Below are 115,343 nucleotides of genomic sequence, written 5' to 3' on the forward strand. Positions count from 1 at the left end.
ACAATCTCTAAAAAACAATACACAAAGAATAGGCGTAGAATTAGATTCTCTCACTGCACATTTTGCAAAACAACTCCAACCTAGCACAGAAATATTCCACCAAAACTTTAAAGATTTTGAAGATAGCTTTGGTTTTGACTTAGTTATCGGCAATCCACCTTATGGAAGCACACAGATTGATGGAAAAATGGTGTTTTAAATTTGAAATTATGGTCATATTGCAACTCAAGATTCCAACCATTATCGCTCTTTTTTGCGTATCATTACTCTTGATGATATGTATGAAAAATATTATTATGCAACACCAAATCATCAATCTTGCATTTTGATGGGTGGAGCGTGATAATATCTTCATCTTTTGTTACCTCAATATTGCAAAAATCATTAGCATATTCCATTGAAACCACCTTGATAACTGCTTTTGTCGCAGATTCTATACTTATCACACGCACTAAGCCATAATTCATATCATTTGGCTTTTCTGTGTAAAAATTCACATTCCAATCATCAAAAGCACTACCATTGTATGAATACCCAATCTCGCAATAATTTTCTCCAAATAAGTCCCTATCATTCAATATGCCATCAGACTTTACACAAAAATCATCTATCTTAAATGCTTGCGTTATGTCTTTGCCATTGACATTTGATGTAGAAGTATAGACTTTTCCCTGCCATGATTTGACATATTTGGGTAAATTATCTGCATAAATAAAGCACACCAAAGATACAGCAAATAATAATCGTTTCATTAATCCTCTTTTTATGGTTGTGGTATCACAATATGGTAGCAGCCATTTTCATCAAGCACTTGAGTTATTTTACTGCTTGATATAAGTTTCTCAACTTCACTTTTAAATATTTCTTTAGTTTGTCCTAAAGATGAATGCGGAATATCCACCACATTGACGACATTAAAATCAACACAATGTCTTGATACATTTGAAGCACCAAGTTTATTAATTATATTTGTCATTGCTTGTATAATTTCTTCTTTAGATTTTCCTGCCTTTTTTTGATTCTCGTAAGTATTTAATACCTGCTGACCCGGTGCTTTGTATGTATTTCTTTGTTGTTTCATGCCATTTTGTATGATATTGTTATACATAATTTCAGCTTGCCTTCTAGGCGTTCTAGCGGTGCTACTTATAACAACTCTAGTATAATTGGAATTTTTAGCTATCTTTCTTAAGATATTTTTAGAATGTTCAGAAACTAAACTTATATCTATTCCATTTTGTCCCACAACCTCAATGTTGCTTAAATCCTCCTCCCCATACTCCACCTCCAACCTTACTATCACTCTATCATTTGTATTTATATTATATTCTTTCTTAAGAGTTTCTAATGTATTAAAGAATCTCTTATCATTCTTCCCTATATCTATCCCTCCATTATTTCCATATTTATCTCCTCCATGCAAATAGAAATTCTCTCTTTGTGTGTGAGATTCAGTTGTGTTGCTGCAATCTTTGTCTGTATAGATTCTTGTATTCTTACCAAATGTATTTTCACTAAAGATTGTCCTTCTATCATTTATATCATTGATATTGATATAATAAATCCCTTCTGGAATAGCTCCTTTATCTTTCTCCTTTTGCCAAGCTTTATCAAGACAGAAATAATATGTTGTATTATTTAATAATCCTTTCTCCATCATCAAAAGCATTAAGACTTATAGTTACTTCATTTTTATTTTTCCATTGCACATCAAAGTTTCTATAGCCATAAATCTCACTTTCTTCATTATCAATAGTTTGTGAAATATTTTTCATAGATTCTATGTTTTGTGGGAGATGATAACTCTCAGAAAAACTATTTTTCATTTGTTTATATGCCTCTATGATATTTGTATTTGTAAAATTCTCTTCTATTTCTATTTGTGCAAACAAACTACCATAGCAAAATAATATAATTACTATATAACGCATATATTCTCCTTTATTTTCCATTAAATATATACATTAATTACCATGTTTAATATTCCTATTTGCAATATACTTATCATCAAAAATGATTAAAAAACCAAATTAAATATAATTTTCAGTTATGACCTCTATACCATCTTTTGTTTTTCTATAAGTTTTTTCATAAATACTAAATATTGCATATATTAATTTTATTTCATTCTCATCCATTTTTTCTATAGTTAAATCATAAGATTCTATACAACTACCTAAACGACATTCATCAATACCATGATCTACTTTTACTGAAACATTGTAGTCTTTTTGCCCGTTGAATAAATCTAGTTGCAACATAGCTTGATAAGCCATAGATATACCAATAGAATTTTCTCTGTTTTTTTCTACTTCTCTTTTTATATCATAGAGCAATGCCTCTTTTAGATTTTTTGCATTTTTAATAAGACATTTTTCTATATTACATTCATAGTCATCATCACAAGTCATGCTTTTACTGCATTCTATTTCTATGCTGTTTGCATGTAATTGCACATAAAAGCAAAATATAAGACCAATAGTTAATGCCAACTTTTTCATTTATTGCCTCCAAAAGTATTATTATATCCTTCTTGTAAAATTTCTAGAGGATCGGTTATATCATTTCTTCTTTGAAATGGCAACTTGCTTTTATCTGTTAATTTTCCGATGACATTAGTATCATTACCATTTGTAAAGTATTCAAAATGAAGCATCATCACTTGCCTATTAGGAACAATATTTGGGTGAACACCATTCTCCAACATCAAACCAGCATAGCCAAGCACCTGCCCTTGTTTCACCTTATCTCCTATATTAACTTTTATAGAGTTTTTATCCATTTCTCCATACCTAATAATAAATTTTCCATATTTAGAAGTTTCGTGTAAAATCGTAACTTGGTGTGTTTCAAGATAAAACGCTCTTGTATCAAGAACCTCTCCATTGGCAATAGCTACAATCTCTACATTAGATTTTGGATTTTTAATATTTCTTCCAAAAAGAGAAGATTATAGCATAAAAAGGGTTGAATGATAGTAAAAACCATAAAAGAAAGCGCAAAGCAAACTAGAAACTACAATACCAATGATGATTGGGTTGGTAGATGTTCGATTCTAAGCTTTGCAAGAAATCACAAAAGTGCTTTATAGGGGTTGTGATAAGATACTATAATTAAGATTGTAGTTTGCGATAAGATTCTTGCTTAAGAGGTTTTTGTAACAATGGGGCTTTTGTTGAGGAGAGGCTAATTGTAGGAAGATGATTGTAAGAATCTTTTTATCACTTAAAAAGTATTCGAATAATAACATAATGAAAAATAGGATCACAGCCAAAGAGTATAGAGCCAATAAAGAAACTCTTTAATTTGTGTTCTATCTCGTTGCATATTTACTCCTTTGTTGTGTGTGTTTTAAGTTTTGCAATGTAATCTTTCTTTCCATCTCTCACATACGCATATTTTAAATTTGGGCTGATACCTAGAAAATACAATTTTCTTATATATTCATCATCTATGATTTGAAAATGTCTAGGGTTTTCATTCCATTCTCCATCAAAGTAAAATATATCAAGATTACTTAAGAGGCATTTATCTGCCTCTCCATATTCACAAGAGTTTCCAAAAATAATGCTTTTATCATAGGATTGTAGTGGCACTTGTATAGAATCTGGTGATTGAAATCTTTTTTCCCATTTATCATTATTAATATCATACACATATATTGCCTTGTTTGTAGTGATAAGAAACATCGTCCCTTCCTGCAGTATTGCAGAGAAACCGCACCACTCATCGCTAAATCTCCCTGATATGGTTGTCGTCTCTGCAAAAAGAGTCCTAGTTTGATGACCATACTCACCCTTACTAAAATATAAACTTGTTTTAAATTCTACACCACTGGCATATCCGGGATATACAAAGGGTATTAACAACAATTCAATATTTTGATAACAACCAAGTGTAACATGCATATCTTCTCTATAATCATAAGAGACACGCCACGCATTTGGATAGCTCTGCGGACCCATGCTTTTTATACTCGTTTCTACCATAGCTAAAGATTTTTCTATTTCTTGAAAATTTTCTATCTGTTCTATTGGTGTGATACTCTCTATCTCAAGCGTATGTATGGGCAATTTGCTTAAATCAACAAGATGTTGCTGTTTCGCACAAGCGCTAAATAAAATCATAAATACAAAACTAAATATAAGCTTCATAGACTCCTCCTTTTATGGTATAGGTAAGAACACCATAGCTCCGAGTTGCATTGTTACTCCTTTGTTGTGTGTGTTAAGTGTTGCAATGTAATTATGCTTATTATCTCACATTGCACACCCTGCTTTCATTTGTCTATTCAGCCAAGAGTAATTGTGCCAAGTGGTAAAAATAGGATATAAAAAAATATACAACACACAAAGCAAATCCTGCATATCTTATACCTTTTCTTTACCCAAGAGATAAAACCAATGAGAGATAGTATCGCAAATAGCAAAAATCCACAATACATTCCTATTTGCATGATAGATAAAGTTTGGTTAGATTCTACAAACAATCCATAAAATACGCTTACAGAGTATATAATGGATAGGCTAAAAAATAACATAACAAGAAGTAAGTAATAGCAATATTACTAATATATCTTTCGCAAATGATACTTATGATGCCTAGCAAAAAAATACATATAATTATCCAGAATCCCTCTTGAAACAAAACAAAAAAACCTCTGCTAGATTGAAAAATCATTCCATATAGCATAATGCTTGATACCACAAACCAAAATATAGCGATATATTTTATTGTATTATTTTGTAAGCTAATACTTCTTGCGACAAATATAGCACTGATAATGACACAAAAGATAAGAATTATACTATACAAGCTCATTATAGAATCCTGCATTGTTTGGTAGTAAATAAAAATGGCGTTTTAAATTTGAAATTATGGTCATATTGCAACTCAATATTCCAACCATTATCACATTCCACTTTGGTAGAATCTTGATATTTTATACTTAGGGGAATCTTACCACCATTTTTTTGGTATATCTATCTCTAATAATTTTTTATTTTTTGCATACACATATAAATGTGCTTTTGAGCCAAAAATTAGGGTATTATTATCTTGTATAGTAAAAAAAGAACAAGGGGCCATATCTCGTGCAATTTCTAATGTATTATCCCCTGCAAGATAGAATGAAGAGCCTTTGCAAGAGATGGTATCATAGTTTGTTGTAACTTTTGCACACTGACAATACAAGCTTATCTCTTGTAATGTATCTCTCCAATCCCATAAATAAAATCCTCTCTCTGGTGGTGGTAGAAAATAATTTTCCCTAGCCATATTTTGCAATATGGTCGTATCTGTTTTATTTGTAAGGGTAATAGGGCTTTTAAAATCAATATAAAATCTCATAAGAATTCCTATCCCAAATATCTATGCTTGTCCCTTAAGTGATACTGCTATGATGAATAGGTATATAAGTAGTTTTTTCATTGATCTTCCTTTTATGGTTGTGGTATCACAATATGTCATTCTCCTGTTAGAATCTTTGGATTTTTGAGATTAAAATATTTATTGATTTGTTCCTCTGGCATTCCTATATCTTGCAGAATTTCAGGGGTTTTATCCTTTTGATAAATGATAAAAATATATGGGCTTTGTATATTAGAAATCTCTAATGAGAAATTTCTAAATTGTAGGATTGGACATTCATTGATTGATAAACTTTTGAATGCAGAATCTATGCTATTTTTTTGCAAATACAATTTGGTGCTATAAAGATAATTAGTAAAATCGTCCATCATCACAAAATAATCTTCTTCATTTTGCTTTTTTATCTCTTCAAAATAATGAGAAGATTGTGTGATATAAAACCCACATTTATCACATGAAATTTCACAATTTTTATGGGCAGATTTTAATTCATCTATTCCATACAGATTCAAAAGTAATATTAAAGTTATAATTAAATATTTTATCATTTAGAATCCTTTAAGGTTGGGTTATTTCTATATGAAAACAAGGGGCTTTGTTTATTGTCTCATCAATAATTCTAAAGCCTTGATGATTGCTTTGATATCGTTGTGCTATATTTAAAAAATCATTAGGATTTTTGAGTCTACGCACAGAAATATCAAATACATTTTTCACTTTAGAATCTTGACAATGCTGAAAATATCCTAGAGGAACTAATCGCTCAATTTCTTGTTCCATAGCCTTTATTATATCATTTTTTGATTTATCCTCTTGCCTTTTTATATATTTATAATAATAATTTTAACCAACACCTTTTTCCATTTAATTTTGCTCCATTCTTGAAATAAAAAATACTAAAATATAACTCTGTTATACCTTTTTATTGCTTCTAGGATTCAAAAAAAATTTATGGCAAAAATGTTAAAATCTTAAAAAGGAGTTTTAATGCGTTACGATAGTGAGCTTGATGAATATTTTATTGATAGCAAACAAGATGAAAATATACCCGATTCTTACGCCTTTTTAGAATCTCTACAAAAGGCACAGCAACATTTAAAGGTTGAAAATCAAGGTTTGGGACATTTTTTCAATACCTTAGAAAGTAATAATGAACAAGCTATTGGCGAGGCAATCAATCAACGCATGATTGATAATTTAAACTTCTTTTCTCAGCAATTTCCAGATATGATAAAGTCTCTTTCTAAGACACCTAAAGATTATAATCTTGTTCTTAATGACAAAGGTTTAAATATCGTTAATATCCACGATGGCTCTTTGCTGTATCCAGAAGATGAGAATGGACAATACACAATGGTACAGAGTGCAAAATATTTAAGTGAAAGCCCACTTACTCACCCTTTATGGAAGCTTTACACAAATGATTTACGCATCTCCTATCTTAGCAAAAAAGATTTTCCAATTACAAGTCGTATGCATAATGCACTATGTTATGCAGCAATTCCATTAGGAATTCTCAAAGAAGGAATGCATCTGCCTAGCCGATTCTTACCTACAACAACATTGCTCGGATTAGGAGGCGGCTTAATTCTTGAAGCCATAAGAGAAAGGTTTGATAAAATCCATTCTTTATTTATTTTTGAAGAATCAATTGATTTATTCCGTATTTCTTGCTATTTTGTTGATTACATAGCGTTATTTCAGCAAGTCAACAATAACGCTTGTTATCTGTTTGTAGAATCCTTGCTTAAACAAAGCTTTGTACAAAGCTTTTTTGAACAACGTCGTATCTCTTCAAATTACTTGCGTTTGGAATTAATGCTCTATCAGACACCGACATTACAATCTGTCCAATCTTATGTTAACGAAGCTTACATGACGAATGCACGAGGTTGGGGAACATTTGACGATGAACGAAGGGGACTTGAAAATGCGTTACAAAATATGCAGTGCAAGGAAAAAAAAGAAGGGGTATTCTTGTTAAAGTACCCCTTCTTTAGCTCTGCAAGACGTATTGCTGCACCTTTTTGTGTCGTGGGCAATGGACCTAGTCTTGATTCTTTGCTACCTTTTATTAAAGCAAATAGCGATCGTATGGTTATTTTAAGTAGTGGAACAGCAATTAAACCTCTTCTTAATTATGGCATTAAACCTGATTTTCAAATTGAGATTGAAAGGGTGGATTATCTACATACCGCCTTTGAAGGCTTGAATCTCAGTGGCATTCCGCTTGTCTGTGCCAACCTTGTCAATCCTAAAGTTTTAGAATTATTCGATGAAGTTTTTTTATTTTCGCGCGATGGAAGTTCTGCTGCTGAATTGCATTCACCAAAACTCAAATTATTTGGGGCATCCCCTTTTGTGGGTAATGCATCTGCAGCATTTGCAGCAATGCTAGCAAGTGATGTTATCTTCTGTGGTGTAGATTGTGGGTATATTTTGGGTTATGGTAAACATGCAAAGGGTTCTTTCTATGGTGAAGAAGAAGCAACACTCCCTAAAGATAGCTTTCCTGCAAAACCAAACAAAGACAAGCAAGTATTTTCTGATGCACTTTTTAGCAACTCACGCGAAAATATTGAAGGGGTTTTGAGAATGTTTCAACCAAACACTGCTATCAATTTAGGTGATGGGGCGTTCATACAAGGCACAATTAGTGCAGATAGTAGCGATTTTGTTTTGAAAAAAATTGATAAAAAACATGCCATCAAGGAATTTAAACGTTTATTTACAATCGATTGCAAACAGGCTTTTTTGGAGTCTGTAAAAAATATCTACCAATTTTCTAATATTGATTATTTTGACAACATTATTGATCTTTTTGATGTAAAAGTTGAAACTAAAGAAGATTTATTCAATTTTATTGACCAAACATCAAATCGCATTTGGAATATTAAGAAAGAATCAGCATATTGGGGGATTTTAATGAACGGAAGTATTGCATTTTATGTGCAAATTCTTATGCTTTGTGCTTTAGCAATTCCCTCCAATAATATTGAAAAACTTTTTAATGAAGCGAGGATAATTTATCGCCGTGAAGTTAAATATCTTAAGAAAGTGTATCTCAAAATCCTTGAAGAATACCCATTGCAGGGAAAAAATGTGTCAGATAAAAAAGTGGAACGCTGATTGCTTTAACTCTCTCAACATACCAAAATTAACACAAAGGATGGACACCATGAGAAAGTCATTAGTTTTATTCGCTGCAACGAGTGCGTTTATGTTAGGGGCCACTGCGGCTAATGTTGGAGGTGCTTACCAAACAGCACCAGCAAGCACACCGCAAATTGCACCTTCTGCAGGAATTCAGCAACCAATCAACAATAATGTAAGGACTACAATGCCTATTGAAACTGTGCAAAGCACAACAACAATTCAATCAGCACCATTGTATCCGGATAGGAACTCTTATCGATCACGCGATGTGAATGAGGTTTCAACTGATGAATATGTGATTCCAAATGCACCTAAAATTGCTCCATCAAGTATGATCGAGTTGACAGCTGTGGGGCTTGGGGTTCCACCAGAGAATACTTCAACTCCTGCACAAGCGATGGCTTTAGCAAAAAGGGCGGCAATTGTTGATGCATATCGCCAAATTGGGGAAAAAATGTATGGTATTAGAGTGAATGCACAAGATACTGTTCGCGATGTGATGGTTAAAAATTCGACTGTAAAAACAAAAGTGCTTGCGGTAATTCGTAATGCAGAGATCATCGAGACAGTTTATGATGGTGGGCTTTGTCAAGTTAGTATGGAACTTAAGCTTGACGGAAAACGATGGTATAGAATCTTGAGTGGCGAAGAATTCTGAAAGTGAATCTTTGGAAATTTATCTCCCTCAAGGGGGGATTCTTACTATCTATAGTATTAATACTTGGGGGTTGCTTTGTTAAAGAAGCACCTCGTGCTTTAGTGCAAGAAATTCCATACCATATTCTCCTTATTACTCCTGAAGTTAGATTTGCTGATATGGGCTTTGTAAAGCAATATGAAAATAAGGTAAATCTTGAATTGTATGCATTAGGTAAAGCACTCTATAAAATTGAAATAGAAAAATCGCAAATTTGTGTACAAGATTCTTGCTACAATAAATCTCTGTTTATCCAAAAACTTTTTGGCGATGATGTGCAAGATACAATTTTAGAGGAAATTCTTATCGGAAAAGATATTTTTAATGGAAAAAATAAATATATGAAAAATGGAATAACCATTCAAGAATTTAAAGACTATGGGAATGTTGTTCTCTATATTCGAGACGAAAATAAAATTAGTTTTTCTGATAAAAAAAGAAAGATTCGTATTGTTCTGGAATCCAAAATGTAAGTTACAGATGTAATCAGTTTACCTGCGTTATAACCTATCAAATATTCAAGGAAAACCATTGCGAAAAACTAGAAATGTAATAAAATATTAAAAAGGAGCTAAAAAGCTTAAGTGTGCGGGGCGCCTTAAATCTCTATCCATACCCAACAAAGCTTCTCAATTTTTTACAGAGATTCACCGCATGAATGGCTATTGTATAGCTACCTGAATTGACATACAAAGAGGTATTGTTCTTTTTTGATGCCATTCTTGCTTTATTGGTAAAATTAAGTTAACCCGAAACAACCAAAATCTTTTTTATCTTATGCAAGATTATCATTGTTTGAGCTATATTTTATCCTTCTATTATAAAATATTAATAAAAATAATTGTTTTTAATGATACATTTAGCCCCTCTGCACAAAACAGAGGGTACTTGAGGTATATTTCTCCTTTTGTAAGAGGGCAAGTAGTGTCCAATATTGATCACTATACGACTAACCCCTTTTTTTGCAACATTTTCAATCAAAATTTAAAAAGGATACGCAACCCCCTATATTCATAAACATCTCTAAGCATCACTTCCTAAAATCAAGCACCATACGCCCATCAATCTTACCTTCTTTCATTCGCTTGAATACATCATTAATATCCTCAAGCTTTGCTGGAGCAACATGAGCTTTTACTTTTTGTTCTTCAGCAAAATTGATGGCCTCTTGTAAATCCAACCTTGTTCCCACAATTGAACCACGAATCGTTATACCATTGAGAATCATATTAAAAATATTGACAGGAAATTCACCCGGCGGTAAGCCATTTAGTGCAACTGTTCCACCGCGTCTAACAACTCCAACAGCTTGCTTGAAAGCGATTGGATGCACAGCAGTAACAAGAACGCCATGTGTCCCACCATTTGTTTCTTCAATGATTTTATCAATCGTGCCTTGTTCTCCTAATTCTTTCGCATTAGCAACAACGCTTGCACCGTATTTTTTCGCCAATTCAAGCTTATCATCAGCAACATCAATTGCTACAACATTTAATCCCATCGCCTTTGCATACTGCACCGCTAAATGTCCTAATCCACCAATTCCGGATATAGCCACCCATTGTCCCGGTCTTGCCTCTGTCATTTTTAGTCCTTTGTAAACCGTTACTCCGGCACAAAGAATGGGTGCAATACTTAAGAAGTTTGTATCTTTTCTTAAAATCCCTACATAATTGGCATCTGCAAGTGCATATTCAGCAAACCCTCCATTTACAGAATACCCGCCATTTTGTTGACTCTCACAAAGTGTTTCCCAACCCGCCATACAATGTTCACAATGTCCGCAAGCACTATAAAGCCAAGGAATTCCAACAGCATCACCTTCTTTAATATGCGTTACACCCTCGCCAACTTCAACAACATATCCAACACCTTCATGTCCTGGAATTAGCGGAAGTTTAGGCTTAACAGGCCAATCACCATCAACTGCATGTAAATCAGTATGACACACACCGCATGCTTCAATTTTAACCAAAACCTGTCCTTTACCAACTTTAGGAACTTCTACTTCCTCAACAAACAAAGGTCCTCCAAAGTTTTTTACAATCGCTGCTTTCATCTTTTTTGCCATAAAAACTCCTTTTATTATACTAGCTCCACACGGAAGCAAATCCTAAGAAAAATTAAGATTTCTAAAAAAATCCGAGCTTGTTAGGTGAATAACTTACTAAGATATTCTTTGTTTGCTGGTAATGCTCTAACATCATCTTATGTGTTTCGCGCCCAACACCACTCTGCTTATAGCCACCAAATGCAGCATGTGCTGGATAAGCATGATAGCAATTTGTCCAAACACGTCCTGCTTTAATTCCGCGCCCAAAACGATAAGCACGATTTATGTCTCTTGTCCAAATTCCACTTCCTAAACCATAAATCGTATCATTTGCAATTTCTAACGCTTCTGCCTCATCTTTAAAAGTTGTTACAGCCAATACAGGACCAAAAATCTCCTCTTGAAATATTCTCATTTTATTATTCCCTTTGAAAATAGTTGGTTTAATATAACAACCATTAGCAAGATCCCCGCCCAAGTGATTTCTCTCTCCACCAATAAGGCACTGCGCCCCTTCTTCTTTACCAATCTTAATGTAATTCATAATTGTATTTATTTGATTCTCATCAACTTGTGCACCCATCATTGTTGTTGGGTCGAGTGGATTACCAATTTTAACTGCCTCTACGCGTTTAAGCACTTTTTCCATAAATTTATCATAGATCTTTTCATGAATCAATGCACGACTAGGGCATGTGCACACCTCACCTTGATTAAATGCAAATAAAACTAAGCCTTCAATCGCCTTGTCTATAAATGAATCCTCATAATCAAAAATATCAGAGAAGAATATGTTGGGCGATTTTCCGCCGAGTTCTAATGTGCAAGGGATAATATTTTCCGTAGCAAACTGCATAATCTGACGCCCAACACTTGTTGAACCCGTAAATGCAACCTTTGCAATTTTAGGACTTGTAGCAAGATATTTACCAATTTTTGCACCGCTTCCATTTACAATATTTACAACCCCTGCAGGAAGTAAGTCGCCAATCACATCAAAAAGCACTAAGATACTCGCCGGAGTTGCTGAGGCAGGCTTTAAAATAATGCAATTTCCTGCTGCAAGTGCTGGTGCAAGTTTCCATGCTGCCATAAGAATTGGAAAATTCCAAGGGATAATCTGTCCAACAACACCTAATGGCTCGTGAAAGTGATATGCTACGGTATCACTACTTATATCACTAATTGCACCTTCTTGTGCACGAATACAACCTGCAAAATACCGAAAGTGATCAGCGGATAAAGGAATATCTGCTGCCATTGTTTCACGAATGGGCTTACCATTATCCCAAGTCTCTGCATGTGCAATAAGCTCAAGATTTTCTTCAATTCTATCAGCAATTTTTAACAAAATTCTTGAACGTTCCTCAACGCTTGTATTTGCCCAAGCATCTTTTGCTTTGTGTGCTATATCTAGTGCACTTTCAATATCCTTTTCAGTTGAAAGTGGCACTTCACATAAAACCTGCCCATTAATAGGACTCTTATTTTGAGCATATTTACCTTCAATGGGTGCAACCCATTTTCCTCCGATATAGTTTTCATAACGAGATTTGAAAATTTTACCGCTCTCCGTATATGGACTCATGTTACGCTCCTTTTTTGTAAAAATTTTGCAAATATTTTGCATAAAATGAATATACCACGAACACAGCTAATATTCTTTTTAAATAAGAAAATAATTGTTTTTTTTATTTTTTATGTTACTTTTAGAAACAAGACAAACAAATTTGATACTAACCAACAAAATATTTATTTATTTGAAGTTTTAACTATCGCTGTTGAAGTTTTAACGCTATAAACAATATTGAACTATTTCAATAAAGGAGAGGATTTGCATTTTTGTGAAGAATCTACTCTTTTTAAATGGTATGCCCAGAGGGATTCAAACCCCCGACCTACAGGACCGCAACCTGTTGCTCTATTCAGCTGAGCTATGGACACACAAAATTCAAGAGTTCAAATTCTAACATTTTAACCTTTAAAGATCTTAAAAATGTCCATAAAAAATTCAAATTTATGCTATGATACCAAAAAATTTTAGGGCAAAGGTAACAATGAATAAAAATAAACTCACACAATTTGTGTGTGTGGCAGGTTGAGCAGGAAAAGTAGGTCCGGGTGATCTCTCACAAATTGCCTCGCTAAACCCAAAGAGACATACAGATTTATTAGTTGGTTTTGAAAACAACGATGATGCGGCAGTTATCCAGTTAACTGATGAAATTGCCACTCTGATGACAGCAGATTTTATTACTCCTGTCGTTGATGATCCTTTCATTTATGGACAAATTGCAGCAGCAAACGCCCTGAGCGATATTTTTGCAATGGGTGGTGAAGCTAAGAATGTATTAAACCTCCTAATGTGGGATTCCCAACATATCTCTAAAGAGGAATTACAAGAAATTCTTAGAGGTGGCTTAGATAAAACTGAAGAAGCAGGGGCAATTCTTGTCGGTGGACACACGATTGAAGATAGAGAACAAAAATACGGATTGAGTGTAATGGGCATTGCCCACCCTAAACATTTTTGGAAAAACAATACTCCAAAAATAGGTGATTCTCTCATTCTAACTAAACCATTAGGGAGTGGCATTCTCACAACAGCTATTAAAGCAGGAATGGCATCGCCACAAACTACACAAAAAATTGCTAATATTATGTCAGAGCTAAACCTACAAGCAAAGAGAGTCGCACAAAATTTTGACATTCATGCCTGTACAGACATTACAGGATTTGGGCTTATCGGGCATACTTTAGAAATGCTAGGTGGATTAACCCCCCATTCAAGAGAATATTCAGCTCTTTTCTTTAGCGGAGAAATTCCCATTGTGCAAGAGGCTATAGAATTTATGGAAATGGGCATTATTCCTGGTGGAAGCTATAAAAACAAAGATACATTTTTGCCTTTTGTGGAGTTTAAAAGTAATTGTGCCAAAGAACAATCTTTACTTTTTTTTGATGCTCAAACTTCAGGAGGTTTACTATTTGCCTTACAGCATTCACAATCTATAAAACTTGTTGATTCTTTGCAAAAACAGGGTATTCAAGCTAAAATTATAGGTGAAATCATACCTTTTAACAAAACATATCCCATCATCTTAGGTTAAAGGAAATTAAATGAAGACAATCCTTATATTTTTATGTTTTTTTTGTTTACAGCTGAAAGCTACCAATAGTGAATATGATTTTGTTGATTTATTTCTCATTGCAACACAAATTCAGGAAGTCAATCAACAAATCAATATATTCCAAGAAAAATCCGACAAAAATAAACTTCTAAGTGCTGAAGAGAGCAAAAAGAAATTATTAGAAAAAATCCCGCAAGTTTTAGAAATTTCATCTGAAAAACTCCAAATCTTAGAGATTGCCATCAATAAAGGTATTGCTGACAATAAGCAAAAACAGGCTGAATACGAACAAAGCAATAAACTTGCATTACTTGTGCAAACAAAGATCGAATTTTTAGAATTACAAACTGATAAGATTATATATGAATGGGTAAAGAAATTCCAAGAAATCCGCCAAAATCATTATAACGCTGACGAAAAACTACAACTAGCTATTCAAGAAACTTTAAGATCATTGCAATCTTTAGATGTGGCAGATATTATTTTTGGGTTAGAACAACTGAATGAACCTGCGAGACTCAAGCAACTTTTTGAAGAATCGCAAATAAAAATCAAAACTTATGAAGATATTCTAAAATATACACAAGAACATACCTCCATTATTTTAGATAATTATTTGACTGAAGTTTTCCAAATTCAAAATCTCATTCAATGGTTAAATCAATATTATTCATTCTCATTTTGGCGACTTGATTTTGGTAAAGCAATTCTTTGTGTGTTCACCCTTATCCTTTTTTGGTCATTTAGACATCTTTTAGCCTTTGGAACATTCAAAATAATATCTTTAATTTTTGGATATCAAGAAAGCAAACAAATAGTTGTATCAGCCATCATTCGTCCCATTACTTGGTTTTTGTTTTTTAATGGCTTTGATTTATCGCTTGATATTATCTATTTTCCTTCCTCGCCACCTGATTTTTTTGGTAAATCGTTTGATGTGATTTATATTGTGAATGCAGCATGGTTTTGTATTACCTTATTAGAGTGCTATGGAACATTATTGCTAAGTAATATCAACAAAAGGAAGAGTGATTTATTTAGAAAAGAGGTTGTAAATTTAATTTTAAAATTTTTAGATTTCACCGTTATTACCATTGCCCTTTTAATTATCCTTGCACGTCTAGGATTTAATATTTCAGCCCTTATTGCCTCTCTTGGAATTGGTGGCTTAGCTGTTGCATTAGCTGCAAAAGATATATTAGCAAACTTCTTTGCTTCGGTAATGTTACTATTTGATAATGCTTTTTCGCAAGGAGATTGGATTGTATGCGGTAATGTTGAAGGCACTGTTGTAGAGATTGGATTAAGACGAACAACTGTTAGAACAACAGATAACGCTCTTTTGTTTGTGCCAAATTCTAAACTCGCTAATGAATCCATTAGAAACTGGAATCGGCGGGAAATGGGCAGGAGAATTCGTATGATTATTGGACTAACTTATGATTCCCCTAAACATAAAATTCAAGAGTGTGTTCAAGATATTCGCACAATGCTACTTAATCACCCTCAAATCGCTAAGGCAAAAGATATCCCACAGGAAGATATTTCTTATCTCAAGCAAGATATTGTTTCTATGCATGACTTGAAGGGATATAAGGCAAATTTGGTTGTTTGTGTTGATGAGCTTGCGGATTCATCAATTAATATTCTTGTACATTGTTTCAGTATTTCTATTTCATGGTCAGAATGGTTAAGCACAAAAGAAAGTGTAATTTTAGGGATTATGGATATTGTTGAAAAACATGGTTTAAGCTTTGCATTTCCGTCTCAAAGTGTTTATATTGAATCAACACCCAAAGCATAAAGGTGGAAATTTAGAAGGGTTCAGTCAATAAAATTGATTTATTATCGACTGAATATGTAGCTTTATTTTTTTATGTAAGGGTAGGTAAAGATAATTTCCCGTTGAATGGAAATTGTGGGATCATCTTCAGCAAATGCATGAATATTAAGCAAGATAGCAGTGTCTTTATTTTCTGCCGTTGATAAATTCTCCTTTGTACTTAATGTTACAATCATTTTGCTTTTCTCTCCTGGTTGCAATAAAATACCTTTTTTAGGCCGTTTGATATAAATATCTGCATGATCCACTTCAAAATAATAGGTATGGGGTACAGGACTTGTATTTTGAAATAAGAATGAGTAGGAATTATCCACACTCCCATCACTTTTAATACTGTATCTCTCTGAAAATGTATTAATATTTAATAACATATTCTCCTTTTTGCTGCCCATAATCAGCAAACTCACAAAGACGATTGCTAAGACAATAAGATAGCCTGTTGTGCGAAAGCGAAAATAATTGACTTTATTGCGCGTTTCCACCATATCCATAGATGTCCAACCAATTAAAGAAACCTTACCTAATTTACCCATCACCTTTACACATGCATCCGCACATTCCAGGCAATTAATACATTCTAGCTGCAAACCTTTACGAATGTCGATATGTGTTGGACAAACTTTCACACATGCTTCGCAACCTGTACACTCCGCCTGAGGTGTTTCTGGCTTTTTCCACATTTTAACACCACTTGAATTATAAACCTCTCCGCCACGCTTATAATCATACACTGTCATAATCGTATCTTTATCGTAAAGCACAGATTGCACACGGCAATAAGGACACATGTAAGCACAGAATTTTTCACCAATTAAACTCACTTCAAAGAAAATTGCAGCGGTGATACAGGCCAAGAAAGTCAACAAAATAGTATGGTCGGCCAATGGTTCTTGAAAAAGATAGGTAAAAAAATCTTGAGGTGGAACAAAATACCACATAAAATTTGAAGCAATAAGTAAAGATAAGCAAAACCAAATACCTAAAGCGATTGCCTTTTTGATTTGGTTTAAAAAAAGGCTCAGATCAGGATTTTGTTGCTTGTTATCAATTCTCTTGCGTAATTTAAGGATTTTTGTTTCAATTAAATCACGAAAAATGACACGAAAAATTGTCTGTGGACAAGCCCAACCACAAAAAACTCGCCCTGCAAGTGTTGTCATAAAAAAAATTCCCAAAAAAAGCAGAATAAGAAAAAAAGGCATCAGATAAAACTCTTGCATATCAAATACAATTCCAAAAATATGTAATTGTTTATGATCAAAAGAAAGCAAGAAAATATGTCCATTATTTTCACCTAGTGTAATAAAAGGTAAAATCAGTAGTACAATTGTTACAGCACTATACATCAAATAACGTCTTTTGCGATAAATCACGCCATTAAAATTACTGCAAGCAGCCACAGATGATGGTATTTCTTGAGTTGCATCAGAATTTGCCATACTCTCTCCTTAAGATGAATTACAGAATACAAAACGTATATTATCAACAATATTACTAAAAACAACCTGAAAAAATATGCTTTTTGTACAGCACAATGTTAGGCTTTTAAGAAAACAGATAAAAACATTCTCGCATATGTTAACATACATCACAAACTAACATAACAATTGTTCTATCCTTCTTGCTTTGAAGAATATATCAGCAATCTTTGATTATACTTTTACCTTCGAAAAGTATAATCCTTTAAGTATCTAAAAGTCTCTTATAAAGTCTTTTTTTGCAAGTTCTATGATTTTATCGTCGATTTTCTTCTCTAAAAATGCGTTAAAAGATTCTCTCAAATGATTATTTAAATTATTAAGAAATTCATTATCACTAGAGTTGAAAATTGTTTGCTTGAAAGATTCGGAAAATAATTTATTTTGTTTGAGTTTGCTTTCAAACTCTTGTCTTGCTTCAGAAAAAAAGCTCTTTTTTTAGGCTTAATTACTTATGAAAGATTTCTTTTTGTATTTTATTTTGGGTATTTGTGTTAGAGTGGAATTGTTGATTATTTAAGAGAACATCATCAGCTTTTGACTGCTTTGACACCGACTTATTTGTAAAAGCAACATCGTCTCCTGTCTGTTGCTTATCTAATATTTTAGAAGTGTTTTTTCAATATTTGGTATATACTTACAAAAAGGATTAGGAAACAATACAAATATTTTCCCAAGCCAAATTCAAGAATTTCCATTGTTAGGTTTCCCTCTATCAAAATAACAAGAGATTGTAGATTCTATAAAGACTCAAATTGATAAAGAAGATGAAATTGATGATATAATCAAACTCAAGAAGTGAAGGGTGAAAATGACTATCAAATATGGGTTAAAGGCAAAAAATTGCTTTGATAAAGTCAGAATTGAAAAGATTCCCCATGTAATATCATAGAGAATCTTTATCATTGAAATTTATGCTATCAATAGCACAGACTTTAGAAAAAATACAATGCAATGATAAAAATCGGCACAGAAAAAATCAATGCCGTGATACAATACCCCATGATGTCTCGCACGCCAAGCCCGGCGATAGCAAGTGCTGGTAATGCCCAAAATGGTTGAGCCATATTCGCCCATTGTTCACCATAGGCGATAGCCATTGTGGCTTTACCCAAATCCGCTCCTAGCTCTTTTGCCGCTTCAAGCACAAAAGGTCCTTGTATTACCCAATGCCCTCCACCACTAGGCACAGCGAAATTTATCGCAGCAGAGCTGAAAAATGCCCACACAGCGAAATTATCTTTGTTTGCTATATCGATAAAAAAATCTGTGATGATTCCACCTAATCCAGAATCTTCCATCATTAATGCAATGGCTGCGTAGAATGGGAATTGCACGAGAATCCCAGCGGTGCTACTTGCCGCAGTTTTTACCGCACGCATATATGCCATTGGTGTTTTATGTAGGAGCATTCCGCTTAGTAAAAAGATAAGATTCACACTATTGATATTTAATCCCGCAAAGCCCTTTTGTGAAAAGTAATTAAAGAGATATATAACTCCGAGTGCAACAATGATGAGAGTTAAGAATCTACTTTCTTCGATTTTGAGTGCGGGTGGAGCGTCTTTTGGCACTTCTCTTTGATAGTTTGGTTCTTCAGCTAAAAGTTGTGGGTCGATTGGTTTTGGTTCTTTTGGCACCATATACATTACTAAAATTGGCATACAAATAAGCAAAGCAAGAATTACAAAGCCATTATACCAAGTGAAAATCGTCTCTGTAACCGGGATAGGATTCCCATCAAGATAGCCCTTCACGATGATATTTGAGGCATCAGAGGCAGAGAGAGGCATTGAGCCACTAAGCCCACCACCCCAAGTCATAAAGCCAATATACGCACAAGCAATGAGTAAGCCATAATCTACGGCTTTAAGATTGCGTGCGATTTGCTTAGCAAATAATGCTCCAATGACGAGTCCAAATCCCCAATTTATTGCAGAGGCAAGTCCACCAAAGAAACATACCAATGCCACACCTTGTTTAGGAGTCTTCGCAAATGAGGCAATATATTTTAACCCTCGCTTGACTGGCTCACTGCTTGCTAATGCGAATCCTGTAACGACAATCATTGCCATTTGCGTGGTGAAAGCAAGGAGATTCCAAAAACCATCACCCCAGAATCCTGCCATTGCAAGAAAGGCATTTTGTCCCTCTTTTGGTGGTAAGATAAAATACCCCCATACAAAAACAATAATACTTAAGAGTATCGCAAAAACGAGTGGGTCCGGTAGGTATCGATTGACGACCCGCACCATAAATAAACTTAATTTCCCAATCATAATTTTTCCTTTATCAAAAATACAAATCTTAGTAGATTCCAAAATACGCTACAATTAAACCAACTATTAATGCAATGATAGGTATAATCACCGCTACTACACAAATATCCAAATAGCTTTTTTTATGACTCATACCTGTGATGACAAGCAGTGTCAAAACCGCACCATTATGTGGGAGTGCATCAAGCCCACCTGAAGAGATAGAGGCTACTCTATGTAAAAGCTCTAAAGAAATATTTTGATTAAGTGCGATTTCTTTATATTGTGCACCTAAAGCTTCAAGTGCGATACCCATACCACCAGAAGCTGAACCGGTTGCTCCTGCAAGGAGATTAACAGCTATGGCTTCAGAAATGAGTGGATTACCTTTCACGCCTAAGAGTAAGTCTGTTAGTGTGTGAAAGCCCGGAACTGCTTTAACAACAGAACCAAAACCTACCGCAGCTGAAGTATTAATAATAGCTATAATAGAGCCTTGTGCTCCAGCATTGATGGCTTTGATAAAATCTTTAAAACGATGAATGTTTAATATAAGAATCGCAAGAATCCCACATAATAAAGCATTAATGATTTCAATAGAAAAAACATTAAGCAAGATAACTACGCAAAGAAGAGGGAGTAAAGAAAGTATAAAATTTGGCACTTTTTCATCAATAATTCCTTTATGTTCCCCATCTGGTTCATCATAGAATTCTCCCAATTTCTTAAAATATTCTTCTCGATATTTGAGATAGAAGTAGCCACCAACCAACATAATTAAACTCGCAATGATTCCCATAATAGGTGCTGCCATTGGCGTAGTGTCAAAATATTTCATTGGAATGAGATTTTGAATCTGTGGGCTTCCAGGCAAAGCAGACATAGTGAATGTAAAAGCCCCAAGTGCTATGGTAGGAGGGATTAACCTTCTTGCAATATTTGCTCTTTTAAATAAAGATAAAGCTAAAGGATACACAGCAAACACTACAACAAAAAGGCTTACACCTCCATAAGTCAAAATGGCAGCTGCGAGGATAATGCCTAAAATAGCCCTTTTTTCTCCAAGTATTTTGCCTATCATCATTGAGACAGAACTCGCCATAGAAGTAACTTCCATAAGTTTACCAAAAATTGCTCCTAGCATAAAAACAGGAAACCATTGTTTAGCAAAATCAACAAAACCACTCATATATACATTTGTATAACTATCAAACAAATCAAGCCCACCGCCAAGAGCTACTATTCCCGCAGCTATTGGGGCAACCCATACTATCGACCAACCAAAATAAGCCAATATCATAAGCACAATCAAACCAAGAATTATACCTGTCATATTGTTCCTTATTGTGCTGTATAGCCCGCGTCAATCACCATATTTTGTCCAGTGATATGCTTTGCACTTTGGGAGGCGAGGAATAGTGCCATTGAGGCAATATCATTAATATCAATTAGTTGTTTTTGAGGAATAAGGGGGAAAAGAACTTCATCTAAAACTTGCTCCAAGCTTACCCCTCTAGTATGAGCTAAATCTTGCATTTGCCCCCTTACTAATGGTGTGTCTATATAGCCCGGACAAATTGTGTTTGCAGTGATACCAAAAGTAGCACACTCAAGAGCAGTAACTTTCGTTAGTCCTATCAAGCCATGTTTTGCACTATTATAAGCAGCCTTACCGGCAAAGCCTATTAAACCATTTATGGAAGCCATATTGATAATGCGTCCAAATGATTGATTTTTCATTATAGGCAAGACATATTTTGTGCTATAAAATGCCCCAAAGAGCATTATTTGAATCATTTTCTCAAACTTCACCGATGGAAAATCCTCGATTTTAGCCACATATTGCAATCCAGCATTATTAATCAACACATCGATTCGCCCAAAATGTTCATAGCTTTTATTGATGAGGTTTGCAACTTCTTCTTCCTTGCTCACATCACATTGTATGCCTAACACTTCATCTTGTGGATAATTTGCTATGGCATTATGTAAAGCTTCTTGATTAATATCCGTAAAAACTACTCTATAACTATTCGAATAAAAGTGCTGTGCGATATTTAATCCAATACCACTAGCACTTCCTGTGATAACGGCAACTTTTTTCACTACTTTTCCTTATAATGCTATTTCAAAATTTGCTTCAGTGTTTGCCTTGATTTCTTCCAAGCTCGATCCTTCTTGCACTTCAATAAGCTTCAACTTACCATTTTCAAAACTGAAAACTCCAAGTTCAGTAATAACCATATCTACGCAAGATTTTCCTGTAAGTGGAAGTGTGCATTGCTTTTTAAGTTTGCTATTACCATTTTTATCAGTATGCTCCATTGTAATAATGACTTTTTTCACACCATTGACTAAGTCCATAGCACCACCCATTCCAGGCACTAATTTACCCGGGATAATCCAATTTGCAAGATTCCCGCTCTCATCGACTTCTAGCGCACCTAGCACGGTAATATCCACATGTCCACCACGAATAAGACTAAAACTAAATGCAGAGTCAAAGAACATTCCACCTTCCATTATGCTTGAAGCCTGTCCTCCCGCATTCGTAATACGAGGATTTTTCTCTGTAGGAGTCGCTCCCATACCTAGCATTCCATTTTCCGATTGCAAAATGATATTCACACCTTTTGGGATATAGTTGCTTGCTTGCACCGGCATACCAATGCCAAGATTGATTAAATCTCCATCTTTAAACTCTTTTGCCACGCGTTTAACGATAGTTTCAACAATTTGTTCTTTTGTTCTCATTATTGCTCCTTTCTGCTATCTACGATATAATCCACAACGACACCCGGTACAACTACATTATTAGGATTGATAGGGGTTTCCAAGATTTCTTCAACTTCAACGATGACTAAATCCGCACTCATTGCCATCAGTGTATTAAAATTCCGTGTTGTCCCATCGTAGCTAAGATTCCCATATTTATCTGCATAAGTTGCATAGACAATCGCGACATCTGCCTTCAAAGGTTTCTCAAGTAAATATTCTTTGCCATCAACCTTGATGATCTCCTTGCCTTCTGCCACAAGCGTGCCAAGCCCCGTGCTAACTAATATCCCACCAAGCCCAGAGCGAGAGGCACGAATCCGTTCTGCCAAAGTCCCTTGAGGCACGAGTGTAACCTCTAAACTTCCATCACTCATTTGTCTACCTGTCTCTTTATTTGTCCCTACATGTGTGGCGATGAGCTTTGAGATTTGTTTGTTTGTAATAAGTTTCCCGTAGGAATAATCTGCCATTGCAGTATCATTGCTGATTTGAGTGAGATTCTTTGTGCCAAGATTAACAAGTTCTTCTATCGTTTTATGTGCTGTGCCACAACCTATAAATCCACCAATAAAGACAGAATCTCCCTCTTTTACTAATTTTGCTGCTTCTTTTGCCGAAATAATTTTCATGTTCTAGCTCCTTTCAAATATCGCTGCTATACCTTGTCCGCCACCAACACAAAGTGTCGCTAAGCCAAATTGTTTATTTTGTTTTTTCATTGCATTAAGAAGTGTCGCGACAATCCTTGCTCCACTCGCACCGACGGGGTGTCCTAGTGCTATCGCTCCACCATTGATATTTAATCTCTCAAGATTGGGTTTAAGCTCCTTGATACAAGCGAGGCTTTGTGCTGCAAAGGCTTCGTTTGCCTCTATTAAATCTATATCTTCAATTTTCATGCTAGCTTTTTCAAGCACTTTTTTTGCTGCCATTGCCGCCCCGATACCCATTATACGAGGAGGGACACCTACACTCGCGATAGCTTTTATCGTAGCGAGTATGGGTAAGCCCAAATCCTGTGCTTTGTCCTTGCTCATCACGATTGCCATTGCCGCACCATCGTTAATCCCAGAGGCATTCCCAGCGGTTACGCTACCATTTTTGTCAAATGCAGGTCGGAGTTTTGCAAGAGATTCTTTGCTGATGTCGCCACGCACAAATTCATCTTGAGTAAATACATTCTCACCTTTTTTACTTTTCAGCACCACAGGGCTAATCTCACCAGCAAAGGCATTTGAATCTAATGCCTTTTTGGCTTTAAACTGTGAATGCAGTGCAAATTCGTCTTGTTCTTCGCGTGATATATTGTATTCTTTCGCGAGATTTTCCGCAGTAATTCCCATGTGATAGCCCTCCATCGCACAAGTAAGGGCATCTTTTATCATACTATCGATAACTTGTTTATCTCCCATTTTGTAGCCCTCGCGGACAGATTCTAAGAGATAGGGCGAAGCGGACATATTTTCGCTCCCACCCGCAAGCACAATGTCATTTTCACCCAGCAAAATACTTTGATACGCTAAATCGATAGCCTTTAGCCCCGATCCACAGAGTTTATTGATGCAATAAGCTCCTTTGCTTTCATCTATACCACTATTGATAAGCACCTGTCTTGCAGGATTCTGCCCTAGTCCAGCTTGTAATATTTGTCCTAAAATTACCTCGTCGATGAGATTTGGCTCTAGATTTAGCTCGCTAAGTAAATCTTTTGATACGATTGAGGCAAGCTCTACCGCACTTACACCTTTGAGGCTACCTAAAAACGAACCGATGGCGGTTCGCTTCGCCCCTACAATCACCACTTCCTTTTGCATTTTTTCTCCTTGTTAGAGCATAGATTTTTATCATTGCAACAACACAGAAATGTGATGACAATCTTAATTTTTTTTAATCTATGTCATAAAAATAAGATTCAACATTATGCCCCCCCCCCCCCTTATTTTTTGCTTAAGAGTATTGATAGAGTCGATCAGGTAGGGTTTATAGAAAATCACACAGAAAATTTTAATGATCTTTTTGGTTGTTTGTTTTAAAATGAAGAATTGATGGAGGTTATAATTTTATGCTCCATAAAATTTAGCATTGCGATAAGGGATAATTGATGACTTTATTTTTGGGTAAAATTAGTTAAAGAAGTTAATAGATAAATATTCTAATCAACTGGCTCAAAAAGATTGCTAGTAACTCTATAAACCTTAATATTATAGCGTACCTGATTATCCTTAATGTCTTCTGAAAACCAATCACGTTCTTTGCCAAAAAGCTTCTGATAAAAATATTCCACACCAATGGCGGTTGAATAATGAATCCAGTCATAATGCACATCTGCATCTAGTAGAGCTGCGTATTCATTCATCTCTGGAGTTCGTTGTTCACCTGTAACGCTACTCACATAAAGAGAGCGACGAGCATTTGCTTGTGTTAGATCGAAAAGGGCATAGTTAAAGCCTAGCTGGGTAGTTAAAATAACTGCTGGACGAATGCGACTATAGGTAAGTTGCGAAAGAATAAAAGCGGTATCATTGATAGCAGTATTTAAAAAAAGATTAGAGTTGCGTAAAATTTTTGCCTTAGATTGAATAGAGCGACTAAATTTTGCTGCTTGTTTGAGGCTAAAATCTTCTTGAAAAACAACATTTAATCCTTCTGCTTTTACGCTAGCCGCAATTCTTTTTCCTGTATTACTAATATCTGTGTACATCGCAGTATTGAGTTGGCTATCCGTAAAATGTTTGAGTTTTGCAACCTGTTCTTGATAGCTGATTCCTCCAAAAATGATTTGTGGGGAAACTTGAGCAGTTTTTAATTGTTCTTTATGAATATTAGCAATATAAAGTGGAATTTTTGGGGAAAGTTTTGGAATGGAAGGGAGAGAATTTGAGGTTAGAATTGCAATAGTTCCACCAAAATGTCGTCCTTCAATATTACCTAAAGTGGCACTAAGGGATTCAAGACTTTCGTTAGGAAGGTCAAAAACTTCAAAATAAAATGAATTACTTTGTGTAGTAAGATAGGAAAGAATTGTGTTGATAGTGGTGGTTGAATACGAACCGATTTGTTTGCGTGGAAAAATAATGGCAAGTTTCATTTGTGCATCACTATTTGGATTTGGATAGGCTTTTCCAAAACCGTGTTGGTCCATCGCTTTTGAAAATGCTGAAAGTAAACGGGATTCTTTAGCGTATTGTGTAAATCGTGCAAGAAATGAAAAGATTTGTTCTTCTTTAAGGAGTTTTTCTAAGCAACGAGTGTCGCATAATTCAGGGTTGGTGTTAATCATCTCCATTGTTGGAAGCGGTAAAGGGGAGATTTCTTGCGATTTAGAATAGGCTATGGATACAATCATTAGAAAAATAAATGAATATTTCAACATTATACTTTAATCCTTCATAGTAAGTTTTTGATAAATAAAAGATCGCGCATAGCATCTTTTTTAAAAGATGGATTTTTTAGTAAAAACTTAGGGCTATAGGTTAATACGACATTCATCCCCTCCCAAATTTGTTTTTTACCACGCATATTCTGCATATCCTCCATAAAAAAGAATTGTCCTACATTATCGCCCAAAAGCACAATAACGTGTGGAGAAAGTAGCATAAGCTGTTGATAAAGATATGGACGACAGCATTCTGTAGGTTCCTGTAGATTTGTGTCGCCTAAATTGGGAGTACATTTCAGTACGGATAATAGGGCGATTTCATCGCGTTTTAGGAGCAACACATTCTCAATCATATTGTGTAGCATTTCACCACTACGTGTAATTAGTGATGACGAATGTGAATGCGGTGTAAAAGGAGTTTCTGAAACAAAGGCAACCTTAAGATTTTGCCCATAAAAGCCGACATTCTGCTTTTGGGATTTTCCTAACAAACAAAGCTGACAATGTTGTATGTCACGCTCAACTTGCACAAGATTCTGATTTGTTGGGCGATAAATGGCTTTGTGTTGGATTACTTTAGGTTCGAGGTAAAGCATTCCACACATTCTTTCCCAATATAATCGCCGTAATTCTAATATCTTTTCAGCATTCATAAAGTTAGTTGCAAAAAAAGAAATCTAAAAGCAATCTTCCCAAAATTCCATAAAATATTATCTTTTTGAGAATTGAGGACTTCGACGAGCCTTTCGCTTTCCGTATTTTTTGCGTTCTACAACCCTAGAATCTCTTGTTAATAAGCCCTTTGGTTTAAGAATTGCTCTAAAGCCTGTGTCATAAACTGCTAAAGCTTTAGAAATTCCGTGTCTCAATGCCTCTGCTTGTGCAGAATAACCACCACCGAAACTTACTGCAACAATATCTACGCTACTTTCTTGTTTTGTTAGAAGCAAGGGTTGCATTACCTTCATCTTGATTGTCTCATGCCCACCTAGCCACTCATTGAGATTTGTGCCATTAATAGAAAGCTTACCGCTACCGGGCGCAAGCCAAACTTTTGCAATTGCTGTTTTTCTTTTTCCTGTTGCATAAATTTTTGCCATTTTGAATCCTTATTTCTTCACTTGAGCTGTATGAGGATGTTCTTCACCTGCATAGACTTTAAGTTTTTTGATGATTGTACGTGCCAACTTTGTTTTGGGTAGCATTCCTCTAACCGCTAAACGAAAAAGCTTTTCCGGACTTTTTTCTAGCATTTCATTCAGTACTTGTGACTTTGTGCTACCAAAATAACCTGAATGCGTAAAATATTGTTTATTATCCAGTTTTGCACCGCTGAATTTCACTTTATCGGCATTGATGACAACAACAAAATCACCGCAGTCAACATGAGGCGTAAAGGAGGGTTTGTGTTTGCCCCTTAAAATAATTGCAATTTGCGTAATTAAACGGCCAAAAGTTTGATCTTTAGCGTCTAATACTATCCATTCTCTCTTTATCTCGCTATTATTAGCCATTTTTGTCATATTCATTGTAAAAACCCCTTGAGTGATTATTGGGAAATTCTTGCATTTATGTTACAATCCTGCAAGTGGAAGCGACATTCTAACATTTTATTCTTAATATTTACTTAATTTAAGGTTAAAATCAATTTTATAAGGGGGAGATTTTGATAACAGATATACAATCCAAAAAACCAGTTTTAGCAATTTTAATTTATTCTTTGGGTGGCGGAGGAGCTGAACGCGTTTTAAGTACTTTGCTACCTTATTTTCATCAAGAATTTGAAGTTCATTTAGTGTTATTGGAAGATAAAAATAGCTATGAATTGCAAGAACCTTATACGCTTTTAGGTAAAAGTCAATCCTCTGATTGCTCTTTGATGAAATTACTGAGAATTCCTATGATTGCACTTCAGTATCGCCAATTTCTTCAACGCATTCAAGCTGATTTATCTTTTTCGCTTCTTAATCGTCCAAATTATATGAATCTTCTAGCGACTGCTCCTTTAAGCATTCAAACAATTATTAGCGAACATGCTACGCCATCAATGCAATATCAAGGAACGGGGATAGGGGCAAGAATAAGCCGTTTTTTGATTCGTCGACTTTATCCTAAGGCAAACCATATTGTTAGTGTCTCTTTAGGGGTTAAAAAGGATTTGGAGCAGAATTTTTTCATTCCGCATTCTCGTATACAAGCTATTTATAATCCTTTCGAGATTCAGCAAATTGAGGCAATGAGTCAAGAAGAGTCTGCTCTTTTGAGTCGAATACAAGATAGGTTTTCAGATCGGAAAATGTTTATTGCGATTGGGCGACTTGATTCAGGCAAGAACCACCATTTTTTAATTGAATCCTTCAAGATATTAAAAGATTCTTTAAGTGGTATTGAAATGCCCCTATTGTTGATTTTAGGGGAAGGTGAGTTGGAAGGAAAACTTAAGCAGTTAATTATTGAATTAGGTTTGCAAAATGATGTATTTTTGGGTGGATTTATTAAGAATCCTTACCCTCTCATCAAAAATGCAGTTGCCTTGCTTTCAGCGTCTTTGTATGAAGGATTCTTAAATGTGCTTGTTGAATCCTTAGCTTTAGGAATTCCACCAATAAGTAGCGATTGTCCAAATGGTCCTAGAGAGATTTTACAATCCCAAAAGCCACCTTATTTAGAATGTGAATATGAGATAACAAAATACGGTGTTTTATTTTCTTTGCAACCTACATTACTTGCAGAAATTCTCTTAAAGGTTATTCAAAAAGATATTTGTTTTGACTCTGCCAAGTTGAAAGAATACGCTAAAAAATTTGATGCCAAGCAAATTGCAGATGCCTATATTCAGGCATTTAAGAATTGCTTAGAAAGCCATTCTTAAAACTTTTAGCTTAGTTTTTGTCTTAAGAATATTGCTTTTAGTATTGCTGAAAAATTTTAGCAATTTCTGTGGGATTATTACTTTTTGTCAGTGCAAGCATTAAAAGGACTCTTGCTTTTTGTGGATTTAAATCTTTCGCACCAATAAAGCCTAACTTGGAATCCGCTTCACTTGCTAAGACAATCCCAGTGCCTACCCTTGAACTTTGCACAACAATCAAACCTTTTTTCATAAGTTGTTTTAAGGTATCTTTTTGGTTTTTGTGAATGCTCCCAGCACCTGTTCCAGCGACAACAATACCTTTTGTATTTCCGTTAAATAGAGCTTGTGCTGCGATATCTGAACCATCATTTGCGTAAGAATAAAGAATATCTACTTTGGGTAGACTCTTGAGGTTGTTAGCGTCAAAAATGCTTTTTTGGGTGTGGGGGTAGTTAGGAATATAGTTAAAATAAATAATGCCATCAAGAATATAACCCATATCTCCAGCATTTAGAGATTTAAAAGTCTCAACATTAAGGGCGTGAGTTTTACTAACAAATCTCGCACTCTGAATTTTATCATTCATAGCAACCATTACACCTTTACCCTTTGCAAGTGGGCTACTTGCAAGTGCAACGGCATTATAAAGATTCTTAGGTCCATCAGCACTCATTGCGGTGCTAGGTCGCATAGCACCTGTTAACACAACAGGTTTATCGCTTTTGATAGTGAGGTGTAAGAAAAATGCTGTTTCCTCCATTGTGTCTGTTCCATGTGTGATGACAATCCCATCGACCTCTTTGCTTGAAAGAAGCGTATTGATTTTTTGTGTTAGAGTGAGCCAAATTTCATCACTCATGTCAGCAGAATCGATATTCGCAATTTGTTCACCCTTGATATTTGCAAGATTTTTTATTTCTGGTACAGCATTAATTAATACATCGATACCGACAACACCAGCAGTATAACCCGTTGTTTTAATATTGGAATCGATTGAGCCAGCGATTGTTCCGCCTGTGGCTAAAATCATAATGTTAGGTTTTATCATTGCTTTCCCTTGTGTAGTTGTAGGGGCTGCATGAGTAACCCCCATACAAGCCAAAACCATTAATACCAAAGCGACTATTCTTTGAAGTATCATGACCTACCTCCTAATAAAACTTATATTTTGACTTACAATGTACGCGTTATTGTATCATTTGAGTCTTTTAGAAAATATTAATAGTACATAAATATTTGGATGTTGGTTCTAAAATGTTATAATGCAAATGAATGTTAGTGGAGGGTTTAATGCGGACGGTTTTTTTTACATTTATTACGCCAACTTTTAACCGTGTAGATAAGATTCACAGGGTTTTTGAAAGTTTGTGTCAACAAACTTTGCGTTCTTTTGAGTGGATTGTGATTGATGATGGCTCAAAAGATGGTACAAAGGAGCAGATTAAGGCTTATCAGCAGGAAGCAGACTTTGAAATACATTACTATTATAAGGAGAATGAAGGTAAGACAAGTGCACTTGCATTGGGTATCCCAATGGCAAAGGGAGAATTAATTATTATTGCTGATTCAGATGATTGTTTTGTTGCTGAAACTGTAGAGAAATTTTCAGAGGCATGGTTGAAATTAACAGAGGACGAGCAAGAAAAATGTAATGGAATTCTTGCACTATGTGTGACACAAAATGGGCAAAATATTGGAGAGGATTACCGCAATGAAGGTTATTACAATCCTATTGATTTTGCATTTGGTGGTGAAATTGAACGGGTTGGGGAAAATTGGATTGCCTCGAATGCAACAATTCTAAAGAAGCATTGGGTATTGAATGATGCAGAAAAAATGCTTGGGTTTATTCCTGAAAGCCATTTTTGGAATAAAATTGTAATGAGTGAAAAGCCAATCGCTTACCGCATTAATCAACGTTTGAGGATATTTTATGTGAACGAAAATGAACCTTCCTTAAGTGTAGGAATTCGCAAAAAGGCACCTAAAGGTTTGCATTTTGATGCCCATTATTTTATTACACATTATACAGATTTATTGTGGAAATATCCTAAACCTTACTTGAAACATTTATTAAAATATGCTTTATTTACGCAGTATTTAGGTTATGGATTTTTTGTAGGGTTGCAGAGACTTCCTTTGATGGTAAAAATCTTATATAGCCTTGCATACCCTTTTGCATTCTTGTTAAGAAATCGTTATTTTCGTTAATACTTTTACTAATAAAGGAGCTAATATTGAAGTTTTTTGCTGAAGATTCTTTTTATATTTATCAACACCACAATGAGGTTGGTTGTTTATCGAAAGATAAATTTCTTGTGGAAGCCTGTATTAAAAAAGAACACGTTATTGGATACACAATTATGGCACATAATGCAAGAGGTGGGTTACAATATCAAGTTTATGTAATTTTTGATGGTGGAAAAATTTTGTTAGATAGTTTTGTGGAAGAAGAAAAAGCAATAGAATTTTTATATTCTTTGAGAAAAGCATCAGAATGAATAAAGTAAAAGGGTAATACACTTACTTTATGTCCTATTTTCAAATGAGTACCCTTTTAAGTAGTTGATGTATCATATCGAAGCATTGTTGTAATATCTCCCGCACCAAATCCAACACTTAGACCTTCAGTAATTTCTAGTAAAACTTCATGATGATTCATGACTAGTAAACGTTGATTATTACCTTGATTTATGCGTTTGATATGTGTGGCTAAGATGGGTTGATAATGTCCAAAATGTTCCATAAAATCAATTTTTACATATTCTTCTGAAGCGGCATAGACAGGGAGAATAATTAAGCGAATATTCTTTCCAAAACATTCCTTGAAACCTTCTAAATTACTCAATAGACGTGAATATTTATGGGGTTGCCAAATTATCGTTACAATATTAACATTTAATAATTGTGCATAGCGATGCACTGCAACAAGCGTTGCTTTTACCTCTGTAGGATGATGTGCGTAATCATCAATAATTGTTAATTTACCTTTCAGGATAACATCAAATCGTTTTTCTATACCCTTAAAATTTAGGAGTCGTTGGCGTAAAACTTCAATACCCACTTCATCGACCAAACTTAAGATAGCCAATGATGCATCTAGTGCAATATGTTCTCCAATGCCCCAAACACGGAATAGTCCAAAGCTTTTTAATTCAAACTGTGTATAAGGCTCCCCATTAATTAGATGATAATGGATATTGCGAATATCTTTACTTGGAAAAAGGCGCATTGCCCTTAATTCTGAAAGTGTTTCTAAATAGGAATCTTCTGCGTTAATGATCCGTTTGGATGAATTGAGTAAAAATTGTGCATACGCCCCATGAAAAAGATGTAAATCATAATTGTAATTTTCCAAATGCTCCGCTTCTGCATTCACAACTATTGCACAATAGGGATTTGAGCTTAAAAAACTTTGGTCGCTCTCATCCGCTTCAAAGACAACACTTTCACTCTTAATTTGTCGCACATTTGAGCCAAACTCCTTGCTAATTGCACCGATAATTGCACTTGATTCAGGGAGTAATGCACTTAGAATTGCACTTGTTGTACTTTTTCCATGTGCTCCAGCAACGGAATAAACCTTTTTGTCTCCTAAAATAAGGGGCAAAACCTCCTTGCGCGATAAAACCGCAATACCCTTTTGCTTAGCGACAAGAATCTCTATATTATCTTGCTTGATGATTGCTGAATGGACAACTATATCTTGGTCATTAATCGCTGAAGCATCGTGTGGAATGGTGATTTTAATACCCATTTGTTGAAGTTCTTTTGTTGTTTTGCTTTCTTTAATGTCTGAACCGCTAATCGCTACGCCTTGTGCATTCAGATAACGTGCAAGTCCAGAAATACCAATGCCACCAATACCAATAAAATGAATTTTTTGTATTTTTCCCATTATTCTCCGCTTCGTACAATAAAATATTTATTGTTTCATATAATCTTGATATGCATAAGAAAGACGCGTTAAAGCTTCTTTGCATTGTTGTGTTTCATAAACAAGAGCAATTCTTACAAACCCTTTTCCTGCCCCATCTCTTCCCAAAAAAGAGCCTGGCAACGTCGTGATTGCATGTTTTGCATAAAGTTCTTGAGTAAACTTGACATCATCTTTTACAAACAGCCATACATAGAATGTGAAAGGTTGAATTTCAACACCCAAAAGTTCTTGTGCTAGAGATAAATTTTGTGCATAAACCTTTCTTGCAGTTATTGCCGCACTATCGTCACTCCATGCCACAGTAGCTGCTCTTTGTAGGGGTAGTGGCACAGCACAGCCAATGTATGTTCTAAAGCGTCTATAGCCTCTTAAAATTTCTGCATCCCCAGCGACATAACCACTTCTTAAGCCGGGTGCACTTGAACGTTTAGAGATAGAATTGATGGCCAAAATATTTTTGAAAGAGTGATTTCCGACGCTTCTTGATGCCTCTAAGATTGAGTGTGGCGGAGAATTTGTATAAATTTCGCTATAGCATTCATCGCTAATAATCACAAAATTATATTCCAATGCATTCAGTACCCATTGTGCTAGTTCTTCTTGTGTTAATGCTTTACCTGTTGGATTATTTGGGGAATTCAGAATCACAATATCGACTTCTTCCATCTGTTGCTTTGTTAATTGAGGGGTAAAATGATTTTCAGGTGTTAAATCCATATATATAGTTCTAGCACGTGAAATTTTAGCTGCTCCTTCATAAATTTGGTAGAAAGGGTTGGGGTGTGCAATAACAGGATTTGTGCGATCAAAAAGTAGATATTGGGGTAAGTTAAAAAGCACCTCCCGTGTTCCAAAGCTTAATACGACTTCAGAATCACTCAAAGAAATTTTATAACGGCGGATAATGTAGTCGATAATCGCATCTTTTAATCCTTTTTCTCCTTGTGATGCAGGATAACGATTTAAAAGGTCACTTGCATCTTTAAAGGCTTGCTGAATGGGTTGTGGTGTAGTAAATTGGGGTTCACCAATAGTCAAAGAAATGGGTTGAATGGGTGCTGGTTGAATTCCTTTCAAAATTTCTTGCAACTTTTCAAAGGGATATTTTTCAAATTCCATAAGATTCTCTCCTTATATTAAAATTAACACTACCGATTGGAACGATTTGGCTTGTGTCGTTTATCGGAAGAACGAGAATGTTTCCTGCCAAACCCATTATCTCCTCTAAAACCTCCTCTTCTGCGGTCAGTGGTTGTTTTTTTGTTGTATCTTAACAAAGAATTTTTGATTTTTGCAAGATCTTCTTTGTTTAAACCAATTTTATTTGGTCCAGAAATTGCGTGGTTATTTAATAAGACTGACAAAAGTTTACATGCAAGTTGAGAAGTTTCCATTTCTTCTGAAAGTTGTTCATACAATCTTAAAGCTTCATCGCTAATTTCTGTTGTTAGCATCTTTGCAATAAGTTTAGAATGTGCATTTTTGAGGGTTTGGGCGATTGTAGGAATTTCATATAGCTCAATTTTTGCTTTCGTATTTTCAGTAATTCTTTTGATTTCTTTAAATTCAAGAGGAGTTGCTAATGTAACCGCTATCCCTTTTTTTCCAGCTCTCCCCGTTCGTCCAATGCGATGGACATAATTTTCAGAATTTAAAGGAATATGATAGTTGAACACATGACTCACATCACTAATATCAAGCCCTCTTGCTGCAACATCCGTTGCGACAAGAATGTCAATGTCTCCTTGCTTGAAAAGCTTAATTGTCTGTTGTCTATCCCTTTGTTCCATATCTCCATGTAACGCACCAGAGAGATAGCCCCTAGCTTTTAGGCAATGTGAGAGGTTGTCTGCTTCTTTTTTCATGCGCGTAAAAATAATTGTTTTTGTTGGTGTTTCGCTATCGATGAGTCGGACAATTGCATCTTCCCTTTCATGTTCATTAATAATGTAATATCTCTGAGAAATATCGCTATTTGTTGCCTCTGTTGCCGCGATTTTAACAATTTTTGGATTATTTAAGATTTTTTTAGCAAGATTTTTGATAGGGAGAGGCATGGTGGCAGAAAAAAGCAATGTTTGTCGATAGCTGGGTAAATAGGTAAAAATTTCTTCAATGTCATCTAAAAACCCCATATCTAGCATTTCATCAGATTCATCAAGTACTACCATAGATGGTGAAAAATTTCCCATACGATCATTACGCAAATGGTCAAGCAGTCTTCCGGGTGTTGCAATGATGACTTGAGGGCATTTTTTAAGTAGGTCTACTTGACGATGAATGCTTTGTCCACCATAAATAGACACTGTTCTTGTGTTACAAAACCGTCCAAGCTTATAAACTTCATCGCTGATTTGCATTGCTAATTCACGCGTTGGTGTAATGATTAACGCTTCAATACTACCACTATTTTTAAGGTTTTGAATAATAGGTAGGGCAAATGCCGCAGTTTTTCCCGTACCTGTTTGGGCTTGAGCAATTAAATCGTGTCCGCCCAATACATAAGGAATGGCTTCAATTTGAATAGGAGAGGGAATTTTAAAACCCGCCTCGATAATACCTTTTAAAAGTTGTGATTTGAAGTTAAAATCATTAAATGAATGGAGTATTTCTTGATGATGCATTGTGTTTTACCCACCTTTTTTAAAGTCATTAACCGCTATTTTTAAGTGTTCTAAATGGAATTGAGTGGCAAGAATTCTAAAAACAGAGATTAAAAATCGCATTATACCTAAAATTTCGTAAAAACTTTGCAAAGTGTGCATTATTAAATATTCGTTGCTATAATTTTGATGCTTCTTTGATAGAATTTTTGAAGCAGAAAGAGAGCGTGTTGCAGTTATGTTTACAGAATTAGAGAATGTAATGCTTGTTGGTTTTGAAAACGCCCCTTTTTTAATTAGCTTATTTGCGGGCATTCTTACTTTTTTAAGCCCTTGTATCCTTCCATTGCTTCCTATCTATCTCTCTTACATTTCAGGGATCTCCATTCATGAAATGAAGCAAGAGGGTTCTTTGAATCTATATTCTCGCTTGAGGGTTATTTTGCAAAGTTTATTTTTTATTCTCGGCTTTAGTACTGTTTTTTTGATTCTTGGAGCTACAATGGCAAGGATTTTATCTATTTTTCTACAACAACCCATTTTTGCATATTTTGCAGGTGGAATTTTGATTTTATTCGGTTTGCATATGATGCATATCATTCAAATCCCTTTTTTGTATTATGAAAAAAAGTTTTTTTTAAATTTACAAAATTCCAAAGGAAAGATTCTCCAATCTTTCAGTTTTTTCTTTACCCCTTTCTTGTTAGGAGTTTCGTTTGGCTTAGGTTGGAGTCCTTGTGTTGGTCCTATTTTAAGCGGAATTATAACATTTGTTGCAGCTGACGAGAGGCAATTTATCTTGCTTGTTTGTTACGCGTTAGGTTTAGGTTTTTCATTCTTGATTAGTGCAATAATGATCAGTTCTATTGCAGGATTAATTCAGAAATTTCAACGCTATTTCAACATTGTTGAGATTTTAGCAGGATTATTATTGATTATCATGGGAATATTAGTTGCGACAGGTTATATGAATAATCTTTCCGCATTTTTAGTAGAATCCACTCTAAAATAAGGAGATAGTTATGTTGTTAAAAAATGCAATTTTATGCGATTATCAACAAGAATTAAAAGCTGATATTAGAATCAAAGAAGATAAAATTGTAGCCATTGGTCCAGAATTGACATCATATAAAACGGAAGAAGTTTTTGATTTGCAAGGGCGATACATTATCCCATCGCTTGTAGATTTGCATGTTTGCCCACGTGATTGTTTGTTGACACATAATAGTTTAATTTTTCTTGCAGAGGCTGCAAAAAAGGGTGGTGTGGGTAGTATCGCACTTCTTCCCAATTCTACTCCACGTATTGATTCTGAAGTTAGCGTAGAATTTGTTAGTCATTTATGTAGCACTCTTCCATTAAATATTTATCCTATTGCCTATGGAATGACGGAAGATGGGCGTTTGAGTGATTTATCTATTCTGCATAAAAAGGGTTGTAAGGCTATTTTTATAGAATCTTCTATTGATGGTAATCTGATGCGACGAATTTGTGAATATTCTTTGTTGCTCAATATCCCTATTTTTTGTCGTTGTGAAGATGAAAATTTGCGGAGAAATGGTGTGATGAATGATGGATATTTATCCGCAAAGCTTGGTTTGCCTGGCATTCCAACATTAAGTGAGGTGAAAGAAGTTGCAAAAATTGCCGAAGTGGGCGTTTTTATGGAGAATCCATTTTTATTCCTTTCAATGAGTAGCGAACGGAGTTTAACCATTGTTGGACGTGCAAAAAAAGAGAATCAAGGTTTAAAAACAGAATGTTCTATCCATCATCTTGCCCTGACAGAAGAATTATGTAATCATTATAATACGGCTGCAAAAATTCTTCCTCCACTCAAGAGTGAAATGACACGTTTAAAGTTACTCAAGGCTTTGAAAAATGGGCATATTGATGTTCTCACCTCTTTGCATTCTGCTTCTAGCATTACGAAAAAAGATTTAGCATTTGAAGAGGCAGCCTTTGGTGTTGAATCTTTGCAAGATTATTTTTCATTACTTTACACAACGCTTGTTTGCACAAAAATGTTTAATTTGTCTGAAGTTTTGCGTTATGCTTCCTATAATCCATCGTCTATCCTTAAGCTTAACAAAGGGGAAATTGCTGTGGGGAAAGATGCGGATTTAATTGTTGTCGATACAGAATTGTCGCGTAAAATTGATAACCCTCTTTCACCTTATCATGGAAAAACTTTGCAAGGTGATGTCATAATGAATATTTTGGGTGGAAAATGTGTTTATTGTAAGGAGGGAGAATGTTAGAATCTTTATTAATTGACGTGCAAACTTTTGAAGAAGCTGCTGTTGTGTGGCTAAAGCTCTATACCCCACGCATTCTTAGTGCGGTAATTCATTTGATTGTGGGGTATCTAATAGCATTGTTTGTGAGGCGATATGCCTATAAAGCAGTTATTAAATTCAGTGAAGCTATTTTAGCAAAGTTTATCTCTACAACCTTATTTTTGCTGTTGCTAATTTTTTCTTTAATTTCAGCACTTTCTGCCTTAGGCGTTCAAACTGCTTCTATTATCGCAGTGTTAGGGGCTGCAGGTTTAGCTATTGCACTATCTTTAAAGAATTCTTTATCTAATATTGCCAGCGGTATTGTATTGATTATTTTTCGCCCATTTAGGTATGGTGATAGTATTGAGATTAATAATATTACAGGAAATGTACTTGAAATTAACCTCTATCATACATTGATTTTGACGGCTGATAATCGCAGTGTTACTATTCCGAATTCAATGATTTCAAGTAACCGTATTATCAATTTTTCTAAGAGTCCGACGCGTCGTATTGATTGGACTTTAGTTTTAGATTATGGAAGTGATATCCAACAAGTAAAGCAAATTATCTATTCTTTATTGCAAGAAGAATCAAAAATTCTTACAGAACCAAAACCTTTTATTGGGGTTGTGAATTTGGGGAGCAAGGGTGTAGAGCTTGCTGTGCGCGTATGGGTTAAAAAAGAGGATTTTAGTGCGATTCAGGTTGCATACAATGAGTCATTTCAGCAAAAATTCAAAGAATCGGGGATTTATTTTGCAAAGGAGATGTAAATGGTAAAAGTCATTGGAGCAAGTAAACTTCTTACTTGCAATGAGGAATGTCGTATTATTACAAGAGGGGGAGTTGCATTTGAATATAATCACATTATCGGTGTAGGAGATTATGATGCTTTGTGTCAAGAATTTGGGCAAGGGCAATTCTTTGAATCTAGCATTCTTATGCCAGCTCTTATCAATGCCCATACCCATCTTGAATTCAGTGAGCAAGGCTTTGAATATGGAAGTTTTGGGAATTGGCTTGATAGCGTGATGGCAAAACGTGATGAAAAGGTTGGTGTTGGAATGTTGCAGAGTATCCAGGCATTACTGAAAAGTGGTGTTGGGAGTATTGGAGCTATTAGCTCCTATGGAATGGATAAGGAAATTCTAGCAGATTCAGCTTTAAATGTTGTCTATTTCTGTGAACTGATTGGCACAAATGAAGCAAAGTGTGATGAAATTTGGGATAGTTTTCATCAACGCGTTAAAGAAAGTCTTACATTACAAAATGAACGTTTTAAAGTTGGTATTGGCATTCATTCGCCCTATTCTGTGATGCCGACCTTGCTTAAAAAAGCAGTTCAAGAGGCAAAAGCATGCAATATGCCAATGAGTGTGCATTTTTTAGAATCTAGAGAGGAAAAGGAATGGCTACAGCAGAGCAATGGCTACTTTAAAAACTTTTATGCTAGAATTAATCCCGCAGTGCAAAAAAGTTTTTATTCACCACTTGGATTCTTAAATTACTTTGAAGATTTGCAACAAGGTGTACTTTTTGTCCATTGTACGCAAGCACAAGATGAGCATTTACAAAAGATTGCACAATGTCATGGGAGTATTGTAACTTGTCCGCGTTCTAATCGGCTTTTGGGTGGAAATTTATTACAATATGACTGGGTGAGGGGGTTTGTGCCTGTTCTTGTTGCAACAGATTCTTTAGCATCAAATACTTCTTTATCTCTGTTGGAAGAATTGCGTGTTTTATTGTTTGCAAATTCTGCCCCCTTAGCCCCTTTGGCTGATGAACTGCTTTTGAGTGTAACAAGGAGGGCAGCAAAGGCATTAGGATTGAATAATGGTATTTTGGAAGTTGGCCGAGATGCAGATATTTCGCTTTTTGAGATTCAAGATATTGAACAAAGTTGCAAAGAAAGCTTACAATGGCTTTTGTATGCACAGGAAGTCCAAAGAATGTGGTTGGGCGGGGAAGAAATTTTTTAAGGAGTAATTTTGGGCGAAGTATTCAGAGTAATTGGGGTTTGCATTTTATTTCCTTTTGCAGTCCTTACGCGCTATTTTAAGGCTTTTATTGTTTTGATTTTGTTGGTTTTCGTGATAGGGAGTATGCGAACAGATATTGATAAGGGTGCAAATTTAGCTATTTTGGAGCTAAAAGGTCCTATTCTTGACGCAAATGTATGGAGTGAAAGCATACAGACATTAAGTAAAGATTCGGCGATTAAAGGTGTGTTGCTTGTTGTGGATTCTCCAGGCGGGGCTTTGTCACCTAGCGTTGAATTGTATGAGGAAATCAAAAGACTTAACCAAAAAAAGCCTATCGTTGCGTATGCTGAAGGTGTGATGGCAAGTGGAAGTTATTATGCTTCTTTGGGCGTCCATTCTATCTATGCGAATAAAGGGGCGTTAGTTGGGTCAATTGGTGTGATTTTTGAAGGGCTTGATGCTAGTGAATTGATGGCAAAAATTGGAATTAAGCCTCAAGTGTTGAAGGCGGGAGCTTATAAAGAAGTGGGGACATTCACAAGGCAGTGGGCAGCACATGAAAAAGAGGAATTAGATAATCTTATTCAGCGACAATATCAGATGTTCGTACAAGATGTGTGTCAAGAAAGAAAAATTCCATGTAAAAATTATAAAGATTATGCTGAAGGCCGTATTTTTGATGCTTCAAGTGCATTAAGTCTTGGATTGATTGATTCAATTGGCACGAAGAGTGATGCTAAAAAAGCTTTAGTGCGTATCGCAGGAATTAAAGAGGGTGAGGAGAGTTGGAGAGGTAAATCAAAGAATTTTGATGATTATTTGAGCCAAGTAAGCCATTCTTTAAGCCAAATTTTTGCAAATATTATTTTAAGGAGTGTGCCATGAATCAATCTCTCCAAAAGTATGTGTTATTGATCCATGCCCGTGATGAGTTGGGGTTAATTTATAAAATTACTTCTATCTTATATCAAGCTTCTTTGAATATTGAAAAAAATAGTGAATATGTTGATAAGGAAGAAGGGTTATTTTTTTTTCGTGCAGAGTGCAGTTTACAAGGCTTGAATCAGCAAATTCCTGAAATCAAGCAACAATTATTAAATATTCTTCCTCAAGGAAGTATGATTTTCTTAGAAGAATGTAAGCGTAAAGATATTATTATCTTGTGCACAAAAGAGAATCATTGTCTTGGTGATTTATTATTGCGCTATGAAAGTGGGGAGATGGAATGCAATATTAAAGCAATTATCAGCAATCATCGTTATTTGCAAAAATTAGCAGAGCGTTTTGAAATTCCCTTTTACGCGGTTTTAAGCGATGGGCTTTCACGAGAACAACACGAGACTAAGTTATTGCAACAACTTGACGAATTGGGAGGTGCAGATTATCTTGTTTTGGCAAAGTATATGCGGATTTTGAGCGAAGAGTTTGTAGTGCATTACAAAAATAAAATGATTAATATTCATCATTCTTTTCTTCCTGCATTTGTGGGGGCAAACCCTTATAAACAAGCATATCACAGAGGGGTTAAGATTATTGGTGCAACAGCACATTTTGTCAATGAGAATTTAGATGAAGGACCTATTATCGCACAAGATGTTGTCAAAATAGACCATACTTATAGTGTTCGAGAAATACAAAAAGCAGGAAGAGATGTGGAAAAAATTGTGTTGGCACGTGCGTTGATGCTTGCATTAAATTATCGTATTTTTATCTACAATAATAAAACGGTTATTTTTTAGGAGAAGGGATGGCTAATTATCGTTCTAAAGCAATTTCTATATATCAAACAGGAGCTAAGATGCATGAAGATTCTATAGAATTTTCTCCAGAAAGTGAGCGATTGTTTGAATTGGCACAGGAAGAATCAGAAGTTAAGCAGGAAGTAAATGAAGTTCACACACAAGAGTCTTTGCCTATGCAACCACAATCTAATTCTTTACAAGTGCGACAAGCTGAATCTTCAGAAGAAAAGGAAAAAGTTAATCCAAGTCCGCTTGAATTAAAAGAAGAAGAGGAACAAAACGAGAAAAAGCGTCAAATGTATCTCCATATTAAAAGGCTTGTAGCAGCAACAAAACCTCCGCCTACACGAGAAAATTGGAGTGAAGAGATGTTGAATGTGTATGAATCTGTTATGCTTTATCAGTTTAAGCGTATGGTGAGAATCAATACAAAACCTTTTGCGGTGATGTTAAAAGTTCTCATTCATGGGGATATGAAAAGAAAACTTTAATGAGATCATCTCGTCTTAATATCGTTCTCTTTGAACCTAGAATTCCGCATAATACAGGTGCAATTGGGAGGCTTTGTGTGAGTGGGGGTGCTGCCTTGCACCTTATTCACCCATTGGGATTTCACTTGAATGCGAAAGAAATTAGGCGTAGTGGGTTAGACTATTGGGAGCATTTGGATCTTTTTGAGTGGGCTTGTCTACAGGAATTATGGGAAGCTCACCCTCCTAGTGGTAAGGAATTTTTTATTACAACAAAGGGGAGTAAGTCTTATTATTCCGCCTCATTTCAAGAGGAAAGTTTTATTTTTTTTGGGCGCGAAGATCAAGGATTTTCACAAGAAATTTATAAAGTTTATCAGCAAAGTTGTTTTAAAATTCCTATGCAACCACAAGCAAGGAGTCTTAACCTTGCCACTGCAGTTGCAATTGTGCTGTATGAAGCAATTCGGCAAATAGGCTTATAGTGCGATGACAAAAGCAGAGATGTATCGTTATTTCTTGCAGGAATTTTCTCTGCAATTGCAAAGCCAGTCGTCGTATCCTATACAATCTCAAGAAGAGGGGCAAAATTGGAAAAAAAGTTTACTTGATTGGGCAGAATGCTTGAATCTTGATGACTCTAGTTATTTTTACGCTCTTCTTGCAAAAGAAACAAGTGTATTGCGACTTTCATCTTTGGGGATTTCAGAATTACCTCAAGAATTACATCATCTCTCTTGGTTGAAATCTATTTTTTTAGATAATAATTATTTTACGGAAATTCCAGAAGTTATTTTTGAGTTTCCTGAATTACAAATGCTTTGTATGGAAAACAACCAAATTACACACATTTCTCCAAAAATTGCACAACTTAAGCAATTAAGGAGATTGGAATGTAGTGCAAATGCCTTAAAATGTATTCCTGCTGAATTTGTCGAGCTAGAGAATTTAGAAACTCTAGCTTTAGGGGAGAATCAATTTGAGACTATCCCTGAATGTCTTGCACAAATGCCTGAATTAGCTTTTTTAGACTTAGAATCTAATTCTATCCAAGTTTTAGATGATTGCATTTTTCAATCCTCGTCATTGGTTAGCGTTTGTTTAAGTCATAATCAAATTACAGAATTGAAAGATATAGCTTGTTGCTCTAGTATCCAAGATTTAGATTTATCTTACAATAAAATACAAAATTTTGATGCTCTTTGTTGCTTAGAAAATTTATGTGAACTAAATTTATCCTACAATCAAATCCAGACCTTACCCGCCCATCTTTACCAGCTTAAAAACCTAAAATCACTCCATTTGGTTTCTAATTTTATTCAAGAAATTCCATCATCATTAAAGAAATGTATTCAATTGGAGGAACTTTTTTTAGATGCCAATCATATCCAGACTATCCCGCATGATATCGTTTTTCTCAATCAACTCCATACTCTTAGTCTTGCGAAAAATAATATTACAGAGATTCCAAAATACTTGGTTACGCTAGAAGAGCTAAGGAACTTACAACTCGCAGCAAATCAAATTTCTAGCATTCCAGACAATATTCACCATTTTAGATTAGTGAGCCTTGCTCTTGCTTATAATCAAATTACCACCTTACCTGACAGGATGGGAGAGTGCAAGGATTTAAAATTTTTGGATTTGGATTGCAATTTACTGAATGGATTTCCTGAATGTCTTTGCCAGATTACCACTTTAGAACGATTATTTCTTGAAAATTGCTCAATTAGTAGCATTCCGTCCAACATTCAGAATTTGAAAAAACTGCTTGTATTGGAAGTGGATAATAATCAACTTACAGAGCTACCTTCTTGCTTACGGGATATTCCTCTTGAAGTCTTTTCTGCCCATCATAATTTTTTTAAACAAATTCCTGCAGAAATTATCCATTCGATGATTGTAAAAATTGATTTGGATTATAATTTAGTTCAAGAATTACCTAAGGAAATTTCTAAGTTGAGAAATTTGAAAATGTTGCATCTTGCACATAATCAGATTCAAGAAATTCCACGAGAGATTGGAGGGTTGCATAAATTAGAGCAATTCAATATTTCTTATAATCAGCTTAAAAGCATTCCAATAGAGGTTCAGGAACTAAGGGCGTTGGAATATTTTTCAGCTGAACATAATCAAATCCAGAGTTTGCCTAGTGAACTTAAAATGCTTACAGCATTAAAGTTTTTCAATTTCTCCCATAATTGTTTGCAAGAATTCCCATCATTTTTGCACAGTATTCCTACAATCCAAGAAATTAATTTGACGCATAACCATTTATGTAGCATTAATGATTTAAATTTTATAGGTAATATTGAAGTTTTATCATTAGCTTATAATAATTTAGAGGAAATTCCATCCTTTGTCTTTCGATTAACTTCCTTAAAAAAATTATCTTTAGAACATAATAAAATCACATATATTCCAAGTGAAATTCAGAATCTTAAACAACTTAATATTCTTTGGCTAACACATAATCGTATTGAATTTATTGCAGAAGAAATTGGTTACCTTGATGAATTGCAAGAGATTATGCTTGAACATAATGCCCTGCAAGAGTTTCCGTATGGTTTTAGAATGCTCAAATCTATCCAAGAAATTTGGCTTTCTTATAATCAGATTCAGACTTTACCTGCAGAGATTCAGCACTTAAAAACATTGCAAGGATTGTATTTGGAGGCGAATTATCTACGATCATTACCAAGTGAGTTAAATGAACTCTTATTTTTAGAGACATTAATTCTTGCTGATAATCTTCTTGAGGATATTCCATCTTTGCAGAAATTACAGAATTTACATCATCTTGATTTAGATAAAAATCAGTTAAAACATTTTCCTCATTCTATTATTCAGATTCAGTCTCTTGAATGTTTATGGCTAAATCATAATAAAATTACACAAATTCCAGATGAGATTTGGCAGTTAAAATCCTTGAAAACTTTTTCATGCTGCAAAAATAAATTGACTACCATTCCGGAATATATTACAGAACTTCCACTAGAAGAATTATTAATTTATGGTAATTATATTACGCACTTACCAAAAAATTTATCCCAACTCTCAAAACTTGAATTGTTGAGTGTCGAGGATAATCAAATTCAAGAAATTCCTCAAGGGATTGGAAACTTAATCAATTTAAAAGAATTTTATGCTGGAAACAATAAGATTTCAACACTTCCATCAGAGATGAAATATTGTAAAAAGCTTAAGATTTTAGGTTTAGATAATAATCTTCTCACAAAGCTACCGCTATATATCCAAAATTTTAGTCAGCTTGAGGAACTTGGAGTTGGCGGTAATCCCCTTAAGGTATTGGAAACTGATTTTTCAAAATTGCAGAATCTGCGTGTTCTATGGTTAAGGGATACAGGTATTGAGGAGATTCCTAATAGCATTTTTAAAATAACAAATTTAGAAAAACTAGGATTAGAACATAATAAAATAAGAAATATATCTCAAGAAATAGGAAACCTAAGTTACTTGCAGGAATTATGGCTTAACGATAATCAAATTAATGAATTACCACCCCAAATAGGGGCATTAAAGCAATTAAAAAAATTTGGCTTAAAAAAGAATCACCTACATACGCTTCCAAATGAAATTGGAGAGTTAAAATCAATACAAAAATTAATTCTTTCTTATAATTATTTAACACAACTTCCTGATGGAATAAAAAAATTAAAAAATATAAAAGATTTATATATAAGTGATAATCTTTTATATCAATTTCCATTAGAAATTACTTACCTTTATTCTCTGCAAATTCTTAGTTTAGATAGTAATCATATTTGTGAAATTCCAAAAGAAATTGCACAATTAAAGGAATTAAGAAAGCTTGGCTTGAGTTTTAATGCTATTGAGAGTCTCCCTGAGGAGATGGTTACAATGGAGAATTTGAATACATTGTATTTGGGTGAAAACCATTTCTTAAAAACTCCCACCTTTTTACAGAAAATGCCAAATTTAAGGGAGTTGGAAATTTTTAAAACTAATCATTCTTGGCGTGATTCTCTTAGGGAAATTTGGCGTCGTTGTGTAAATATTTTAGGTTAAAAAATGTTGTAAAATAATCGAATTTATGTCGTTTTAAAAAAAAATAGGTATAATTTTGTAGCAAAGGTAGCGTTGAGCCTAAAATTTGTATTGGGTTGAACGCTCTCTTTAGACCTATGCAATGAGGCTGAAAAGTAATACTTCAGGGTGGGAACACAGCAGAGTCCTTTTTTGTTTTGTGTGCCGTAGGTATCTGAAGAGGGTGCTTTTTGATATAGCATTCTTTCTTTGGCTCTATTTTGTCTGGAAATCCCTGTCTATTTTTAGGTTGTTTTGGTAAATTTTTAGTGTAAATTTGACCTTTCCTTATAAAGGTAATATTTGTATTCATTGCTATAGAAATGTTTGATAAAGCAATAGCAATTAAGCTTCCTGTTTTTGTGGTTATCAAATAAATCCTATCTAATAGCCACATTTAAAAAACATAAATGTATTAAGTCGTATAATTTATTATTTCTGTCTTATATGTTTCATTTCTATTGTTTGGAATTCTTCAACACTTTTTATTTTATACTTTTTGCAATAGATTATATTGCTAATATGCAAATTTCCATAGGTAAAAGAGGAGTAGTGGACATATTAGAGAGTCTTTTATATTAATATATTATTGTTTACTTTACTGACATTTCAACCATTAATATTTAAAAAATCCTATAAGGTTTCTTGCATGCTTTATTGGCTTTTAAAAAAAAATGTTTAAGGCAGAATCTTTGTATCGCATAGTCTTAATATTCTTTTGTTTTTGACATACTTTTACGAAGATTCTATCTGCCATAGACTTGTGGTTATCATTAGTGTCAATGATAACCATATATTTTTACGAAAACAGGAGATTCGCGAATGTGTAACCAATTAGTGCAACAAGATATGCGACAAGTGTCGTGAATACAAATAAATAAAATGCATACTGCCAACTACCAGTCTCCTTTGCAAATACGGCCGTTGCTGCAAGACATGGGTTATAAAGCATCACAAATAAAATAAAAGCTACAGCAGATGGTAGAGTAAAGTTCTCTTTTAGAACTTTCCGCAAAGAATCATTTTCCTCATCAACTTCATCTCCTAAGGAATATAGAACGCCCATTGTAGCTACTGCTACTTCTTTTGCTGCTAAACCGCTCAAAAGTGCAACAGATGGACGCCAATCAAAACCAAATGGTGCAAAGAATGGCTCAATACCTTTCCCAACTAATGCTAGATAGCTACCATCTAATCTTACCGTGCTTAAATGAGCATTTTGCGTATCTAATTCTTCTTGGAGGGCATTTAGTTCATCATTTGGAAGATTTGCGGAATCTTGTTTTTTGTCTGTTTCATAATCTTCTTGAAGAGCAGAAATCTGATTTTCCAAAAGATTAATTTGTGCTTGGATTTGTTGGACAGTTTCTTTATCATAGGGGTAGTTACTAGCAAACCAAATAAGTAATGAGGCGGCAAGAATGTATGTCCCAGCTTTTTTTAGATACATTAATGCTTTACCCCAAACCATCTTCCATATCAGCTTTAGGCTTGGTAGGCGATATTTTGGCATTTCCATAACAAAAGGTTCATCATCACCCTTAAAAGTTGTGAGTTTTAATATTTTTGCAGCGACTAAACCAAGTATTGCCCCAAGTATATAAATTCCAAACAGCCAATTTGCTGCTTGCTCTTCTGGAAAAAATGCACCAATAAAGAGGACATAAATAGGGAGTCTTGCTCCACAACTCATAAAATTAACAATAAAAAGTGTTAGAATGCGGTCGCTACGATTTTTGAGAATTCTTGTTGCCATAAATGCCGGAACTGAACAACCAAAGCCTGTAATGAGGGGAATAAAACTTTTTCCGTGTAAGCCAAAGCGATGAAATATACCATCAAGTAAAAATGCAACCCTTGCCATATAGCCTGTTGTTTCTAGGATTGCAATTCCTAAGAATAATATCATAATGTTAGGTAAAAACATCACCACAGCACCCACACCGCCAATTGCACCATCGGCAATAATTGAGGCTATGTTTTCATTCTGGATATTTTCTTTGACCCAGTCGCCAATAGCACCGAAAAATGCTTCAATGTAGTCCATTGGAATGGAACCTAAATCGAAGGTAATATAAAATAAAACCCACATAAAAAGTAGAAAAATCGGTAATCCTAAAAAACGATTAATAAGAATATAATCAATTTTTTGCGTAATTGTTGTAGCTTTTCTTTGTTTTCTTTTGTGTACTTTTGCACATAATCCAGAAGCAAAGTTTTGTGCATCAGCACTAAAAATAGCTGTCATATTACGTGTCTCATAATGCTGGTAAAGGTTTTCTAATGCCTGGTTAAGATATTTAGAGAGTTCTAGCCAAATAGGCTTATCCTGTAAAAAATTATAAATATATTCTTGTCGCTTAAGCAGACCAATCGCAATATCGCGCGATTTTAGTGGAATATCATGTAGTTCCTTAGCATTTACATCATCAATAAAATTTACAATTCGTACTATCTCTTCTTCGATTTGGTCAGAATAAGTACGTTTTGAAACAATGGGAGTATCTTTTTCAAAAGATTCCACAATTAATTCCAGTAAACGATCCAAATGAAATTTAGTAACCGCTGAAACATCGATTACATTTATGCCTAAAAGGGATTGCATTTGTCCAATATCTGTTTCAATTCCTTCTTTTTCGGCTTCATCACTCATATTTAACGCAAGAATCAAACGTTTGTTAGGTACTTCTAGCAGTTGGGAGGAGAGCATAAGGTTGCGCTCTAAATTTGTGACGTCAAGAATATTTAGAATCAAATCATATTCATTTTGATTTTGGGAAAGAAATTGTCTCGTGAGCTTTTCTTCTTCTGTGTAGCCTTCAAGTGAGTAAATTCCCGGTAAGTCAATGACTTCAATTGTGTAATCTCGAAATTTTGTGTAAGCATAGGATTTCTCAACGGTCACACCAGAGAAATTACCAACGCGCATATTTGAGCCACAAATCGCATTAATGAGCATACTTTTTCCCACATTAGGTTGTCCAACTAATGCGACACGAATCATCTTTTTTGTCATTAGACACCTACTTTTTGGACTTCAATATACTTTGCCTCTTCTTGGCGCATAATCACAGAGCTAGAACCAAGATTAATTACGATTGTTGCTCCACCTAACGATCGTTCGATGACAGATAGTGTGCGATTTTTAGATAAACCAAAAGAATGGAATCGTTCAAGCAATTCTCCTTCCACCGTAATGTCTGTAATCATTGCACTTTCTCCGCATTTAAGATTATGTAGTTGCACTCTTAACTCCTCAGGGTTAGATAGTAGAAATAAAATTAGGAAACTATCCCAACTTCAAAGACAGTTGTAATTGTATCATCATAAGTTTAAATTAAAATAAAAATGCTTATTAATTTCTATTATTAGTTTAAAAATAAATTTTCTATATTGAATTTATATCTAAGGTGAGTGTTTTTTGGATTGGAATATTTCTTGCTGAAAGCTTGAAATAAATATTACAAAGGAGTGATGATGATTAGTTCTCAACATTATCAAGGCGGGTTATTTTCAAGTTTTAGGGATCAGTTAAGTGGTGGTAAAACCCAGTCGTCTAAAGGATCAGATTTGTTGTCTGCCCATTTTCCAGATCTAGCAGAATCATACCGGAGGTCATTCAAAGAAGTTGCAATTCTTCTTGATGAGGACAAGGCAAAGATTGCTCTTTCTCCTGAAGAGTATGAAAGAAGAGAGATGTACAAGCGACAACAAGAGCAAAAGGCAGTGGAGATTCAGACAGCGATGGTGGGCAAAATAGGTGCTAGCTATCCTAAAGAAAAAGAAGATTCTTTCCTTAGTAAAGCTTTGCAGTGATTTATCTTCCTTTTATTCCAAAGCTTGTATAATTGTGCTTAATATTAAAAAGAGGGTATATAGTTTTGGTTAGGCGACTTTTCCTGTATGTTAGCTTTTTTTGTGTAGTTTGGGGAAGTCCTCTTACGCTTGCAGAAAGGCAAAATCGTGATTATGGCGTGAAAAATAAAACTTCAATAAAAGTATCTCAATCACAAAAGGAATTACTCCGAGCAGGTAACCTTTACAATAATTATTCAATTAATGGTGGGACAAATACGCTTGTAACACTGACGCACAATTTTGTCTACTCTCCACGTTCTGATGTTGATTTAATTGTTGCTGGAGATGGGAGCTACCAATCTGATAAGAAAACGGGTATCCTTGTCGAGGAAGAAAAAGAAAGTTTAAAATTAAATAGTTTTTGGATTGGTGCAAATTATGTTAGCCCATTTTTTGAATTTTTAAGTCCAACCTTGAATGCAAGAATGGGGAGTTTAGATAATGCAGACTCAAGCTTTATCGCAGGTTCTTTGCGTACAAAGTTTGCTCATCGTTTCCGTGTGAATGTAACTTGGGAACGTCATTTTTATCGCTTGAATCCAAAAAGTGGTGGTTGGAGAGATGATGCTAATGTTTATTCTATTTCAACGACTTCTGCAGAATTCAGCTATGCATTACACCCACGTATGGAAACCTCTCTGTTGGTGGTTGACAAAGGAAGGGGTGGAGGGATAGAGGCAAGCAAACGTGTTCTTGTTTCCCTGAAATCATTTTTTTAATTTTTATGCAGTTAAATAGAAAGTAGGGTACCCCGCCCCATTTAGGGCAGAGTAACTGAGAATTATTTCTTAGCAGGTTCAGCAGGAGCAACTTCTTCTGCAACTGCAACTTTTTCTAAAACAAGCTTGAAGTTTGGATTGTCAAGCGTAAGAGTTTTCTCTTCCGCAATAGCAACATTCAACTCATTGACAAGCCCATCAGTCATAATTTTTTCTACATTCATCACAGCTTTTCCGCATGATTTTTGCGTAAGAGCTGGATGACCTAATGTCAATTTTTCATTCTCATAAGTAAAATTTGCACCTAAGGTGTTACAACCTGTCGCAGCACCCACTTGTCCTTCAGCGGAACTGAATTCAAGATACATTTCACTCTTAACATTCTTGAGGTTAACCTTGCTAAGAGTTGGCTTTTTCTTTTTCTTGTCAAGCTGATAAACCTCTTTAACAACCCATTTACCTTCTAACGGAGAAACAACAACTTCCTCTTGAACAGGAGCTGTTACAGCTTCTTCTTTTGCACCCCCACAAGCTACTAGCAAACCTGCTGCTAACAATGTAGCTACACCAATCTTAACACCATTTAAAGCACTCACTCTTTGCATGTTTTTTCCTTTCATTATGTAGTGTGGAGAAATTGTATCATAAAATAATGAATAATTTGCAAAAACTTTGATTAATTTTTAAATTTATTAAAAAAATAGGCTAAAAAGATTGTTTTGATACTTTTTGTTAGTTATTATAAAATATAATAAGCGTTTATTATTTTGACTGACAAGATTGGAGAGTTTAATGCAGTTTTTTAGTAATTTTAAGATTGGTACAAAACTTGTTTTTGTCGTTTTTTTAGTTGTTCTTTTGGGCGTGGTTGCTCTTAGCTTGACTGTGTCTATGCAGGTAAGTAAAACAATTTTAAAGGATACAGAAGATATTTTGCATTCAAATGCCTCTCGTTATGCCAACTATATGGAAGGCAACTTGAATGAGATGATTTCTGTGGTAACGATGGCAAGCGAAATTGTTTCTCACAGGTTGCAGGGTGGCTATACGGCATCTGTTGCTGATTTGGAGAGTGTTACAAAAAATATGCTTGCAAATAGTTTATGGTCACACTATGGTTATCTCTACTTGACTAATGCTCCGTCTGAATATATTGATGCACATTCTGATTATAGGACAGGAAGTGGAAAGTTTGTTATGTTACTAGAAGACCATACTTTTAGTGGAGTAGAAGGAGTAAAAAGATTGCAGGGTAATGATGAAGTGATACGTTTTCCTGCTGTTGCTAGGGTGCTTCAAACACTTAAGCCTGTATTTGGCGACCCTGTTAAAATTAAAATCAATAATAATGAGTTTTTTGGCGTTAATATTGCTTTTCCTATCTTTGATGCTTCAAAGAATCTTGTTGGGGTGATTGGTACAGTTATTGATTTGAAAGAGGCATCCGATTTTCTCCTTGATTCGCGTTTTGATATTTATGAAGGCAATGTACGATTCATTGCAACAGGTTCAAATACAATTGCAGTGCATAATGATTTAAAGATTCTTGGGAAGAACTTGATTGATGTTAATAATCACCCAACGACAAATAGCCTTGCAAATGCAATTCGTGATAAAGAAGATGGTGTGTTTGAATATACAACTTTTTCAAATGACCTTCAAAGTTTAGCTGCTACAAAGTCTTTTGATATTGGCTATGGGCGCTTTAATATGCACTGGACAATGATTGTTACTGCACCTAAAGATGTGATTTATAGCCCACTCTCTCATTTACAAATGATTATTTTGATGAGTTCTATTATCTTTATTTTAGCTGTTGTGGCTGTTGTATATTTCTGTGTGAAAAAAATTATTGCTGACCGCATTAAGATTCTTTCAGCTACCCTCAATAAATTTTTTGCATACATTAACCATGAGGGAGAAGAACTACATACGATTCGTATCTATGCTAATGATGAATTGGGAGCTATGGGAAATGGATTGAATAAGAATATTGAAAGGACAAAAAAATCTTTAGAGCAAGATGAAGAAGCTGTGCGACAATCTGTTGAGACTGCACAAGCCATTGAACAGGGAGATTTAACAGCTAGAATTGTAAGAATACCTTCAAATCCACAATTAATAGAATTAAAAAATGTTTTAAATAAAATGCTTGATGTGCTTGAAGAAAAGATTGGAAGCAATACAAATGAAATTACACGTGTATTTGATTCTTATGTGAATTTAGATTTTACAACAGAGGTACAAGATGCAAAAGGACGCGTTGAGGTTGTTACTAATATACTTGGTAAAGAAATTAAAAAGATGCTTGTTACCTCTTCAGAGTTTGCTAAGGATTTAAATATTCAAAGCGAGAATCTGAAAAAGTCAATGGAACGCTTGGTTGAGGGTAGTCAGAGTCAGGCAAGTTCTTTAGAACAATCTGCTGCTGCTGTGGAAGAAATTAGTGCATCTATGCAAAATGTATCTGATAAAACTCTTGAAGTGACTAAACAAGCAGAGGATATTAGGAATGTTGTGGGTGTTATCCGTGATATTGCAGACCAAACGAATTTGCTTGCCTTAAATGCAGCGATTGAAGCTGCAAGGGCGGGGGAACACGGTAGAGGTTTTGCGGTTGTAGCTGATGAAGTGCGGAATTTGGCTGAAAAAACAGGTAAATCTTTGAGTGAAATTGAGGCAAATATTAATGTGTTGGTACAAGGCATTAATGAAATGGTTAGTGCGATTAAAGAGCAGACTCAAGGTATTTCCCAAATCAATGAATCTGTTGCACAACTTGAAAACATTACGCAAGAAAGTGTGGTAATTGCAAATTCAACTAATGATATTACACAACAAGTCAATACAATTGCAGAGAAAATTTTAGATGATGTACAGAATAAGAAATTTTAGAAAGTGAATTAGTCTTGTCCTCAAGTAAGCATATTTTCACTTTAGAGAGGCTTTGAGGCTTGTAATTTCTCTGTGCTTGTCAATAAATCTGAATTTTTGGGAGTCTCTAGTCGTTATTTGAAGTTATCCGAAAAGATTTCTTTATAATGCTACGATATTTATTGTTGCATAAACATATTATCATTGATAAAGCTAAGAGTCATATCTAGAGGCTAAAGTAATGTATAATGGGTCGTCAATTAATTAAAAAGGAGTGTGAGATGGATTATTCATACATTCAGCATAATAGTATCTCTTTGGAAAGAAAAGAGGGATTCTTTGCGGTTGAGAATCCGGCAACAAATGAGATTTTAGCCTATGTTAAAAATATTTCGCAAGAAGAATTGAAAGATGTGATTGTTGAATCTGCAAAAGCTCAAAAACAATGGGCGGCTTTATTGGCACTGCAGAGGGCTGATATTTTGTGGAATTGGTATGATTTAATGCTAAAGCACCAACGGAATTTAGCTGAAATTTTAACAGAAGAGATGGGTAAACCTTTAGCGGAATCAATGGGGGAAATTTTATATGCCGCAAGTTTTGTGCGGTGGTTTGCTGAAGAATGTCGACGTATTAATGGGGATATTTTACAGAGTGTGTGCAATCAACAAAAATTACTTGTGCTTAAGCAACCGGTTGGCGTTTGTGCAGCTATTACACCTTGGAATTTTCCTGTTGCAATGATAGCAAGAAAAGTTGCTCCAGCTCTTGCGGCAGGTTGTTCTATGATTGTTAAGCCAGCAACCCAAACACCATTGAGTGCTTATGCAATGATGAAACTTGCGGATGAAGCAGGAGTTTCAAAATCTGTATTGCAGGTTGTGAATGGACAATCTTCAATGATTTCTGAAGTATTGTGTGAAAGCGATATTGTGCGTAAAATTTCTTTTACTGGTTCTACAGAGGTTGGAAGAAAATTAATGGCACAAGGGGCAAAGACGATTAAAAAATTGTCTTTAGAGCTAGGAGGAAATGCACCTTTTATTATTTTTGATGATGCAGATATTCAAGAGGCGGTTAAGGGAGTGATTGTTTCTAAGTTCCGCAATAGTGGCCAAACCTGTGTTTGTGCTAACCGTATTTATGTCCAAACGGGTATATACGATGAATTTGTGCAAGCTTTAAGTATTGAGGTGCAGAAGTTAGAATTAGGTAATGGCTTACATGAAGGTGTTACGCAAGGTCCTTTGATTGACAAAAAGGCATTAGCAAAAGTGCAGGAGCATATTGCAGATGCGTTGAGTAAGGGGGCAAGAATGGTGCTTGGTGGAAAAGTGGCAAGTTTGGGTGGAAATTTTTTTGAACCCACAATTATGACAAATGTGAATGCAAGTATGATAGTAAGTCGGGAGGAAACTTTTGGTCCTCTTGCGCCCTTATTTTCTTTTGATAGCGAAGATGAAGTCATTGAATATGCGAATTGCACAGAATTTGGTTTAGCGGCGTATCTTTACACAAAGGATTTATCAAGAATCTATAGGGTTTCAGAGGCACTTGAGTATGGAATGGTAGGAATTAACAGTGGATTAATTTCCACAGAAGTTGCACCATTTGGAGGAGTAAAGCAAAGTGGATTGGGGCGAGAAGGTTCTACATATGGCATACAGGATTATTTAGAGTTAAAATATCTTTGCTTGAATCTTTCTTAGTTGAGGAGTTCTACTTTTTAATAAATGAGAGAAGTGCCATTACAAATAAGATGAAAGCGACAACTAAAAAAAGATTGATAGTACCGTAATTACGTACAAAAGGTTGTGAAAGAATGGGTGAAATAAATTGTCCAAAAAAGATGAGAGAGCTCAATATTCCCATGGCTTTCGCACGATTTTTTTGTGGTGTATCTGAAAGTAAAACAGAAGAATTGTTGACCATAATAGGACCTCCGCCAAGCCCAGTGAGCAACAAAGCAAAGGCAATAATATAAATATTACAAAAAATATACATTAGTAAAAACCCAACTCCCATTAGTAAAAATCCATAAACATAAATCATTTTAGCACTTAAGATTTTACGGATTTTTATATATGCAAGAGAACTTAAGCCATAACTAAAAGATGAAGCAGACATAGAGATTCCTATTAAATCTGGACTTTCATGGAGGTGGTTTGTAATAAAAGATGGTACTTGTGTGGGTGAAACATAATAAGAGGCCATAATTATAAAACCAACAAAATAAATAAAAAGATATGGTCTAACGGTAAAAGTTTGATTCGTTTCTTGTGCTGTTGTGTATTTTTTAGTTTTAGGTTCAAAGAGATAAAATGTTGCTAAAATGGCAATGAGTATACCAAACCCATAAACAAAGAATGGGTATCGCCAATCGTAATGTGCTAAAAATCCACCCAAAACCATAAAAGTTGCACTGCCACACGCGGCTGCAAAGCCTTGTAACCCTAATGCCCTTTGTCTATCCTCGCCACTATAGTAGTCTGCAACCAGTGCAGATGCAGAAGTCATTACAAAAGCAGTTGCAATTCCAAAAATTGCTCTAGAAAATAAAATCCAATAAATATTATCCCATAAAATAGCAATAGAACCTCCAATACTCCACGCAAACATTGAAGGAATGAGAAATTTAATTCTTCCGAATCGGTCAAGCAGATAGCCACTGATGGGAGAAAAAATCATAACAAAGAGGGCTGGTAGAGTGAGCGTTAGTCTTGCGAGGATATCAATATGTGCAACATCGTGAAAGTGTGCTTCTAACTGCGGAATAGTCGGAGCAATAACAATACTTCCTAAAACCGTCATTGAGGTACTGAGAAAAAGTGCTAATTGAAAAAATGGCCTGTGCGTAAGCGTGTAGAGCTTTTTTTCAAGACGATTTTTTTGTTCTAGTTCTTCTTGCTTCATACTCAAAGATTTCTCAAATGTTAAGCTAGAATTCCCACCCATATTGCAAACTGATTGTTTGAGTATGATTTTTTGGTTCGTAGAAAGTTTGTGTTATCGCAGAGTTTGCATATGTAACATTTTCCAAGAGTTCTGAGTCATCAATATTCCAATGTCTTGCAACGAGTCGTACAAAGCTTTTTTGGTTTCTCGAGTGTTTGTAAGACAAACCTAATGCAAGTTTTGCTCCATAACCATTTTTTTGATCAACCTTTAAATCTTTACTCCAGTATGCACGTGTAAGCAGTGTACGATTTTTTCCTAAGATTAAAAATTTAAAATCTGCTAAGTATGTTAAATTCCATCTTGATGTTAGCCCAAATTCTCCATCAATCCCAACTGGAATGTAAAAATACTCTTGAGAACGAGGAACATCGTATTTATCATCGCGAAAATACCAATAGCCCACACCAGCATTTAAGAAAAGTGTGTGATTTCTTGCATTAAAAATTTTAAGTAGGTTGATTCCTTCTTTAATTTCTGCATCAAAAAAGCTATCAAAAGTACTGTAAGTATGTGGCTTGTAAGCACCCGTTTGCATATTGACAATGCGTCCAGTGTATGTTCCCATACCAATGTTTCCACTTCCTTGAATCGAAGTTTTAAGCAAATTACTTGAGTTAACATAGCCTAATTCAGCATCAATGGATAGCGTTGTATCATAAATACGCATAAGACCTGGTTCTGTATAGCGATATTGTCCAATTCCTGCACTCACAGAGCGATAAAAACCTTTCTTGACATCAGCAAATAAACCTACACTTAAACAAACAATGACTAGTAATATTTTTTGCATACTATTGCCTCCTTAAAATGAGAATCCAGCTTGCATTCCCACGCGCAAACTTTCATGATGGGGATAATAAAAATTAACATAGCGGTAAGTTATTACTGAAAGAGCATTGTATGTTGGAGATTCTCCCATTATCCAATATTCTGCACCGCCTTTAAGAAAAAAGCTTGTTGTATTTTCAAAATAGTATGAAATGCCTAATTCCGCCTTAATTCTATGACCATCTTTAAATGTTATCTCTGCTCCATCAACAAAGCTGACAAGACGATGGATTTCGCCTGAAATATCCATTTTTGCTATCGGCATATAAGCGTATCCAAGTAGATAGTTTATGCCTACACTGCGACTCACGCGGACTTCCCCATCGATTTCTATAGGAATGTAGACTTTAAGCATGTCTGTTTCCATCGGTGTGTATCCGCCCTTCTCTTTATTAGCTCCCAAGCCTAGATTAATATAAAGCCAAGTTTCCTTGCTAAAATATGATCTTCCAAAAAGATTCACGCTCCCAAGTACCTCTCCTGTAATGCGTGTGTTAGATAATCCTTTTTGTTCTTCTTGCGTAACTTTTTCAGAAAAGATGGGCAATGAATCCCCCGTATGGCTTCCAGAACCGCCATCATATGCAAGAATTCCACCCAATCGATAGAATCTATCCCACACATAACCCACCTTACCTGTGACGGATGTTAATGTATTTTTGTCGCGCCCATCTGAATCCTGATTTTTGCTCGAATATTTGTTTGCACCTATGCCTACAGAGGCATAAAACCCTTCATTGTCCGCATTTAAGCCTATCATCAATAAAAGCAACACTATAACCTTTTTCATTTAGTTATCCTTCCAATTTTTTATGAAGTATTGCAATTAATGTTCCATTTTTGTTATGCAGTCATCATACTTGCATATTTGGATTTTTCTTAGATTGCGAATAGGGCTTATGTCAATTAAGGAAATACATAATCAATGCTTGTAAGCTTTTATTGCCAAATCTAAAAGCTCCTGTGCTTTATCAATGCCCTGAAATTCCTTCACGCGTACCCACTTATTAGGCTCTAATATCTTATAAGTTTCAAAAAAATTCTTGATTTTGTTAAGAAAACTTTTCGGAAAATCCTCATAACTATTAATATTATCAAAGTGTGGGTCAATTTTGCTAATAGGGACGGCTAAAAGTTTCTCGTCATTTCCGCTCTCATCTTCCATTATCAAAACCCCAATGAGTCGGCACTTGATGACACTACCAGCTTGAAGCGGAATAGAATTTAATACAAGAATATCAATGGGATCGCCATCATCAGCTAAAGTTTGTGGAATGAAGCCATAATTGGCGGGATAAAACATTGCACTATAAAGCATTCTATCCACAACAATAGCACCACTTTCTTTATCTACCTCGTATTTCACGCTTGAACCATAAGGAATCTCGATAACTGCATTCACTTTATTAGGGTTATCTCCAACAGGAATTTTATCAATTTGCATTCTTATCTCCTAGATTTTACTTTTAATAAAAGCTTCCATTTCGTCCACAATCTCTTCGATTGTCCGCTCTCCATTGATCTTTGTCAATAGCTCTTGACCACCGTAAAAGCCTTCAATTTCTTTTAGGGGTTCTTGAAAAACACGCATACGATTATTGAATACTTCTACATTATCATCTGCCCCCCTTGCACGTCCAAGAACTCTATCTTTAGCAACTCCTTCGCTTACTTCAACCTCAATTACACTCACAAGCTGAATTTCAGTTTCTTCTTTAAGAATATCATCTAAGGCTTCCATTTGTTCAATGCTACGCGGATACCCGTCTAGCACAATCACATTTTTGGCTTCATTCTTAATTGCTCGAATGATTGTATTTACAACAATTTCTAAAGGCACTAAATTTCCTTTAGAAGTGAAGCTTTCAATCAACTTACCTTGTTCGCTACCACTTGCCACCTCAGCACGTAATAAGTCACCGGTAGAGTAATGGGCTATATTTTGAGGATTTCTCTCTGCGATAAGCTGTGCATCTGTCGTTTTGCCACTTCCAGGTGCTCCAATGATTAAAAATAATTTCTTTACCATTTTTTGTGTTCCTTTTAATTAAGATTTTTTTCATTTACACGCAAATGCAACTCTTTCAGTAATGTATTTTCCACTTTACTAGGTGCATCCGTAAGAGGACATATCCCCTTTTGTGTTTTTGGAAAGGCGATGACATCACGAATACTTTTTGATTGTGTAAGTAACATAACAAGCCTATCAAAACCAATTGCAAAACCTCCATGCGGTGGTGCACCATATTGCAATGCTTCAAGCAAGAATCCAAAACGTTCCTGTGCTTGTTCTTGTGAGATTCCAAGAATTTTAAATACTTTAGATTGAATCTCATCTTTGTGAATACGAATACTTCCTCCACCTAGCTCTACTCCATTTAACACAACATCATAAGCAATAGAGCAAATGTCTTCAAGATTCTCAGCATCAATATTTTTTGGCATAGTGAAAGGGTGATGAGAGGCACTTAAAGAGCCATCATCAGCGTATTCAAACATAGGAAAATCTACAACCCATAAAAAGCAGAGATCTTGAGGGTTGAATAATCGCATATCTTCCGCAATCTTTAAACGTAAACGACCCATATAATCCCAAACAACTTTTTTGTCTCCAGCACCAAAGAATATTAAGTCACCATCCTTTGGGGATAAGACAGATTCAAGTTGCTTGTAAGATTGTTCGGTAAGAAATTTACGCAAAGGGCCTTTAACCTCACCCTCCTTATATTGTAAGTAGGCAAGTCCCTTTGCACCAAATTTGCACACAAAATTTTCTAATTCACTCAGTGTTTTACGTGTATAAAAAGAATCCCCACCTTCCACTTTTAATGCCTTAATGCGACTTTTTGTGTCTTTAGCTATGGAGGAGAACACTTCATTGCTAGAATCTAAAAAACATTCTTTCACTTCGTACAGAGGCATTGCAAATCGTAAATCAGGCTTGTCAGAACCATATTTTTCCATTGCTTCTTGGTATGATATTTGTGGAAAATGCACGGGTATTTGGTGTCCACATGCAATAAAGATTTCTCCTAAAAGTTTCTCACAAACTTTTATAACATCTTCTTGTGTGCAAAAACTCATCTCCACATCAATTTGTGTGAATTCAGGTTGTCTATCTGCACGCAAATCTTCATCTCGAAAGCATTTCGCGATTTGAAAGTAGCGATCAAAACCAGACATCATCAAAAGTTGCTTAAAGAGTTGGGGGGATTGGGGAAGTGCATAGAATTCCCCCGAATGTATGCGACTTGGTACAAGATAATCCCTTGCCCCTTCGGGGGTTTGTTTAGTGAGAATAGGTGTTTCAACTTCTAAGAATCCCATCTTATCTAAAGCATTTCTTGTTGCAATAGCCACTTTACTGCGTAAAGCAAAAGTTTCATAAGCTTTTTTATTTCTTAAATCTAAATAACGATATTTAAGACGCAATTCCTCACTTACACTGTCATCACCCACAGCAATTGGCGGTGTCAAGCTACGATTCTCAATAGTTAATTCTTCTAATAATACTTCAATTTTACCTGTCTTGAGTTTTGGGTTTTCAAGCCCTTCCCCCCTTAACCTCACGCGTCCCTTAGCGATAAGCACGAATTCATCTCGGACATTCTTTGCAATTTCTGCATTGTTTCCCTTCTCGTTTGGGTCTGCTACAAGCTGAATGATACCACTTTTATCGCGTAAATCAATAAAAACAACTCCACCATGGTCGCGGTAGCTGTTTACCCATCCACACAACATAACCTCTAAACCAATATCAGAAACTCCTAATTCCGCACATAAATGTGTCCTCAATTTATCTCCTTAATTGTTACATTATCGGTCATTTTATCATAAAAATAATTTAAGAACAATACCCCCCACAAAAATGGAGGGCATTATTCTATAATATTGCAAGAATCTTAGAATTTGTAGAGAGTCTCAAAGCGGAAGCGATTGCGTTTTTCTGTTCCTTTAATAGGAGTTGCAACTCCAGTTGTTGCATCAAGCCTTGTTGTATCAATGTCTGTTGAGAGCATAGAATAGTATGTTTGGAATGAAAGCTTTTTATCGAAAGCATAGTTAATCAAAGGAACAATTTCTGTAAAATCTCTTTTACTTGAAGTTACGCCATTGAGGCTATACTCTGAAGAGCCTTGAACATAAGTTAAATGAATACCTAAACCTGTTTCTGCAATATTCTTTGCTCCGACACTTGCATAGAGAACGCCAAGTTTATCTTCACCGCCTTCCATGATAGGTGTGCTGTTGACTCCAGTTAATCGGCGACCGATACCAATACTGGATGCTGTTCCAGCATTTTGCCACCAGGTTTGTCCCATTGTCACAGAGTTGATCATCTTTCCTTGATCATCCACCAAAGCAGAGTATCCGGGTGCAGTGTTCATCAAGTAACCAACATCTAAACCGATAGGGCTTGTTGCACCAAGGTAGAAATCACCACCAACATTTAACTTGAGAAGATCATTATCTTTCTCTTGTCCTGCAAAGAGGCTACCTAAAGTTGATCTTGCATAAGTTGCAGATGCTCTAGCTCCAGCCACACCAAACTTTTGATCATAAGCTACTTCACCATAAAGAACCATATCCGCAACATCTTTAATATTGAAGTACCATAATTGTGCAGTTAACATATCCGGAATATTATAAATTGCAGCTAGAACATAAATGGATTTTGTAACAGACTGATCGCTACTGTAGCCCGTAATATTACTAAGAGACCAAGTATCGTATGCACCAAGTGCAACAGTTAACCCTGCTACATCTTGATTTAAAGCAAGGATACCTGTCCCTCTGTCAAAATCTCCGGCATCTGTGACAGGGGTATTAAGAATTTGTTTTCCTAGCATAATTGTTGTTTTTGTATATTGATGTGGAGCAACTGTCGCATAGAATGTACTAACCCCAAAATCTCCGTCTTCACCTGCACCCAAACCTGTACCATAAACACCGGTATTTGTTGTTGCACCTTCATTAATATAGAGCGCTCCTAAATTAAATGATACGCTGTTGATGGGTGCAGTTTGAATCTCTGCAAATGCACGATATTGATGGGTTGTGTTGTTTGTGTGAGTACCATTAACCCCTAGATGATCACTGTAATCATCGCTATTCGCTCTATAACGTAAATAGCCGTTTACAGTTGTTCCTTTAATCGCCTCTTCAATGGTTTGGGCACTGCTTACGCCACTAAACAACCCAAGCATTGTAACAGCCGCTAGCGATACTTTAATCATTCTCATTGTAAACTCCTTAAAAATAAATGGTCGAAGACTTGCTTCAGGGAGTATTATACTTTAGTTATTGATAGAATGCAATAAAAATCATAGATTTTGGGTAAATTATTTTAGAAAATTGTGTAAAATTTGCAGTTCCCCCATAAGTTAGGGTGTTCTTGTGGGGGAAATTATGTTTAGAATTTGTAGATAGCTTGAAAACGTACCCGATTTTCTGTTGCATCTGCATAATCGGTAGCAACTACATCTTGGTCTAAAGATGCAGAAAGCATAGCATAATAGAGTAATAGATTTAGCTGTGCATTATACTGGTAAGAGATGGTCGGAGTAATCTCTTGAAATTTAATGGTTGAATGCAAGGTTTTATCTTCATTCTTACCATTTACATAGTCAAGTGCAATAACTAAAGCGTCATTCTCAAGGAATGTTAGGCTTGCAGAACCATAAAAGACATTCAATTTTTTCTGCGTTGTTGGAAGTGTACCCAATGGGCTATAATTGACATCGGCAATACTATAATCGTTCCATATTTGCCCAGCCATTTGGAATGTCCCTTGATTATCTAATGCAACCTTATATCCGTCACTTCCAGAAGTAATGTAACCTACACGCAACCCAACAGGTTTGAATTTCACACCACCTTCAAGGGTAAGCAACGAATGGTCTTGAAAGATAGGGGCTGTAGGATCAATTGTATTAAATAGACTATCTTGAAGTTGGCTTTTTGCGTACTCTGCCTTCAAGTGGAAATAAGGATGAGTGTAAGAGAGGTTTAAATAAATATCATAATTCATCACTTCATTGATGTTCATTAGCCAAGCTCTTGCACCAAAGCCCTGTATATCTGCATCTGCACCAACTCCAATAAATGCCTTTGTAATACTTGCTCCACCAGCTGGGAGATTCGTAAGCCCCATCATTCCGTCATCAAGCGACCATGTATCAAGGGCAAAAGCATTAATCTTAACACCCTGTGCAGCAGTATTTGTGAGATAAATACCCGTTCCGCGATCATCTAGAGAGTCATTAATTGGTGTATCGAGACGCATTTTTCCTGCATTGATTCTTGTCTCGAAAGGCAAAAATAGTGAGGCATAGAATGTACTAACCCCAAAATCTCCGTCTTCACCTGCACCCAAACCTGTACCATAAAGCCCATTGTTTGTGGTTGTATTATTATTGTACATAATACCCAGATTCATTGCAACACCCTTGTAAGCAGGAGTAGCAAAATTTGCATTTGCACGAAAACTATGTGCAGCACCATTTCCAGCAGTATATGTCGATGCTGAACCGGTCATATTGTTGTTTTTAATGAAATTGAAATTTTCAAACCGTGTGTCTGTTAAACGATAACGCAGAAAGCCATCTACCTCGATGTTTTTAATTGCTTTCTCGATATCAGTTGCATATCCAAAACTTGAAGCAAGGCATACAGCCAAACAGCCTTTAAATGCATTTGTAAAAGTCATTGACTCACCCCTAATATTAAAAGTTGAACAATCATTCTATCCAATATTCCATAATATGTGGCTTAAGTTTAGCAAACAGAGCATAATTTTTGTTTTTACCATTTATTAGGGTTTAACATACCTTAAAAATGGTTGTTGCCTACTAAATAATTAAATTTTAATGCCGATTGTAGCAATGTTCTCTTGTAATGTAAGCTATTTAAAAGTAAAAATTGTTTAAAATGGATTAGTTTACGGATTTACGGAGAGTATGAAGTTTTTTAAGGAGAGTATTTTAATGTTGCCATTTAGTGATGAAGAGTTGCGACACCCTGTAGAGCATATCCTCGATAAAGTGAGGCCACAGTTGGCACTTGATGGGGGTGATGTTACCTTGATTGGTATTGCCTCAGGGAAGGTTTATGTTCGTCTTGATGGGGCATGTAAGGGTTGTTCAAGTAGTACGACTACTCTTAAATATGGTATTGAACGAGCATTAAAAATTGAATTACATCCAGACATTGAAATCGTCAATGTCCCACATGGTATGGAGCAACAATGGAGAAGTCTATAAGAATTCGTCAAAAACAATTGTTGAGTTCCCTTAAAAAACGTGCTGAAGCCGCTTTTTTGGAGGGGGATTATGAAGAATCAATGAGGCAGTATTCTCATGCAATGATTTTAAGAAAAGAAGATTTAGAGAGTAAAGTTGGGCTTTTGCTTGCAGACTTAGCAAGTGATTTTGAGACAGAAAGTAAGGCACTTTATAATTACTATCAACTCTTAAAACGCAATAGCCGTTTCGTGGCTGATAAAGTTTTACTTTCTTTAGTTGAAAGTTTTGATGGTAATGTAAGTGAAATGGCGGCGATGACACATTTGATTAATTCTTTGAATATTGATAGGAATGATGGCGTTTTGTATAGTGACTTTAAAAAACATGTTGAGTATCGTGGAAGCTTTAAAGAAGCATGCGAGGATATGATTTTTAGCACAAGGATTATCCTCACACATCGAGATGAATTTGTTGAATTTATTGAGAGTCTCGTTGATAATGGTTTTGTCCATATGGCTTTGTTGTACCTTGATGATATTAACATGAAGGTGCCTGTAGATTCAAGAATGGGAGAGATTTACAAGAAAATAATGGAAGTCTTATGAAGATACCGGTCAGTGCTCAGAAATTTCAATATATAAGTGATGATTCAAGGGAGATTGATTCAGATGGGGCATTTCTTCTTACGCATCATTCTTCCTCATTTTTAGAGGAGGCAAAAAAAAAGGGTTGTCAAGTTTTTTTAACACCTTTAGAGTTACAGCAGTATCTTGATGTGAATATGCCTATCATAGGAATCACTGGCACAAATGGTAAAACTACAACTGCTGCTGCCATTTACACTATTTTAATCGAATTAGGATTTCGTGTTGCTCTTTTAGGAACACGAGGTTTTTTTGTGAACCTTCAACAAATCAAAGAAAAATCGCTTACAACCCCTATGCTCTTGGAGCTTTATTCTCATATTGCATTTGCCAAAAAAGAAAAATGTAATTTTTTTGTAATGGAGGTCAGTTCTCATGCAATTGTTCAACAAAGGATTGATGGGCTAGAATTTGCTTTGAAAATTTTGACAAATATTACGAGCGATCATTTAGACTTTCATAAAAATTTAGAACATTATGTTGCTACTAAGAATGCATTTTTTAGTGATGATTCACCAAAGCTCATCAATAGTGATGAGCAAAAGGCTGTATACCAATCTATGCAGTCGCGTACCTATGGTATTGAAAGTAATGCGACTTACCGTGCCTGTGCATATTCGTTGAAAGATGGAATTTCAGCACAAATTCAGTATGGACATAAAAGTTATTCGCTATTCTCTGTTTTGCATGGGCGACATAATCTTTACAATCTATTAGCCGCTGTTTCGGCAGTTCACATCCTTACACAAAAACCACTGGAACAAATTTTGGAGACTTTCGAAGTGTTTGGTGGTGTATGTGGGCGTATGGAATGTGTGAGTCAAAAACCCCTTGTTATTGTAGATTTTGCACACACAGAAGATGGAATGAGACAAGTTTTTGAATCATTTTTGCACCAGAAGATAGTTGTTATTTTTGGTGCGGGTGGAGATAGAGATCCCAGTAAACGACCGAGAATGGGTGCAGTAGCTGAGCGTTACGCCACAAAAATATATCTAACAAGCGACAATCCTCGTAGTGAAGATCCACAAAAAATTATCCAAGATATTTTAAGCGGTATCCATAATATTTCAAAATGTAATATTGAACCTAACCGTCCGTTAGCAATTAAAAAGGCTCTTGAAAATCTTTGTGATGATGAAGTATTGTTGATTTTAGGAAAGGGTGATGAAGAATACCAATTGGTTGGTGAACAGAAAATTCCAATGAATGATGCTATTCTTGTGAAAAAATATTTATCTTCGCAGGGATAGTCAATTTTTTAAAGAAAAATATGTTAAAGTTAGGCATTTATTTCTTCTGCAAGGAGACATCAATGTTGTTATCACATGAAAAAGAACAGCGATTGCTAAAAGAAACGCGAAAGCGGTTAGATGAGTTAGAAAAGCTTCCGTCTTTACATAAAGATGCAAGTATTTCTCAAATGCTACAAAGTCGAGGAATTTCAAGAAGAGATTTTATGAAATGGGCGACAGCAATGACAGCGACCTTGGCTTTACCGGCTAGTTTTGTTCCATTGACGGCTAAGGCTGCTGAAATTGCTGATAGATTGCCGGTTGTATGGTTGCATATGGCTGAATGTACGGGTTGTAGCGAGAGTTTGTTGCGTTCTGATGGTCCTAGTATTGATAGTTTGATTTTCGATTATATTTCCCTTGAGTATCATGAGACGATTATGGCTGCTTCAGGTTGGCAGGCAGAGGAGAATTTAGAATCAGCTATCAAAAAACATCATGGGCAGTATATTTTGATGGTTGAGGGTGGCATTCCTTCTGGTAGTACAGAGCATTGCTTGACGATTGGTGCGTTAGGGCATACGGGTGCTGAAAATGCACGTAAGGCTGCTGAGGGTGCAAAAGCTATTTTTGCGATTGGGGCATGTAGTAGTTTTGGCGGAATCCAAGCGGCTAATCCTAATCCAACTGCCGCACAACCATTAAGCAAGATTATTACAAAATCTGTTATTAACGTGCCAGGATGTCCGCCGAGTGAGAAAAATATTGTTGGGAATGTCTTGCATTTTCTTCTTTTTGATGCTCTTCCACCTGTAGATGCGTTTAATCGTCCAATTTGGGCGTATGGACACAGAATTCATGATCTTTGTGAAAGACGAGGAAGGTTTGATGCGGGTGAGTTTGTTCAGCGTTTTGGCGATGAAGGGGCAGAGGAGGGGTATTGTCTCTATAAGGTTGGCTGTAAAGGACCTTATACATTTAATAACTGCTCTAAGTTGCGTTTTAATAGTCATACAAGTTGGCCTATTGCGGCAGGACATGGTTGTATTGGCTGTTCAGAACCGCAATTTTGGGATAAGATGGGACCCTTTGAAGAGCCTATGGCAAATCATTTATTTCAAACTGCTTTTGGGGGTGAAGGTGCGGATAAAACTTCAGATAAGATAGGTATTGCTATTTTGAGTGCAGCGGCTATAGGAATTGCAGCACACGCTGCTTTATCAGCGATTTTTAAAGATAAGGGGGAATAAAATGGCAAAGCATATCGTGGTTGATCCAATTACAAGAATCGAGGGACATTTACGCATTGAAGTGATAGTTGATGATAATAATATTGTCACAGATGCATTTTCAAGTTCGACATTATGGCGTGGTATTGAAACAATTGTTAAAAATCGTGACCCTAGGGATGTGGGCTTTATGACACAACGCATTTGTGGTGTTTGCACTTATTCACATTACAAGGCTGGAATTACAGCGGTTGAGAATGCTTTAGGGATTGAGATTCCTCCAAATGCCCAATATACAAGGGCATTAATGAATATTTCTCTAGTACTCCATGATCACCTTGTTCACTTCTATCACTTACATGGTTTAGATTGGTGTGATATTACTTCAGCACTTAAGGCAGACCCTGTTTTGGCGAGTAAAATTGCTTTTAACTATTCTTCAAGCCCAATTGCAACCGGTGCTGACGAGCTTACGGCAGTACAAAAAAGAGTGGCGGATTTTGCGGGTGGAAAAAGTGGTTTGGGACCTTTTGCAAATGCGTATTGGGGGCATAAGACTTATCGCTTTTCGCCCGAACAAAATTTAATTGTACTTTCACATTATTTGCGTGCATTAGAAGTGCAACGCGTGGCTGCTCAAATGATGGCTATTTTTGGTTCTAAGCAACCTCACCCTCAAAGTTTAACCGTTGGTGGCGTAACTTGCGTAAGGGATATTTTGGATCCAAGTCGTCTAGGTGATTGGAAAAGTAAATTTGATTATGTTTCAGATTTTATTAATCGTGCATATTATGCAGATGTTGTGATGGCGGCTGAAGTGTATAAAGATGAACCGAGCGTGATGGGTGGCGTGAATGTAAAGAATTTTATGTCCTATCAAGAGATTCCTATTAATGCTACAGAGTATCTTTATAGTACAGGTATTGTTTTTGCCGATGATTTAACTAAGGCACATCCGATTGATGAGGGTAAAATTACGGAGGAAGCAACGCATTCTTGGTATCGAGATAATGAGCCATTGCATCCTTATGATGGTAAAACTGAACCTAATTATACAGGCTTTAAGGATGGGGAAAGTATTGGTGCTGATGGGAATTTAGTTAAGACTAAAATGCTTGATAGAGAAGGTAAGTATTCTTGGATTAAGTCTCCACGTTATGATGGTCAGCCTGTTGAGGTGGGACCTCTTGCAACAATTATTGTCGGATTGGCTTCTGATAATCCACGTGTTAAAAAAGTTGCCACCCAATTCTTGGCAGATACAGGTTTACCTTTAGAGGCCTTGTTTACAACACTTGGGCGTACGGCAGGTAGACTTTTAGAATGTAAGCTTTCTGCAGACTATGGGCTTGAAGCGTTTAACTCTCTGCTAGAAACAATTAGGAGTGGGGATAAACGCACTTGTGCACCTTATGTGATTGATAAAAACAAGGAATATCAGGGGCGTTATATTGGCTCTGTTCCGCGTGGAATGTTAAGTCATTGGGTACGCATTAAGGATGGTGTTGTGCAAAACTATCAAGCTGTTGTCCCCTCTACTTGGAATGCTGGACCACGCGATGCAGCAGGCAATAAAGGACCTTATGAAGCTGCATTGATGGGGTTGAAAATTGAAAACTTATCCCAACCTTTAGAGATTATCCGTATTATCCATTCCTTTGACCCTTGCATTGCTTGTGCAGTTCATATGATGGATATAAAAGGGAATGAATTAGGGGAATATCGCATTGATCCTGTTACAATGGGTGGTTCTTGTTTAAAGGGGGCATAAATGAAAACAGAAACTTTTAAACGGCATGTGGAATTTAGTGTTGCGACGCGTATTTTACATTGGTTGCGTGCCTTGTGTATTTTCTTTTTGATTGCAACAGGTTTTTACTTGGGGTATCCTTTTATTATTCCAGTGCAAAATGCTGAACCAACTGGGTTTTTGTATGCATTAATAAGGAGTTGGCATCAGATTATTGGTTTTGCATTAATTGGCGTTACCTTGTTTAGAGTTTATATCTTCTTTTTTTCTAAGGGGGCTAAACAAGAAAGGCTTACTTTTGATGATGTATTGAAGCCGTCAGTATGGATTGCGATTATCAAAGCATACTTGTTGATTGGACATCATCCACATCAAAAGGGTGCTTATAACCCTATTCAGTTAGTAACCTATATTATGATTATGTTATTAATTTTTGTTATGTGTATTACAGGCTTAACATTGTATGCAAATGTTTATCATGAGGGTTTGGGTGGTTTTATTGGTGGAATTTTTAAGCCCGTTGAGGTGATGCTTGGGGGCTTATCTTCTGTGCGTTTGATTCACCATTATGCAACTTGGGTGTTTGTTATTTTTGTTCCCTTGCATATTTATTTGGCTACATGGAATGCTGTACGTTATCCTGGTGGTGGATTAGATACGATGGCAGGTGGTTATCGCTATGATAAAGATTCTCATTAATTAAAGTTTGCCTGTGAAGATTCTTGTTTTGGGTATTGGTAATATACTCTTTGGTGATGAGGGGGTAGGGGTGCATCTTGCCCACCTCTTTGCTAAGAATTATTGTTTTGAAGGAAAACATCAAGTTGATATAGTTGATGGTGGTACTCTTGCACAATTCTTAATTCCAACCATTACTTCTTATGAACGTGTCTTGATTTTTGATTGTGTAAATGTGGGTAATGAATCTCGTATAGGCGATGTTTATGCATTTGATTTTAATGACATTCCGCTTGCAATTACTTGGCAGGGTTCTGCCCATGAAGTTGAAATGCTCCAAACTTTGAAAATGACAGAAATTAATGGTGACCTTCCACCAGTTAAAATCATTGGCGTGATTCCAGAAGTCATTGGTAGTGAAACAAGCTTTGAGCTTTCTGACGCGGTTTGTCATGGAGCAGAGATGATGGAGGATCTTGCCGTGAAGGTTTTAGAAGAATGGGGAGTGCAGGTTAAAAAGATTGCTTGTTACCCTTTGAGGGAATTAGCACAGACTACTTTTAGGGGTTTTTGAAATGAAGCAGGTAAAATTAGCCTTTATTTTTTCTGCCCCTTTTCGTAATCCATATTTGGAATTCTTACTTTTTAAAGAGATTAAGAATCTTTCAATTCGTTTTTGTATGGAGTATTTACCAGCGGAAAAAGAGTTTATCTTGCGTGTTTTGGGAGGAGAAAATGAGGTAAAGATTCTAAGTGATGTACTGGCAACAACTTTTCCTTTATCTCTTTTTTTTGTTTTTAAGCAAATTCAGATTCTTGACGATGATGCTATTTTTGAACCTTATCAAACTTTAGATTTTCCACATTTTACTTTAGAGAAGCAACGTCTTCTACCGGCAATGAATATAGACATTAAAATGCATCTAAATGAACTTCAAGAGTTTCCATACAAAGGTAATGTTTACCTCGAAAATGTTCCGATTCTTTCTTCAGCTCGTCAACCTAATAAAGGTGTTGTGGCGGAAAGCTTTTATGCGTTAGCAAAGAAAGTTGCATTAGGCGAGGAAGTGTATATCCATACTTTATATGGTGCTAAGGTATTGAGTATTAATGAATCTGAAAAAGAATGGAGTATGCCTTGTGATATCGCAACTTTAGAGTTATTTTTTCGTGTTTGTTCCGCAGAAGTGAATGCTCTTGCTTCATGGGAGAAACCTTTAATGCGTATTCCTAGAAAAGGTTTAAAGCAACATCAAGAGCCTCAACCTCCTTCGCTAATATCTCCCATTTGCGTGAGTTTTGATGACGACATTGTTTGCCTGCCTTATGATGTAACTTTGTTGATTCTTGCCCATTTTCTCATTGAATTAAAAGTGGATATTGTTTATTTAAGTTCTGTGCAGAAAATGCCAATCGACGAAATGCTTTCGAAATATTCACATGCTTTTGTGTCTAATCAATTAATCTCTCTAGAACCTTTATGGATTGCAGTTTCACAAAAAGGGCATATTTTGAATTTGTCTAAACCCTGTATGTCGATGAGTTATCCGCATTATCTTTCGGAATTCTTGAAACAAAATCCAAATTTACCTTCATCATTGATGGTTGCACATATGGGGTATGAAGTTCCGACAATCGTTGCTGTTTGCAATGAACAACGATTACAGAAGATTCTTGAAATATATTTTCCACTTGAAAATTCTTTATGGTTGCAAGAGATTCAATGTGATTCTGTGGGGGCAAAACTTATTGCAAATTTTATTCAAAAATTTCCACATATTCAAACAATGCTTGCAGAAAATCGTCAACCAACTTATAGTGAAAATCTATTTGATGTATTAGGTGTGATTTACCAAGTTTTGTATGATCCATCAGCAAGTTTGTCTGAGGGAAAAAATAAAATGCTACAGTTTGCAACATATTTTTTGGGTGAGAAGGGACCACGTATTGATTATAAACTTTATGCAAAAAATGGTGGTGTGGCATTATCTTATCTGTTAATATTACGTTCTTGTATGAGTTTTGCTCTTGCTGGTGTAGATAAAGAAACCTTAGCTTTTGGTGTTGTAGAGAGTATGGCAGAATTTTATGGGAATTTATTGCGTGATATGGGAGAGAATTTTATGTTACAAGAAGTTATTTTGAGCGGTTCTATGCTTTCTTATCGCCCTTTTTTGAATGCATTAGTACGTTATATTCCTTCTTTAAAAATCCATATTTCTCCAGATTTTTCACTTGATCATATTAAAGTGTTTTAAGATGGTATATTTTGTGCTATGTAAATTACAGTTTATCTTGTCAAAGGAGTGGACTTGAGATTAGAAATGCTTTATAGTAAGATTCATCGTGCAGTTGTGAGTGATGCAAATTTGAATTATCAGGGTTCGATTACTCTTGATGAAGAATTGATAAAGGCAGCAAAGCTTTTAGAAGGGCAGAAAGTTGATGTTGTCAATCTTTGTAATGGTGAGCGATTTACAACTTATGTGATTACAGGTAAACCAGGAAGTGGAGAAGTTTGTTTGAATGGTGCGGCAGCAAGGAAAGTTGCTATTGGTGATAAGGTTATTATTATTGCGTATGCTTCTTTTGAGTATGAGGAAGCGGTGTTGTTTTGTCCCCAAATTGTTTTTGTTGACGATAATAATCATATTGTATGTATTCGAAATGAAAAGAAAATTTAAGATAAGCCCTGCAAATAAGGAGGAAAAATATGTTTGATATGGGACAGCTTTCATCGATGATGAATGAATTACAAAACAAAAGTAAAGAGATAGAGGAACAAAGCCAGAGTCGCCTGTTCACTGCAAAAGGTGGGGGTGGCTTGGTGAGTGTTAGTGCGAATGGTAAGGGTGAGATTGTTGATATTGTGCTTGATGATTCTTTACTTGAAGACAAAGAATCTTTACAGATTTTACTCATTAGTACAGTCAATGATGTCTTAAGAAGTGTTGAAGCTGACCGCCATTCAACAACGATGGGGTTATTAGATGATTTGGTTGCAACTAGCTTTAAGGGGTAAAATATGATAAAAAAGTTTATAGTCACCATTCTTGTTTGTGGGTTTTTAGGAAATTTTTTGTGGGCAGCTGATTTTTCGCGATGTGCTGAACGTATTTCTCTTTCTATGGAGAAAGTGGGAAACAGCTATGCAGTAGCCATTAATCAAAATGAATTGCTCTATTTTGGTAAAAAAGCACCTAATGGCTTTCATATCATTAAAAGCGATCCATTTGTGGGATTATATTTGTTAGAAGCCAAAAAGAAAATGGTCCCTTTGGAAATGAAAGATTTAAACGAAGAATCAATGAAGGGTATTTTAGGTGTGGGGACAACGACTAACTATGAAACAGGCAAGGTAACAGGGCGTATGAATGGTTTTTTAGATTATGCACAATTTAGTGCCCCGACTCCACAAAATAGTGTGATTACCTCTATTTGCTATCAATTTTATGGTTTAGGGACAGGTGATGGTTTTATTGAATCTTCTTATCTTAAACGATTTTTAGATGGTGATCAATTTGTGTATGGTGCAATTGGTGCGTTATTTGTTGAGAAAGATGAGCAAATTATTGTTGATTATGTTGAACCCTTTATTGAAGGCATTAAGCTTGAAGCTGGTGATATTATTATAGAATTCAATAAAAAACCCGTAACAAGTTTTAATGAATTTTTGCAAAGTATTTATGAGTTGACACCTAACACTGAAGTGCCCATTAAAATTTCTCGTAATGGCAATTTAGAAGATATCAGTACAGCAGTTTTTCAGCGTACTGATGGAATGCTCCTCCCTCATCACTATCTTTCAGCTTTAGGTGTTCGATTTACTCCAGATTGGGTAGTTACAGCTATTGAAGATACGCCAGAGGGTGCAGGATTTGAGAATCTTCAAGTGGGTGACCAAATTTTGCGTTTAAATAACCAGGAAATGCCTGCAGATTTTGTGGAAGGTGCAAAGATTATTTCTGTCGCAAGTAAAGGACCTATGAGATTTTTAATTGATAGGAATGGTTTTCAGTTTTTTGTAACTACAAACAAAAAAAAGGATGACCAATGGGGAGGGTTATTGCGTGATTAAACTTGATACTCTTTTGTTGGAGTTTGAAGATTTTTTGCAAAACCATCAATTAAATGCTTCCTCTTACCATCCTCATTATGAGGTTGCTTTATGGCAGATGGTGAAGAATGGCGGGAAGCGGTTCCGCCCTCGTCTATTTTTGGGGGTGCTTCTTGCATTGAACCCAAGTTTACTAGAGCAACAGGAGCAACGATTGGATATGTTTTATCCGGCATTAGCGATTGAAGTTTTGCATACTTATTCACTTATTCATGATGATTTACCTGCAATGGATAATGCATCGCTAAGACGTTGTAATCCTACTTTGCATGTATGTTATGACGATGCGTTAGCGATTTTAGCGGGTGATGGGCTGAACACTTATGCATTTTACTTACTTTCTCAATCTCCCTTGCCAGATTCTGTTAAGATTGCTTTAATTGCGGAACTTTCTTATAATGGCGGAGTGCATGGAATGGTGCTTGGGCAGGCTCTGGATTGCCATTTTGAGAGTCAACCTTTAACTCTTGCTGAATTGCAATTTCTGCATCAAAAGAAAACTGGTGCTTTGATTGCTGCATCTCTAAAAATGGGTGCGATTGTTGCATGTGAGAATGCTAATTTTTGTGAAAATCTTTATCAAATTGGCTTAAAGCTTGGTTTGTTTTTTCAAATTCATGACGATATGATTGACGCTTTGCAAACATCGGAAGAGGCGGGTAAGACAACGCATAATGATGTGAGTAAAAATAGTTATGTTAATTTGTTAGGTTTAGAGGAAAGTCAGAATCATTTAGAGCAGATAAAACAACAGATTTTAGATATGTTGCAGGAGTTTTCACAGCAAAAATATGCCCCGTTAAAAACATTTTTTGATGATATTTTCTTGACATATTTTTAGCATTGATAAGGAGTTTATTGTGAAAAGGATATTGATTACAAATGATGATGGTTTTGAATCACCGGCATTACTAGCATTAAAAGAGGCATTAACTCCTCTTGGAGAGATATTGATTGTCGCACCATCGAGTGAGAAGTCGGCGTGTGGGCATTCTTTAACATTAAAATCGCCCCTACATTTTATTAAGGTTGATGATGATTTTTATAAATTGCATGATGGCACCCCTACTGATTGTGTATATTTGGCACTGCATGCATTGTATGAATGCTCAAAGAAGCCTGATGTTGTGGTGAGCGGTATTAATCTTGGTTCAAATATGGGTGAGGATACGACTTACTCAGGGACGGTTGGCGGAGCAATGGAGGGTTGCATTGCTGGTATTCCATCTATCGCTCTTTCGCAAATGCTTCAAGATAAGAATGGGTATTATCATGGTGATTTTGCTTTGGCAAAAAAGGTTGCCTATGAGTTGGTAGAAAGAATTTTAACGAAAGGTTTTCCCTTAGATGGACGCCATTTACTGAATGTGAATATCCCTGATTGTTCTATTGCTGAATTTAAGGGATATAAGGTTTGTGAGCTAGGGTACCGCTTGTATGGAAATGATGCTCATTTACATAGGAACCCACGCGGTGAAGAGTATTATTGGTTGGGTTTGCATCCTTTAGAATGGGAAGAGAGAGAAGGAAATAATTCAGATTTTAAGGCATTATTCAGTCAGTATGCTGCCATTACTCCCTTAAAGCTTAATTTAACAAGTTATGGCCATATGGAAAGGGTGGAGCGGTGGCTATAGAAGATCGTTTTTCGCGTACACGTATTTTAATGGGTGATGAAGGTTTTTTACGTTTACAAAAATCTTCGGTATTGATTTTAGGCGTTGGCGGAGTAGGAAGTTTTGCATTAGATTGTCTGTATCGTAGTGGGATAGGACGTATCACTATTGTTGATTGTGATTATTATGATGTAACAAATCAAAATCGTCAAATTGGAAGTGAAGCAGTTGGGGAATCTAAAGTGGAGGTTCTTTCGCATATTTATAAAGGGGTAATACCGATTCATCAAAGTGTTGACAAGGAATTTTTAGGATCTCTTTGCCTTGATGATTATTCTATTATCTTAGACTGTATTGATGATATTGATGCAAAGGTAGAGGTTGCAAACTGGGGTTATCGTCGCTTGTTTAGCTCTATGGGTAGTGCAAAGCGTCTAAATCCTCTTGCTATTCGTGTGGATTCTGTATGGAAATGCTATGGCGATCGTTTTGCACGTAAGTTTAGGGAAAAATTAAAAAAAACAGGCTTCAAAGGAGATTTTAAGGTTGTTTTTAGTTCGGAGTTACCCCATTGCAAGAATTTAGGGAGCTTTGAAGGAGTGACCGGGTCGTTTGGCTTTCAACTTGCAAGCGAAACAATTCGTCGTATTTTAAAAAAACCGTAATTAAGGAATATTGAATGAGAAATATTTTATTTATTTTTTTATGCTTGTGGGGCACGGCTTTTGCAAAAGAGGTTGAAAAAAGTTGGGTTGTGCAAAAGTGGCTTACAAATTGCAATAATCGTGTTGAGAGTGGGTTAAATTTTGCTTTTGGTCCTTATATTTTTGAACGCGAGAGGGTAACAAAGGAAGAAATTATCAAGAATTGCAAAAATACCTTGAGTGATATTTTAGATTATTATCAGGCAAAGTCTGAAATTGGATACTCTTTACGCTTTTTTCTTGATGGCGTGGAGGTAAGGCAAGAAGTTAGGGATAAAATTCATGAGGAGATTCAAGCACGTATTGGTAAGTTTTTTGCAAATGAGAAGGGCACAAAGGTTGCAAAAGATATGACGGAAAAAGGGGCAATTGATATTGGTTTTTTTGTGTATCTTTCTAAATTCAATGTTGCACCAGATGTTGATATTTATTATGGACGTATAGAAGGAAATTTTTATTTTAATAATCTTTACAATATTGAATATCCTGTTGGGATTGCTTATGATAGTCGTGTGAATTTAGCAGAGGGGATTGGTAAGGATATTGAGATTATTATCCAGGATTATAGTACTGCTTTTAAACAGGTTTTGGCAAAAGACTTTTTTAGAAAATATTAATGGGGGAGGAAAGATGAGTAAACAATATGGCAATACCATTTCGGGGGGGGGGCAATCTAAGCACTCAATTCTTAGATACTCAACAACTCGTCTTAATCACTAAAGAAGCACATAAATATTTATGTGCAGGAAAATACAAAGAAGCTTTGCAACTTTTTACCCACTTGACAGAAATTGCACCAGATTATGTTGATGGATTAGTGGGGCTTGCAGGCACTTTTTTTGCAATGAATCGCCATAAGGAAGGTTTTCGTTGGATTGAAAAAGCAATTAAATATTCTCCAAATGCTAGCCACATTCTCTACATGTATGTAATGATGGCATTAAAAGTTGGAGAATTTAAAAAGGCAAAGGAGATTTTTGAGGAGCATTATGAACAAAAAAAACCAAGTAGTATCAGAGAAATTGAATTATATATTGATTATTTGCTTGCTTTTGAGCAGACGAAACATGTTAAAGAACTTGCACATGCATTAACATTGATAAAAAAAACTCCTGCAATTTATAATTGTGCGGGAATAGCAATGTATAATATTGGAGAGTTAGAAGTTGCTGTTAAGAATTTTAGGGAGGGATTAAAGCTATTATTGCATTCTCCATTTGAGGTAAAAGAGGTAACAGAGGGATATTTTGAACAAGAATGGTTGAGGGTTAGCCTATTAGAGGTTAAACGCATCTTTACCGCAATAAAAGTTCCATTTTGTCTTGCTCAAGGCACTTTACTTGGAATCTATAGGGATGGCAAAATGCTTCCAGGTGATTCTGATATTGATATTATGCTTCCTTGGAATGTTAATCGTAGTGTTTTGATGGAAGTATTAAAGGATATGGGTTGTACTTTTAATGTATCAGAACAACACATTCAGAGTTTAAGGGCACAATGGTGCTTGTCTGTTCGTGTTCCACCCTTTGAAATGTGCGTTGAGATGAGTTTTATTAAGCCAGACAATAATCGTTTATTGACAGGATTTGCTAGGAGTAATAAAGTTATTGCCGTTGCTTTTCCTAAGTTCAAGTTTGGAAAGATTGAATATTTGGGTGAAGAGTTTATGATTCCTGAGGATACACCAACTCACCTCGAAGCTATTTATGGCAAGGCTTGGAATCAACGCATTAGAAATCGCAATTATTTTATCGTAGGTGAGAATTTAGATGACCCATATCATCTAAAAGTGCCTTATGCATTAAACCAGATTTTAGGTAGGATTATGAAGGGTGATTATAAAAAGGCTCATGGTTATGCTTTGCAGCTTTTTAGTGTTTATGATGATCCTTTATTGCTTGAGGTGTGCCATTTTTTAGAAAAAAATGTTTCAGGTGTAGAATGGTATCCTCCTATCCCATTAAGAAGATGATGGATTGGCTGTTGAGAATCTATTTTATAGGATATTTTTTAGCAATAAAATAAATTTAATTCTTGACTTATCCTTATTTTTAATGTAGAATCACACTTCTATAGTGTTTTGTGGAACATTATAACAATCATTAATGGTTCATTAGGAATCACATAAAGGTTTGAGAATGAAAAAAATCATAATGGCTTTAGGTATCTTTGTTGCGTTTTTTGTTTCAGCTTGCTCTGATTCTACTTCTAAGCAGGAATCTAAGAATGTAGAGACGAATACAACCGCAGTAGCTCCACAAGGTGCATTGGATATACTAAAACAAAAGGGTGTAATTCGTATCGGTGTTTTTGGTGATAAACCACCTTTTGGTTATGTTGATGAGAGGGGTGCAAACCAAGGTTATGATATTTATTTTGCAAAACGTATTGCAAAAGAATTGTTTGGAGATGAGAATAAAGTAGAATTTGTGTTGGTGGAGGCAGCAAATCGTATCGAATTTTTAAAATCTGACAAAGTTGACTTGATTCTTGCAAATTTCACAAAGACAAAAGAGAGAGAGGAACAGGTGCTTTTTACGCTTCCTTATATGAAGGTTGCTTTGGGTGTTGTTGTTCCTGTGGACTCTGTAGTTACGAGCATAGAGGATTTAAAGGGTAAGACACTTATTCTCAATAAAGGCACAACAGCCGATATCTTCTTTACTCTCAATCATGCAGATATCCAATCTTTAAAATTTGACCAGAATACAGAAACTTTTGCGGCAATGCTTGATAAAAGAGGGGACGCTTTGAGTCATGATAATACTCTACTCTTTGCATGGGTGAAAGATAAGCCGGAATTTAAGGTAGCGATTAAGGAGTTAGGCGACAAAGATGTGATTGCAGGAGCGGTTAAAAAAGATAATACTGAGTTGAAGCAATTTGTTGATGATTTAATTGTTAAACTTGCCGATGAAAATTTCTTTCATAAAAATTATGAAGAAACATTAAAGAGCCACTTTACTGATGATGTTCAGGCTGATGATATTGTAATTGAGGGTGGAAAAATCTAAAACTGTTCTATTTTTTGCTGAAATTTTTAGAGAGTTGCATTGTTAATGAAAAAGTGCTACAATGGAAATCGCTAAAGTTTTAGCAAAAGCCTAAGGAAAGGCTTATTAATTGACTAGGAGGTCATGATGGCAGGACATGTTTTTAAGTCTACTTTTAAGACTGTTAAGACTCAAGAACGACAAGGTCCAAAGGAAATCGCTCAAGGCTTAGGTGCAGCGTTTGCACTTTGTTTATTTTCTGTGCTTTTTTGTACCGTTATTCTTATGCGTTTTCCATAGGAGATGGGCTAAGGAGATGGAGGCAATCCCTTAACCTGCTTCATATTCGTAACATTAGTAACTACAGTTTTCTTTATTATTTTTTAATATATTCATAAATTTAGTGAGATGTTTTTGTCAATAATTGATTATAAATTCAAAGATATGTTATAATTCCAACCATAAATTAAAGTTGAGGGTTTTTTATGAAAAAAATATTTATTTTTCTGATGATGGTAATAGTATCTCTTTGTGCGGCTGATTCTGAATCTGTTGATAATAAAAAAGTGGTAGATTCAGAATGGGATAGTAATATTTTTTCAACTTATGAAATTGAGGGTGTGAATGAGGCGAAAATTTATCTTGCAACAACGCAAGATGGTGGTTTTTTATTTGGTGGCTTTGAATCTCCTATTGAGGGTAGGAGTCGTTGTAATCCTGTCAACAAGGAAATTAAAAATCTCGCACGTAAGGATTTGCCTAAGGAGGTACATATTCTATGCGGAGATTTTTTGAATGGTAATTTTAAAGAGGGGCGATTTGAAAGTATTATATTGAAAAATGGTAAAATTGTTGTGCCCACATTGCATACACAATTCACTACAAAGCAAATTAATATGCGTTATGATTTGAGTAAAAAAATAGGTATGAGTTATACGGCGATTTGCTCCCCAAACCAAGAGATACAAGAAGTTTTGAATCGTTTTTATAATATGAGTTTTAGTTGTGAGAATATGCGAGAACGTTTTATTCCTATCTTAAAGCAAGGGTTAAATACAAATACGTCTACTCAAGAAGAGGAATACCATCAGATAACCATAAGCAATAGTATTTCTTATTTTGACGGGAAAACATTGGTGGTGCAAGAGGGTAGCAATGTTTACAATGGTGGTGCACATGGTAAGTCTGCGGAAAATGCTACTATATTTGATTATCAAGGTAATCGTATTGATATTGAATCTCTAATGGATAAAGAATCTCCAGTTTTAAAAGAAAAGTTATGGAATATTTATTTGCAAAAGTATAAGCCTTTTATTCAGGCTACAGAATTTAATATTTCAACAACCTTAACTTTGGAATATGATGGTATCGGCTTTATTTACCAACCTTATGAGATTCAACCTTATAGCAGTGGGATACCACATCTTGTGTTGCCTTTTAAAGATGCGAAGCTTTTTTTTAAAGGAACGGTAGCTGTTCAATACCTTTTTGAATGATTATTGTATAGACTTATATTATTTCTAATATTCTAGTTGTTGGAAATTGATGTTATTCTATGTGTAATAAATCTTAAATAATATTATTTAATAACCTCAAATGAAAGATAATGTATAATATACCCCTAAATAATTGAGAGTAAATGGAGGTAGAGTATGGAAAATGTGCCTGATATTTCTATTGTTATTCCTGCATACAATGCAGAAAGATTCATTGCCAACACCTTAGAGTCTTGTCTGCAACAGAGTCTCCAGAATATTGAAATAATTGTTGTTGATGATTGTGGTGTAGATAAGACAAGAGAGATTGTACAGCAATATGCTCGTTCTGATTCACGTATTAGGATTCTTAACAATTCACAAAATTTAGGAACTTTAGCTACAAGAATCAAGGGTATTCAAGTTGCCTTAGCAGAAGGGGTAGTTTTTTTAGATGCTGATGATAAATTAGAAAAAAATGCTTGTGAGCGATTTTTAGAGGAAGCTAGACGCACTGGAGTGGATATTGTTTATGGCAACAGGATTACTTATGAACCTAATGGGCAAAAAATAACTAAAACTTTTGCACATTTACCGCATGGAAGTATTCTTGAGGGAGAGCAGATTTTTTATGAAGTTTTTAATCCCAAAACTTGGGCAGGTATACGTTGGACACAGCAGACAAAATGGTTTAAAACTTCTATATTGCTTCAAGCAATAAATTTTATGGAAGAGGCTTTGGGTAAAATTCCTCACGGGTTAAGTGTTTTTGAAGATGCATTTTTTACTGCCTGTATTCTTCCTTTTGCTAGGAAGGCATTAAATATTGAGGATATTTTGTATTTTTATACTTATAATATAGAATCATCTTCTAAGAATAAATCTAATGAACAAGTTAAGAAAGGGTTTCAAAATTTTTTTCTTATTATTACATATTTAGAGCAAATTGCTACGCAACCTCTTATTACTAATAATCTTATTTTAAATGTCTATTATCAACAATTTTTAAGGAAAGTGAAGTATGAATTTTATTCTGATCAGAGGCATTTAGAGGAGATTATTTATTTATTGAAGCCATCTTCCAGATTCATCTCTTTATTACCTCCTTATTTGCAGGCGATGGCGTATTGTTTTCCTTACAGTAGCAAGAAGCTCCGCATTTTGTTGCGTATCTTTTTTTATGTTGTGAGTTTTGGTAGAATTCAAAAATAAATTCTAAGCTATGGTGGGCTTGGGGAATTTCCCAAGCCCAAATATTGATTCAGAGGTGTTAGTTTAATTCAAAATTTTCAACCAAGTTGAAATTTAAGTAGCGATAAATATGCTCACTTTTACCCTCAATTTTCTTAGGAATGAGTGATAAATACTCCTCTTTTGTTGGAATTTTGCCTAACATTGCACATAATGCGGCAAGTTCTGCACTACCCAAATAAACTTGTGCACCTTTACCCATACGATTATCAAAGTTTCTTGTGGAAGTTGAGAATACAATAGCATTGTCTCTAACTCTTGCTTGATTTCCCATACAAAGGCTACAACCAGGAATTTCAATTCTTGCACCAGCTGCGCCAAAGAGTGCATAATAACCCTCATCTGTCAGCATTTTTGCATCCATTTTTGTAGGGGGTGCTACCCAAAGTGTTGTTGGTACCATACCTTCACCGCGTAAAACTTCACCTAACGCACGATAATGTCCGATATTTGTCATACAGCTTCCAATAAAGACTTCATCAATTTTGTGTGGTCGTTTATTATCTTTAAGAATTTCACTTAAAGTTGCTACATCATCTGGATCATTCGGGCAAGCTAAGATGGGTTCTGTGATTTCATTTAGGTCAATTTCGATAACTGCTGCGTATTCTGCGTTATCGTCAGCTTTTAATAAAATCGGATTGTTAATCCATTCTTGCATTCTTTGTGCACGTCTTGCAAGTGTTTTTGCATCTTCGTAACCCGCTTTAATCATCGCTTCAATCAGGCTAATATTAGATTTTAAATATTCAATAATGGGTTCTTTATTGAGAGCAACTGTGCAAGCAGCGGCACTTCTTTCAGCACTTGCATCGCTTAATTCGAAAGCTTGTTCTACTTTTAAGTCGGGCAATCCCTCAATTTCTAGGATTCTGCCATTGAATATATTTTTCTTTCCTTTTTTCTCAACAGTGAGCAGACCTTTTTTGATAGCATAGTAAGGAATAGCGTTCACTAAATCTCTTAATGTGATACCCGGTTGCATTTTTCCACTGAATCGCACTAAAACAGATTCTGGCATATCAAGAGGCATAGAACCTGTTACCCCTGCGAATGCAACCAAACCACTCCCTGCAGGGAAGCTAATACCAATAGGGAAGCGAGTGTGTGAATCTCCACCAGTTCCAACAGTGTCTGGTAGAACCATACGATTGAGCCAAGAGTGAATTACACCATCACCTGGACGCAAAGAGACACCACCGCGAGAGCTAATAAACTGTGGAAGTGTTGCATGGTTTTTAACATCAGCAGGTTTAGGATAAGCGGCTGTATGGCAGAAACTTTGCAAAACAAAGTCAGCCCCAAAACCTAAAGATGCTAACTCCTTAATCTCATCCCTTGTCATCGGACCTGTCGTATCTTGACTTCCTACCGTTGTTGCAATCGGTTCACAATATGTTCCAGGTGCGACACCAGCAACGCCACAAGCTTTTCCAACCATCTTTTGCGCAAGACTATAGCCTTTGGGTTGCTTATCCGGATTCTTGGGCTTTGCAAAAATGTTGTCTTCTTTTCTGTTTAATGCTTCTTGCGCTTTTGTGCTTAAGCCACGTCCGATGATGAGGTTAATTCTTCCTCCGGCTTGAATCTCATCTGCAAGAGTATTTGGAGATAATTCAAATTGGCTCACGACTTCACCATTTTTTGTAATTTTACCTTCATAAGGAAAAACTTCAATTACATCGCCTTCTTGCAATTTGCTCACATCAGCACGAATAGGCAGACAACCACTATCCTCACAAGTGTTGAAGAAAATTGGTGCAATGGTACTTCCGATAACAACTCCACCACTTTTTTTATTAGGAATGTAAGGAATATCCTCGCCCATATGCCACACAAGGGAGTTACATGCAGATTTTCTGGAGCTTCCTGTTCCAACAACATCGCCGACATAAACGAGTGGATAACCTTTCTTTTTTAATTCCGCAATTCTATTTAGTGCATTTTCTGTACGTGCTTTTAGCATTGCCTGTGCGTGAAGTGGGATATCACTTCTTGTAAAAGCATCAGCTGCAGGAGAAAGGTCATCAGTATTAGTTTCTCCGTCAATTTTAAAAACGGTAACCTTGAAGCTTTTGGGTAGTGCAGGACGATTTTTAAACCATTCTGCATTTGCCCAGCTTTCTAAAACTTCCTTAGCAAATTTATTATTTTTTGATAACTCTACAATATCATTGAATGCATCATAGACGAGCAAGGTTTTTTTCAATGCGTTTGCGGCTTCCTGTGCTAGTTCTGTATCCAGCTTAAGTGCGGCAATAAGTGGGGCAATGTTATATCCGCCAAGCATTGTTCCAAGTAGAAAAATAGCCTCTTTTTTAGTGAATGCAGCACAAGTCTTTTTTCCTTGTGCAATATCGTTTAAGAATTCAGCTTTCACTTTTGCAGCTTCATCAACACCCGGTGAAACACGATTTGATAATAAATCTTTTAGCTCTTGTGTGCGACTATCGCCCTGTAGCAATAACTGAATTACCTCTGCTGTTTGTGTAGCATCAAGGGGAAGTGCTGGAACATTATCTTTTGCACGCTCATTGACATGTTGAGTGTAAGAATCAAAAAAACTCATTGAAAACTCCTTTTTAGAATGTTTTAAAGATAGGGTAAAAAACCCTCTCTTTTTGTAAATATAATTGTAGCATTCTTTTTGTTGAATTCCCAAATTTTTATCATTTTAAATATTTTAACTAATGTATGAGTATTTAATATTTAAAGTTTCCTAATAATAAGTGTTTACAGAAGTATATTTATTGAATAATGATTGCTTTTTGTTGCTTGACAATATTTTTGATATGTTGTAAAATCTACACACTTAAATTGAGAGAAATTATTATTTCTTTAAAATTTGGAGTTTTTATGTAGATGAAGGAGAAAAAATGAAAGTAGCAAATAGCTTTCAAGATTTGATCGGAAATACGCCGTTAGTAAAGTTGAATTTTGCCTCAAAAGAAAGTGGTGCAAGTATTTTTGGGAAGTGTGAATTTATGAATCCGACAAGCTCTGTCAAGGATAGAATTGCTTTAGGAATGATTCGTGATGGGCTTGAGAGTGGAAAAATTAACCAAGAAACGATTTTGATTGAACCCACAAGTGGTAATACAGGAGTTGGTTTGGCTGCCTTGTGTGCTTCAATGGGAATCAAATTGGTTTTAACAATGCCTAGTTCAATGAGTTTAGAGAGACGAAAGCTCCTTTTAGCATTGGGTGCAAAACTTGAATTGACATCGCCAGAAAAGGGGATGAAGGGTGCAGTGCAAAGAGCGCAAGAGCTAGCAGAAAGCACTCCTAACGCTTTTATACTTCAACAATTTGAAAATCCCGCTAATCCTAAGATTCACCGTGAGACAACAGCTTTAGAGATTTGGGAAGATTTGAATGGACAGATTGATATTTTTGCTGCTGGAGTGGGAACGGGTGGAACTTTAATGGGGTGTGGTGAAGTGTTTAAGCAAAAAAATCCACAAGTTAAAATTATTGCTATTGAACCTTTTGATTCTCCTGTGCTTTCGGGTGGAAACCCTGCTCCTCATAAGATTCAGGGAATTGGTGCTGGTTTTGTGCCGGGCGTTGTTGTTAAAAGTATGTTTTCAGAAATTGTTAAAGTTCGTTCTGAAGATGCATTTGCCACATCAAGACGTTTAGCAAAGGAAGAGGGCTTACTCGTCGGAATTTCTTCTGGTGCTAATGTTTGGGCAGCAATAGAAATTGGTAAGAAGTTTAAGAATAGAAATATTGTAACAGTTCTTTGTGATACAGGAGAACGTTATTTAAGCACAGACCTTTACAATATTCCTCATTCCTAAAAATAAAACCTTCACTTAGGTAAAGGTAGCCCCTAGCATTTAAGGTTCTTAGTTAACAAAGCCTTGAATGCATGTATTGTGTAAGATGGGTGTAAACTCGATAAATTCATAGGTTGCGACATTGTTTTGCACAAAAGGATCAGCCTCGCTGAATGCGATTGCCGCTTGTTTATCTTTGAATTGACCAATAATAACACCCCCAGTGCGTGGAATTTGAGAACCAGAAGCAAGCAGGAATCCTGCTTCGTAACCCTTTTTCAAATATAGTCTATGTTCACTTAGAATCTTGTCAATTACCTCAATGGGTGCGGTATAAGTAACGCGTAACACAAATAAGCTTTTCATTTATTTTCCTTAGTTATAGAATACAAAAAAATCTTTAACACCATATTCTACCATATTTTTGGTGAAAATTAAACAAAAAGCTTAAGTAAAATTTTATGGTATTTTTCCTAAAATGGCATCTCGATTTTCGTTATTAATCTAACTAGATAGGAGAAATTTATGAAAAAATGGATTGCTGGTTTAGCATTTTTTGGTTGTTTGAGTGGTGCCGTGTTCGCAGGTGCAAATTCAAATACAGGTTGTGGCCTTGGGAGCATTGTGATTTCAAATCCAAATTCTGCTGTACTTTATGCGTTACAAATGACAACAAATGTAACTTTTGGAATCCAAAGTTTTGGTATTACTTCAGGAACTTCTAATTGTCAAAAATCAAAATTTGTAATGAATGAGAGAGTGCAAGAGTTTGTTGCGGCAAATATGAATAGCCTTCATAAGGAGATTGCGGCAGGGCGTGGGGAGAGTTTGGATACTTTAACTGAGCTTCTTGCAGTCGCTGATGCTGAAGAATTCAAATCTAGCCTTCAGGCAAATTATATCGCTATCTATACGCATAGTGGTATTGAAATGAATGGTGTTTTAGATAATATCAGCACACTTAACTAAGTTTTAGCTTCTATAGGGCGGGGGATGGTAGCTTAGGCTACTTCTGTTCTCTGCACAAATGCTCTCTAAAGAACAACCTTTGCGTTATTTGATTATCCTTGTTTTTTTCTCTATTGTTTATGCTGAAACTTCTTTGCAACAGGCGATTACAAGTGCCCTTGATGAGAAGCTTTATGAAAAGCCACATTGGCGGACACTTTTGCATTATGTTGGCAATGAAAGTCAAATTGACGATTCAGAATTTTTTTTGAGCACTGAAGGTAAGAATAATCCAAAAGAGGAGATGATTGCAACCTTAAAAGCTTTTTATATTCCACCTAAGCGAGGTGTCCTTAAGCCCGAATACAATCTGATTCGTAAGCCTTCCACACACCCTTATGATACCCATGCAATTTGTCGTTATCCAGCTAGATTGCGTTTTTTGAATTCTTGGCTTTCTTTGCAGAATTTACCAGAAATTGAGTGTTATGAATTCAATGCAATGTTTCAATATGTGAATCCGACTAGCATTAGTATTGTTTTTCCTGCAGCACACATTAATTCCCCTGCCTCTATGTTTGGACATACTTTTTTACTTTTTGATTCAGAATTTGAGAGTCGACTTTTAACGCATGCAATTAATTATGCAGCAGATGCTGATGCTGATACGGAGAATGGGATTTTATTTGCCTTTAAGGGATTATTTGGAATGTATAATGGAAAATATTCTATTCTACCTTATTATGATGCCTTAAAAGAGTATCGAGATACAGAAAGTCGTGATATTTGGGAATTTAAGCTGAATTTTTCGCGCTTAGAAACAAAAAAAATTTTTGAACATTTATGGGAAGTGCGAACAACCTTTAGTGATTATTATTTTTTTGATGAAAATTGTTCTTATAATATCTTATGGTTGCTTGAGAGCGGTAGAGAGGAATTAAGGTTGAGAGATGAATTTTTCTATCAAGTGAATCCTCCAGAAACTCTATTTGCCTTTCAGAAGAATAATCTTATTTTAGAAGAGATTTATCGTCCCAGTAAGCGATTAGTGATTAAGGAATATGAAAAACAATTTAATACGAAAGAATTATCGTCAATGCGTGAAATTGCATTGGGAAAAAAGACAATCGAATCTATACCTCCATTAAATCAAGATTCCTTGAAACTCTTTTTAGAAGGTGGTATGGAATTGAGTGAATACTATCATATTGCAAGTAAAATATCTAAGGAAGAATACATAGATATTGTTCATTCTTTAGGAAAAGAAAGGGCAAAGTTAGGCAAAGGCGAACATTTAAAACCTCGCACAAAACTTTCTCCCTTGTATGGACATCGTGCGATTCGTGTTGCACCAACATTTTTTGCACAGAAAGAATCAGGAAAACTAAATTTGCGTGGAGGGATTGAGGCTAGATTGGCTTACCATGATAGTAGTGATTTTCAGAAAGGGTTTTTGGAAGGGACAGAGATTGAATTCTTGCGGCTAGCGTTGAGTTATGGTGGATTACAAAAAGAAGCACGATTGGAGGATTTGCGTTTTTTAAATATCAGTTCCATTGCCCCGATTAGTGCTTTATTTCAGCCTTTTTCCTATCGTGTACGTTTAGGTGCGGATAGAAGTTTTTTGCATTCAACTCTCTCACCTTATATGGGGGTTGGTTTTGGTTATGCATATGAACCTATAGATTCATTGTTGTTGTATGCGATGGTTGAGCCTTATATTTTTTATGACCAATATCAGAAGGGATTAGTATCATTGCATGGCACTTTGGGGACATTAATTGGTGGAGAAAGCTTATTGCGATTTGTGGGAGAATATCAATATCGTCTTTACCCTTATGGCGTGATGGGACAGACTTTAGAGAGTCAAATTAATCTCGCTTTTACGCCTAATTTAAGTTTACTGGTCGGTTATTCCCATTTATTTTTTAATGATTCTTTATATCCTCAAAGAGGTGCAGCAAAGGTTGGAATTAGGTTTTATTTTTAAGTGATTGATATAAGAAAATATTTGGAACACTATTTGCTGAAGTACTTCAAAACATAGATTCAAATCTTAAGGAGGCAGTGATGTCTATCAATTTTACACCTTTATATAACAAGAATCCTATTGTGGTAGTTAATCCGCTACAATCAGGAGCGGATAAAGTTTTAAATCAGCAAACAGAACAGGTGAATTCCGGTCATAATTTTGTTGATTATCTTTATGAGGCACTTCAAGGAAAAGATAAAGCACAGCAACCAGTGAATGTGAATGACGCAAAGGCAATGCAAATTGGGCAGATATTTGGTGCTTTAACGCAAGAATTGGATACTTTGCGTGCAAACAGAATGCGTGAAAATGGGGCGACTCAAGAAATTATTGCAATGGCACAAGAACAAAGAATGCAAGATGCAAAGGCATCTCCAGAAGCAAGAAATTATGATTCATTTTTTTCAACTCTCAATGATGCATTACTTGCATTAAGTGGGGGGCAACAGACAGCTTTGACGAAAGGTTTGGAGAATGTGAGTGGGAATTTTTCTCATGTCAAGCCAAAGGGTGAGCATGCACTGAATTCTTTATTTGCAGATTCAGCTGATATTAAAAAAGCATTAAAAAGCTATAATGCGAGTATGCCAAAAAATGGCACACAACAAGAATCTTTAATTCAGACTTTCGAGGCTTAATTTTTAGGAATTTCTTAACTCTTGATACTCTATGGGCAAGAGATAATCTTTTGTGAGAATGCGTTGGGGGTAAAATTTGTGTGTAAATCCGAGTTCAAAGAGTTTGTCTAAGGCTTTGATTTGAGATGAATCAAGTGTGATGGAATGGGCATTTGCATACAGGGATAGGTAGGTGTTAAGTTGGTTTTGTTCTACACGTAACAAGTTTCGTTCGTAGAGCATTTTTTTTAGTAAAGATGGGTTTTTATGTGCAACCTCTACACCTTTTGTAAGAAGCTGTTCGAGTAGAATGGCGTTATTGAGAGGAATGGAGCGACGAATAGCCATTCCACCAAGCGGTAGAGGCAAGTCTTCTTTGATATATTCTTTCCAAATTTCCCAAATTTCGCGTTCTACAACTAAGGAAGAATCAAATTCCAGTATCGATTCATGAATGAGTACTCCTGCATCGACTTCACCTTCTAAAACAGCTTGTTCAATCTCTAAGAAATTTTTGTAATAAATTCTTGAATCAGGATAAGCAATTTTGAACAGTAAGGCGTTTGTTGTATTTTCTCCACTCAAAGCAACCTTGAAATTTTTTTTTAATATTGTTTTTTTCTTTTTGATAAGTTTTGGTCCATAACCCTCACCAAAGCTGACGCCTGTTCTAAGTAAGCTATACTCTTGGCTAATTTTTGGATAGAGTCCAAAGGAGATAGCTGAAATATCAAATTCTGAATTTAAAGCTTTTTGATTCAATGTCTCAATATCTAAGGCATAGTTACAAAAGCGAAAAGAGGGGTGGTTAATCCAGCCAAAGGCAAGAGAATAATACATAAAGACATCATCAGCATCTGGTGAATGTGCGACACTTATTTGTTTTTCCATAAAATCTCCTTAAAAAAATTTTCAAATCATAGCGTGAATTTAACTCATTTGCGTTAAAATCACACAAAAATTTTATAGGAGCATATGTGGAATTAGATGAAAACCGGCGTAAAGCCATTGATTTAGCCATTAAACAAATTGATAAAGCCTTTGGAAAGGGAACATTGGTGCGATTAGGTGAAAAACCGGCAGAAAAGATTGATTCAATTAGCACAGGTTCTTTAGGGCTTGATATTGCACTTGGAATTGGTGGAGTTCCTAAGGGGAGAATTATTGAGATATATGGTCCAGAAAGTAGCGGAAAAACAACACTTGCTTTGCATGTAATTGCACAATGTCAAAAGAAGGGTGGAGTTTGTGCTTTTATTGATGCAGAACATGCACTTGATGTGAGTTATGCAAAACGGCTAGGTGTTGATGTGGAGAATCTTTTAGTATCCCAACCTGATTTTGGGGAGCAGGCTTTAGAGATTTTGGAGACATTAACAAGAAGTGGGGCAGTGGAATTGATTGTTGTGGATTCAGTAGCGGCATTGACACCAAAAAGCGAAATTGATGGCGATATGGGAGATACACATGTAGGACTTCAAGCACGTTTGATGAGTCAGGCTTTGCGTAAAATTACGGGTATTTCACATAAGATGAGTGCAACAGTTGTGTTTATTAATCAAATTCGTATGAAAATTGGACAAATGGGCTATGGTAGTCCAGAAACAACAACAGGTGGGAATGCGTTGAAATTTTATGCGAGTGTTCGCCTTGATGTTAGACGCATTGCTACGCTTAAGCAAGGTGATAGCCCGATTGGAAATCGTGCGAAAGTAAAAGTGGTTAAAAATAAAGTTGCACCACCTTTTCGTGAGGCAGAATTTGATATTATGTTTGGAGAAGGCATTAGTGCAACCGGTGAGTTGGTGGATTATGGCGTGAAATTTGATATTATTGACAAGAGTGGTTCATGGTTTAGTTATGGGGATTCCAAATTAGGGCAAGGTAAAGAAAATGTAAAGAAATTTTTAAAAGAGAATCCAGAAGTTGCTATAGAAATTAAGGAAAAAATTATTCAAATTATCGGTTCAAGTGATGATATTACACTAAGTAGCCATCAAGAAAATGATGAAAAAGATGAGGAGATAAATGAATGAAGATTGTTAGAGTGAATGCTTATGAAGTAATGGATAGTCGCGGAAATCCAACTTTAAAGGCGGTTGTGGAGTTAAATGACGGGACGATAGGTGAGGCGATTGTTCCAAGTGGTGCAAGCACAGGAAAAAGAGAGGCTGTTGAATTAAGAGATGGTGACCAAAAACGTTATGGTGGAAAGGGGGTTTTAAATGCCTGTAAAAATGTGAATGTACGCATTCAAGAATCTCTGATTGGGCTTTGTGGGATGGAACAGGGCAGAATTGATGATGAATTGATTAAGCTAGATGGTACACATAATTTTTCAAATATTGGTGCGAATGCTGCTTTGGGTGTTTCGATGGCAGTGGCACGTGCCGCCGCAAAAAGTTTGAATTTACCTCTTTACCGCTATCTTGGTGGTGCTCAAGCGTTTAATTTACCTGTGCCTATGCTAAATATTATCAATGGGGGCAGTCACGCTGATAATACAGTTGATTTTCAAGAATACATGATTATGCCTATTGGTTTTGATTGTTTTAGTGAAGCTTTGCGGGCAAGTGCGGAAGTTTATCATGCATTGAAAAAAATTTTGCATAGTAGCAAACATATTACAAGTATTGGAGATGAAGGGGGTTTTGCACCTAATCTTGCAAATAATACAGAGCCAATTGAGATGATTTTACGTGCAATTGAGGCTGCTGGTTATCAAGTTGGAACAGATTTAGCTATCGCATTAGATGTAGCGAGTAGTGAATTCGTACAAGATGATGGGAGATATCATCTAGCGGGAGAAAATCGCACTCTAAGCAATGAGGAAATGGTGGACTATTATGCTAAGATGATTGAAAAATATCCTATCGTTTCTATTGAGGATGGGCTAAGTGAAGATGATTGGGAAGGTTGGGGTATTCTTACCCGAAGGTTAGGGAATCGTGTACAACTTGTTGGAGATGATTTGTTTGTCACGAATACACAGATTCTTCAAGAGGGAATCAATCAAGGTATTGCGAATGCTATTTTGATTAAACCTAACCAAATTGGTACAATTTCTCAAACTATTGAAGCAATTTCTTTAGCAAAAAGACATCGATATCGTTGTATTATGAGTCATCGAAGTGGTGAGAGTGAGGATAGTTTTATTGCTGATTTTGCAGTGGCTTTGAATACGGGAGAGATTAAGACTGGTTCCACTGCAAGGAGCGAAAGAATTGCAAAATATAATCGCTTGATTGAGATTGAGAGGGAAATTTCAAGAAGTGAATATCTTGGAATAAAACTCTTTAAGTAGGAGATAGTGTGGAAACAACCGCAAAAAAACAGGAATCCCAAAGTTCCAAAAAAGTGGATAATTCCTCCCTATTCCTTTTTTGGGTAACCCTTTTACTTGCAATTTTGGTGCTAGGCATTTATATTGGAACACTCTTTTTTGGAGCAAATTCTTTGGAGGTTTTGTTGGATTTACGCAAAAGGGAAACAGAATTACTTTATAAAGTGGAGCGGTTGCGTAGTGATAATGCAAAGCTACAAAAAGAATATTTTGAATTAAAAGGTTTAGAACCTTGAGATAGGAGTTTAATGATGAAATGTATACGCATTCTAACATATTCAATAATAGGGTTAGGAATTTTATGGGCAGCAGAACCTCAAGGCACATTGCCAGCACCCCCACCTGCAAAGTCTGTTGCTAATGCACCTGTGGATTTTAAACCTCCTGTAACAGAGAGTGCGAGAGATCCTTTTCAGCCTCTTTTGAAGCCTAAAGATGGGGCGATTATTTCGCCGACATACAAGCCTAATTATTTCAAAGAACAAAATATTTCTTTACCAACAACAGCGAGACGAATCAATAAAGTTGTGATTGGTTATCAAAATATTGATGGTTCGATGGCTGAAAAAAGCGTGATTTTAGATGGCGATATTGATTGGCATTTTCCTTTGCGTTTAGTGCAAGAACTACAGGATTTAAGAGGTAAGGAAGTGATTAAGCGTCCCGACCCAACGCCTGGTGTTGACCGATTTGAACCTTATCAAGAATTTGTTTTCAAATTGAGTGGTAAAAAGTTATTTTTACAAACACCTTATTTGATTCGTCAGGATGTTCCCTTAGGGGCACCTCCTAAGATTATTGTTGATCTTGTTAAAGAACAAGGCGGGTATTTTTTTGATAAGACATTTCAGACGGCATTGCCCTATTTCAAATTTGTTGATATTAAAACACATGAGGACTTTTATCGTATTACATTAACTCTTGATGGTAAATATCAGTATCAAATTTCTCCGGAAAAAGATGGATTCTGGGTCATTTTGCTCTAAACAAAATCTGATTTTAGTTGGGTTTATGGGGAGTGGAAAAACTACTGTGGGGCGGTTGCTTGCACAGGAAAGAGGGTTATTTTTGCTTGATACTGATATGTTGATTGAATCTAAAGTAGGTTATCAGATAGCACAAATTTTTGCTCGTTTTGGCGAGCCTTATTTTAGAAACCTTGAGAAAGAGTTGTTTCAATGGTTAAAAACGAGTGTAAGGGGTGCAGTAGTTGCGACGGGTGGTGGCTTACCCATACATTGTGAGAATATTAATCAGGCAGGAAAGGTATTTTATTTGCAGATGGAATTTGAGCAGATATTGCAACGTTTAAGTCAAGATGAATGTGATAAGCGTCCATTATTTCAGGATATTGAAAGGACAAGAATATTATTTCAGGCACGTATTCCGATATATGAGGCGTGTGCTGATGCTATGATTGATGCTTCCTTAGATTCTGCTGATATCGTGCAACAAATTCTTGAAATTGTTGATTAAATTTTGTTTTATTACCAAATGAATCTATGAGAAATGGTAAGAAATATAAGCTTTAGGTGAGGTTTTTTGTGTTAAAATTGCTTGAAATAGAGAATTAAAGATTTTAAAAGGAGCCGCTTAATGGCTGAAGTCATTACTATTACATCTGGTAAGGGAGGCGTTGGAAAAAGCACGACTTGTGCAAACTTAGCTGTTGGGATTGCACGTGAGGGCAAAAAGGTTGTAGCAATTGATTTTGATATTGGATTACGCAATTTAGATATGATTTTAGGTTTGGAAAATCGCATTGTTTATGATGTAATTGATGTAATGGAAAAAAAATGTAATTTATCTCAAGCTTTAATTAATGACAAACGGACAAAGAATTTATATTTTTTACCGGCGAGTCAAAGTAAAGATAAGAATGTTTTAGATAAGGAGAGAGTGCGGACGCTACTTGGGGAGTTGAAAGGCGATTTTGATTATATTCTTATCGATTCTCCAGCGGGTATTGAGAGCGGTTTTGAGCATGCTGCATTTATGGCAGATAGAGCGTTGATTATTACAACCCCTGAAGTGAGTGCCGTACGCGATGCGGATAGGGTAATTGGGATCATTGATGCAAAAAGCGAAAAGGCAAAAAGTGGCGAGGAGGTTAAGAAGCATATTATTATTAATCGTGTGCGTCCAGCGTTGATTGAAAAGGGCGAGATGATGGATACAGATATGGTCTTGCAGATTCTTGCATTGCCTTTAATTGGTGTGATTCCTGAGGATGAGAAAATTATTAGTGCAACAAATTCTGGCGAACCTGTCATTTATAGTGGTTCTATTTCTGGTGAGGCGTATGACCGTATTGCAAAAAGAGTTTTGGGTCAAGAGATTCCAATTGCAGAATTTAAAACGCAGGGAGGTTTTTTGAATCACTTAAAAAGGTTATTTTCATGATGGGTTTGGGTGGTTTGTTTGGGCATAAAAAAAGTGCAAATATAGCACATGAACGATTAAGGCTCACTATTGCACGAGAAAGGGATGGAAATGGAGATATCAATACGCCTCCTCCTTACTTTGAAGCGATGAAAAAAGATATTATTGAAGTCATCAAGCGGTATACAAACACTCAGAGCATTGAAATTAAAAACCATAATGTTGACACTCTTGAAGTTGAAATTACACTTGAAAAAAATAGTCAATAAAGGTTAGAAAAATTGATGGAGAAAAAGAATAATTTAAAAACCTCCATTATTTTGTTGGTGGGTGCTGGGTGTGCGGTTGTATTACTTGTTTGTTTATTTTATCGCATACAGATAATTAAGAAATCTGAGTCTATCACCTCCAAGGACTCTGATTTTTTTTTAAATCTTTTAGAAGTTGAAGTCAGAAAAGATATATATTTACCCAATTTACCTCAAGAAACAACCCCTTCACTCCCTCCAAATTCCCCTCCTATAAGGGAATACTTGTTATCTCCATGTCCTTACCAAAAAGGACCGCCACGCGTTGCAATTATTATTGATGATATTGCGTATCCTGCACAAATTCCGCTTTTAAAAAAAATTCCTGTGAAATTCACACCCTCTATTATGCCTAAGGGTGATTTTAATCTGAAAAGCTATGAGCTTAAAGAAAATTTTCCTTTTTATATGGTACATTTACCTCTGGAGGCGGAATCTTTTTATCAGAAAGAATATAAATGGTTGATGGTGGGGGATAGTGTGCAGAAAATAAGTCGCTATATTCAAGAAATTAAGCAGGATTTTCCTGAAGTACGTTTTATTAACAATCATACAGGAAGTCGTTTTAGTGCAGATTATGCATCTATGAAAAAGTTACTAAAAATATTACAAGAAGAAGGGATAGTTTTTATTGATAGTCGGACAACCCCAAAGAGTGCTGCAATGAATGTTTCTGATGAGTTGGGTATAGCAATGTTGGGACGTGATGTATTTTTAGATTATGTAAGGGAAAGAAACTCGATTAAAAAACAATTACAGTCTGCTATCCATCTTGCCAAAAAACGTGGCTATGCTTTGGTGATTGGGCATCCTTATAAGGAAACAATTGATGTTTTGCAGGAAATACCGATATTAGAGTCAGAGGTTGAATTTGTTTTTGTATATGAATTGTTTTGTCAAACCATAATAAAGGAGCAATAAAATGGCATTACCTGAAATGAAGCAAGATATTTATTCTATATTCAATGTTGATGGCAGTGTTTTAGCACTTCAGCAAAGTGATCATTTGCTTGTGAGTGTAGATAATTCTTATTGCATTAGTTCCTATGATATTAATTCTTTGGTGCAAGAACATTCCATGCATGTGAGTAAGAATGCAGAACCTCCTCATCGCTATTCTCACGCCTTTAGTGCTTCTAAGAATGGTTTAATTTGTGCACCTATTGTCGGGACAAAAAAAGCGGCAATTCTTGAGATGGGTGACAATATTACCAAGAAATCTATCATTAAAGAACATAGTGCCGATATTGAATCTTCAGCATTCAGTCCCGATGGGCGTTACTATGCAACTGGTGGACAAGATGGTAGGACATTTATTTATGATGCAAAGAACTTTACTTTGCTTGGTTCTTTGTTACCAAGATTTGATTATATCTCTATGATGCAATTTTCAAGGGATTCGGAGTTGTTTGTGTGTTCTGGGTTTGATAAAACAACAATTGTATTTGATATGGTGCAAAATAAATTTCGTTGCACAATTAAGACACCTGATGTCGTTGAAAGGGCAGATTTTTTTGATGATAATCAACGCCTTTATATGGTGCTAAGGAATGGTGCTTCTTTAGTTTATGATATTGCTAATCGTGATTTGATTAGTAGCGAGAATATTTTTAGTATTTGGCCTAGTGCTTTAGCGATTAGTCCTGATGAACGGTTTGCAGTGGTTGGAACAAGAGGTGAATCTCTTTATATTGTTGATTTGGCAACAAATTCTAGATTATTGGAATTTCGTGCGGACACGCCCGGCATCAATAGTATTTTTTTTAGTGAACAATTCTTGTTTGTTGGTGCGATTGATGGGACAATGTTAGCTGTTGATTATAATCGTGGGCAAGTTGAACTGGAGGCGGCAATTCGAGTTAAGGAATATAAGAAGGCAAGGGAGATGATTGAGCAAAATTTATTTTTGACAATTCACCCATTGATGAAAGTTTTTGATGAGGATTGGCCACAGATTCTGGAAAATGCTGTGAAGCTTTTGAATGGTAAAAAAATTCAAGAGGCGACAGAACTTGTCGAGCCATTTATATATGACCAGCGTAAAGCACAAGAATTTGATTTTTATTTGATGCAACAGGGGGCGGTGAGAGAATTTGCTGAATGTGTGAAAAATAAAGAATATGTGAAAGCGTATGATTTGACCCTCACCAACAAGTTTTTGGTTAATACTCTTGCTTTTATGCAGTTAGAAGCTGCTTGGAATCGTTCTTTTATGCAGGCAAAAAAGATGCTTGAAGAGAATCCGACATTAAATCTTCGTCAAGCAGAGGCCTGTTTAAAGCCCTTTGCATCTTCTGTAAAAAAAGAACTTATTTCACAAATGTTAAAAAATTCTAAAGTCTTTACGCAGGCTGAAGATTTAATTAAGGCAAGGGATTTTAAGGGTTATTTTTCACTGATTAATCAATATGGTTTTTTGCGTGAAACAGAACTTTTTAAAAAAGTTACATTATTAGGTGAAAAAAGTATGGGAGATTTACTCCAAAAAGAACAGGATGGGGCATTTGAACGTGCAGAGGAAATTGCAAAGTTTTTACAAATTTTTCCTAGCTTTAAACGTAGTGCGACTGAACGTATTATTATCATCCAGCAGAAGCGATATTTATTGAATGCAATTGATACAGATAATATTACGCAAGCTTATGCGATTGTTGAGGAACATAAATCATTACGTTCCATGAGCCAGTTTAAAGAGTTTGCACAAAAATTTGAGACTGTTTTTGAGAAGGCGAAGGAGGCGGCGTTTGCTGGAAGGCCAAAAGGGACAATGATTGCGTTTGGTGCATATATGGAAGTCCCTTTTTGGATTGACCGCATTGCCTCCTTATTGAAAATTGCTTATTTGCATGAAATCGAAAATAAGATTTCAAAAGGCAGAATTAATTGGCGTGTAACTTTGAAGCGTTTTATTGACCGATATGGAAGAGATGATGCATTAAAGGCGTTAATTGAGCAACATAATCTTGAGGAGGAAATGAAAGAATTTCAAGAAGAAGGTAATTTTGTTGGCTATCGTTCTCATAAATTTGTTGATGAGATTGTTATATTTTTATTAGATAATCCTGAACAACAACATGTTGAATATGAATGAAAACGGTTGAAAATATTGCATTTGAAACAGTTGTCTTTTCAGATTTGCCCCACGCTATTCAAGAAAAATTCAAACTTCTTTTGAATTCTACACTAGCTCCGAAATTGCGTACCTTACCTCGACAGCTTTATGTACGCGGTTGCTTGGATCTTTTAAATGCTCCTTTGGTTGCAGTTGTGGGGACAAGAAAACCTAATCCTTACACGAGAACTTTAACACAAGAATTGACAAGGAGGTTAAGTCTTGCAGGGGCTGTCATTGTGAGTGGAGGTGCGATTGGGGTGGATATTTTAGCACATAAAGGTGCTCAAAAACGCACAATTTGCTTTTCTCCCGCAGGTATTGAAACATATTATCCTCTTACAAATGTTCAAGAGTTGCGAAGGATTGCTACAGAATGTTTGTTTGTGAGTGAATATACTCATGATTATATGCCACATCGTTGGAGTTTTTTGGAACGCAATCGTCTAATTATTGCAATTGCTGATTGGGTTGTTATTCCTCAAGCTGATTTACAGAGCGGTTCTATGCATTCTGCAAATCTTGCGAAAACTTTAAAAAAACCGTTATTTGTATTACCTCATCGTTTAAATGAAAGTAAAGGAACACAACAACTTTTGCATAATCGATATGCGGAAGGTATTTTTGATATTGATGAATGGATTCAAAAATTTAAAACAGATTTTTGTATTTTGGACGATATAGAGAGTAAGGGAAGTATGTGTGACCCTTTCTATCAATATTGTGCGACGATGCCAAGCTACGATGAGGCATTGGGGCTTTTTGGTGATCGATTGCTAAATGAGGAATTAATGGGGCATATTCAAATTGTGAATGGGCGGGTTGAGCTATGTCTGTGACGCAACACATTGTTGCTTTTGATTTGGGCTTAAAACGAATTGGTGTAGCATTTTGTTATCAGAATATTTGCGTTCCTTTAGAGCCAATTTTGCGCATTAATCGTCATCAAGCTGCACAAGAATGTAGGAAAGTTTTAGAGCAAAAAAAAGCAGAATTACTTGTGTTAGGAATTTCTTTGGATTCAAGTAGTACAGATGAAAACCAGAGACGTTGTGAACATTTTGTTTCTTTGCTGAAAATATCCATTCCTGTCGTTTATGTTGATGAATGGGGGAGTTCTAAAGAGGTTGCGGTTGGTTTTAAGGATAAACGCGATGGCAAACTAGATAGTTTAGCGGCTTTGGTGATATTGGAACGTTTTTTGTTAAATCATACAAAAATATAAAAAGAATATCCTAAAAAGGCGTTAATTTTTGCTATAATTAAGGAAAGTAAACATTTGCATTACATTGGGAGTTGGTGATGAGATGGATTGTGTATATATGGCTCTTTCTTTTAGCGAATGGCTTGGTATGGGGAGGTATTTCCCCTATTGTGAAGCCTTTTGAGAGTGATATTTCTTCGTTAATTGTGAAAGATTTGAGCAGTAAAAAGGTTTTGTATGCAAAGGGCGGAAGTCAACGTATGCGTCCTGCAAGTCTGACAAAAATTATGACAGCGATTCTTGCAATTGAAAGTGGTAAGATGAATAAGGTTGTTACAATCACATCAGAGGCAACAAGGGCTGTTCCAACCAAAGCAGGTTTAAAAGTTGGTGAGAAATTTTATTTACGCGATCTTGTTAAATCCGCATTAATTAGTTCGGCAAATGATTCTGCAACAGCTATTGGTATTTTTGTTGGTGGGAGCAGTAAACGTTTTGTGCAGATGATGAATCGTAAGGCAAGAAAACTTGGAATGCGTGAGACGCATTTTACAAATGCCGTTGGATTGGATATCGGCAATCATTATTCTACCGCAAAAGATTTATTGATTCTTGCTGAATATGCGATTAAGAATCGAACATTTAATCAAATCGTTAAAGTCAATTATCATGCATTTCGTCCTGTAAATCATACAAAACGTCGCTATATTGCAAAAACAAGCAATCGTTTATTAAAGGATAATAAATATGCGGTTGGTGTTAAGACAGGTTATACCTCTAAGGCGGGTCCTTGTCTTATTGCAAGAGCAAAAAAGGGTAAAAAGGATATTATTTTAGTTATGTTAAATTCAAAGCAGAAGCGATGGGAAAGTGCAACAAAGATTCTTGATGGGATTTTAAGTAATGGTGTCAAGGTTGCACAGAATCAATCTGCTAGAGATACACAGTCGTTGGATAAGGGTAGGGTGATACGAACTCCTTATTAGCCGATTGCTTTAATTGTCCATTTTGCAATACAAAACATCATAGAGACCTCAATGCTAGTATCAATATACGAAACTACGCGTTAGGCATTGTTGATGATAGATATAAAATAAAATTAGATAAATCTAGGGTAGGGATTACCCGAAGTTACGCTTGTGGAGATAGCTCTAGCGGAGTATCAAACTATGGAAACATACTAGATACTAGCTATCTATCGTTGAAGCAAGAAGCCCAAGCGTCTTTAGCGTTTGGGTGATTCACAACCGCTTGTATACCTAAATATTTTAAATCCACATTCTTAATATTTTTAAAATGTCCTCTCACTGATGAGTCCGTGTTTTACGGATTCTGTATAGTCTTTAAGAATCCATTGATAAGACTCTATAATTTTTTTAAATATTTTTTTATGTATTAAATCAGTTTTTATTAGTAATATAAATGCAATAATATTAATATATGTTGACTAAACTCTTTTGATATTTACATAAAAAATCTCTTGACATATTCTAAAAACTCTGCTAGAATTAGCACTCAAGATTAGTGATTGCTAAAAATTTAACAATTCACTAATTCATAATATTTTTTTGGAGGAATCAATGAATTTCAAACCACTTGGAAAACGTATTCTTGTTGAAAGAGTTGAAGAGGATACTAAAACAGCTTCTGGAATCATCATTCCAGATAATGCAAAAGAAAAGCCACTTTTAGGCATAGTTAGGGCTGTAAGTGAACATATCTCCGAGAAGCATGGGATTAAAAATGGAGATAAAGTTGCATTTGGTAAATATGGCGGAACAGAAATTAAATTAGAGGGTAAAGAATATTTAATTCTGAAACTTGAAGATGTTTTAGGTGTTCTTGCCTAATCACTGAATATTCATTTAAATAATAAAATAATAAGGAGCATTTTATGGCAACAAAGGAAATCAATTTTTCAGATAATGCACGCAATAAGCTTTATGATGGCGTTAAACAGCTTGCTGATGCAGTTAAAGTAACAATGGGACCAAGAGGACGAAATGTCTTGATTCAAAAATCTTTTGGAGCACCGACAATTACTAAAGATGGTGTTTCTGTTGCAAAGGAAATTGAATTAGCTGAGGCACTTCCTAATATGGGTGCTCAACTTGTAAAGGAAGTGGCAAGTAAAACTGCAGATGCAGCAGGTGATGGAACAACGACAGCAACAGTTTTGGCATATAGTATTTTTAAAGAAGGATTAAGAAATATTACTGCTGGTGCAAGTCCTATTGAAGTGAAGCGAGGAATGGATAAAGCCTCTACCGCAGTAATTGATGAATTGAAGAAAATCTCTAAAAAAGTCGGTGGTCCAGCGGAAATTGCTCAAGTTGCGACAATTTCTGCAAATTCAGATGCTGAGATTGGTAAACTTATTGCTGACGCAATGGAAAAAGTGGGTAAAGATGGCGTGATTACTGTGGAAGAAGCAAAAGGTATTGAAAATGAATTGAGTGTTGTCGAAGGTATGCAATTTGATAGAGGATACATTTCTCCTTATTTTGTTACCAATAGCGATAAGATGGAAGCGGTTTTAGAAAATCCTTATATTCTTTTGACGGATAAAAAAATTACTTCAATGAAAGATGTTTTACCTCTTTTGGAATCAACAATGAAAAGCGGTAAACCTTTATTAATTATTGCTGAAGATATTGAGGGTGAAGCTTTGACAACTTTGGTTGTTAATAAATTGCGCGGTGTACTGAATGTTGTTGCTGTAAAAGCACCTGGTTTTGGCGATCGTCGCAAAGAAATGCTCAAAGATATTGCGACATTAACAGGCGGAGAAGTGATCAGTGAGGAAGTTGGTTTAAGCCTTGAATCTGCAGGTGTGGAGCATCTTGGGCAAGCAGCAAGAATTGTTATTGATAAAGACAATACAACGATTGTTGATGGTAAGGGTGATAAAAAGGGTGTAAGTGAAAGAGTTGCACAAATTCGTAAACAAATTGAAGTTACAACTAGTGATTACGATAAAGAAAAACTACAAGAGAGACTAGCAAAATTAAGTGGCGGTGTTGCTGTGATTAAAGTTGGGGCAGCAAGCGAGGTTGAAATGAAAGAAAAGAAGGACCGCGTTGATGATGCACTTTCTGCAACAAAAGCAGCAGTTGAAGAAGGGATTGTAATTGGTGGCGGAGCGGCTTTGATTCGTGCAGCTGCGAAAGTCAATTTGAAACTAGAGGGCGATGAAAAGGTTGGTTATGATATTATCAAACGAGCAATTAGTGCACCTCTTAAGCAGATTGCACAAAATGCAGGGTTTGATGCAGGTGTAGTTGCAAATGAAGTTGAAAGAAATAGCAATGAAAACTTTGGCTTTAATGCAGCGAGTGGTGAGCATGTTGATATGTTTGTCGCTGGGATTATCGATCCTTTGAAGGTAGCAAGAATTGCGTTACAAAATGCAGTTTCTGTTGCGAGCCTTCTTTTAACAACAGAGGCAACAGTTAGTGAAATTAAAGAAGAAAAACCTGCAATGCCTGATATGGGTGGAATGGGTGGAATGGGTGGAATGGGTGGAATGATGTAATTCGCCACTCTCATTAACCTTGATGATGTAGCCAAACCTCTATTCTTTTTGGGGGTTTGTGCTGTTCTTATTTAACTTTAAAAGCAGCAAAGGAATGGGATGTTGCGAAGATTTTTCATATATTTTTTTATACCTTTAATTTGCTGTTATGCACAAAACCACAAACTCCCTCCAAGTATTACTGAAGTTGATGTTCAAGAATTATCATCTCTGCAGTCTCATCCAAACTATTATGTCCCTTCCAGCAAAGAGGGGTATGTTTTGGCAGGTAGTGGAGTATTGCTAGGAGGAACGGTTGCAATTGCTGGTTTTTTGTATATATTGCCCTCTAGCTTTACTAATTGGGATAAGAATTTAATTTTTTCTATCGAAAAACGTTATGTTAGGAATGTGCGTCAAGCACCTGTTGTGGATAGAGATGACCTATTTTTAAATTGGGTAACTCACCCTTACTGGGGTGCTATTTATTATATGCAGCCACGTATTGCGGGTTATAGTTGGGCTGAATCTTTTGTGTATAGTGCTTTTGCATCAACATTTTTTTGGGAATATGGTATAGAAGCGTTTGCGGAAGTCCCTAGTTGGCAAGATTTAGTTATTACGCCGGCGATAGGTTCGATGGTCGGGGAAATTTTTTATCATACAACACGTTATATCCAGGCTAATAATAATGAGTTTTTTGGTTCAAGATTGCTCGGTAATGTCGCTTTGGGAGTGATGGATCCTATCTCCTTAGTTTTACAGAAAGGTGGATTGGCTGAAACCTTAGGTATTTATAACAAAAACCAGCCCATCAGTACTTTTGTGCCTAATGGGCAAGGTGGTGTTTCGCTTGTTTTTTTGATGCAGTTTTAGTGTTTGGTTTCTCCAAGCACTATCCTTACCGTTTTATTTATTCAAGCCGAAGATTGTATTGTCTGTACGATGCTGTTTGATTGGAATGGGTTCATACCATTGTTGGTCATTAACATGCTCTTCGATATGCAATTTAACTTTTTCTAAAATTGGATCATTGTGCACACTTAAAAGTTGCATGGTATAGCCATGAGCTTTTTTGTAGCGTCCTTCGCAAATATTGCCTAAACAGTGATTATAACAAAGAGCAATCCCTACACCACTAATATCAACAATATTTGCCCCCAATATTAATGTATTATAATTTGCTTGAGGTGTTCCCCACCCTTCTCCATAAATTTCTTCAAGATGTTCTGCTGGATTATCTGGAATGTAGAATGTTTCTCCTACGTATTCTATGGTGGAGCGCCCAAATTTTTTATTACGCGTTAAAAAAGTTTTACCATTTTTATCTAATCCCCAATAAACATAACCATCATCTCTTGGTTGTATGAAGAAGAAGTCAATCCCTATCCCATACTTAATGTGTGCAACAGAGATATTCCATAATCCTTTGCTACCCATAATTTCTTCTTCACTATATGTACAGGTATAACCATAGGCTTTAAGGGCGTTGATAAGCTCTAAGCGCGGAGTGTTCCAAGGAAGCCCAAAGTCAATATCTTTATCATGAGGCAAGATATCGCCATCGCGATAAATCCCCAATAATGTTCCAGCTACTAAAATGAAAGGAATTTTTAGAGAATCCAAAGCTCTTTTGATGTCTAATAATGCTTCTTTTGCTAAAGAAACCTCCATAAAAGGTTCCGGTGGTTTAGAATTTGAAATTGGGTGTTTAATGAACTGATAAAACCCTTTCCTAAAAAGCTCAATTGCCGTCTTCATATCACCTAATTCAAGGTATATGAGTCCTGTGTTATTGTAAGAGGACGGACTTTTGCTAATCTTTAAAAGACGTTCAGAGATCTGTTTGGCCGTTTTGTAGGAATTCACCGAAAGTAGATATTGTAAGTAAACCACCATAACTTTTGGGTCATTTGGGTAGCTTTTGTATAATCTTTCACAAATTTTCTTTGCTTCATTGTAACGATATCTTTCAATCAAAATTTTTGCATATAATAAATTGATGCCTAGATTGTTTGGGTCTAATTCCAATGCTTTTGGAATATATTCTAAGGCATGGATACTATAGCCAAGATTCATATAAGCTTCGATTGTGCCAGAAAGTGCCATTACCATCTCGCTATCACTCTCTAAGGCTTTGAGAAATAAAGCCAGAGCCTCCTCGTTCTTTCCTTGTTGCAGATAGTCCAGTGCTTTATTAGCAATCACTCTTGCTTCTTGTTGATTTTTGGGAGGTTCACCCGCTAGATGGGTTGAATTGACTATTTCTAAAGATGCCACCAATGACTCCTTTAAAGTTGATACCATTTTTATAATTGTAGCTTATGTTTGTTTAAGTATAGCTTGTCTATGGGTTATCTTGTGTGTATTTTATGGGATTTAAACCAAATTCACAGAAGTTTACCCATTCATCTTCTTTATGATTTTCATCTGTAAATAAACTAAAATCAGTTATATTAAAGTAGCGAATAATTTGTGCCTTAATACCTGTGTTTTGAATTTTATTGCAAGAAGGTGACATTTGTAGAAAAACAAGTATGCCACCTGAATCTTTGAGTATTTTAATGGAGTGCATTAATTGTTCAAATTCAGCTTGGTTGCTTAATAGCTCTATATCAGAGTGTATATAATGAAATTTAAATAAAGATATCTGTTGTGATTTTTCTCCAAAAACAAGGGCAGTGTGGACTCTTGAAAAATAATCACAAAAATCAAATCTTTTACAAGGTGTTCCTAAAAAAAAGCTTGTTGTTTGTGAAGTGCATTCTAAAAGTTGCTCGAATCGAAGGCGATAGGTGATTAAATCGGAGACATAGAGGGTTTTTAGCTGATATTCTTTAGCAAATTCTAATAAAAATTTATCACCTCTTCTCGCCATACTACCGTCTTTCTTCATAATCTCACAAATTACACTTATTTGTTTCAAACCCGCTAATGCACAAATATCAATACTTGCCTCTGTGTGTCCATCGCGAACAAGTACACCATTTTTTTTAGCAATAAGAGGAAAAATATGTCCTGGCTTTACAAAATCATCGGATGTTGCATGAGGATTACACATTAAACGAATGGTCAGATCGCGTTCAAATGCAGAAATGCCTGTTTTTGCTTCCTTCGCATCAATGGATACTGTAAAAGCCGTATTGTGGTTAGAATTATTTTTCTTTACCATTGGTTTTAACCCAAGTTGACTGGCAATATCTTGCGTGATAGAGACACAGATTAATCCCCTTGCTTCCTGTGCCATAAAATTAATTTTTTCGGCAGTGCTAAATTCTGCGGCAAAGACAAGATCGCCTTCATTTTCACGATTTTCATTATCCATAATAATAATCATCTCTCCATTTTTGATTGCCTCAATAGCCTCTTTGACTCTTTGGAATGGCATTTTTAAACTCCTATAAAAATTTTTTGGAATTATATCAGAAATACTTGACAAAGAACTTGAAATGAGATATAATTTCTCCTTCCTTAAGAAGTAAAGACTCCATTTTAGGGAATAACAGGTATTATTGGGGTATCGCCAAGTGGTAAGGCAGCAGGTTTTGGTCCTGCCATCTCGGAGGTTCGAATCCTTCTACCCCAGCCATTATTTTTTGAAACTATATTTCTTATTTCTATGGATTTATTTTTGTTGCGGAGTGGTAGCAGTGGTAGCTCGCAGGGCTCATAACCCTGAGGTCGTTGGTTCAAATCCTTCCTCCGCATCCAATTCTACTTTCAATCCCGAATTAATTTTTTAGAATGTATCGCTGTGAGTGGGTTTTGAAAATTTTGACGGAGTATAGCGCAGCCTGGCTAGCGCACACCCTTGGGGTGGGTGAGGTCGTGGGTTCAAATCCCGCTACTCCGATTCTTGCAGACAAGATTAGTTTGTGTAATTGATGAATTCTAAAAATGTTGTTTTTGCGTTAGCTTACTGCTAAAATTCATATTCCGTATTTTTATTACTAAATCTTTGGAAGAGAGTGGAATAGGGGCTTGAGAAGTTTTTGTAGATTAAAATGAGTAGAGTCTATTAATTTTTTTATGCAAATATTCAAAATGGCTAGATTATTTTGTTTTGCGGTGAAATAAAATATAAAGTCCAAGTACCAACACAACAACGCCTAATGAAATACCCATTAACCAATATACATAAGATTTTAATTCTAATTCCTTTGGTGTGAGTTTGTGTGATGGGCTACTGAATGTTTCAATAATTTCAGTAAAACCTAAACCACTATCAGTGATTCCACCAATATAATAACCAAAAATTGCAAGAATGCTTACCCAAATTCCAGCACCTAAAGAAGTATAGAGGCAAAATGAAGCAAGATTCATCTTTCCAGCTCCTGCAGGAAGTGAAATGTATTGTCGCACAACGGGTATTAATCTACCACTAAATGTGGAGATGGGACCATAAACTTCAAAAAATCGTTCCATTTTTACCATTGTTTCTTCTTTGAATCCTACGAATCGTCCATATTTAAGGAGAATTTCACGTCCAACATATAGAGCGAGATAATAATTCAATAATGATCCAGCAAGGCTACCTAAAATACCGCTAATAATAACTAAAAATAAATTCATTTCTCCCTTAAATGCAAGGTAACCAGCAGGAATCATTGCAATTTCACTAGGAAAAGGCACGAAGCTACTTTCCAAAAACATCATTCCAAAAATACCAAAATAACCTAAATGACCAATAAAATCCACTACACCTAAAATAAAATCTTGCAAGAAATCTCCTGAAAGTCTATAAAATTTGCTAGAATTATAGTAGAATATAGATATGAATAGCTTGAAATTTTTTGGTTATTGTAAGGAAAATTAAGATGGCGAAAAAGTGTAAACCTTGTGAATGCCCTGAAGGTGTGCCATTATGGCTTGGGACTTTTGGAGATTTGATGAGCCTCCTTTTAACATTCTTTATCCTTTTACTTTCTATGGCTGTGTTTGTAACAGAGAGGGTAGATAAGGCTATTGGTTCTGTGCAGGGGGCATTGGGTGTTTTAGAATTAGGACGCAATAGTGAGATTACGCCACCAAAGGACATTATTGCTTTACCGATTGAACAGAATGTAGATTCTCCTACAGCACTGAATACCTTTGCAAGTATGATCACTGAGTTTAGTGAGATGACAAAGCTTTCAGAAGGGCCAGCGGTGCGAATGGAAGAATCCGAAGACGGTTTTATTATCCGTATTGCAAATGATGTTTTGTTTGAGCAGGGGAAGGCAGAAATTACCAGCACAAATGGTAAGCTATTTTTGGAACGTTTAGCGATAGAGATTAAAAAGCTTGGCTTGACTTATCAGGTTAAGGTTGTGGGAAATAGTGATAATGATCCAGAGGATCGTGGTACTTATCGTGATAATTGGGAAATTTCTGTGGCGAGGGGTGTTCATGTTGCACAAATTTTTGTTGGGCATGGCGTTTCAGAACAGATTCTTTCAGCTGGTGGAAATGGTGAATTTGACCCTATTGCAAGCAACCAAACCTATGAAGGTAGAATGATGAATCGGCGAACTGATTTATATTTCTTTGCTGTCAATGAGAATCGTGATGAATTTAAGAGTAAAGTGGGGCAGACGATGGGAGCAGAGAGTATTCAAGATGTGCAATAAGGTTTATGTATGCTAGAGAATTTGTCTAGTGGAGCTGTGCGGTTTAAGGAAGAGATTTTTGAAGAGCATAAGGAGTTATTTGGTGAATTAAGCAAGGGGCAACAACCGCATACACTTTTTATTGGTTGCTCTGATTCGCGCGTTGTTCCTAACTTAATTACCCATACAAAGCCCGGTGAGCTTTTTACGATTCGCAACATTGCAAATGTTGTTCCACCTTATCGCGAGGCAAATGAATTTTTGGCGACAACTTCGGCGATTGAATATGCCCTGCAGATTCTAAGAGTAAAGAATATTATTGTATGTGGGCATTCAAATTGTGGTGGTTGTTCTGCCTTGTATGCACCTAAGGAAAGTTTTGAAAAAGTGCCAAACGTATTTCATTGGTTAGAATTGCTTAGTAGCGTAAAAAAGCAGATTTTAAAGATTAATCCTCCAAGTGAGGCGATGCGACTTTGGATGACGGAGCAACTTAATGTAAAGCAGCAGCTTAATAATCTCTTAACTTACCCTGGCGTAAAGGAACGTTTAAAAAAAGGTGAATTGAATTTGCAGGGGTGGTATTACATTATCCAGAGTGGGGAGATTTTTTGTTATGATTTGGAAAATCAGGCATTTTTGCCTTTAAATCATCAATAGGAGTTATAGGATATGATATTAATTGCTGGACCTTGTGTGATTGAAAATAAAGATATTCTTTTTGAAGTGGCGGAATCTCTTTCCCCTCTTGCTTCTCACCAAGACATTGAATTTTACTTTAAATCGAGTTTTGATAAGGCAAATCGTACGAGCCTTGAGAGTTATCGCGGTCCCGGGCTTGAAAAAGGTTTGGAGCTTTTAGCGGAAGTGAAGAAACACTTTGGCTATAAGATTTTGACTGATGTCCATGAATGCTATCAGGTTAAACCGGCAGCTGAAATTGCAGATGTTCTTCAAATACCAGCCTTCTTGTGTCGTCAGACGGATTTGATTGTTGAGGTGGCAAAGAGTGGTGTGATTGTTAATATCAAAAAAGGGCAATTTATGAATCCTGCAGATATGGAATACAGCACCCTTAAAGCACTCAAAACAAAGAAACCTTCTTTGCAGGTTCCTGTTTTTGAAGATTCTAAACATCTTGGGGTTTGGTTGACTGAACGTGGAAGTAGTTTTGGGTATGGTAATTTGGTGGTAGATATGCGTTCTTTGCTGATTATGCGTGAATTTGCACCAGTCATTTTTGATGCTACACATTCCGTGCAAATGCCTGGAGCTGCAAAAGGGAAGAGCGGGGGAAATTCTAATTTTGTTGCACCATTGAGCCGAGCAGCTGTAGCTATCGGAGTGGATGGATTCTTTATGGAAACGCATCCGCGTCCGTCTGAAGCATTGAGTGATGGTGCAAATATGATTACCCCACAAGATTTACAAGAATTAGTTGAAACATTACTTAAAGTTCAGCGTTCACTTCACTAGATAAGGAGAATAGATGAAAAAGATTGAAGGACGTTTATATCTGAATGGAGATGAAAAAATCGCCATTATTGCGAGTCGATTTAATCATTTAGTGGTGGATAAATTAGTCGAGGGTGCGAGAGATGCCTTTGTTCGGCATGGAGGTGATGATGATAGCTTGGATTTGATTTTAGTTCCAGGTGCTTTTGAACTTCCGTTTGTGTTAGAAAGGCTTTTGGGGCAGGGGAATTATGAAGGTGTTTGTTGCTTGGGTGCGGTCATTCGTGGTTCTACTCCTCATTTTGATTATGTGAGTGCAGAGGCAACAAAAGGTATTGCAAATACAACTTTAAAGTATGGTTCGGCCGTTAGTTTTGGAGTTTTGACAACAGATAGCATTGAACAGGCCATTGAGAGGGCAGGAACAAAAGCAGGAAATAAGGGTTTTGAAGCAATGTGTTCTTTGATTGAGTTGATTGATTTGTATCGTCATATTGGGGCATAAATGGCAACGCGTACTCAGGCTAGGGAGGCTGTTGTCGCTCTTTTATATGCGTATCATACTGGAAATCAGGAGATTAGAAAATTTGCGGTTGAGATTCTTGAGGAAAGGCATATTAAAAACCGACAACAACAATTTGCACTTTCTTTGTTTGATGGGACATTACAAAACTTAGAACAAATTGATAAGGTGATTAAGCAAGCTTTAAAGGAGTGGGATTTTAATAAATTGGGTGAAATGGAACGTGCTATATTGCGTTTGGGTACTTTTGAGATTCTTTATTCAGAGACAGATAGAGCGGTGATTATCAATGAGGCGGTGGAGCTTTCTAAAGTTTTTGGTGGAGAGAATGCACCACGTTTTATTAATGGCGTACTTGATGGAATTCCCAAACAAGAGTACAAAGAATCATCAAGGAGGGAAGAATAGTGAGGTTGTGCATTGCTTTAGATTTACCAAGCAGACAGGAGAATATTACTTTAGTCCAGGAAGCAAAGGGGTTTGAGGAAGTATGGCTCAAAGTTGGCTTAAGGAGTTTTATCCGTGATGGAATTCCATTTTTGCAAGAGATTAAGCAAATTGATTCTTCTTTTCGAATTTTTTTAGATTTGAAGCTCTATGATATTCCTAACACAATGGCAGATGCGGCGTATGAGGTTGCTTGTTTGGATATTGTAGATATGTTGAGTGTACATAGCAGTAGCGGTGCGTTGGGTATGAATGCGGTAATGGATCGTTTAAAGCCATTATCAAGACGGCCATTAATTTTTGCAATTTCTGTTTTAACTAGTTTTGATGAAGCAGAGTTTGCAACGATTTATGGGCAAGGTGGCATTTCGTCGAGAGTGGAAGAAATGGCAAGACTTGCAGCTTTAAGTGGTGTTGATGGTATGGTATGTTCTGTTTTTGAATCTTTGAAAATCAAAACTCAGATTGACTCTTCCTTTTTAACGCTAACGCCCGGCATTCGCCCTTTCAATGAAGGGATTGATGACCAAAAACGCGTGGGTTGTTTGGCGGATGCAAAAAATGCAAGGAGTGATTTTATTGTTGTTGGGCGTCCAATCTATAAAACACCAAATCCACGCCAAAAGATTGAACAGATTTTAAAAACAATAGAAAAGCTTTAGGAATTTTGAGTTATAATTTTATTATCCATTAATCTTAATTGACAAGGAGTTTGCGATGATGAATGTTTTTGTAAGACGCGAAGGGCTTGTTTTGCGCGAAACTTTTAGCGTAGCTTCTGCTCCCATCCAGCAAACTGAAACAGTATTGTGGATTGATCTTTTAAATCCTAGTGTTGCTGAAATTGCATATATTTCACAGCATTTTACATTAGATATTCCTAACAAGGAAGAAAGAGAGGAGATTGAGGAGAGTTCAAGATATTGGGAAGATAGTGAGAATATTACAATCAACACTTACTTTTTGATGGCACACTCTAAAGATGGTTGGGATATTTATCGTACTTTACAAAATGAAACTGTTACATTTTTATGTCACAAAAACATTCTTTTTACGATTCGCTATAAAGAATTTCGTACTTTTGATGAAATTCAGAATCGTGTTTTAGCGAGTCCAAAAAAGTTCCTTGATGGTTTTGATGTGTTGGGTAAGATTTTTGAATACCGCATTGAATTAGATGCGGATTTGTTAGAAAAAGCGGCGAAAGATATGCGTGATTTACGCAGTGGAGTCTTTGGCCAACGTTATCAATACGAAGAATTATTGGCAAGGTTGGCAGAATTGCAGGAATTTCATTTGCGCCTTAGGGATAGTTTATTTGATAAGCGACGTGCAATTATGTCTTTATTGAAAAGCCCTAAGGGTGATGCAGATTTGAAAAAAGATTTAACGATTGTTTCAAAGGATTTAAATTCTTTAGTGGAGTTTACAAATGTCAATATGAATGGGCTTGATAATATTCAAAATTTATTTTCAAGTCAGATCACGATTGAGCAAAATAAAATTATTAAATTCTTCACTGTTGTGACCGTTGCTTTTATGCCCCCAACACTTGTTGGTACGATTTATGGTATGAATTTTGAAAATATGCCAGAATTGAAATGGGAGTATGGATATTGGATTGCTTTGGTGACAATGCTTATTTCTATTGCTGCACCCTTACTGTATTTCAAAGCAAAAAAATGGCTGTAATTCATACTTTATAAATTTAAAAAGGATTCAAAATGTTACATGATCGTTTGGTTGAGGAGGGAAATTTTTGTTTTCGTTATAGAAGCTATATTCCTTTGTGTCTTGTCCCGATTTTTATTTTAACAATGCTACTTTTTGGGCAGGATTTATTGATTGGTGATTCACCTGCAGAATGGAAGTGGGTTGCGGATTCTGATGGATTACAATATAACCATTTTTTGATTATTATCGCAATAATTGTGGGATTCTTAGGTGAGGCGATTCGTATTTATGTCGCAGGATATGTTGCCAAAGATACTTCCGGGCGAAACACTAAAGCACAGAGGGCTGCTTCATTGAATACGACAGGTGCTTATAGTCTTTGTCGTAATCCATTGTATTTAGGAAATTTTTTGATGATGTTATCACCCTTAATATTACTTGGGAATATATTTTTATTGATTGTGTTTACATTGTTATTTTGGCTTTATTATGAACGTATCATTTTTGCAGAAGAAAAATTCCTATCTGAAAAATTTGGTGATGAGTATAAGGAGTGGACGCTGTATACGCCATGCTTTATCCCCTCATTTCAGAGGTATCGTAAGCCTGATTTGGAGTTTTCTCTTAAGACGGTCATAAGAAAGGAATTTAATTCTATATTTGGTTTGGTTTCTTCATTATTTTTTGTTTCGTATATTATTGAAATGTATGCTAAAAAGGCGTTTTTATTAATACCTAATATGGAGATTACATGGCTTTTTTGTTTTTCTCTTATTGCTTATATTATTATCAGGATTCTTGTAAAAAAGACACAAATTTTTGAAGGGGCAAGGTAGCCTAAGACAAATTGACACCAAGTTGTATAATTGTCTTAGGGATTAGGAGTAGGCTATTTTTTGATGGGAATTTCTACAGAAATAGTTGCTTCACTCCAAGTCTTTCCTTCGTGCAATTCTTTGCAAGATTCGTGCAATTTTGCTAGAGCTGAATTGAGTGCAAAATCATTGAAATCTACTACGCCTTGTGCATAGAATTTATCTTTCTTAACTTCATAAGGCAACCAAGCTGGTATACTCTTACCGTTCATTGTGATTGTTGCCTCTAATCTCCCCTTATTCTTATTTTTTGCATCAGCTGTGATTTTGTCAATAACAACAACAATCTCGGGAGATTTGAATTGTTGAAAGAAATTTTCTTTCACAGTCTGATTTTTTGTTTCATCAGCTAAATCAACGCTTAATCCATTAATTGTAGCTTTTGCACCTTTTAGACCTTCAATAGAAGTAGGCACTTTACCAAAATCATATTTAATATCACCAAAAGTTCCAGAGACAGGAGTTTTGTCATAAAACTTGTATGCTGTCCATGTCATTTTTGTTTTTGTGGTGTCCAAATTTGCACCCCAAGTTAGCGTTCCTAACGCAACTAAAGCAAGAAGACTTTTTCTTAACATTTATTATCCTTGTGTTGAGCTGAAATTTTATCGTCCGTGTTGTCTTAGTTATAGCACACACAATAAAATTAGTAAATGTTATCTAAAAAATACAAACAAGTCAATTTAATGTAAAAAATGGTTATTTTAGGTTATAATACGCCATATTAGCAGTGAAAAAAGAATCAATCAAAGGAAATGCATGGGTCGAGCATTTGAGTATCGTCGGGCTTCTAAAGAAAAGCGATGGGATAAGATGTCTAAGTTATTCCCAAAATTAGGTAAAATGATTACAATTGCGGCAAAAGAGGGTGGCGGTGATCCGGAAATGAATGCCAAACTTAGGAGTGCAATTGCGACAGCGAAGGCACAAAATATGCCAAAGGATAATATTGACGCAGCTATTAAACGTGCAAGTGGAAAAGATGGGGTTGTAATTAGTGAGATAAATTATGAGGCAAAAGCCCCACATGGTGCTTTGTTGTTTATTGAGTGTGCAACGGATAATCCGACAAGAACAGTGGCAAATATTAAAAGTTATTTAAATAAATTAGGTGGACAACTTTTGCAGAATGGATCGCTTGAATTTATGTTTTCCAGAAAAGCTGTTTTTGAAATTCCTAAGGCTACTGTTTCAGTAAATTTGGAAGAATTGGAGTTGGCATTGATTGATTTTGGATTGGAGGAAATGGATTCTAGTTCAGAGGATTTTCTTTATT

112 protein-coding genes, 4 tRNA genes, 1 other RNA gene and 4 pseudogenes (1 of these 121 running past the window's edge) are annotated in these 115,343 nt (G+C 35.8%); 76 read left to right on the top strand and 45 right to left on the bottom strand.

The features are described 5' to 3' along the window. A partial coding sequence (locus tag CCZ01_RS10255) for an Eco57I restriction-modification methylase domain-containing protein (RefSeq protein WP_181566246.1) occupies nt 1–199 on the top strand: 199 nt, incomplete at its 5' end. A 64-nt stretch (nt 200–263) separates the two neighbouring features. Here CCZ01_RS10255 and CCZ01_RS00010 read toward each other — a convergent pair. The 9 genes from CCZ01_RS00010 to CCZ01_RS00050 form a co-directional block, all read right to left on the bottom strand. Further along, complete coding sequence (locus tag CCZ01_RS00010; RefSeq protein ID WP_112051186.1) at nt 264–752, bottom strand: hypothetical protein; 489 nt, start codon at nt 750–752, stop codon at nt 264–266. Nucleotides 753–763: 11 nt separating this feature from the next. Beyond that, on the bottom strand, nt 764–1,660 hold the full coding sequence (locus CCZ01_RS10775; RefSeq protein ID WP_258436089.1) for a hypothetical protein: 897 nt from the start codon (nt 1,658–1,660) through the stop codon (nt 764–766). Further along, on the bottom strand, nt 1,635–1,931 hold the full coding sequence (locus CCZ01_RS00020; protein ID WP_112051187.1) for a hypothetical protein: 297 nt from the start codon (nt 1,929–1,931) through the stop codon (nt 1,635–1,637). The genes CCZ01_RS10775 and CCZ01_RS00020 overlap by 26 nt, the downstream gene beginning before the upstream one ends. Nucleotides 1,932–2,030: 99 nt before the next feature. After that, nucleotides 2,031–2,501 carry a hypothetical protein gene (locus tag CCZ01_RS00025; protein WP_112051188.1) on the bottom strand — a complete coding sequence of 157 codons (471 nt, stop codon included), beginning with the start codon at nt 2,499–2,501 and terminating at the stop codon, nt 2,031–2,033. Beyond that, entirely contained in the window at nt 2,498–2,929 is a 432-nt protein-coding gene (locus tag CCZ01_RS00030; RefSeq protein ID WP_112051189.1) for a M23 family metallopeptidase, read from the bottom strand. The genes CCZ01_RS00025 and CCZ01_RS00030 overlap by 4 nt, the downstream gene beginning before the upstream one ends. A gap of 400 nt (nt 2,930–3,329) precedes the next feature. Continuing rightward, a complete protein-coding gene (locus CCZ01_RS00035; RefSeq protein ID WP_112051190.1) occupies nt 3,330–4,154 on the bottom strand; it encodes a hypothetical protein in 825 nt (274 codons plus the stop codon). Between the two features lie 805 nt (nt 4,155–4,959). Then, nucleotides 4,960–5,349 (bottom strand): hypothetical protein, encoded by a 390-nt coding sequence (locus CCZ01_RS00040; RefSeq protein WP_112051191.1) that lies wholly within the window; start codon nt 5,347–5,349, stop codon nt 4,960–4,962. A gap of 116 nt (nt 5,350–5,465) precedes the next feature. Continuing rightward, on the bottom strand, nt 5,466–5,918 hold the full coding sequence (locus CCZ01_RS00045) for a hypothetical protein (protein WP_258436093.1): 453 nt from the start codon (nt 5,916–5,918) through the stop codon (nt 5,466–5,468). 10 nt (nt 5,919–5,928) lie between these two features. Then, entirely contained in the window at nt 5,929–6,150 is a 222-nt protein-coding gene (locus CCZ01_RS00050) for a hypothetical protein (protein WP_112051192.1), read from the bottom strand. Nucleotides 6,151–6,357: 207 nt separating this feature from the next. Between CCZ01_RS00050 and CCZ01_RS00055 the strand changes: the two genes are divergently transcribed. From CCZ01_RS00055 to CCZ01_RS00065, 3 genes are read left to right on the top strand one after another with little or no spacing between them, the layout of a single operon-like run. Continuing rightward, nucleotides 6,358–8,499: a 6-hydroxymethylpterin diphosphokinase MptE-like protein gene (locus tag CCZ01_RS00055; RefSeq protein ID WP_112051193.1), complete on the top strand. Its 2,142-nt coding sequence runs from the start codon at nt 6,358–6,360 to the stop codon at nt 8,497–8,499. 49 nt (nt 8,500–8,548) lie between these two features. Further along, nucleotides 8,549–9,184: an LPP20 family lipoprotein gene (locus CCZ01_RS00060; RefSeq protein WP_458692844.1), complete on the top strand. Its 636-nt coding sequence runs from the start codon at nt 8,549–8,551 to the stop codon at nt 9,182–9,184. 2 nt (nt 9,185–9,186) lie between these two features. Further along, nucleotides 9,187–9,696 (top strand): hypothetical protein, encoded by a 510-nt coding sequence (locus tag CCZ01_RS00065; protein ID WP_112051194.1) that lies wholly within the window; start codon nt 9,187–9,189, stop codon nt 9,694–9,696. Between the two features lie 557 nt (nt 9,697–10,253). On the opposite strand, the gene adhP is transcribed toward CCZ01_RS00065, so the two are convergent. From adhP to CCZ01_RS00080, 3 genes are all read right to left on the bottom strand, one after another. Further along, nucleotides 10,254–11,294: an alcohol dehydrogenase AdhP gene (gene adhP / locus CCZ01_RS00070; RefSeq protein WP_112051195.1), complete on the bottom strand. Its 1,041-nt coding sequence runs from the start codon at nt 11,292–11,294 to the stop codon at nt 10,254–10,256. A gap of 61 nt (nt 11,295–11,355) precedes the next feature. Continuing rightward, nucleotides 11,356–12,864, bottom strand: coding sequence for an acetaldehyde dehydrogenase ExaC (gene exaC, locus CCZ01_RS00075; RefSeq protein ID WP_112051196.1), 1,509 nt, complete (start codon nt 12,862–12,864; stop codon nt 11,356–11,358). Nucleotides 12,865–13,143: 279 nt separating this feature from the next. Continuing rightward, nucleotides 13,144–13,220, bottom strand: a tRNA-Arg gene (locus tag CCZ01_RS00080). A 173-nt stretch (nt 13,221–13,393) separates the two neighbouring features. On the opposite strand from CCZ01_RS00080, the pseudogene selD reads away from it, so the two are divergent. Both selD and CCZ01_RS00090 read left to right on the top strand, forming a co-directional pair. Beyond that, a pseudogene (gene selD, locus CCZ01_RS00085) lies at nt 13,394–14,386 on the top strand (selenide, water dikinase SelD); the annotation flags it as partial. Nucleotides 14,387–14,396: 10 nt separating this feature from the next. After that, on the top strand, nt 14,397–16,211 hold the full coding sequence (locus CCZ01_RS00090; RefSeq protein ID WP_112051198.1) for a mechanosensitive ion channel family protein: 1,815 nt from the start codon (nt 14,397–14,399) through the stop codon (nt 16,209–16,211). Between the two features lie 62 nt (nt 16,212–16,273). Here the strand turns inward: CCZ01_RS00090 and ccoG are convergent, their stop codons facing one another. From ccoG to rplM, 11 genes are all read right to left on the bottom strand, one after another. Then, a complete protein-coding gene (ccoG, locus tag CCZ01_RS00095; protein WP_112051199.1) occupies nt 16,274–17,689 on the bottom strand; it encodes a cytochrome c oxidase accessory protein CcoG in 1,416 nt (471 codons plus the stop codon). A gap of 974 nt (nt 17,690–18,663) precedes the next feature. Continuing rightward, nucleotides 18,664–20,007, bottom strand: a complete 1,344-nt coding sequence (locus CCZ01_RS00100) for a TIGR00366 family protein (protein WP_112051200.1) — start codon at nt 20,005–20,007, stop codon at nt 18,664–18,666. Nucleotides 20,008–20,035: 28 nt separating this feature from the next. Then, nucleotides 20,036–21,319, bottom strand: coding sequence for a GntP family permease (locus CCZ01_RS00105; protein ID WP_112051201.1), 1,284 nt, complete (start codon nt 21,317–21,319; stop codon nt 20,036–20,038). A gap of 8 nt (nt 21,320–21,327) precedes the next feature. Continuing rightward, nucleotides 21,328–22,092 (bottom strand): 3-hydroxybutyrate dehydrogenase, encoded by a 765-nt coding sequence (locus CCZ01_RS00110; protein WP_112051202.1) that lies wholly within the window; start codon nt 22,090–22,092, stop codon nt 21,328–21,330. A 9-nt stretch (nt 22,093–22,101) separates the two neighbouring features. Further along, complete coding sequence (locus CCZ01_RS00115) at nt 22,102–22,722, bottom strand: 3-oxoacid CoA-transferase subunit B (RefSeq protein WP_275542663.1); 621 nt, start codon at nt 22,720–22,722, stop codon at nt 22,102–22,104. Between the two features lie 17 nt (nt 22,723–22,739). Continuing rightward, nucleotides 22,740–23,393, bottom strand: a complete 654-nt coding sequence (locus CCZ01_RS00120) for a CoA transferase subunit A (protein WP_112051204.1) — start codon at nt 23,391–23,393, stop codon at nt 22,740–22,742. Nucleotides 23,394–23,396: 3 nt separating this feature from the next. Further along, on the bottom strand, nt 23,397–24,578 hold the full coding sequence (locus CCZ01_RS00125) for an acetyl-CoA C-acetyltransferase (RefSeq protein WP_112051205.1): 1,182 nt from the start codon (nt 24,576–24,578) through the stop codon (nt 23,397–23,399). Between the two features lie 338 nt (nt 24,579–24,916). Further along, nucleotides 24,917–26,137: a hypothetical protein gene (locus CCZ01_RS00135; RefSeq protein ID WP_112051207.1), complete on the bottom strand. Its 1,221-nt coding sequence runs from the start codon at nt 26,135–26,137 to the stop codon at nt 24,917–24,919. Nucleotides 26,138–26,151: 14 nt separating this feature from the next. After that, entirely contained in the window at nt 26,152–26,796 is a 645-nt protein-coding gene (locus CCZ01_RS00140; RefSeq protein WP_112051208.1) for a uracil-DNA glycosylase family protein, read from the bottom strand. 57 nt (nt 26,797–26,853) lie between these two features. Further along, entirely contained in the window at nt 26,854–27,243 is a 390-nt protein-coding gene (gene rpsI / locus CCZ01_RS00145) for a 30S ribosomal protein S9 (RefSeq protein ID WP_112051209.1), read from the bottom strand. A 9-nt stretch (nt 27,244–27,252) separates the two neighbouring features. Next, nucleotides 27,253–27,672 carry a 50S ribosomal protein L13 gene (rplM, locus tag CCZ01_RS00150; RefSeq protein WP_112051210.1) on the bottom strand — a complete coding sequence of 140 codons (420 nt, stop codon included), beginning with the start codon at nt 27,670–27,672 and terminating at the stop codon, nt 27,253–27,255. Nucleotides 27,673–27,809: 137 nt separating this feature from the next. Between rplM and CCZ01_RS00155 the strand changes: the two genes are divergently transcribed. After that, on the top strand, nt 27,810–29,015 hold the full coding sequence (locus CCZ01_RS00155; RefSeq protein WP_112051211.1) for a glycosyltransferase: 1,206 nt from the start codon (nt 27,810–27,812) through the stop codon (nt 29,013–29,015). A gap of 37 nt (nt 29,016–29,052) precedes the next feature. Here CCZ01_RS00155 and CCZ01_RS00160 read toward each other — a convergent pair whose 3' ends face one another. After that, nucleotides 29,053–30,045 carry a type II asparaginase gene (locus CCZ01_RS00160; RefSeq protein ID WP_258436241.1) on the bottom strand — a complete coding sequence of 331 codons (993 nt, stop codon included), beginning with the start codon at nt 30,043–30,045 and terminating at the stop codon, nt 29,053–29,055. A gap of 242 nt (nt 30,046–30,287) precedes the next feature. On the opposite strand from CCZ01_RS00160, the gene CCZ01_RS00165 reads away from it, so the two are divergent. Then, entirely contained in the window at nt 30,288–31,208 is a 921-nt protein-coding gene (locus CCZ01_RS00165) for a glycosyltransferase family A protein (RefSeq protein ID WP_181566248.1), read from the top strand. Nucleotides 31,209–31,234: 26 nt separating this feature from the next. Beyond that, complete coding sequence (locus tag CCZ01_RS00170; protein WP_112051213.1) at nt 31,235–31,498, top strand: hypothetical protein; 264 nt, start codon at nt 31,235–31,237, stop codon at nt 31,496–31,498. A gap of 56 nt (nt 31,499–31,554) precedes the next feature. Here CCZ01_RS00170 and murC read toward each other — a convergent pair whose 3' ends face one another. Genes murC through CCZ01_RS00185 form a run of 3 tightly spaced genes read right to left on the bottom strand, consistent with a single transcriptional unit; the run spans nt 31,555 to nt 35,561 of the window. Beyond that, complete coding sequence (gene murC, locus CCZ01_RS00175; RefSeq protein WP_112051214.1) at nt 31,555–32,895, bottom strand: UDP-N-acetylmuramate--L-alanine ligase; 1,341 nt, start codon at nt 32,893–32,895, stop codon at nt 31,555–31,557. A gap of 27 nt (nt 32,896–32,922) precedes the next feature. Then, the gene (locus CCZ01_RS00180) at nt 32,923–34,056 is read right to left on the bottom strand and encodes a succinyldiaminopimelate transaminase (protein WP_112051215.1); all 1,134 of its coding nucleotides are present in this window, start codon (nt 34,054–34,056) and stop codon (nt 32,923–32,925) included. Nucleotides 34,057–34,085: 29 nt separating this feature from the next. Next, the gene (locus CCZ01_RS00185) at nt 34,086–35,561 is read right to left on the bottom strand and encodes a DEAD/DEAH box helicase (RefSeq protein WP_112051216.1); all 1,476 of its coding nucleotides are present in this window, start codon (nt 35,559–35,561) and stop codon (nt 34,086–34,088) included. 217 nt (nt 35,562–35,778) lie between these two features. Between CCZ01_RS00185 and CCZ01_RS00190 the strand changes: the two genes are divergently transcribed. The 10 genes from CCZ01_RS00190 (at nt 35,779) to ffs (ending at nt 46,275) form a co-directional block, all read left to right on the top strand. Beyond that, nucleotides 35,779–36,552: a cytochrome c biogenesis CcdA family protein gene (locus CCZ01_RS00190; RefSeq protein ID WP_112051217.1), complete on the top strand. Its 774-nt coding sequence runs from the start codon at nt 35,779–35,781 to the stop codon at nt 36,550–36,552. Between the two features lie 10 nt (nt 36,553–36,562). Then, entirely contained in the window at nt 36,563–37,801 is a 1,239-nt protein-coding gene (locus tag CCZ01_RS00195; RefSeq protein WP_258436112.1) for an amidohydrolase family protein, read from the top strand. Then, entirely contained in the window at nt 37,795–38,598 is an 804-nt protein-coding gene (locus CCZ01_RS00200; protein ID WP_112051218.1) for a mechanosensitive ion channel family protein, read from the top strand. The genes CCZ01_RS00195 and CCZ01_RS00200 overlap by 7 nt, the downstream gene beginning before the upstream one ends. After that, entirely contained in the window at nt 38,599–39,807 is a 1,209-nt protein-coding gene (gene mqnF / locus CCZ01_RS00205) for an aminofutalosine deaminase family hydrolase (protein WP_112051219.1), read from the top strand. It abuts the gene before it with no gap. 9 nt (nt 39,808–39,816) lie between these two features. Continuing rightward, nucleotides 39,817–40,695 (top strand): signal peptide peptidase SppA, encoded by an 879-nt coding sequence (gene sppA, locus CCZ01_RS00210; RefSeq protein WP_258436116.1) that lies wholly within the window; start codon nt 39,817–39,819, stop codon nt 40,693–40,695. Then, a complete protein-coding gene (purU, locus tag CCZ01_RS00215) occupies nt 40,692–41,549 on the top strand; it encodes a formyltetrahydrofolate deformylase (protein ID WP_112051220.1) in 858 nt (285 codons plus the stop codon). The genes sppA and purU overlap by 4 nt, the downstream gene beginning before the upstream one ends. Before the next feature lie 8 nt (nt 41,550–41,557). Then, entirely contained in the window at nt 41,558–42,043 is a 486-nt protein-coding gene (locus CCZ01_RS00220; RefSeq protein ID WP_112051221.1) for a hypothetical protein, read from the top strand. Continuing rightward, nucleotides 42,043–42,507: a tRNA (cytidine(34)-2'-O)-methyltransferase gene (locus CCZ01_RS00225; RefSeq protein WP_112051222.1), complete on the top strand. Its 465-nt coding sequence runs from the start codon at nt 42,043–42,045 to the stop codon at nt 42,505–42,507. Before CCZ01_RS00220 ends, CCZ01_RS00225 begins: the two co-directional genes overlap by 1 nt. A gap of 4 nt (nt 42,508–42,511) precedes the next feature. Further along, on the top strand, nt 42,512–46,072 hold the full coding sequence (locus tag CCZ01_RS00230) for a leucine-rich repeat domain-containing protein (protein ID WP_112051223.1): 3,561 nt from the start codon (nt 42,512–42,514) through the stop codon (nt 46,070–46,072). A gap of 105 nt (nt 46,073–46,177) precedes the next feature. Beyond that, nucleotides 46,178–46,275: signal recognition particle sRNA small type (ffs, locus tag CCZ01_RS00235), an RNA gene on the top strand. A gap of 614 nt (nt 46,276–46,889) precedes the next feature. Here the strand turns inward: ffs and feoB are convergent. Continuing rightward, on the bottom strand, nt 46,890–49,106 hold the full coding sequence (gene feoB, locus CCZ01_RS00240; RefSeq protein ID WP_112051224.1) for a ferrous iron transport protein B: 2,217 nt from the start codon (nt 49,104–49,106) through the stop codon (nt 46,890–46,892). Then, nucleotides 49,106–49,336 carry a FeoA family protein gene (locus CCZ01_RS00245; protein ID WP_112051225.1) on the bottom strand — a complete coding sequence of 77 codons (231 nt, stop codon included), beginning with the start codon at nt 49,334–49,336 and terminating at the stop codon, nt 49,106–49,108. The genes feoB and CCZ01_RS00245 overlap by 1 nt, the downstream gene beginning before the upstream one ends. Nucleotides 49,337–49,564: 228 nt before the next feature. Between CCZ01_RS00245 and CCZ01_RS00250 the strand changes: the two genes are divergently transcribed. Next, nucleotides 49,565–49,906 carry a hypothetical protein gene (locus CCZ01_RS00250; protein ID WP_146745197.1) on the top strand — a complete coding sequence of 114 codons (342 nt, stop codon included), beginning with the start codon at nt 49,565–49,567 and terminating at the stop codon, nt 49,904–49,906. A 65-nt stretch (nt 49,907–49,971) separates the two neighbouring features. Next, the gene (locus CCZ01_RS00255; protein ID WP_112051227.1) at nt 49,972–50,667 is read left to right on the top strand and encodes a hypothetical protein; all 696 of its coding nucleotides are present in this window, start codon (nt 49,972–49,974) and stop codon (nt 50,665–50,667) included. 62 nt (nt 50,668–50,729) lie between these two features. Here CCZ01_RS00255 and CCZ01_RS00260 read toward each other — a convergent pair whose 3' ends face one another. Further along, nucleotides 50,730–51,272 carry an META domain-containing protein gene (locus CCZ01_RS00260; RefSeq protein WP_181566249.1) on the bottom strand — a complete coding sequence of 181 codons (543 nt, stop codon included), beginning with the start codon at nt 51,270–51,272 and terminating at the stop codon, nt 50,730–50,732. Nucleotides 51,273–51,672: 400 nt separating this feature from the next. Here CCZ01_RS00260 and CCZ01_RS10960 point away from each other — a divergent pair. The 3 genes and pseudogenes from CCZ01_RS10960 to CCZ01_RS00270 form a co-directional block, all read left to right on the top strand. Beyond that, a pseudogene (locus CCZ01_RS10960) lies at nt 51,673–52,095 on the top strand (PDC sensor domain-containing protein); the annotation flags it as partial. Nucleotides 52,096–53,121: 1,026 nt separating this feature from the next. Continuing rightward, on the top strand, nt 53,122–53,562 hold the full coding sequence (locus tag CCZ01_RS10965) for a methyl-accepting chemotaxis protein (RefSeq protein ID WP_458692849.1): 441 nt from the start codon (nt 53,122–53,124) through the stop codon (nt 53,560–53,562). Between the two features lie 260 nt (nt 53,563–53,822). After that, the gene (locus CCZ01_RS00270; protein WP_112051230.1) at nt 53,823–55,250 is read left to right on the top strand and encodes an NAD-dependent succinate-semialdehyde dehydrogenase; all 1,428 of its coding nucleotides are present in this window, start codon (nt 53,823–53,825) and stop codon (nt 55,248–55,250) included. 10 nt (nt 55,251–55,260) lie between these two features. On the opposite strand, the gene CCZ01_RS00275 is transcribed toward CCZ01_RS00270, so the two are convergent. The 8 genes from CCZ01_RS00275 to CCZ01_RS00310 all read right to left on the bottom strand — a co-directional run bounded on the left by CCZ01_RS00275 (nt 55,261) and on the right by CCZ01_RS00310 (nt 64,036). Beyond that, nucleotides 55,261–56,454, bottom strand: a complete 1,194-nt coding sequence (locus CCZ01_RS00275; RefSeq protein ID WP_112051364.1) for an MFS transporter — start codon at nt 56,452–56,454, stop codon at nt 55,261–55,263. Nucleotides 56,455–56,479: 25 nt separating this feature from the next. Beyond that, nucleotides 56,480–57,289 carry a hypothetical protein gene (locus CCZ01_RS00280; RefSeq protein ID WP_112051231.1) on the bottom strand — a complete coding sequence of 270 codons (810 nt, stop codon included), beginning with the start codon at nt 57,287–57,289 and terminating at the stop codon, nt 56,480–56,482. 12 nt (nt 57,290–57,301) lie between these two features. Then, nucleotides 57,302–58,117, bottom strand: a complete 816-nt coding sequence (locus tag CCZ01_RS00285) for a hypothetical protein (RefSeq protein ID WP_112051232.1) — start codon at nt 58,115–58,117, stop codon at nt 57,302–57,304. A 132-nt stretch (nt 58,118–58,249) separates the two neighbouring features. After that, on the bottom strand, nt 58,250–58,771 hold the full coding sequence (ppa, locus tag CCZ01_RS00290) for an inorganic diphosphatase (RefSeq protein WP_112051233.1): 522 nt from the start codon (nt 58,769–58,771) through the stop codon (nt 58,250–58,252). 9 nt (nt 58,772–58,780) lie between these two features. After that, on the bottom strand, nt 58,781–59,356 hold the full coding sequence (locus tag CCZ01_RS00295; protein ID WP_112051234.1) for an adenylate kinase: 576 nt from the start codon (nt 59,354–59,356) through the stop codon (nt 58,781–58,783). A 14-nt stretch (nt 59,357–59,370) separates the two neighbouring features. Beyond that, entirely contained in the window at nt 59,371–61,122 is a 1,752-nt protein-coding gene (gene aspS / locus CCZ01_RS00300) for an aspartate--tRNA ligase (RefSeq protein WP_112051235.1), read from the bottom strand. A 107-nt stretch (nt 61,123–61,229) separates the two neighbouring features. Next, nucleotides 61,230–62,570 (bottom strand): major outer membrane protein, encoded by a 1,341-nt coding sequence (locus CCZ01_RS00305; RefSeq protein ID WP_112051236.1) that lies wholly within the window; start codon nt 62,568–62,570, stop codon nt 61,230–61,232. 170 nt (nt 62,571–62,740) lie between these two features. Beyond that, entirely contained in the window at nt 62,741–64,036 is a 1,296-nt protein-coding gene (locus CCZ01_RS00310) for a major outer membrane protein (protein WP_112051237.1), read from the bottom strand. Nucleotides 64,037–64,313: 277 nt separating this feature from the next. Between CCZ01_RS00310 and CCZ01_RS00315 the strand changes: the two genes are divergently transcribed. From CCZ01_RS00315 to CCZ01_RS00405, 20 genes are all read left to right on the top strand, one after another. Further along, nucleotides 64,314–64,589, top strand: a complete 276-nt coding sequence (locus CCZ01_RS00315; protein ID WP_112051238.1) for a NifU family protein — start codon at nt 64,314–64,316, stop codon at nt 64,587–64,589. After that, nucleotides 64,574–65,176 (top strand): hypothetical protein, encoded by a 603-nt coding sequence (locus CCZ01_RS00320; RefSeq protein WP_112051239.1) that lies wholly within the window; start codon nt 64,574–64,576, stop codon nt 65,174–65,176. The genes CCZ01_RS00315 and CCZ01_RS00320 overlap by 16 nt, the downstream gene beginning before the upstream one ends. After that, nucleotides 65,173–66,468: a UDP-N-acetylmuramoyl-L-alanyl-D-glutamate--2,6-diaminopimelate ligase gene (locus CCZ01_RS00325; protein ID WP_112051240.1), complete on the top strand. Its 1,296-nt coding sequence runs from the start codon at nt 65,173–65,175 to the stop codon at nt 66,466–66,468. Before CCZ01_RS00320 ends, CCZ01_RS00325 begins: the two co-directional genes overlap by 4 nt. Nucleotides 66,469–66,530: 62 nt before the next feature. Beyond that, complete coding sequence (locus CCZ01_RS00330) at nt 66,531–67,700, top strand: hydrogenase small subunit (RefSeq protein WP_112051241.1); 1,170 nt, start codon at nt 66,531–66,533, stop codon at nt 67,698–67,700. Between the two features lies 1 nt (nt 67,701). Next, nucleotides 67,702–69,450, top strand: coding sequence for a nickel-dependent hydrogenase large subunit (locus CCZ01_RS00335; protein ID WP_112051242.1), 1,749 nt, complete (start codon nt 67,702–67,704; stop codon nt 69,448–69,450). Next, a complete protein-coding gene (gene cybH, locus CCZ01_RS00340; protein ID WP_112051243.1) occupies nt 69,451–70,128 on the top strand; it encodes a Ni/Fe-hydrogenase, b-type cytochrome subunit in 678 nt (225 codons plus the stop codon). Between the two features lie 13 nt (nt 70,129–70,141). Further along, nucleotides 70,142–70,681: a HyaD/HybD family hydrogenase maturation endopeptidase gene (locus CCZ01_RS00345; protein ID WP_112051244.1), complete on the top strand. Its 540-nt coding sequence runs from the start codon at nt 70,142–70,144 to the stop codon at nt 70,679–70,681. A 1-nt stretch (nt 70,682) separates the two neighbouring features. Continuing rightward, nucleotides 70,683–72,365, top strand: a complete 1,683-nt coding sequence (locus CCZ01_RS00350; protein ID WP_112051245.1) for a hypothetical protein — start codon at nt 70,683–70,685, stop codon at nt 72,363–72,365. Between the two features lie 54 nt (nt 72,366–72,419). Continuing rightward, complete coding sequence (panD, locus tag CCZ01_RS00355; RefSeq protein ID WP_112051246.1) at nt 72,420–72,791, top strand: aspartate 1-decarboxylase; 372 nt, start codon at nt 72,420–72,422, stop codon at nt 72,789–72,791. Between the two features lie 29 nt (nt 72,792–72,820). Beyond that, a complete protein-coding gene (locus tag CCZ01_RS00360) occupies nt 72,821–73,129 on the top strand; it encodes a YbaB/EbfC family nucleoid-associated protein (RefSeq protein WP_112051247.1) in 309 nt (102 codons plus the stop codon). 3 nt (nt 73,130–73,132) lie between these two features. Beyond that, complete coding sequence (locus CCZ01_RS00365) at nt 73,133–74,185, top strand: DUF7488 domain-containing protein (RefSeq protein WP_112051248.1); 1,053 nt, start codon at nt 73,133–73,135, stop codon at nt 74,183–74,185. Further along, nucleotides 74,181–75,065: a polyprenyl synthetase family protein gene (locus CCZ01_RS00370; RefSeq protein ID WP_458692850.1), complete on the top strand. Its 885-nt coding sequence runs from the start codon at nt 74,181–74,183 to the stop codon at nt 75,063–75,065. Before CCZ01_RS00365 ends, CCZ01_RS00370 begins: the two co-directional genes overlap by 5 nt. A gap of 19 nt (nt 75,066–75,084) precedes the next feature. Further along, complete coding sequence (surE, locus tag CCZ01_RS00375) at nt 75,085–75,861, top strand: 5'/3'-nucleotidase SurE (RefSeq protein ID WP_112051250.1); 777 nt, start codon at nt 75,085–75,087, stop codon at nt 75,859–75,861. Continuing rightward, entirely contained in the window at nt 75,852–76,505 is a 654-nt protein-coding gene (locus tag CCZ01_RS00380; RefSeq protein WP_112051251.1) for a ThiF family adenylyltransferase, read from the top strand. Before surE ends, CCZ01_RS00380 begins: the two co-directional genes overlap by 10 nt. Before the next feature lie 14 nt (nt 76,506–76,519). Beyond that, nucleotides 76,520–77,161, top strand: coding sequence for a hypothetical protein (locus CCZ01_RS00385; RefSeq protein WP_112051252.1), 642 nt, complete (start codon nt 76,520–76,522; stop codon nt 77,159–77,161). 26 nt (nt 77,162–77,187) lie between these two features. Continuing rightward, a complete protein-coding gene (locus CCZ01_RS00390) occupies nt 77,188–78,516 on the top strand; it encodes a tetratricopeptide repeat protein (RefSeq protein WP_112051253.1) in 1,329 nt (442 codons plus the stop codon). Nucleotides 78,517–78,682: 166 nt separating this feature from the next. After that, nucleotides 78,683–79,558: a cysteine ABC transporter substrate-binding protein gene (locus CCZ01_RS00395; protein WP_112051254.1), complete on the top strand. Its 876-nt coding sequence runs from the start codon at nt 78,683–78,685 to the stop codon at nt 79,556–79,558. Nucleotides 79,559–79,681: 123 nt separating this feature from the next. After that, nucleotides 79,682–79,837 (top strand): hypothetical protein, encoded by a 156-nt coding sequence (locus CCZ01_RS10260; RefSeq protein WP_181566251.1) that lies wholly within the window; start codon nt 79,682–79,684, stop codon nt 79,835–79,837. A gap of 185 nt (nt 79,838–80,022) precedes the next feature. Next, nucleotides 80,023–81,033 carry an RsiV family protein gene (locus CCZ01_RS00400; protein WP_112051255.1) on the top strand — a complete coding sequence of 337 codons (1,011 nt, stop codon included), beginning with the start codon at nt 80,023–80,025 and terminating at the stop codon, nt 81,031–81,033. A gap of 156 nt (nt 81,034–81,189) precedes the next feature. Further along, nucleotides 81,190–82,224: a glycosyltransferase family 2 protein gene (locus tag CCZ01_RS00405; RefSeq protein WP_112051256.1), complete on the top strand. Its 1,035-nt coding sequence runs from the start codon at nt 81,190–81,192 to the stop codon at nt 82,222–82,224. A gap of 58 nt (nt 82,225–82,282) precedes the next feature. Here CCZ01_RS00405 and acnB read toward each other — a convergent pair whose 3' ends face one another. Beyond that, nucleotides 82,283–84,832 (bottom strand): bifunctional aconitate hydratase 2/2-methylisocitrate dehydratase, encoded by a 2,550-nt coding sequence (acnB, locus tag CCZ01_RS00410; protein WP_112051257.1) that lies wholly within the window; start codon nt 84,830–84,832, stop codon nt 82,283–82,285. Between the two features lie 307 nt (nt 84,833–85,139). Between acnB and cysK the strand changes: the two genes are divergently transcribed. Further along, a complete protein-coding gene (gene cysK, locus CCZ01_RS00415; protein WP_112051258.1) occupies nt 85,140–86,066 on the top strand; it encodes a cysteine synthase A in 927 nt (308 codons plus the stop codon). 48 nt (nt 86,067–86,114) lie between these two features. Here the strand turns inward: cysK and CCZ01_RS00420 are convergent, their stop codons facing one another. Beyond that, nucleotides 86,115–86,411 carry a YciI family protein gene (locus CCZ01_RS00420; RefSeq protein WP_112051259.1) on the bottom strand — a complete coding sequence of 99 codons (297 nt, stop codon included), beginning with the start codon at nt 86,409–86,411 and terminating at the stop codon, nt 86,115–86,117. A gap of 159 nt (nt 86,412–86,570) precedes the next feature. Between CCZ01_RS00420 and CCZ01_RS00425 the strand changes: the two genes are divergently transcribed. The 3 genes from CCZ01_RS00425 (at nt 86,571) to CCZ01_RS00435 (ending at nt 89,663) form a co-directional block, all read left to right on the top strand. Further along, nucleotides 86,571–87,014, top strand: coding sequence for a DUF3015 family protein (locus CCZ01_RS00425; protein ID WP_112051260.1), 444 nt, complete (start codon nt 86,571–86,573; stop codon nt 87,012–87,014). 79 nt (nt 87,015–87,093) lie between these two features. Further along, entirely contained in the window at nt 87,094–88,983 is a 1,890-nt protein-coding gene (locus CCZ01_RS00430; protein ID WP_181566252.1) for an Lnb N-terminal periplasmic domain-containing protein, read from the top strand. 80 nt (nt 88,984–89,063) lie between these two features. After that, a complete protein-coding gene (locus CCZ01_RS00435; RefSeq protein ID WP_112051262.1) occupies nt 89,064–89,663 on the top strand; it encodes a hypothetical protein in 600 nt (199 codons plus the stop codon). Between the two features lie 3 nt (nt 89,664–89,666). Here the strand turns inward: CCZ01_RS00435 and CCZ01_RS00440 are convergent, their stop codons facing one another. Next, the gene (locus tag CCZ01_RS00440) at nt 89,667–90,533 is read right to left on the bottom strand and encodes a menaquinone biosynthesis family protein (protein WP_112051263.1); all 867 of its coding nucleotides are present in this window, start codon (nt 90,531–90,533) and stop codon (nt 89,667–89,669) included. Nucleotides 90,534–90,619: 86 nt separating this feature from the next. On the opposite strand from CCZ01_RS00440, the gene recA reads away from it, so the two are divergent. From recA to CCZ01_RS00520, 16 genes and pseudogenes are all read left to right on the top strand, one after another. Further along, nucleotides 90,620–91,678 (top strand): recombinase RecA, encoded by a 1,059-nt coding sequence (gene recA / locus CCZ01_RS00445; RefSeq protein ID WP_112051264.1) that lies wholly within the window; start codon nt 90,620–90,622, stop codon nt 91,676–91,678. Continuing rightward, complete coding sequence (gene eno / locus CCZ01_RS00450) at nt 91,675–92,946, top strand: phosphopyruvate hydratase (protein ID WP_112051265.1); 1,272 nt, start codon at nt 91,675–91,677, stop codon at nt 92,944–92,946. Before recA ends, eno begins: the two co-directional genes overlap by 4 nt. 8 nt (nt 92,947–92,954) lie before the next feature. Next, nucleotides 92,955–93,221, top strand: a complete 267-nt coding sequence (locus tag CCZ01_RS00455) for a hypothetical protein (protein WP_258436151.1) — start codon at nt 92,955–92,957, stop codon at nt 93,219–93,221. A gap of 12 nt (nt 93,222–93,233) precedes the next feature. After that, nucleotides 93,234–93,971, top strand: a complete 738-nt coding sequence (locus CCZ01_RS00460; RefSeq protein WP_112051266.1) for an AMIN domain-containing protein — start codon at nt 93,234–93,236, stop codon at nt 93,969–93,971. Beyond that, the gene (locus tag CCZ01_RS00465) at nt 93,946–94,461 is read left to right on the top strand and encodes a shikimate kinase (protein ID WP_181566253.1); all 516 of its coding nucleotides are present in this window, start codon (nt 93,946–93,948) and stop codon (nt 94,459–94,461) included. The genes CCZ01_RS00460 and CCZ01_RS00465 overlap by 26 nt, the downstream gene beginning before the upstream one ends. A 120-nt stretch (nt 94,462–94,581) precedes the next feature. Continuing rightward, nucleotides 94,582–95,388, top strand: a complete 807-nt coding sequence (gene minD / locus CCZ01_RS00470) for a septum site-determining protein MinD (protein ID WP_112051268.1) — start codon at nt 94,582–94,584, stop codon at nt 95,386–95,388. Further along, complete coding sequence (minE, locus tag CCZ01_RS00475; protein WP_458692845.1) at nt 95,385–95,636, top strand: cell division topological specificity factor MinE; 252 nt, start codon at nt 95,385–95,387, stop codon at nt 95,634–95,636. Before minD ends, minE begins: the two co-directional genes overlap by 4 nt. A 15-nt stretch (nt 95,637–95,651) precedes the next feature. Next, on the top strand, nt 95,652–96,596 hold the full coding sequence (locus CCZ01_RS00480; protein ID WP_112051269.1) for a divergent polysaccharide deacetylase family protein: 945 nt from the start codon (nt 95,652–95,654) through the stop codon (nt 96,594–96,596). Nucleotide 96,597: 1 nt separating this feature from the next. Beyond that, nucleotides 96,598–98,766 carry a WD40 repeat domain-containing protein gene (locus tag CCZ01_RS00485; protein ID WP_258436156.1) on the top strand — a complete coding sequence of 723 codons (2,169 nt, stop codon included), beginning with the start codon at nt 96,598–96,600 and terminating at the stop codon, nt 98,764–98,766. After that, a complete protein-coding gene (locus tag CCZ01_RS00490; protein ID WP_112051270.1) occupies nt 98,763–99,626 on the top strand; it encodes a DNA-processing protein DprA in 864 nt (287 codons plus the stop codon). The genes CCZ01_RS00485 and CCZ01_RS00490 overlap by 4 nt, the downstream gene beginning before the upstream one ends. Next, complete coding sequence (locus CCZ01_RS00495) at nt 99,617–100,012, top strand: RuvX/YqgF family protein (protein WP_181566254.1); 396 nt, start codon at nt 99,617–99,619, stop codon at nt 100,010–100,012. The genes CCZ01_RS00490 and CCZ01_RS00495 overlap by 10 nt, the downstream gene beginning before the upstream one ends. A gap of 77 nt (nt 100,013–100,089) precedes the next feature. After that, on the top strand, nt 100,090–100,977 hold the full coding sequence (locus CCZ01_RS00500) for a D-alanyl-D-alanine carboxypeptidase family protein (protein WP_112051271.1): 888 nt from the start codon (nt 100,090–100,092) through the stop codon (nt 100,975–100,977). Between the two features lie 8 nt (nt 100,978–100,985). Continuing rightward, nucleotides 100,986–101,231, top strand: a pseudogene (locus CCZ01_RS10780) (RNA-guided endonuclease InsQ/TnpB family protein); the annotation flags it as partial. Between the two features lie 340 nt (nt 101,232–101,571). Next, nucleotides 101,572–101,838: pseudogene (gene groES, locus CCZ01_RS00510) on the top strand (co-chaperone GroES); the annotation flags it as partial. Nucleotides 101,839–101,885: 47 nt separating this feature from the next. Continuing rightward, complete coding sequence (gene groL, locus CCZ01_RS00515; protein ID WP_112051273.1) at nt 101,886–103,526, top strand: chaperonin GroEL; 1,641 nt, start codon at nt 101,886–101,888, stop codon at nt 103,524–103,526. 99 nt (nt 103,527–103,625) lie between these two features. After that, entirely contained in the window at nt 103,626–104,381 is a 756-nt protein-coding gene (locus CCZ01_RS00520) for a DUF3943 domain-containing protein (RefSeq protein WP_112051274.1), read from the top strand. A 33-nt stretch (nt 104,382–104,414) separates the two neighbouring features. On the opposite strand, the gene CCZ01_RS00525 is transcribed toward CCZ01_RS00520, so the two are convergent. Next, nucleotides 104,415–105,785 carry a tetratricopeptide repeat protein gene (locus CCZ01_RS00525; protein WP_181566255.1) on the bottom strand — a complete coding sequence of 457 codons (1,371 nt, stop codon included), beginning with the start codon at nt 105,783–105,785 and terminating at the stop codon, nt 104,415–104,417. 67 nt (nt 105,786–105,852) lie between these two features. Next, nucleotides 105,853–106,893 (bottom strand): bifunctional 3,4-dihydroxy-2-butanone 4-phosphate synthase/GTP cyclohydrolase II, encoded by a 1,041-nt coding sequence (locus tag CCZ01_RS00530; protein ID WP_112051276.1) that lies wholly within the window; start codon nt 106,891–106,893, stop codon nt 105,853–105,855. A 125-nt stretch (nt 106,894–107,018) separates the two neighbouring features. Here CCZ01_RS00530 and CCZ01_RS00535 point away from each other — a divergent pair. From CCZ01_RS00535 to CCZ01_RS00545, 3 genes are all read left to right on the top strand, one after another. Next, a tRNA-Gln gene (locus tag CCZ01_RS00535) sits at nt 107,019–107,094 on the top strand. A 46-nt stretch (nt 107,095–107,140) separates the two neighbouring features. Then, nucleotides 107,141–107,216: transfer RNA gene (locus tag CCZ01_RS00540), tRNA-Met, on the top strand. A 67-nt stretch (nt 107,217–107,283) separates the two neighbouring features. Continuing rightward, nucleotides 107,284–107,358 (top strand) — tRNA-Pro (locus CCZ01_RS00545). A gap of 200 nt (nt 107,359–107,558) precedes the next feature. Here CCZ01_RS00545 and CCZ01_RS00550 read toward each other — a convergent pair. Next, a complete protein-coding gene (locus tag CCZ01_RS00550) occupies nt 107,559–108,227 on the bottom strand; it encodes a DedA family protein (protein WP_458692846.1) in 669 nt (222 codons plus the stop codon). 95 nt (nt 108,228–108,322) lie between these two features. On the opposite strand from CCZ01_RS00550, the gene CCZ01_RS00555 reads away from it, so the two are divergent. From CCZ01_RS00555 to CCZ01_RS00590, 8 genes are read left to right on the top strand one after another with little or no spacing between them, the layout of a single operon-like run. Further along, nucleotides 108,323–109,114, top strand: coding sequence for an OmpA/MotB family protein (locus CCZ01_RS00555; RefSeq protein ID WP_112051277.1), 792 nt, complete (start codon nt 108,323–108,325; stop codon nt 109,112–109,114). A gap of 9 nt (nt 109,115–109,123) precedes the next feature. Then, a complete protein-coding gene (locus CCZ01_RS00560; RefSeq protein ID WP_112051278.1) occupies nt 109,124–109,753 on the top strand; it encodes a carbonic anhydrase in 630 nt (209 codons plus the stop codon). Between the two features lie 12 nt (nt 109,754–109,765). Further along, nucleotides 109,766–110,569: a 3-deoxy-8-phosphooctulonate synthase gene (gene kdsA / locus CCZ01_RS00565; RefSeq protein WP_112051279.1), complete on the top strand. Its 804-nt coding sequence runs from the start codon at nt 109,766–109,768 to the stop codon at nt 110,567–110,569. A 13-nt stretch (nt 110,570–110,582) separates the two neighbouring features. Then, a complete protein-coding gene (gene ribH, locus CCZ01_RS00570) occupies nt 110,583–111,053 on the top strand; it encodes a 6,7-dimethyl-8-ribityllumazine synthase (RefSeq protein WP_112051280.1) in 471 nt (156 codons plus the stop codon). Then, nucleotides 111,054–111,479: a transcription antitermination factor NusB gene (nusB, locus tag CCZ01_RS00575; RefSeq protein ID WP_112051281.1), complete on the top strand. Its 426-nt coding sequence runs from the start codon at nt 111,054–111,056 to the stop codon at nt 111,477–111,479. It abuts the gene before it with no gap. Next, on the top strand, nt 111,479–112,180 hold the full coding sequence (gene pyrF, locus CCZ01_RS00580) for an orotidine-5'-phosphate decarboxylase (protein ID WP_112051282.1): 702 nt from the start codon (nt 111,479–111,481) through the stop codon (nt 112,178–112,180). The genes nusB and pyrF overlap by 1 nt, the downstream gene beginning before the upstream one ends. Before the next feature lie 55 nt (nt 112,181–112,235). Further along, the gene (corA, locus tag CCZ01_RS00585) at nt 112,236–113,210 is read left to right on the top strand and encodes a magnesium/cobalt transporter CorA (RefSeq protein ID WP_112051283.1); all 975 of its coding nucleotides are present in this window, start codon (nt 112,236–112,238) and stop codon (nt 113,208–113,210) included. Between the two features lie 32 nt (nt 113,211–113,242). Continuing rightward, complete coding sequence (locus CCZ01_RS00590; protein WP_112051284.1) at nt 113,243–114,028, top strand: methyltransferase family protein; 786 nt, start codon at nt 113,243–113,245, stop codon at nt 114,026–114,028. 53 nt (nt 114,029–114,081) lie between these two features. Here the strand turns inward: CCZ01_RS00590 and CCZ01_RS00595 are convergent, their stop codons facing one another. Further along, nucleotides 114,082–114,645 carry a YceI family protein gene (locus CCZ01_RS00595; RefSeq protein WP_112051285.1) on the bottom strand — a complete coding sequence of 188 codons (564 nt, stop codon included), beginning with the start codon at nt 114,643–114,645 and terminating at the stop codon, nt 114,082–114,084. A gap of 181 nt (nt 114,646–114,826) precedes the next feature. On the opposite strand from CCZ01_RS00595, the gene CCZ01_RS00600 reads away from it, so the two are divergent. Next, on the top strand, nt 114,827–115,343 hold the 5' portion of the coding sequence (locus CCZ01_RS00600) for a YebC/PmpR family DNA-binding transcriptional regulator (RefSeq protein WP_112051286.1). It continues 200 nt past the right edge of the window; the window shows 517 of its 717 coding nt (coding positions 1–517); its start codon is at nt 114,827–114,829; the stop codon falls past the right edge of the window.

It is taken from the genome of Helicobacter monodelphidis (assembly GCF_003288845.1).
In the GTDB taxonomy this organism is placed as follows: Bacteria; Campylobacterota; Campylobacteria; order Campylobacterales; family Helicobacteraceae; genus NHYN01.

Bases quoted from the DNA above. Each gene is read 5' to 3' on its own strand.
- CCZ01_RS00360 (WP_112051247.1), top strand. From the start codon at position 72,821: ATGTTTGATATGGGACAGCTTTCATCGATGATGAATGAATTACAAAAC.
- CCZ01_RS00480 (WP_112051269.1), top strand. From the start codon at position 95,652: ATGGAGAAAAAGAATAATTTAAAAACCTCCATTATTTTGTTGGTGGGT.
- CCZ01_RS00020 (WP_112051187.1), bottom strand. From the start codon at position 1,931: ATGCGTTATATAGTAATTATATTATTTTGCTATGGTAGTTTGTTTGCA.
- CCZ01_RS00010 (WP_112051186.1), bottom strand. From the start codon at position 752: ATGAAACGATTATTATTTGCTGTATCTTTGGTGTGCTTTATTTATGCA.
- CCZ01_RS00420 (WP_112051259.1), bottom strand. From the start codon at position 86,411: ATGAAAAGCTTATTTGTGTTACGCGTTACTTATACCGCACCCATTGAG.
- CCZ01_RS00060 (WP_458692844.1), top strand. From the start codon at position 8,549: ATGAGAAAGTCATTAGTTTTATTCGCTGCAACGAGTGCGTTTATGTTA.
- CCZ01_RS00390 (WP_112051253.1), top strand. From the start codon at position 77,188: ATGGCAATACCATTTCGGGGGGGGGGCAATCTAAGCACTCAATTCTTA.
- CCZ01_RS00025 (WP_112051188.1), bottom strand. From the start codon at position 2,501: ATGAAAAAGTTGGCATTAACTATTGGTCTTATATTTTGCTTTTATGTG.
- CCZ01_RS00595 (WP_112051285.1), bottom strand. From the start codon at position 114,645: ATGTTAAGAAAAAGTCTTCTTGCTTTAGTTGCGTTAGGAACGCTAACT.
- CCZ01_RS00045 (WP_258436093.1), bottom strand. From the start codon at position 5,918: ATGATAAAATATTTAATTATAACTTTAATATTACTTTTGAATCTGTAT.
- ccoG (WP_112051199.1), bottom strand. From the start codon at position 17,689: ATGGCAAATTCTGATGCAACTCAAGAAATACCATCATCTGTGGCTGCT.
- CCZ01_RS00325 (WP_112051240.1), top strand. From the start codon at position 65,173: ATGAAGATACCGGTCAGTGCTCAGAAATTTCAATATATAAGTGATGAT.
- CCZ01_RS00270 (WP_112051230.1), top strand. From the start codon at position 53,823: ATGGATTATTCATACATTCAGCATAATAGTATCTCTTTGGAAAGAAAA.
- CCZ01_RS00260 (WP_181566249.1), bottom strand. From the start codon at position 51,272: ATGCAAAGAGTGAGTGCTTTAAATGGTGTTAAGATTGGTGTAGCTACA.
- purU (WP_112051220.1), top strand. From the start codon at position 40,692: ATGAATCAATCTCTCCAAAAGTATGTGTTATTGATCCATGCCCGTGAT.
- CCZ01_RS00105 (WP_112051201.1), bottom strand. From the start codon at position 21,319: ATGACAGGTATAATTCTTGGTTTGATTGTGCTTATGATATTGGCTTAT.
- CCZ01_RS00485 (WP_258436156.1), top strand. From the start codon at position 96,598: ATGGCATTACCTGAAATGAAGCAAGATATTTATTCTATATTCAATGTT.
- rplM (WP_112051210.1), bottom strand. From the start codon at position 27,672: ATGAATATGACAAAAATGGCTAATAATAGCGAGATAAAGAGAGAATGG.
- CCZ01_RS00460 (WP_112051266.1), top strand. From the start codon at position 93,234: ATGATGAAATGTATACGCATTCTAACATATTCAATAATAGGGTTAGGA.
- CCZ01_RS00315 (WP_112051238.1), top strand. From the start codon at position 64,314: ATGTTGCCATTTAGTGATGAAGAGTTGCGACACCCTGTAGAGCATATC.
- CCZ01_RS10965 (WP_458692849.1), top strand. From the start codon at position 53,122: ATGCAAAATGTATCTGATAAAACTCTTGAAGTGACTAAACAAGCAGAG.
- CCZ01_RS00280 (WP_112051231.1), bottom strand. From the start codon at position 57,289: ATGCAAAAAATATTACTAGTCATTGTTTGTTTAAGTGTAGGTTTATTT.
- murC (WP_112051214.1), bottom strand. From the start codon at position 32,895: ATGGGAAAAATACAAAAAATTCATTTTATTGGTATTGGTGGCATTGGT.
- CCZ01_RS00160 (WP_258436241.1), bottom strand. From the start codon at position 30,045: ATGATAAAACCTAACATTATGATTTTAGCCACAGGCGGAACAATCGCT.
- ribH (WP_112051280.1), top strand. From the start codon at position 110,583: ATGAAAAAGATTGAAGGACGTTTATATCTGAATGGAGATGAAAAAATC.
- minE (WP_458692845.1), top strand. From the start codon at position 95,385: ATGATGGGTTTGGGTGGTTTGTTTGGGCATAAAAAAAGTGCAAATATA.
- minD (WP_112051268.1), top strand. From the start codon at position 94,582: ATGGCTGAAGTCATTACTATTACATCTGGTAAGGGAGGCGTTGGAAAA.
- acnB (WP_112051257.1), bottom strand. From the start codon at position 84,832: ATGAGTTTTTTTGATTCTTACACTCAACATGTCAATGAGCGTGCAAAA.
- CCZ01_RS00140 (WP_112051208.1), bottom strand. From the start codon at position 26,796: ATGAATGCTGAAAAGATATTAGAATTACGGCGATTATATTGGGAAAGA.
- CCZ01_RS00405 (WP_112051256.1), top strand. From the start codon at position 81,190: ATGGAAAATGTGCCTGATATTTCTATTGTTATTCCTGCATACAATGCA.
- CCZ01_RS00590 (WP_112051284.1), top strand. From the start codon at position 113,243: ATGTTACATGATCGTTTGGTTGAGGAGGGAAATTTTTGTTTTCGTTAT.
- CCZ01_RS10260 (WP_181566251.1), top strand. From the start codon at position 79,682: ATGATGGCAGGACATGTTTTTAAGTCTACTTTTAAGACTGTTAAGACT.
- groL (WP_112051273.1), top strand. From the start codon at position 101,886: ATGGCAACAAAGGAAATCAATTTTTCAGATAATGCACGCAATAAGCTT.
- CCZ01_RS00350 (WP_112051245.1), top strand. From the start codon at position 70,683: ATGAAGCAGGTAAAATTAGCCTTTATTTTTTCTGCCCCTTTTCGTAAT.
- CCZ01_RS00200 (WP_112051218.1), top strand. From the start codon at position 37,795: ATGTTAGAATCTTTATTAATTGACGTGCAAACTTTTGAAGAAGCTGCT.
- nusB (WP_112051281.1), top strand. From the start codon at position 111,054: ATGGCAACGCGTACTCAGGCTAGGGAGGCTGTTGTCGCTCTTTTATAT.
- kdsA (WP_112051279.1), top strand. From the start codon at position 109,766: ATGATATTAATTGCTGGACCTTGTGTGATTGAAAATAAAGATATTCTT.
- cysK (WP_112051258.1), top strand. From the start codon at position 85,140: ATGAAAGTAGCAAATAGCTTTCAAGATTTGATCGGAAATACGCCGTTA.
- CCZ01_RS00275 (WP_112051364.1), bottom strand. From the start codon at position 56,454: ATGAAGCAAGAAGAACTAGAACAAAAAAATCGTCTTGAAAAAAAGCTC.
- CCZ01_RS00520 (WP_112051274.1), top strand. From the start codon at position 103,626: ATGTTGCGAAGATTTTTCATATATTTTTTTATACCTTTAATTTGCTGT.
- CCZ01_RS00295 (WP_112051234.1), bottom strand. From the start codon at position 59,356: ATGGTAAAGAAATTATTTTTAATCATTGGAGCACCTGGAAGTGGCAAA.
- CCZ01_RS00320 (WP_112051239.1), top strand. From the start codon at position 64,574: ATGGAGAAGTCTATAAGAATTCGTCAAAAACAATTGTTGAGTTCCCTT.
- CCZ01_RS00120 (WP_112051204.1), bottom strand. From the start codon at position 23,393: ATGAAAATTATTTCGGCAAAAGAAGCAGCAAAATTAGTAAAAGAGGGA.
- CCZ01_RS00335 (WP_112051242.1), top strand. From the start codon at position 67,702: ATGGCAAAGCATATCGTGGTTGATCCAATTACAAGAATCGAGGGACAT.
- CCZ01_RS00135 (WP_112051207.1), bottom strand. From the start codon at position 26,137: ATGTTGAAATATTCATTTATTTTTCTAATGATTGTATCCATAGCCTAT.
- CCZ01_RS00425 (WP_112051260.1), top strand. From the start codon at position 86,571: ATGAAAAAATGGATTGCTGGTTTAGCATTTTTTGGTTGTTTGAGTGGT.
- CCZ01_RS00285 (WP_112051232.1), bottom strand. From the start codon at position 58,117: ATGAAAAAGGTTATAGTGTTGCTTTTATTGATGATAGGCTTAAATGCG.
- CCZ01_RS00225 (WP_112051222.1), top strand. From the start codon at position 42,043: ATGAGATCATCTCGTCTTAATATCGTTCTCTTTGAACCTAGAATTCCG.
- CCZ01_RS00305 (WP_112051236.1), bottom strand. From the start codon at position 62,570: ATGAGAATGATTAAAGTATCGCTAGCGGCTGTTACAATGCTTGGGTTG.
- CCZ01_RS00490 (WP_112051270.1), top strand. From the start codon at position 98,763: ATGAAAACGGTTGAAAATATTGCATTTGAAACAGTTGTCTTTTCAGAT.
- CCZ01_RS00365 (WP_112051248.1), top strand. From the start codon at position 73,133: ATGATAAAAAAGTTTATAGTCACCATTCTTGTTTGTGGGTTTTTAGGA.
- CCZ01_RS00055 (WP_112051193.1), top strand. From the start codon at position 6,358: ATGCGTTACGATAGTGAGCTTGATGAATATTTTATTGATAGCAAACAA.
- CCZ01_RS00100 (WP_112051200.1), bottom strand. From the start codon at position 20,007: ATGATTGGGAAATTAAGTTTATTTATGGTGCGGGTCGTCAATCGATAC.
- CCZ01_RS00385 (WP_112051252.1), top strand. From the start codon at position 76,520: ATGAGAAATATTTTATTTATTTTTTTATGCTTGTGGGGCACGGCTTTT.
- CCZ01_RS00330 (WP_112051241.1), top strand. From the start codon at position 66,531: ATGTTGTTATCACATGAAAAAGAACAGCGATTGCTAAAAGAAACGCGA.
- CCZ01_RS00220 (WP_112051221.1), top strand. From the start codon at position 41,558: ATGGCTAATTATCGTTCTAAAGCAATTTCTATATATCAAACAGGAGCT.
- CCZ01_RS00230 (WP_112051223.1), top strand. From the start codon at position 42,512: ATGACAAAAGCAGAGATGTATCGTTATTTCTTGCAGGAATTTTCTCTG.
- CCZ01_RS00195 (WP_258436112.1), top strand. From the start codon at position 36,563: ATGTTGTTAAAAAATGCAATTTTATGCGATTATCAACAAGAATTAAAA.
- CCZ01_RS00185 (WP_112051216.1), bottom strand. From the start codon at position 35,561: ATGCATCATCAAGAAATACTCCATTCATTTAATGATTTTAACTTCAAA.
- ppa (WP_112051233.1), bottom strand. From the start codon at position 58,771: ATGCAAATTGATAAAATTCCTGTTGGAGATAACCCTAATAAAGTGAAT.
- corA (WP_112051283.1), top strand. From the start codon at position 112,236: ATGATGAATGTTTTTGTAAGACGCGAAGGGCTTGTTTTGCGCGAAACT.
- CCZ01_RS00040 (WP_112051191.1), bottom strand. From the start codon at position 5,349: ATGAGATTTTATATTGATTTTAAAAGCCCTATTACCCTTACAAATAAA.
- CCZ01_RS00435 (WP_112051262.1), top strand. From the start codon at position 89,064: ATGTCTATCAATTTTACACCTTTATATAACAAGAATCCTATTGTGGTA.
- CCZ01_RS00395 (WP_112051254.1), top strand. From the start codon at position 78,683: ATGAAAAAAATCATAATGGCTTTAGGTATCTTTGTTGCGTTTTTTGTT.
- CCZ01_RS00440 (WP_112051263.1), bottom strand. From the start codon at position 90,533: ATGGAAAAACAAATAAGTGTCGCACATTCACCAGATGCTGATGATGTC.
- CCZ01_RS00310 (WP_112051237.1), bottom strand. From the start codon at position 64,036: ATGACTTTTACAAATGCATTTAAAGGCTGTTTGGCTGTATGCCTTGCT.
- CCZ01_RS00190 (WP_112051217.1), top strand. From the start codon at position 35,779: ATGTTTACAGAATTAGAGAATGTAATGCTTGTTGGTTTTGAAAACGCC.
- CCZ01_RS00465 (WP_181566253.1), top strand. From the start codon at position 93,946: ATGGATTCTGGGTCATTTTGCTCTAAACAAAATCTGATTTTAGTTGGG.
- CCZ01_RS00495 (WP_181566254.1), top strand. From the start codon at position 99,617: ATGTCTGTGACGCAACACATTGTTGCTTTTGATTTGGGCTTAAAACGA.
- CCZ01_RS00180 (WP_112051215.1), bottom strand. From the start codon at position 34,056: ATGGAATTTGAAAAATATCCCTTTGAAAAGTTGCAAGAAATTTTGAAA.
- CCZ01_RS00530 (WP_112051276.1), bottom strand. From the start codon at position 106,893: ATGCCATTCCAAAGAGTCAAAGAGGCTATTGAGGCAATCAAAAATGGA.
- CCZ01_RS00400 (WP_112051255.1), top strand. From the start codon at position 80,023: ATGAAAAAAATATTTATTTTTCTGATGATGGTAATAGTATCTCTTTGT.
- CCZ01_RS00035 (WP_112051190.1), bottom strand. From the start codon at position 4,154: ATGAAGCTTATATTTAGTTTTGTATTTATGATTTTATTTAGCGCTTGT.
- rpsI (WP_112051209.1), bottom strand. From the start codon at position 27,243: ATGGCAAAAATTTATGCAACAGGAAAAAGAAAAACAGCAATTGCAAAA.
- eno (WP_112051265.1), top strand. From the start codon at position 91,675: ATGAAGATTGTTAGAGTGAATGCTTATGAAGTAATGGATAGTCGCGGA.
- CCZ01_RS00500 (WP_112051271.1), top strand. From the start codon at position 100,090: ATGAGATGGATTGTGTATATATGGCTCTTTCTTTTAGCGAATGGCTTG.
- feoB (WP_112051224.1), bottom strand. From the start codon at position 49,106: ATGACAAAAAAGATGATTCGTGTCGCATTAGTTGGACAACCTAATGTG.
- CCZ01_RS10775 (WP_258436089.1), bottom strand. From the start codon at position 1,660: ATGATGGAGAAAGGATTATTAAATAATACAACATATTATTTCTGTCTT.
- CCZ01_RS00090 (WP_112051198.1), top strand. From the start codon at position 14,397: ATGAAGACAATCCTTATATTTTTATGTTTTTTTTGTTTACAGCTGAAA.
- CCZ01_RS00560 (WP_112051278.1), top strand. From the start codon at position 109,124: ATGCTAGAGAATTTGTCTAGTGGAGCTGTGCGGTTTAAGGAAGAGATT.
- cybH (WP_112051243.1), top strand. From the start codon at position 69,451: ATGAAAACAGAAACTTTTAAACGGCATGTGGAATTTAGTGTTGCGACG.
- CCZ01_RS00250 (WP_146745197.1), top strand. From the start codon at position 49,565: ATGATGATTAGTTCTCAACATTATCAAGGCGGGTTATTTTCAAGTTTT.
- exaC (WP_112051196.1), bottom strand. From the start codon at position 12,864: ATGAGTCCATATACGGAGAGCGGTAAAATTTTCAAATCTCGTTATGAA.
- CCZ01_RS00125 (WP_112051205.1), bottom strand. From the start codon at position 24,578: ATGCAAAAGGAAGTGGTGATTGTAGGGGCGAAGCGAACCGCCATCGGT.
- adhP (WP_112051195.1), bottom strand. From the start codon at position 11,294: ATGGCAAAAAAGATGAAAGCAGCGATTGTAAAAAACTTTGGAGGACCT.
- CCZ01_RS00050 (WP_112051192.1), bottom strand. From the start codon at position 6,150: ATGGAACAAGAAATTGAGCGATTAGTTCCTCTAGGATATTTTCAGCAT.
- mqnF (WP_112051219.1), top strand. From the start codon at position 38,599: ATGGTAAAAGTCATTGGAGCAAGTAAACTTCTTACTTGCAATGAGGAA.
- CCZ01_RS00165 (WP_181566248.1), top strand. From the start codon at position 30,288: ATGCGGACGGTTTTTTTTACATTTATTACGCCAACTTTTAACCGTGTA.
- CCZ01_RS00555 (WP_112051277.1), top strand. From the start codon at position 108,323: ATGGCGAAAAAGTGTAAACCTTGTGAATGCCCTGAAGGTGTGCCATTA.